This window comes from Pseudomonas anguilliseptica, from assembly GCF_021375795.1.
In the GTDB taxonomy this organism is placed as follows: Bacteria; Pseudomonadota; Gammaproteobacteria; order Pseudomonadales; family Pseudomonadaceae; genus Aquipseudomonas; species Aquipseudomonas anguilliseptica_A.
Genome location: NZ_JAEIOI010000003.1, coordinates 281,393 through 391,410, shown reverse-complemented (window position 1 = coordinate 391,410; position 110,018 = coordinate 281,393). Strand labels below are relative to the sequence as shown.

Below are 110,018 nucleotides of genomic sequence, written 5' to 3'. Positions count from 1 at the left end.
GGGGCTCGGGCTTCCTCAACGAAGCAGGCTTCCTCGACTTCGCCGGTTCCGGTGTAGTGCACATGGCTGGTGCAACTGCTGCCCTGGCTGGCGTACTGCTGCTGGGTGCACGTAAAGGCAAGTACGGCCCGAATGGTCAGGTCAATGCCATTCCGGGTGCCAACCTGCCGATGGCAGCGCTGGGTACCTTTATCCTGTGGATGGGCTGGTTCGGCTTCAACGGCGGCTCGCAGCTGAAGATGAGCACCATCGAAGACGCCAACGCCGTGGCTCAGGTGTTCGTCAACACCAACATGGCGGCTGCCGGTGGCTTGATCGCAGCGTTGATCGTGGCGCGCATCCTGTTCGGCAAGGCTGACCTGACCATGGCCCTTAACGGTGCTCTGGCTGGTCTGGTGGCGATCACCGCTGAACCGCTGACCCCGACTGCCCTGCAAGCCACCCTGATCGGTGGTGTAGGCGGCGTGCTGGTGGTGTTCTCGATCCTCGGCCTGGACAAGCTCAAGCTCGACGATCCAGTCGGTGCCATCTCCGTTCACGGTGTGGTCGGTATCTGGGGCCTGTTGGCGGTCTGCCTGACCAATAGCGACGCCAGCCTGGGTGCGCAGCTGCTGGGTATTGGTTCGATCTTCGCCTGGGTCTTCGTCTGCAGCCTGATCGTCTGGTCCATCATCAAGCTGGTGATCGGCCTGCGTGTCAGCGAAGAAGAAGAGTACGAAGGTGTGGATATCGCCGAGTGCGGTATGGAAGCCTACCCGGAATTCACCAAGCGCTGAGTTTCCTGGCTTTACACAAGGGCGCCTTCGGGCGCCCTTTGTTTTTTATGGGGCGCCGAACAATCTTTGCCTTGGCTGAGCTTATCCTGGCAAAACAGGCTTTGGTGCGGTTGTGATGCACCGGCAACAGCCCCTAGAATGCGCGCCGTTGAGCGCAGATCGCCGATGCGCAGCGCTCAGCCACAGCCAGACCCCTGGAATTTTTATCAGCGACGTTAGAAAGCTGACGCAGCTGGGCTATAACTACTCTGCTTTTCGCAAGTCATGAGGTTGGAACATGAGCGACGAAGATCTGGAACACGACGAATTAGAAGGCGCTGACGAAGACGAAGGCGAAGAACTGGCTGCCGCCGATGACGGCGACAGCGGTGATGATGGCGACGGTGACGACGAGATCGCCCCGGCCAGCAAAAGCAAGAAGGCCAAGGCCGCTGTCGACGTCGAAGAACTGCCGAGCATCGAAGCCAAGCAGAAAGAGCGTGATGCCCTGGCCCGTGCCATGGAAGAGTTTCTGGCGCGTGGCGGTAAGGTGCAGGAGGTCGAGGCCAATGTGGTCGCCGATCCACCCAAGAAGCCGGACAGCAAATACGGCAGCCGCCCCATCTAAGCCGCTGACGTAAACACAAAGCCCGCAGATTGATGATCTGCGGGCTTTTTAATGCCGCGATTTTTTCGACGGATTACGCCCAGCTATGCAGCAGCACCGGCAGCTCGGCCAGGCTACGGATTTCCGCATCCGGGCGGTTGTCCGCGACCCAGGCCTTGCCCTGGGGGTTAAACCAGATCGCCCGTAGCCCCGCCGCTTGCGCCCCGGCAATGTCGTCGCTGGGGTGGTCGCCGATATGCACGGCGTGTTCGGCGGCGATACCGGCGCGCTTCAACGCTTCGCTGAACGGCTTAGGGTCAGGCTTGCCGACGCCCAGTTCTTCCGCGCAGAGGGCGAACTGGAAGTAGTCGGCCAGGCCCAGGCGACGCACATCGGCATTGCCGTTGGTAATCACCCCGAGCTGGAAGCGATTGGCCAGTGCTTCAAGCGTGGGATGCACTTCGGCGAACAGCTCGACCTGATGGCGCGCGGCGAGAAACACCTGAAAACCAGCTTCGGCCAGCACCTGCGCTTCGTCGTGCGGGTAGCCGGCATTCTCCAAGGCATGAAAGAGGATGCGCCGGCGCAGCTCGCTCAGACGATGTTTGAGCATTGGCTCGGCCTGCAGCAGGGTGGCGCGAATCGACCACAGATGCTCCACCGGCACGCCGCCGAGCCGTGGTGCGTGCAAGGCCAGCCAGTTACGCAGCGCCGCTTCGGCGTCCTGCATCACCGGGGTGACATCCCACAGGGTGTCGTCGAGGTCGAAGGTGATCAGCTGAATACTCATTCTGCGCTGCCTTTGCGTTTGGCCCGAGGGTGAGCCTGATCATAAACGTTGGCCAGGTGCTGGAAATCCAGGTGGGTGTAGACCTGAGTAGTGGCGATGTCGGCGTGGCCGAGCAACTCCTGTACCGCGCGCAGGTCCTGTGACGATTCGAGCATATGGCTGGCAAAGCTGTGGCGCAGCATGTGCGGGTGCAGGTGCTGGCCCAGCTCACGCACACCTGCCTGGCGCACGCGCAATTGCACTGCGCGCGGGCCGATACGTCGGCCTTGCTGGCTGATAAAAACGGCGCCATCGGCCGGGTTGGCCAGCGCACGCAACGGCAGCCACTGCTCCATCGCTTCGCGGGCCATGCGGCCGATGGGCAACTCGCGGGTCTTGTTGCCCTTGCCGATCACCCGCACCAGGCCGGCGGGCAGGTCGAGGCCATCAAGGTTGAGGCTGACCAGCTCGGACAGGCGCAGCCCGGAGGAATAGAACAGCTCAAGCATGGCCTGGTCGCGGCGGGCGATAAAGTCGTCTTCCAAGGCGCCGTCGAGCAGTTGCGCGGTACGGTCGGCATCCAGGGTTTTCGGCAGGCGCCGCTCGCCTTTGGGCGGCGTCAGGCCGCTGGCCGGGTCGCTGTCGCAGTGGCCTTCACGAATCAGGTAACGATAGAGGCCGCGGGTGGCCGAGAGCAGGCGCGCCAGGCTGCGACTGGACTGACCCTGCATATGCAGGCGGCCGATCATACGGCGCAGGCGCGCAGTATCGAGCGCGTTCCAGCTGTCGATCTGCTCCTGGTTGCAGAACGCCAACAGCGTGCTCAGATCGTGGCGGTAGCCGATCAGGGTATGGGAGGAAAGCTGGCGCTCACTGCGCAAGTGTTCGAGGTAGGCGTCCAGGAGGTCTTGCATGGAAGCTCCCTGCGATACGGTCGGTGCGGGGTAGAGCGCTAGCGTACCGAGCGCAACGGTGTGGCAAAACCGGGCACGACGCGGGCCAGCACTTCGGCGATATAACCGAGGAACAGCGTGCCCAGCGAGCTCTTGTAATGCTGCGGGTCGGCACTGCCAATCGCCAGTACGCCATGCAGGCCCTGGTGGCTGATGCTGACCACCGCAGCCGAGCCCACCTGAGCACCGTCTTCGTTGCCAAAGAGGAAGTTCAGCTCATGTTCGCGCAGCACGCCGCAGATGGTTTTGCCGCCGGCCAACAGGCCGCCGATGGCCTGATGTGCTTCGGCACTGCTGACCGAGCGGCCAACCGGCAGTGGTGCATCGCAAAACAGGATCAGGCTGACAAAGGGCACCTGAAACTCGCGGCGCAGGCTGTCTTCGACGCAGCTGACCACTTCTTCCAGGCTGCTGGCGTCGAGCAGGTCGAGCACCAGGCGGCGGGTCTTGTCGAACAGCCGGTCGTTGTCGCGGGCCACGTCCATCAGTTGCGAGAGGCGGTGACGCATCTCGATGTTGCGCTCGCGCAGCAGTTTCACCTGGCGCTCGACCAGCGACACGGTATCGCCGCGCTGGTGCGGAATGCGCAGCTCGGGGATCAGTTCGTCGTGGTCGATAAAGAATTCCGGGTGCAGGCGCAGGTAGGCGGCAACCGTTTCCGAATCCAGTGGCTTGGGTGAATCCTGCTTGTCGGTCATACGCGCTGCTCAGTCATAAGCGGACTTGTCCTTCGTACACCCGTACGGCGGGTCCGGTCATCATAACTGGCTGCCCCGGACCTGCCCACTCGATGCTCAGTTTGCCACCTGGTAGTTCGATCTGCAGCGGGGAATCCATCCAACCCTGGCTGATCGCCGCCACGGCCGCAGCGCAGGCGCCGGTACCACAGGCCTGGGTTTCCCCGGCGCCGCGTTCCCAGACGCGCAGCTTGGCGTGCTTGCGGTCGAGCACCTGGAGGAAGCCGACATTCACCCGTTGCGGGAAGCGCGGGTGGTGTTCGAGCGTCGGCCCGAGGCTGTGCACCGGAGCTTGATCGACGTTGTCGACGCGCAGCACGGCATGCGGGTTGCCCATGGACACGGCGGCCAATTCAACGGTCTGGCCATCGACCTCGACCGGGTAGCTGAGCGCCTGCTGTTCGGCCTGGAAGGGGACTTGCGCCGGGCTCAGGCGCGGTGCGCCCATGTTGACGCTGATCTGCCCGTCGTTGCGCACATCCAGTTCGATGATGCCGCCCTTGGTTTCCACGCGGATCTGTTTCTTCACCGTCAGGCGCTTGTCCAGCACAAAGCGGGCAAAGCAGCGTGCGCCATTGCCGCACTGCTCCACTTCCGAGCCGTCGGCGTTGAAGATGCGGTAGCGAAAGTCCACGTCCGGGTTACTCGGTGGCTCGACAATCAGCAGCTGATCGAAGCCCACGCCGGTGTGGCGATCGCCCCAGGCCTTGGCGTTCTTCGGCTGGATATGCGCGTGCTGGCTGACCAGGTCGAGGACCATAAAGTCATTGCCGAGGCCGTGCATCTTGGTAAAGCGCAATAGCATCAGGCTTACTCCGGCAGGCGGCTTTCGCCCGCAAAGAGTTCGCTGAGCGTCTCGCGGCGACGCACTTCGAAGGGCTGATCGCCATCCACCATCACCTCGGCGGCGCGGCCGCAGGTGTTGTAGTTGGAACTCATGACAAAACCGTAGGCACCGGCCGAACGCACGGCCAGCAGATCACCTTCGGCCAGAGCCAGGTCGCGGTCCTTGGCGAGGAAGTCGCCGGTCTCGCAGATCGGCCCGACGATATCGTAGTTGCGCGTCGCGCCAGCGCGCGGCTGCACGGCCACCACGTCCATCCAGGCCTGGTACAGGGCCGGGCGGATCAGGTCGTTCATCGCCGCATCGACGATGGCGAAATCCTTGTGCTCGGTGTGCTTGAGGTATTCCACCTGAGTCAGCAGTACGCCGGCGTTGGCGACGATGTAGCGACCCGGTTCAAATACCAGGGCCAGGTCACGACCGGCCAGGCGTTCACGCACGGCGGCGATGTACTCGCCGGCCAGTGGTGGCTGTTCGTCGCGGTACTGCACGCCGAGACCGCCACCCAGATCCAGGTGCTTGATGCGAATGCCGCGTGTGGCCAAACGGTCAACCAGTACCAGCAGGCGATCCAGGGCATCGAGAAACGGCGCCAGGGCCGTCAGCTGCGAGCCGATATGGCAATCGACCCCGACGATCTGCAGGTTCGGCAACTCGGCGGCGCGGGCATACACCGTTTCAGCCTGCTCGATGTCGATGCCGAACTTGTTTTCTTTCAGACCGGTGGAAATGTACGGGTGGGTGCCCGCGTCGACGTCCGGGTTGACCCGCAGCGAAATCGCCGCCGTCTTGCCCAGCTCGGCAGCCACCACTTGCAGGCGCTCCAGCTCTTCGGTGGATTCGACGTTGAAGCAGTGCACGCCGACTTCCAGGGCGCGGCGCATGTCGTCACGGCTTTTGCCGACGCCGGAGAAGACGATCTTGCTTGCTTCGCCACCAGCGGCCAGGACGCGCTCCAGCTCACCGCGGGAAACGATATCGAAGCCGGCGCCGAGGCGCGCCAGGACATTCAGCACGCCGATGTTGGAGTTGGCTTTGACGGCAAAGCACACCAGATGCGGTATGCCCTGCAGGGCATCGGCATAGGTGTGGTATTGCGTCTCGATGTGTGCACGCGAGTAAACGTAGGTCGGCGTACCGAAGCGTTGGGCGATGGCGGACAAGGCCACGCCTTCCGCGAACAGCTGACCGTCGCGGTAGTTGAAGGCGTTCATAGCTGGCCCTTATTCGGTTTGCGCAGGCGCTGGCTGGCTTTCTTCTGGCAGGTACAGCGGGCCTTTCTGGCCGCAGCCCGCGAGCAGGGTGCTGACGGCAAGCATCGCGATAAAGGCAGTAAACAACCGCTTCATGGTGAAATCCTTGTAATAAAGCATGATTGCGCCGGAGTATACCGACCCCCCGACGCCTTGCCTATGCGCCAGGGTTCCCGTCTGGCGGGGCTTTGCCTGTATCTTTGGCAGGGTCTTTGCGCTTACCACCCGCGTTCAGGAGCCCGGATGGACACCCCTGTAGTGGTCAACAGTTCGGTTTCAGTCGCCTACCTGCAAGGGTTGCTCGACTACCTCGCCCGTCAGGGGCTCGATACGCACGCGCTGCTTGAGCACGTGCAACTCAGCCCGCAGATTCTGACCCAGCGCGATCAGCGCGTGGCTGCCAGCATTTACCTGGAGCTGCTCGGCCATGGTGTGCAGCTGACCGGCGACGAGCAGCTGGGCCTGCACCTGGGCAAAGCCGTGCGGCCGGGTTACTACGGGGTGCTTGGCTACCTGATCATGAGCTGCGCGACCCTCGCGGATGCCCTGCATCGCCAGGCGCGTTACGCCGCGTTGGTGGGTAATCTGGGACAGGTTGATCTGGCCGACGAGCCGCCACGTGAAGGGCTGGAGCCACAGGTGACACATAGCTGGCAGCCCTTGCTGCCCCAGCAGAAACGTCAGCTGTGCGAGGAAACCATGGCCGGCTGGGTGACCTTTGGCCACTGGATTACCGGGTTGGATATTCCGCCGACCGAGGTGCGCTTTCAGCATGCGGCACCCGCCGATACCTCGGAGTACCAGCGCATCTTTCGCTGCCCGGTGCTGTTTGATCAGGCCGATAATGCCTTGGTCTTCTCCAAGCGTCTGCTGGCTACTCCTTTGGGACAGGCCGATGCGCAGGTGCAGGTGATGCTGGATGCCTATGCTGATCGCCTGCTCGGAGAAATCCGGCAGAGCAGCAGTGTGCTCGATCGCGCGCGCCTGGAATTGTCCCGGCAGTTGCCGGAGGCGGGCGCCGATTTGCAGCAAATCGCCGCGCGTTTGGCGCTCAGTCCGCGTACCCTGCAGCGGCGTTTGCGCGAGGCCGGGTTATCCTTCAACCAGTTGGTGGATGAAACCCGCCAACAACTGGTGCTCAATTACCTGCGCGACCCAGCGCTGGAGCTGGCGGAAATCGCCTTTCTGGTCGGTTTCAGTGAGCCCGGTTCGCTGGCCCGTGCGTTTCGCCGTTGGACGGGGCAGAGCCCCGGCGAGTATCGCCGCTATCTACAAGACCATTAAGCAGCGCAGCTCAAGTCGCTGATTTTTTTGAGGTAAGCCGTAATGAGTTTGACCGAAGCCCGCTTTCACGATCTGGTCGATGCCACCCAGCAGGCGGTGGAAGATATTTTCGATGACAGCGACCTGGATCTGGATCTGGAGAATTCCGGCGGAGTGCTGACCGTGCGTTTTGAGAACGGCAGCCAGCTGATCTTCAGCCGTCAGGAGCCGTTGCGCCAACTCTGGCTGGCGGCGCGCTCCGGTGGTTTCCACTTTGATTACGACCAGGCCAGCGAGCGCTGGATCTGCGACAGCAGCGACGAGCAGCTGGGCGAAATGCTGGCGCGCATCACCCTTGAACAATCCGGTGCCGACCTTGAGTTCGAAGAGCTCTGAGCCGGTCGGCGTGCAGGTCGTCTCGCCCTGCCGTCGCCAGTGTTGTCTGGATGATCAGGATATCTGCCTGGGCTGTGGCCGCACGCTGCAGGAGATTCTCGACTGGAGCAAAGCCGGCACACCGCGCCAGCGCGCGATCTGCGCGGCGGCCGAGGCCCGCCTGCAGCAGCGTAACGGCATGCCTTGACCGGGCGGTCTTGTTTATTTGAGTGGCTGTGGTACGGTCAGCTCACGACTTGCCAAACCCCATCTTCGTGATGGGGTTTTGCTTTTTTCAGCATCCGTAAAGGGGATATACCCGCACCATGACCAGCACACCTTCGCTCACCATCACCCGTCTTGATCTGCAGCGCCTGGAGCACCTGCTCGACAGCCTGGATGAATTCGGCCCCGGCGCTGCGGCCTTGCAGGCCGAACTCGATCGCGCCGATGTGGTTGGCCATGACGAAGTGCCGGCTGGAGTGGTGACTATGAACTCGCGCGTGCATTGCCGTGAAGAGAGCAGTGGCAAGGACTACCACTTGACTCTGGTGTACCCACAGGATGCCGGCGGTGAAGGCTGCGTGTCCGTGCTGGCGCCGGTTGGCACTGCGCTGTTGGGCTTGTCCGTGGGCCAGCATATCGACTGGGCCGGGCCGAATGGCAAAGTGCTCAAGCTGACCCTGCTGGCGGTGGAATATCAGCCGGAAGCGGCGGGCGAGTACAGCCGCACCTGATGCTGCGCGTCAGGCCTTCTGCAAGGCCTGATTCAGCGCCGCCTCCAGGCGGCTCTTGTAGCGCAGGTAATGCACACTCTGCATATGCCCTTCGCCGAGTACCGCCGACAGGTCGAGGTCGGTGATGTAGCAGGGGTAGCGCGCGCCATCGCGGCGTTGCGCGAGGATGTGCTGGGCCACGGCGGCGAACAGGTCGCCGGCGTACTCCAGTTCGGAAAACTCGCGGTGGTTGCAGTACAGGGTGACGTGCGAGCGCTTGTGCCCGGGTGTGCCGGCGGGTCGCCGCTGGCCGAGATCAAGGCGCTCGCCGGGGGCCATGCGATGGCCATCCGCCGGCTCGACGATGGCCTGCACGTCATAGAACGGATGGCTGATCGGTGACAGCGGTGGTGGCCGCCGTTCCAGGCGCTGGGCGCGCAGCGGCGCATCCGGCAGCACCTGGTAATACAGCACGTCCAGCGGCTGGTGCGCTGGCAGGTTATCCAGCGGTAGCAGGGCGTTACGCCGGTACAGCACCGATTGCAGAAAGCGTTGCAGCGGGGTCAGCAGGCTCTGTTCGTCACGATAGGGCATCTGCTGACGCCACAGTGCATTGTGCTCATCTAGTACGCTCAGCTCGGCCAGAGCGCTGGCCTCGTTTAGCCGGTAGAACACCTGAATGCACTGCGGCCGGCCGAGTGGCAGGATCAGCGCCAGGTCTTCACCTTCCAGGGCGCTGCGATCCAGATGCAGCTCACTGTAGCCGGGCAGCTCCTCGCCCAGGTGATCAATCAGTGTGGGCAGGTCTTTCAGGCTGGTATGGCTGACATCGCCGGGTTTCAGCTCGAGCAGGTGATAGTGCTGCTTGATCTGCAGCAGGTAGCGGTTGGCCTGTTCGCTGCTGAAACTGCCGAGGGTTTCGCGGAACAGTTCTTCGACCCGTTCGGCAATCGCCGTGGCCCGGTTGCGGCAGAAACAACGCACCCGCAGGTTGGGTTTGCGACCCGTGGCCGGCAGGGCGTTGAGGAAGTCGCGCAGGCAGTCGAGCAGTGCATGTGGGCCGTCATAGCGGGTCACCAGCAGTTCGTTCCAGCTGTTCAGGGTGACCTGGTCGATGGTCAGAATCAGGTTCTCACGCACCCCGGAATAGCCGAGCGCATCGGTGCGCTCGGTGGTCATGTGCATGTTCATCTGGCTGAACTGTTTGAGCGGGTCGACGCCGACGTTGACCAGCAGCAACACCTCGCTGGGCACGCTGGCGCTGAGCAGTGCGGCTTCATCAACTGCGGGCAAGGGCAGCGGCACCACCTGTTGCAGGCTGCTGAGCAGGTTGGACAGCTCGAATTCGCTGAGGTCGCTGCTGCCTGGGTGCAGCGACAGCCGCGTGCTGTTGTCGATCACGCCATTGCGCTGGCACCAGGCGAGCAGTTCGACCAGTTCGCGCGAGCGTTTGAGCGGCGAAAAGTCTTCCAAATCCTGGGCGCTGACACTGCCGTTATAAAGCGCCCAGAGGTTTTCATTGGGCTCATCCGGGTTGGGGCTCTGGGCCAGGGTCAGGGTGTCTTCGGCCAGATCCGGGGCGATGCCCGGGTTGATGAATTCGATCTTGCCGGCCTTGCGTTCGAAGGCGGCATACAAGCGGCGGCCGAGAATGCCCAGGTCACGGCTGTTGAGCGAGCTGCCGGCGTGTTCGCTGCGGGCGAACTCGGAGAGAAAGCGATAGCTGTAGGTCAGTTCATTGACCAGCATGCGCCGCTCGGCGCTGACCTGGCGCACTTTCCACTGGCTGCGGCTGTCGAGCATCGCCAGTTGGCGGCTGTCCCAGTTCCAGTCGTGGGTCAGACGCTCGAGCAGCAGGCGCTGCCAGCTCTTGCGGTTGTTGCGCGGTGGGCGGCTGAGCTTCTTGTCGACCTTGAGGTACAGGCAACGGCGGATCAGCTCCAGGCGCTCAGACTCGCCACGGGCCTTGAGGTATTCCTCCAGACGCCGGTAAACCACGATATAGGGGTCGAGCTCATCGACATCCAGGCGGTTGGCGAACACCGCCTGTTTGAAGCGCAGCGACAGGCATTCGACCTTGGGGTGTTCGCTGGCGTACACCTCGGTGAGCAGCAGCTTGAGCACCGACTTGTAGGGTGACTCGATGCCCTTGAACAGTTGCCACATGCCGGCGCCGATAAATTCCTCCGGCGGAATGCGCGCCAGGTGGCCGAGGTCGAGCACGTCTTCTGCGCGGATAAAGCGCTTGGCCAGCAGGGTGCTGGTGTAGTGCTGATAGCGCGATTCTTCATACACCGGCACCAGCCACCACAGCGGCGTGCGTCCGCCGAGCCAGATGGCGGTGCGGTAGAACTCATCGAGCAGCAGGTAGTGCTGGGTGGTGCCGCAGTCATCGGAAGTCAGTTGTGCTTCGCGCTCACCCTGGGTGAAGCGCAGCGGGTCGATCAGAAAGAAATGCGCTTCCGCCCCCAGGGTGGCCGCCCAGCTTTCCAGCAGCGCGCATTTCTTGTTCAGCTCATGCAATTGCTGCGGGCTCAGGTCGCTGGCGTGGCAGACCCATAGGTCCATGTCGCTCTGTTCGGCCTGGGCCACGGTGCCCAGGCTGCCCATCAGAAACAGGCCGTGGATCGGCAGTGCCTGTTTGCCGCGATACGGTTTGTAGGCGAACGAGCGGGTCAGGCGCTGCACTTCGGCAAGCAGCTCATCATCCGGCTCGAAGCCGCTGAGGCCGGCCGGGGTCAGCCCGGAGACATAGCCCGGCAGCAGCGGGTGATTGACATGGAACAGCAGTGGTAACAGCTTGAGCACCAGCTGCTGGCGTGTTGACAGCGCCTGCATGGCACGTTGCAGACGGCTCTGATTGAGTTTGAGGAAGCGCGCGCGCAGCTGGGTCAGTACCTTGCGATCGATACCGTCTTCAATGTCCGGGCGAATTTCCTGAGTGCGCGTCATGCTCATGCTCGCTGGGGAGGTGAGGCAAGCCTACCAGTTGCCCCGGTTCTTGGAACCTGTTGATCAGTGCGCGCAGCCCCTTGGATACATGCCAGGGCCGGTAGCATTCAGGTGGGCGTCATGAGCATGGCGCGGGGTTGAATGCTGCCGCCAGGGCTCTGTGGCTATGGAAAACGGCGGGGCAGCAGGGCGGACAGTTCTGTGCGGTATCTGCTGCTGTATCGCCCGGCATGGGCCTGGCTGAAGGGCAGGGTTTAAGTCAGCAAAGCGCTCTTGGGCGCGAGGATGGTCAACAGGCCTTGGGCGTGTTCGGCGGCATCAATCCCCAGGCTGGTCAGGTAACCACCGTCGGACTGACTGATCAGGCCTTTCTCATGCAGCCGGGTAATTGCCCCCTGAGCCTTGAATGAGGCGTTGTTGTGCACCTTGAGCCCTTCCTGGTGGTTGCTCAGGTTGTACAGGGCGAGGATTTCCAGTTCGTCGATCAGGTCGGAAGTAAAGGCTTTCATAGTGACTCCGTCTTGTTGTTATGGCCTATTCAGCAGTGTAGTGGTGTGTGCCGCCGCTTGCCGAGCCGGTAGCTGCCAGCGCTGGATAATTTTCTGATAGGTGCCGTCGCTTCTGATCTGCCGCATGCCCTGATCGAAGCGCTGTAGCAGTGCCGTAGCCTGCGGATGATGGCGCGAGAACGTCAGGTACAGCTGCGGCTGGTGCACGGTGGCCAGAGCGACGAATTGCTCGGCCAATTCCGGGTTCTGTTCGATCAATGCTTGGGTGGTGCCGCGAAAGGCCACCACATAATCGACGCGGTCGCGCTGCAGCATAAGAAAACCATTGAGATCGCGCCGCACCGGCACGCGCAGGATGTCCTGGCGGTTGTCGAAGGGTTCACCGTAGGTGTAGCCGATGGTCACCGCCACGCGCTTGCCGGCCAGGGCATTGAGGTCTGTCAGGGGTGCTGCGCCGTTACGGGCCCAGAGCAGGATGTCGTCGCTGAACAGCATTTCCTCGGGCAGCAGAAATTGTTCTTCGATGCGTGAGTCGGGGGTGGTGTTGAAACAGGCCGCCAGCGCGCCGGAGCGGGCCAGCTCCATGCAGCGTGAATAGGGGTAGGCGGCGAGTTCGATCGAGGTTTCGCTGCTGGCGAAGGCCGCACGGACGATATCTGCCGACATGCCCACGATCTGTTCATCACGCCAGGCGGTGTAGGGGTACCAGTCATCCTCGGCGCCGATGCGCGGGGTGTCAGCACGCACCAACCCGGCGCCAGCCAGAGCGCAGAGCAGGGTGAACAGAAGGCCGACTGGCTCGAACGAAAGCGTCATCGGTGCTGCGCCTTGTGGGTCAGATTGTCAGACAGTAGCAATCTGCTTGCCAGGATGAACAGTGCCCTGGGTCAAGTACGGCTCAGTTTTCTTCCGGCAGCTCCGGCAGGGCGCGCAGGCCTTGTTCGTAGCGGGCCAGGTCAAAGGGGCGGTCATCGCGCAGCATGGCGTCGATTTCATCCGCCAGCACCAGGGCCATCAGCTCAATGATCTCCTCGCGCTCGTAACCGACCAGCGTCAGCTTGTTCAGCACTGCCTGGACAAAGGCGGGTTCGCCGGCTTCCAGCTGGTTTTCGATGGCCTGGGTCAGGGTGTCCTGGGCGAAATCTTCGTCGTCTTGCTCGCTCATATGTTTCTCCAAAAGGGCTAGCCCTGAGCAAAGTCCAGCAGGGCCTGGCCGGTCAGACGGTAGGTCGTCCATTCGTCTTTCGGCTTGGCACCGAAGGCTTCATAGAATTCGATGGCAGGCGTGTTCCAGTCCAGCACAGCCCACTCGAAGCGGCCACAGCCCTTGGCCACGGCCAGTTGCGCCAGGTGACGCAGCAGGGCTTTGCCCGCGCCGACGCCGCGTGTTTCCGGGCTGATATAGAGGTCTTCCAGGTACAGCCCGTGTTTGCCCAGCCAGGTCGAGTAATTGAAGAAGTACACGGCGTAGCCAATCGGCTGGCCGTCATACTCGCAGATCAGCGCTTGGGCACTGCTGTCAGGCCCGAACAGGCTCGCTTCGATCCCGGCGGCGTCGGTTTTCACCTCATGCTCGGCTTTCTCGTAGATCGCCAGATCGGTGATAAAACGCAGGATCAGAGCGGCGTCTGCGGCGGTGGCAGGGCGGATATGAAGAAGCATAAGACAGAACTCCTAACGGGCCGGGAGCGTGCTCAGAAAGTGTTCGACGGCCTGGCGTGAGTCCAGCCGTATATAGCGCCGAGATTCAGGTGTCTCGCGCATTTCGTCGCCATAGCGTTGTCGGTAGACCGCGTGGCGTTGCCAGGACCAGACCAGAATGGATTTTTCCGGGGTGAGCTTGAACAAGTTGCCCCAGCGCTCGCGATTACCGTTCCACAGCTCTTCGTTGTTGATTAGGCGACGCAGTGTGCGCCAGATTACCTGACGCATGACAACGGCCTTGGGCAGGTCCAGCCAGATCACCATATCCGAGCGCTCCAGCACGTGCGGGCGCACGGCCGAATAGCTGCCTTCCACGACCCAGTCGTCACCTTGCAGTGCTGTGCTGACGGCCTGCTTGAACTGTTCAGTCGGCAGTGGTTGCCAGTTGGGCTGGTGATACAGCGCGTCCAGTTCAACATGGCGATAGCTCAGTTGCCGTGCCAAACGTCGCGCCAGGGTGGTCTTGCCCGAGCCGGAGCAGCCGACCACCGAAATTCGCCGTCCTGGCGAATGGGTTGGCATATCAGCGAGCGGCGAGCAGTTCGCGGCCACGCACCACCGCAGCGCGCACCTGGTTCGGTGCGGTGCCGCCGATATGGTCACGGGCATTCACCGAGCCTTCCAGGGTCAGCACGGCGAACACGTCCTGTTCGATCTGGTCGCTGAACTGGCGGAGCTCGTCCAGGCTCATTTCGGCCAAATCCTTGCCGGACTCGACGCCGTACTTCACCGCATGACCGACGATCTCGTGGCAGTCGCGGAATGGCAGGCCCTTGCGTACCAGGTAGTCGGCGAGATCCGTGGCGGTGGAGAAACCGCGCAGCGCCGCCTCACGCATGATCGCGTGCTTGGGCTTGATCGCCGGGATCATGTCGGCAAAGGCGCGCAGCGAGTCGCGCAGGGTGTCGGCGGCGTCGAACAGCGGCTCTTTGTCTTCCTGGTTGTCCTTGTTGTAGGCCAGTGGCTGGCCTTTCATCAGGGTCAGCAGGCCCATCAGCGCGCCGAATACACGGCCGGTTTTGCCGCGTACCAGCTCCGGTACGTCGGGGTTTTTCTTCTGCGGCATGATCGAGCTGCCGGTGCAGAAACGGTCGGGTAGATCTATAAACTGGAACTGCGCTGAAGTCCACAGCACCAACTCTTCGGAAAAGCGCGACAGGTGCATCATCGCCAGGGAGGCGGCGGCGCAGAATTCGATGGCGAAGTCGCGATCGGACACACCATCCAGTGAATTGCCGCCAACGGCGTCGAAACCCAGTAATTGTGCGGTGATCTCGCGCTGGATCGGGTAGGTGGTGCCGGCCAGCGCCGCGCTGCCGAGTGGCATGCGGTTGGTGCGCTTGCGGCAATCGACCAGGCGCTCATAGTCGCGCGAGAGCATTTCGAACCAGGCCAAAAGATGATGCCCGAAGGTCACCGGCTGCGCGGTTTGCAGGTGGGTAAAGCCGGGCATGATGGTTTCCGCTTCACGCTCGGCCTGCTCCAGCAGACCTTGCTGCAGGCGGGTGATCTCGGCCAGGATCAGGTCGATCTCGTCGCGCAGCCACAGGCGGATATCGGTGGCCACCTGATCGTTACGCGAGCGGCCGGTGTGCAGCTTCTTGCCGGTGACGCCGATGCGGTCGGTCAGGCGCGCTTCGATGTTCATGTGCACGTCTTCCAGGTCGACGCGCCAGTCGAACTGGCCGGCTTCGATCTCGCCCTGAATCTGCGTCAGGCCGGCGATGATGCTGTCGCGCTCGGTGTTAGTCAGCACGCCAACCTTGGCCAGCATGCTGGCGTGGGCGATGGAACCCATGATGTCGTGGCGATACAGGCGCTTGTCGAATTCGACGGAGGCGGTAAAGCGGGCAACAAAGTCATCGACGGGTTCGCTGAAGCGGCCGCCCCAGGATTGGTTGGTTTTTTCAGTGCTCATGGGCTTCGCTCGGCTGGTGCGCTAAAACGGGCTGGCCGCACTGGGGCGGCCGGCAAGACGGAAAAGTGCGCCGATAATAACAGGCTGACAGGCAAATTCGCCGCGTCGGTTTGTCGGTGGCGCCAGCTAGGCTGCAGGACGGCAATGTTGTGCCGTTCACAGTTTTGTCGCGGTGGGCGCATTTCGGTGCTTTATTTTGCCCGGTCGCAGCTGTCTATCTTGCTGCTGACGCGGCTCACGCGGAAACTGCGGTGATGAAAATAAAAAGCCTGTTATCAGAAAAACAACCACCACTGGTCGATGACTTTTTCGTGCCCGAGCTTTGTCAGCCAGAAGCCCTGCTGAGCATGGTGCTGCTGGCCGAGTTGCTGGTGCTGGTGCTGGTGTTGTCCGAGCCGATGCTGCCGGGTTTTGACTGGGTGCGCCTGGCGCTGACTTCGCTGTTCGTGCAATGGATCGTACTGCTCTCGGCCGCGGTGCTGTGCCGCCTGCGCCCGCTGATGGCACGCATGCCGGCGGCCACGGCCGGCACCTTGTGCTGCGCTATTGTGGTCACCCTCAGCCTGCTGTGCACCGCCGTGGCGGATTACTACGAGCTGGGCGGGCCGTTACCACGGGCTGGCGAAGTCAATCTGTACCTGCGCCATGCCTTGATCAGCCTGATCATGTCGGCGTTGCTGCTGCGTTATTTCTACCTGCAGAGTCAGTGGCGCAAACAGGAGCAGGCCGAATTGCGTGCCCGTCTCGAGTCATTGCAGGCGCGTATCCGCCCGCACTTTCTGTTCAACAGCTTGAACAGCATCGCCAGCCTGGTGGTGGTCGACCCGTACAAGGCCGAGCAGGCGGTGCTGGATTTGTCCGACCTGTTCCGCGCCAGCCTGGCCAAGCCCGGCAATCTGGTGCCCTGGCGCGAGGAGCTGGAGCTGGCGCAACGATATTTATCGATTGAGCGCTATCGGCTCGGCGAGCGTCTACAGTTGCAGTGGGAGATTGTCGATGTGCCGGACGATCTGCCGATTCCACAACTGACGCTGCAACCCTTACTGGAAAACGCCCTGATCTACGGCATTGCGCCACGCATCGAGGGCGGCCTGGTGCGGGTCGAGGCGAGTTATCACGAGGGGGTATTCCAGCTGTGCGTGAGCAACCCATACGAACAACTAGGCGAGGAGCCGCCGTCGCGCGGCACGCATCAAGCGCTGAGCAATATCGACGCGCGGCTGGTGGCACTTTTCGGGCCGCGGGCCAGTCTCAGCGTAGAGCGCCGTGACGGACGCCACTTCACTTGTCTACGCTATCCTTGTGCGAGACCCAAGCAGGAAGCCCGTGCATTATGAATGTCCTGATTGTCGATGATGAACCCCTGGCCCGTGAGCGCCTGAGCCGTATGGTGGGCGATCTTGATGGCTATCGCGTGCTTGAACCCGCAGCCAGCAACGGCGAGGAGGCCCTGAGCCTGATCGACAGCTTGAAGCCAGACGTGGTGCTGCTGGATATCCGCATGCCGGGCCTCGATGGCCTGCAAGTAGCCGCCAAGCTGTGTGAGCGTGAAGCGCCTCCGGCGGTGATCTTCTGTACTGCGCATGACGAATTTGCCCTGGAAGCCTTCCAGGTCAGCGCCGTGGGCTATCTGGTCAAACCGGTGCGGGCGGAAAGCCTCAGCGAAGCGCTAAAAAAGGCCGAGCGGCCCAATCGTGTGCAACTGGCGGCGTTGACTCGCCCGGCGGCAGACAGTGGCGGTGGCCCGCGTAGCCATATCAGTGCACGCACCCGCAAAGGCATCGAGCTGATTCCGCTGGATCAGGTGATCTACTTTATTGCCGACCACAAATACGTGACCTTGCGCCATGCCGGCGGCGAAGTGCTGCTGGATGAGCCGTTGAAAGCCTTGGAAGACGAGTTTGGTGATCGCTTTGTGCGCATTCACCGCAATGCACTGGTCGCTCGCGAGCGTATCGAACGCCTGCAACGTACGCCGCTCGGGCATTTTCAGCTGTTTCTCAAGGGCATGAACGAGGAAGCGCTGATTGTCAGCCGCCGGCATGTGGCTGGGGTGCGTAAGCTGATGCACAACCTCTAGCGTTCTGACTGGATCTGCTGCGCGTCGGCGATCCTGCGTTGGAAACAGGCTCGGAATGCTCATTTACAACAGTAAACTCCGCTTCCTCGCCTGTTTCCGCCTTGTCTCACTCTAGCTCGCAAGATCCGATACTGGTTGCTAAGGAGCTTTAGCAGCTAGGGTTGCAGGCCTGATCCGGGCCAGCCTGTTATTATCCCCGGCAGTTCGTTTTCTGGAATTGCCCATGTCTCGCGAAATCCGCATTGCCACCCGTAAAAGTGCCCTGGCCCTGTGGCAGGCCGAACACGTCAAAGCCCGTCTGGAACAGGCGCACCCTGGCCTCAAGGTCAGCCTGGTGCCGATGGTCAGTCGTGGCGACAAGCTACTGGACGCACCGCTGGCGAAGATTGGCGGCAAGGGCCTGTTCGTCAAGGAGCTGGAAACTGCGCTGCTGGAGAATCAGGCCGACATCGCCGTGCATTCGATGAAGGATGTACCGATGGACTTCCCCGAAGGCCTGGGCCTGTACTGCATCTGCGAGCGCGAAGACCCGCGCGATGCTTTCGTTTCCAACACCTACACCAGCCTCGACGCGTTGCCGGCTGGCAGTGTGGTCGGCACCTCCAGCCTGCGCCGTCAGGCCCAGCTGCTGGCGCGCCGCCCGGATCTGAAAATCCAGTTCCTGCGTGGCAACGTCAATACTCGTTTGGCCAAGCTGGATGCCGGCGAGTACGACGCCATCATCCTCGCCGCTGCCGGGCTGATTCGTTTGGGCTTTGCAGAGCGTATTCGTTCTTCGATCAGTGCTGAAGACAGCCTGCCGGCCGGTGGTCAGGGCGCGGTGGGTATCGAATGCCGCACGGCTGACAGTGAAATTCACGCCCTGCTGGCGCCGCTGCACCACCGCGATACTGCGCTGCGGGTGACCGCCGAGCGTGCGCTGAACAAACACCTGAACGGCGGCTGCCAGGTGCCGATCGCCTGTTATGCAGTGCTGGAAGGCGAACAACTTTGGCTGCGCGGCCTGGTTGGTCAACCCGACGGTTCGCAATTGCTGCGTGCCGAACAGCGTGCGCCCGTGGCGGCTGCCGAGCAGCTGGGCGTACAGGTCGCCGAAGCGCTGCTGGCGCAAGGTGCGGCGGCCATTCTACAAGCGGTCTATGGCGAGGCTGCTGGCGAGTGAATGGTTGGCGGCTGCTGCTGACCCGTCCGGCTGAAGAGTCGAGCGCGTTGGCAGCCACCCTGGCCCAGCAGGGCATCTTCAGCAGTAGCCTGCCGCTGTTGGCCATTGAGGCGTTGCCCGAGACAGCCGAACAACGCAGTACGCTGGCTCGCTTGCCGCAGTACAGCGCAGTGATCGTGGTCAGCAAGCCGGCAGCGCGTTTGGCGCTGGCTCGCCTGAACGCTGCGCAGATCGCCATACCCGAGACACAGCCCTGGTTCAGCGTCGGTGCCGCCACGGCGCAGGTTCTGCTTGAGTGGCACCCGTGCGTGCATTACCCCGAGCTGGGCGATGACAGTGAAGCCCTGTTGGCTCTGCCACAGTTTCAGCGGGCACTGGCCGTTGAGATGCCGCGGGTGTTGATCCTGCGCGGCGAGGGTGGCCGAGAGTTACTGGCCGAGCGCTTGCGCGGCCAAGGCGTGCAGGTGGACTATCTGCCACTGTATCGCCGGGTGCTGCCGGATTACCCGCCGGCTAGCCTGATTGAGCGGGTTCGGGCTGAACGCCTGAACGCCCTGGTGGTCAGCAGTGGGCAGGGCTTTGTACATCTGCACGAGCTGGCTGCTGACGACTGGCCCGAATTGGCCCGGCTACCCTTGTTTGTACCCAGCCCGCGTGTTGCCGAGATGGCCCGTGCGGCGGGTGCCCACTCTGTTGTGGATTGTCGCGGTGCGAGTGCCGCGGCGTTGCTGGCAGCGTTGCAGGCGCAACCTGTCGCCGATCTCTGACGCGAAGGATGGATACGTGAGCGAAGCAACTACTCCGAAAGACCAAGACCCACAAGAGCACGAGCAGACGCTGAAGCAAAGCGCGGCAGAGCTGCCGAGCACGCCGCCACCTGCGCCGGGCAAGCCGGCTGGGCGCGGCAACGGTCTGGCGTTGTTGGCCTTGCTGGTGGCCGCCGCAGGCGCTGGGGCAGGTGGTTGGGGCCTGTGGCAGTTACAGGCGCTGGAGGCCCGTGAGCAACAGCAGCAGAGCCAGCAGCAAAGCCAGTTGCAGAGTGCTCGCAGCGAGGCGCAGGGCCTGGCGCAAACGGCTGAGACGCTGCAGCAGCGCCTTGAGCAACTGCCGAGTGTCGAGGAGCTGGAAAGTCGGCGTCGGCTGCTGACCCAGCTGCAGGGCGATCAGCAAGTGCTCAATCAGCGCCTGGAAACCGTGCTCGGTGCCAGTCGTCAGGATTGGCGCCTGGCTGAAGCTGAGCATCTGCTGCGCCTGGCCAGCTTGCGCCTGTCCGCGTTGCAGGACATCAACAGCGCCACTGCGCTGGTGCAGGCCGCTGATGAAATCCTCCATGAGCAGGATGATCCCGCTGCATTTGCCGCCCGTGAGCAACTGGCCAAGAGCCTGGAAGCATTGCGTTCGACCCTCAACCCTGATCGTACCGGGCTGTTCCTGCAACTCGGTGCCTTGCGCGAGCAGGTGGCCCAACTCAATGCCCTGGCACCGAGCTTCAGCGGCGAGGGTGGCGTACTCAGCGAGCTGGCCGATGCTGGGGTGGTCGAGCAGCAGTGGTGGCAGCGGGGTCTGCAGACCTTGTCGGAGTACTTCCGTATCGACTTCAACGCCGACCGCAATATCCGTCCCTTGTTAACGGGGCAGAGTCTGACTCAGGTACGCCTGGCCCTCAGTCTGGCGTTGGAGCAGGCGCAGTGGGGTGCCTTGCACGGCCAGGTGGCGGTGTACCAGCAGGCCCTGCAGCAGGCCCGCGAAGTGCTGGATGCGCAATTTGATGTCGACAACCCCAATAGCCGCGCTTTGCGCGCGCGGATTGACGAGCTGGCGCAACAACCGATTGCCGTGACGCCACCGGATCTGAGCCCGGCGTTAAATGCCGTACAGGCCTACCTGCAAGCCAAGCAGGCCGCGCGTTTGCAGCAGAGTGGCGAAGCGCCACCTGCGGCAGCGGCCAATGATGATGTCGAGGCGCAATTGCAGGAGGCCCTGCAATGAAGCGCCTGTACTGGTTGCTGCTGATCCTGGCGCTGGTTGCCGGCGTCGCCAGCCTGATGCTGTTCGGCCTGCCTCTTCCCGAGCACAAGGGTTATGTGCTGATTGCCTTCGAGGGCTTCCGTTATGAGTCCAGCCTGTGGGCGTTTGTCGCGCTGGTTCTGGTGCTCTGGTTGCTGGTGTATCTGCTGCGCTGGAGCCTGAGAGCCTTGGTAACGTCAGGCAGCTTGCTCAACCCCTGGTCACGCCTGCACAGCCGCAGGCGCGTGCGTCTGGCCTCGGAGCAGGGCTTTCTCGACCTGGCAGAGGGGCGTTGGGCACGTGCGCTGCGTCATCTGAAACAGGCCGCCAGCAGCTCACCGCAGCCACTCAGCTACTACCTGGGTGCGGCACGGGCAGCCAACCAGCTAGGGCATTACGAGGACAGTGACGGGCTGCTCGAACAGGCCCTCAATCGTCAACCGCAGGCAGAACTGGCGATTGCTCTGCAGCACGCCGAATTGCAACTGGCGCGCGGGCAGGCCGAGGCCGCGCTGGATACCCTGCAGGCCATGCGTGCACGGCACCCTCATCATCATCTGGTGCTGCGTCAGTTGCAGCAACTCTACCTGCAGTCGGGCGATTGGTCAGCGCTGCTCGGCCTGCTGCCGGAACTGCGCAAGGAAAAGGCCCTGGGCAATGCCGAATTGAGCGAGCTGGAGCGCCAGGCTTGGCGCGGCCGCTTGCTCCAGGCAGGGCATGCGGCCGGGGATTCGCAGGCAGCTCTGACGGCACTGCAGCAGGTCTGGCAGGCCATGTCGGCGGCTCAGCATCAGCAGCCGGAATTGCTGGCGGTGTATGCCGAGCAATTGCGTCAGCTGGGGGCCGAAGGCGAAGCGGAAGAACTGCTGCGCCAGTACCTCAAGCAGCACTACGATGTTGCGCTGGTGCGCCTGTACGGCTTGTTGCACGGGCGTGACCTGAATAAGCAACTGCAAACGGCTGAGGGCTGGTTGAAGCAGCATCCACAGGATGCCGGGTTGCTGCTGACACTGGGCCGCCTGTGCCTGCACAGCCAGCTATGGGGCAAGGCCAGGGATTACCTGGAAAGCAGCCTGACCTTCCAGCGTCACCCGGAAACCTGCAGCGAGTTGGCTCGGCTGCTGGCGCAGCTGGGCGAGCTAGAGCGCAGCAACAGCCTGTATCAGGAGGGGCTGCGTCTGCTGGATGCGCGCCTGTGTCCGGTGGCCCTGCCGGCGGTAAATGCAGTCAACCGATGAGGCGTCTATGCGAAGGCTGTTGCTGTTGTGTCTGCTGAGTGTGCTGGCGGGGTGTGCCGGCCCGCAGGTGAGTGATTACGCCCGTGAGCAGCCGGCCCTTGAGCTGAGTGACTACTTCAATGGCGAGCTTGAGGCCTGGGGTATGTTCCAGAACCGCTCCGGGGAGGTGGTCAAGCGCTTCCATGTGGCCATGACGGGCACCTGGGACGGTGATGTGGGCGTGCTCGATGAGCGCTTCACCTACAGCGACGGCAGCACCGAGCGGCGTGTCTGGACATTGCGCAAGCAGGCCGACGGCAGCTGGCGTGGCACCGCAGATGATGTGGTTGGCGAGGCGATCGGCCAGGTGGCCGGCAATGCCCTGAATTGGCGTTACCAGCTGCGGCTGAAGGTCGATGAGTCGACCTATGTGGTTGATTTTGATGACTGGATGTTCTTGATGGACGGCCAGGTCATGCTCAACCGGGCGCGCATGTCCAAGTGGGGTATCGATCTTGGCCAGGTGACCCTGAGTTTTTACAAGCCCGCTGCGGCAGGCAAGGCGGACTGATCACCAGTTAAACGCTTGTATGAAATTTTCTCCCGGGCCGCCTTGAAGGCTACAGCCCGCGGGAATAATCTGGCTCGCGAGTACCGCCGGAAAGTTGCCGTTTCACGGTTGTCTTCCCAGACCTTGCTGCGACTGACAAAAAAATGTCTCCGGCAGGCGAACAACACTAATAGCAATAGGGAAGTAGAGGTCATCATGCTCGAGAGTTGTCAGAACGCCCAAGAACGCTGGGGTGGGGTTCACCTGCTGATTGACCGCTGGCTGCAAGAGCGCAAGGAGTTGGTGCAGGCCTACGCCGCGATCAATGGCCCGGCGCAGGCGCCGAGTGCCAACGCCGAAGCCCTGCAACACTTCTGCGAAATTCTCGTCGACTATGTGTCCGCCGGGCACTTCGAGGTCTATGAGCAGCTGACCAGCGAAGCCAAGGCGTTTGGTGACCAGCGTGGCCTGGAACTGGCCAAGCAGATCTACCCGCGCATCGAGGTGATCACCGAGGTGGCGCTGGCGTTCAATGACCGTTGCGACAACGGCGACTGCCACGACTCCGTGTCTCTGCTCGATGAACTGAAACGCCTGGGCCAGTTGCTGCACGAGCGTTTCGAGCTGGAGGACTGCCTGATCGAAGTCCTGCACAACGCCCATCAGGAGCAGGCTGCCCCCGCCCTCTGATGTGCTGACTGATTACTCCTTGGTGTCGAGCAGTTCCAGCTCGAACACCAGGGGTGAGTAAGGCGGAATCAGATCCCCTGCACCTTCCTCGCCATAGGCCTGGGCTGACGGAATCACCAGACGCCATTGCGCCCCTACCGGCATGTCCTGCACGGCACTGCGCCAACCGGCAATCACGCTGTCGAGACGAAACCACTGCGCGGTCTGGCTTTCATCAAACTGGCTGCCATCAGCCAGGTAACCGATATAGCGCACCTGAATGCGGTCTTTCGGGCCAGGTTTGCGGCCACTACCCGCGCGCAGTTCCTGGACCAGCACACCATTCTTCAACACGCGAATACCAGCCTTGGCTTTCTCGCCAGCGAGAAAGCGTTTTTCCGCTGCTTTGGCTTTTTCGATGCGTTCCGGTGCGGCAGCCAGGTGCGCTTCATGTTCGGCCAGCAGGCTTTCGATACGTTTTTCATCCAATGCCAGGGGCTCGTTACGGTAGGCCTGACGCAGCCCATCGAGCAGTGCCTGCAATTGCAGATCAGGCACCTCGTCGCGCAGCCGCTCACCCAGTTTTACACCCAGGCTGTAGGCCAGGTCGTGCGAGTGGTCATCGGCCTGAGCCAATGGGGCAAGCAGGCAGATTAGAAGCAGGGTCAAACGGGGCATGGGTGTTCTCCGGCCGAAGGTGGCCCGATTATGCCAGCCAAGTGCTCAAGCTCAAGGCTTGAGGTGGCAAGGCGAGCAAAAGGAGGTCTAGTATGAGCGCCAACTTCATCCGCCAGGAGGCGTGTCATGTCGGCTACAAAGAATGCAAAGAAGAAGTCAGTGAGTACACCGCTGCACCTGTTGCAGCAACTTTCCAGCAGCCTGCTTGAGCACCTGGAGGACGCCTGCACGCGCGCTCTGGTCGATGCCGAACAACTGCTCGCCAAGCTGGAGAAGCAGCGCGGCAAAGCTCAGGAAAAACTGCACAAGGCACGCAGCAAGATGCAGGACGCGGCCGTCGCCGGCAAGGCCAAGGCGCAGGCCAAAGCCAAGGACGCCGTGGCTGAGCTGGAGCAACTGCTCGACACCCTGAAGGATCGGCAGAGCGAGACCCGCAGCTATATCGCCGGGCTCAAACGCGATGCACAAGAGAGCCTGAAACTGGCCCAGGGCGTGGGCAAGGTCAAGGAAGCTGTTAGTAAGGCCCTGGACAGCCGTGCGGCCAAGGCAACCCAGGTCAAGCCGGTCAGCAAACCTGCTGCAGCCAAGGCTCCGGCCAAACCCGCTGCCCGCAAGCCAGCCCCCAAAGCTGCCGCCAAAAGCCCTGCGCCAGCTGCCAAGGCTCCTGCCAAGGCTCCAGCCAAGCCGGCAGCGAAGAAACCCGCAGCAGCCAGCAGCAAACCTGTTGCCAGCAAACCGGCTGCTCAGCCAGCGGCCAAGGCCGTAAGCAAGCCCGTGGCGAAAAAGGCTCCAGCAGCCAAACCGGCCAGCAAGCCGGTAGCTAAGCCTGCGGCCAAACCTGTTGCGAAGCCTGCAGCGAAGCCAGCAGCGAAAAAACCAGCAGCCAAGCCCGCCGCCAAACCGGCAGCAGCCAAACCTGCTGTGGCCAAGCCAGCAGTAGTTGAGGCTGTTGCTGCGCCGGCTGCCAGCACCCCAGCCAGCGCCGTTTAAGCGCTGAGTTGTGCCGCCGCGATGCGCAGCCTGTGCAGTGCATCACGGTCGGCCCGTTCGGGAGCCAGACTTTCCAGCCAGCTCAGTGAGGTGTTCGTTTCTGCGAGCGACCAGTGCTGACTGCACGCCGCCAGGCGTTCGAGTTGTTCGCGTTCTGCCGTCAGCTCCAGCTGTTTAACCTGTTCGCGTAACTGCGCTAGGGCGTTATCGCTTTGTGCGGCTTCGCGCCAGTTTTGTCGCAGTTGGCGCAATGGCACCACCACCTGTTGCTGCCAGGGTTGTGCCAGATTGCGCAGCGCCTCGGCGCGCTCGCGGCTACAGCCGATTTGCCGGCTTTCCAGCCAGGCCGCACAAAGCAGCAGGCAAACGTCGGCCCCCAGCGCCTGTACATGCAGGCAGCAGGCTTCGACGCCGGGTTGTTGGTACAGGGCTTGGGCAAACCGCCACAGGTCAGTAGGCATGGTGCTTTCCGGGCTTATCAAAAAGGACTCTGGTAGACTCCGCCGCCATTATGATCCGACTCCAAAACCTGACTTTACAGCGTGGCCCTCAGCGTCTGCTAGAAGACGCCGAGATGACCCTGCACCCCGGCCACAAAGCCGGTCTGATCGGCGCCAATGGCGCTGGCAAATCCAGCCTGTTTGCCCTGTTGCGTGGCGAGCTGAGTGCCGACGCGGGCGACTGCCTGATCCCTGGCGATTGGCGCGTTGCGCACATGCGCCAGGAGATCGAGGCGGTCGAGCGTCAGGCGGTCGATTATGTGCTCGATGGCGACGTGCGTCTGCGCCGCGTGCAGGCCGAATTGGCCGTAGCCGAAGCCGCGCATGACGGTGCTGCCGTGGCCCGTCTGCACACCGAGCTGGATACCCTCGATGGCTACTCGGCTGATGCGCGCGCGCGCAAGCTGCTTGCCGGCCTGGGCTTTGACAGCGCACAGATGGACCGCCGCGTTGGCGATTTCTCCGGTGGCTGGCGCATGCGCCTGAACCTGGCCCAGGCGCTGATGTGCCCGTCCGACCTGCTGTTGCTCGATGAACCGACCAACCACCTCGATCTGGACGCCATTCTCTGGTTGGAAAGCTGGCTGAAAGGTTACCCCGGTACGTTGTTGCTGATCTCTCATGACCGCGACTTCCTGGATGCCGTAGTGGACCACGTTGCCCACCTCGATCAGCAGAAACTGACCCTCTATCGCGGCGGCTATTCGGCCTTCGAGCGCACCCGTGCCGAGCGTCTGGCGCAGCAGCAGCAGGCGTACGAGAAGCAGCAGGCGCAGCGCGCGCACATGGAAAAATACATCGCCCGCTTCAAGGCCCAGGCCACCAAGGCACGCCAGGCGCAGAGCCGGATCAAGGCCCTGGAACGCATGGAGGAGCTGTCGGCGGCGCATGTCGATTCGCCCTTCGACTTCAGCTTCCGCGAGGCCGACAAGATCTCCAGCCCGCTGCTCAGTCTGAGCGAAGGCCGCCTGGGTTACGGCGACAAGGTGGTGCTGGAGAAGGTCAAACTGAGCCTCGCCCCCGGCGCGCGTCTGGGCCTGCTCGGGCCGAACGGCGCAGGCAAATCGACGCTGATCAAGAACTTGTCGAACGAGCTGCAACCCATCAGCGGTCATCTGCAACGTGGCGAGAATCTGGTGGTCGGCTACTTTGCCCAGCATCAGCTCGATGCCCTGGATGACCACGCCAGCCCGCTGCTGCACTTCCAGCGTCTAGCACCCACGGAGCGCGAGCAGACCCTGCGCGACTTCCTCGGCGGTTTTGACTTCCGTGGCCCGCGTTGCGATGAGCCGGTGCAGAACTTCTCTGGTGGCGAGAAAGCCCGTCTGGCCCTGGCGCTGATCGCCTGGGGCAAGCCCAATCTGCTGCTGCTCGATGAGCCGACTAACCACCTTGATCTGGAAATGCGCCTGGCCCTGACCATGGCCCTGCAGGAGTTTTCCGGTGCGGTGGTGGTGGTGTCTCACGATCGTCACCTGCTCAAGAGCACCACCGACGAATTCCTTCTGGTCGCCGATGGCCAGGTGCAGCCGTTCGACGGTGACCTGGAAGATTACGCCCGCTGGTTGGTGGATTACCGCGCGCGGCAGGCGCCGGCCAGCAGCAGCGAGAGCAACCCAGACAAAACCGACAAGCGCGTGCAGCGCCAGGCGGCTGCGGCCCTGCGTCAGCAACTGGCCCCGCACAAGCGTGAAGCCGAGAAGCTGGAGAAGGAGCTGGGCCAGGTTCAGGACAAGATCGCTGCTGTCGAAGCCCGTTTGGCTGAGAGTGATATCTACGATGCCGTGCGCAAGGATGCACTGCGCGATGCCCTGGCCGAGCAGGCCAAACTGAAAGGGCGCGAAGCCGATTTGGAAGAGCGCTGGTTGCTGGCACTGGAAACTCTGGAGGCTCTGCAGGCTGAACTGGAGGCTGCCAGTTGAACATCACCCTGCCGACCCTCGAATGGCTGATGACCTGGAAGGAGCCGCTGCTGCGCACCGGCCAGGTGATCCTGATTCTGCTGCTGGCCTGGCTGCTGCAGCGCATCCTCACGCGTGGCATTACCCGTCTGGGCAATCGTTATCCGCAGTTGCCGGCTGAGCTGTTGATGCCGCTGCGGGGGCTGCTGCGCTGGCTGGTACTGGGCAGTGCCTTCATGCTGGTGCTGGAGCGCCTGGGCGTATCCGCGCAGGTGCTGTGGGGCGCGCTGACTGGCTTTGTAGCCGTGGCAGCGATTGCCTTCTTCGCCATCTGGAGCGTGTTGTCGAACATGTTCTGCGCGCTGCTGATCTTCGCCATGGGCCCGTTTCGTATCGGCGACTGCGTCGAAGTGCTGGAAAGCGCCGACAAGCCGGGGGTGCGTGGCCGTGTAGTAGCGATCAACCTGTTCTACACCACCCTGGAAGATCTCAGTGGTGATGCGCCCGGTGCCTGGGTGCAGATTCCCAATAGCCTGTTTTTTCAAAAAGCCGTGCGCCGCTGGCGCAATGGCGAACTCCCTACACCGCGTAATAAAGAGGTTTAAGCATTTATGGAATGGCTGGCCAGCCCGGAACTCTGGGTCGCGTTTCTTACCCTGACCGCCCTGGAAATTGTCCTCGGCATCGACAACATCATCTTTATCTCGATCCTGGTCAGCCGCCTGCCCAAGCATCAGCAACCGAAAGCGCGCTTCTTCGGCCTGGCTCTGGCCATGGGCACGCGGATTCTGCTGCTGCTGTCGATCAGCTGGGTGATGCGCCTGACGGCCGACCTGTTCCATGTGTTCGAGCAAGGCGTTTCCGGACGTGACCTGATCCTGTTCTTCGGTGGGCTGTTCCTGTTGTGGAAGAGCACCGCTGAGATCTTCCACAGCCTGGAAGGTGAAGAAGAAACCCAAGCCGTCGGCGGCAAGACCTATGGCTTTATGGGCATCATCGTGCAGATCGCGATCATCGACATCGTGTTCTCCCTGGATTCGGTGATTACCGCTGTCGGTCTGGTCGACAACGTGCCGGTGATGGTCGCGGCCATCGTTATCTCGGTATTTGTGATGATGCTGTCGGCTGGCACCATCAGCGCGTTTATCGACAAGCACCCGAGCCTGAAAATCCTCGCGCTGTCGTTCCTCATCGTGGTGGGTACTGTGCTGATCGCCGAGGCCTTCGAGGTGCATGTGCCGAAGGGTTATGTGTACTTCGCCATGGCCTTCTCACTGGCGGTGGAAGCCGTCAATATCCGCATGCGCACGGCCCGTGCGCGCAAGGAAGAAGAATTGGACCCCGTGCAACTGCGCAAGGGTTCGCCGGACTGATAAGCCGGCTGGGCGAGTAACCCAACAAGGGGTAGGCTAGCGGCCTACCCCTTTTTTATTCCGCTGTTTGTAATGGAGAAGTGCCATGGCACTGGAAACCTGGCTTGCATTCTTTGTGGCCTGTTGGGTCATCAGCCTGTCGCCGGGTGCCGGGGCGATTGCCTCGATGTCGGCCGGGCTGCAATACGGCTTCCTGCGTGGTTACTGGAATGCCCTGGGCCTGCAACTGGGTCTGGCCTTGCAGATCGCCATCGTGGCGGCGGGTGTCGGGGCGATTCTGGCGGCTTCGGAATTGGCCTTCAGCCTGATCAAGTGGTTTGGCGTGGTCTATCTGGTGTACCTCGGCTATCGCCAGTGGCAGGCGTTGCCCAGCGAGATGAGCGCGCAGACCGAGCGGCCCATCGGTCGCCCGCTGACTCTGGTGCTGCGCGGTTTTCTGGTCAACTTCAGCAACCCCAAGGCGATTGTGTTCATGCTCGCGGTGCTGCCGCAGTTCATCAATCCACAGGCGCCACTGCTGATGCAGTACCTGGTGATGGGCGTGACCATGATCTGCGTCGACCTGATCGTCATGGCCGGTTACACCGGTTTGGCTGCTCGGGTGCTGGGCGCGCTGCGTTCGCCGCGTCAGCAGAAGCTGATGAACCGCACCTTTGGTGCACTGTTTATCGGCGCGGCGGCGTTGCTGGCCAGCGTGCGCCGCGCGCCGGTCTGATCTTGGCCGGTATCGCTACCAGGGAATCGGCTGGCCATCCCAGCCCCAGAAGGTGCCGGTCTGTGCCGGGCCGTGCTGCTCAATCTGCGCCAGCAGGCATTCCGCTGAATAGTGAGGAGTAAACAGCTTGTCGGCGGGCACATTGGCCTGAAAGGGTTTCGACAGGGCAGTGTCGGTGGTGCCAGGGTGCAGGCTGAGCACGCAGCTGTTGGGGTTGAGTCGGCTCAGCTCGATGCTCGCCGTGTGCAATAACTGGTTCAACGCCGCCTTGCTGGCGCGGTAGCTGTACCAGCCGCCGAGGCGGTTGTCGCCAATCGAACCGACCCGCGCCGACAGCGCCGCCACCGTGCAGGGGTGCCGGCCACGCAGCAGCGGCAGCAGGTGCTTGAGCAGCAGGATCGGCGCAAAGCTGTTGCGCTGAAAGGTCGCCAACAACCCCTCAAGGCTGATCTGGTTCAGGCCTTTCTCGGCTTTCGCGTCACCATCTTGCAGCACGCCCACCGTACACAGCAGCAGATGCAGGTGTGGAATGCTCGCGCGCAGTTGAGTGGCCAACGTTGCCAGTGCCTGTTCATCGCACACATCCACATCCAGACAGCGCACGCGTTGTCCGTAGTGTGCTTGCAACTCCAGCAGGCCTTGCGCTTTGCTGGCCTGGCGGGCGATGGCCCACACCTCAGTCACCTGTGCGCGCGCCAGCAACTGCGTTGTCAGGGCCAGGCCGATCCCGCGGCTTGCACCGCAGACCACTGCATGGGCCGGTTCTTCCAGGCGTTGCCAGAAACTCATCGGGTCACTCCTGCTGGCTTGCGACAATCCGTCGCGGGCCATGGTCGATCAGTGGTTGAGGAAAATCATTAGGAGGGTAACAATCGAATGTCATCCATTCGTATTTGGGATTTACTCCTATATGACTTCCGTATTGCGTTACTTCAGTTGGTTGCTGGTGCCCGTTCTGGCCCTGTGCAGCCTGACTGTCATGGCCGAGCCCCTTGAGGGCGCGGCGCAAGCTCTGCATCTGCTCGGTTACCTGGGCGCTGATTACCCTGCCACCGTGGCCAATGGTCAGGTGATCGACTCCGGCGAGTACCGCGAGCAGCTTGAGTTTCTGACTGTACTGCAAAGCCTGATCGTTGCGCTGCCAGCGCGCAGCGAACAGGCCGAGCTGGAGCAGGGCGTGGCCAGCCTGCGTCAGGGCATCGAGCAGCGCGTCGAGGGCAGCCAGGTCGCACAGCAGGCGCGGCAGTTGGCCGCGACCCTGGCCACGGCCTACGGCGTCAGCCAGACCCCGGCCATCACCCCTGACCCCAGCCGTGGCGCGCCGTTGTTCGCCCAGTATTGCAGCGTCTGCCATGGCGCCAGCGGTGCCGGCGACGGGCCGGCCGGCATTGGCCTGGAGCCACCGCCGGCCAACTTGCGTGACCTGGCGCGACTCAATCGTCTGAGCCTGTATGACCTGTTCAATACCATTGGCCTGGGCATCGACGGCACGGACATGGCGGCTTTTGCCGATCAACTGGATGAGCGCCAGCGCTGGGATCTGGCCAGTTATATCTCCGGTTTCAGTGCCGAACCGGTTGCGACAGGTGAGTCGTTCAGCCTGGCCGCGCTGGCCGGCATGACCCCGGATGAAGTGACGGCAGCGCAGGGCGAGGAGGCGGCTGCACGCTTTCGCGCCCAGCGTGCTCAACCGCCGGTGCAGCAGCGCGGCCCGCTGCAATTGATCGAGCACACTCGCGCGACCCTGGAGCAGAGCCTGGCGGCTTATCGCGCCGGTGAGCACGAGCAGGCCTATGACCTGTCCGTCGGTGCCTATCTGGAAGGTTTCGAGCTGGTCGAAAGCGCCCTGGATAACCTCGACTCGGTGCAGCGCAAGACCACTGAGCGGGCGCTGATGGCCTACCGTCAGGCGCTGCAGGATGGTTTGTCGGTGCCGCAGGCGGCGCAGCGGCTGGAGCAGGCCAAAGCCGAGCTGGCGACGTCTGCCGCCTTGCTCGATGGCGATGGGCTGTCGAGTTCGCTGAGCTTCTTTTCCAGCCTGCTGATCCTGCTGCGTGAGGGGCTGGAGGCGATTCTGGTGCTGGCGGCGATCCTGGCTTTCCTGCGTAACACCGGTCAGCAGCAGGCGGTGCGCAGCGTGCACATCGGCTGGGGTCTGGCGCTGCTGGCCGGGGTGGCCACCTGGGCACTGGCGGCGTACCTGATCGACGTCAGCGGCGCGCAGCGTGAACTGCTGGAAGGCGTGACAGCGCTGTTTGCCAGCGTGATGGTGCTCTGGCTCGGGGTGTGGATGCATGACCGCCGGCATGCGGCGGCCTGGCAGGATTACATCAAGAGCAGCCTGGTCGGCGGCGGTGGGCGTTTCGGCTTTGCCGTGCTGGCGTTCTTCTCGGTGTACCGCGAGCTGTTCGAGGTCATCCTGTTCTATGAAACCCTCTGGTTGCAGGCCGGCCCGCAAGGCCACGGCATGGTCCTGGCCGGTGCAGCGGCGGCGCTGGTGCTGCTGCTTGGGTTGGCCTGGGTGATCCTGCGTGGCTCACGCAAACTGCCGCTGGCCACCTTCTTTGGTGCCAATGCCGTGTTGCTCTGTGTGCTCTCGGTGGTGTTTGCCGGCCACGGTGTAGCGGCGTTGCAGGAAGCCGGGGTGCTCGGTACGCAACCGGTGGCCTTTTTCGAGTTCGACTGGCTGGGCATTCATGATGACGCCTACAGCCTGGCGGCGCAGGCCACGGCGCTGGCGGCCATTGCCCTGCTCTACGGGCGTAGCTGGCTGGGCGAGCGGCGGCGTCTGGCTCAGGCTTGATGCACCGCTGTTGCCGGCATGGCTTACCATGCCGGCTTTGTTGCCTGTGGAGAATGCTGGGTGATGCGAGTCTGGATTGATGCCGATGCCTGCCCCAAGGCAGCCAAGGATCAGGTGGTGAAGTTCGCCCTGAAGCGGCGCTTCGAAGTGCTGCTGGTGGCGGGGCAGGCGCAGATCAAACCGGCTTATAGCTGTGTGCGGCTGATCGTGGTGCCCAGTGGCCCGGATGCGGCAGATGACTACCTTGTGGAGCATGCGCTGCCGGGCGAGTTGGTGATTTGCAGCGACGTGCCGCTGGCCGATCGCCTGGTGAAGAAGGGCGTGGCCGCACTTGATCCACGTGGTCGCGAGTTTGATGAGCGCAACATGGGCGACAAACTGGCCGTGCTTAACCTGTTTACCGAGCTGCGCGAACTGGGCCAGGTCGGCGGCGGTCAGCCGCCCTACGGCGAGCGCGACAAGCAGGCGTTTGCCAATTCGTTGGATCGCATTCTCACCCGCTTGCAGCGCAAATAGCTTTTAACCGCACAGATACGTGCCAGTGCCGACAGCCACCAGGGTGCCGTCGTCGCTGTGCAGTTCGCTGCGCACCACCGCCACCTTGTTGCCGGTACGCAGCAGCACGGCGCTGGCGGTAAAGCGCTGGCCCCGGCCGGGGCGCAGGTAGTCGATACGCAGGTCGATGGTGCCGAGCTTGGACAGCCGCGCCATGCGCTCGGCGCTGGACAGGTGCTGGTGCTTGTCGAACGCGCCGATCAGTGCCATGGCGCCGCCACAGACGTCCAGTAGCGAAGAAATCACTCCGCCATGCAGGATGCCGTGGACGAAGTTGCCAATCAGCTCGGGCTTCATCGGCAGATGCATGGTCACGCGTTGGGTGCTCAGTTCATCCAGTTCGATACCAAGCATCTGATTGAACGGAATGCGCTGAAAGAAGTTGCTGACCGCTTGCTGCAACTCGGCGGTTAGCTCGAAAGGTGGGTTGCTCATGGAGATCGTGCCTGGACGAAGGGATGTTCAAGCTGCCGCACTCTGGCTGATCTGGCCAGTGGCGCGGCTGGAGTGCCGCGCGCATTGGCGTGATTGGCTTGCTATCGGCCTGATCCGCGGCGAACAGGCCGCATTCTCAGGCTGGGTGGCTGAGCTCAAGCACCCGATCTACCAGCTTGTTGATCCCGGCGGCTGCTTCGCTGATTGACTGAGCGAGCATATAAGCCGGGGTGGTTACCAGCTTGCGTTCGGCGTCTTCGACAATCTCGCTGACTTCACACTCGTGGTGTTCGGCACCCATCTGTACCAGGGTCGCGGCGGTTTCGTGGTCTTTGCCGATGGTGCAGATCACGCCGCTGCCGAAGATCTTCGCCGCAAGTGCCGGGGCAATGCACATCAGGCCCACCGGCTTGCCAGCATTGACGAAGGCTTGGGTGGCGCTCAGTACATCCGCCTGTACCGTACAGTTAGCGCCGCTGATGGCGAAGTCGGAAAGGTTTTTTGCCACACCGAAACCGCCCGGCAGGATCAATGCATCGAAGTCGCCGACGTGCAGCTCCTTGACGTCCTTGATCTGGCCGCGGGCAATCCGTGCTGACTCGACCAGTACGTTGCGCGTATCGTCCATTTCGTCGCCGCTGTAGTGATCGACCACATGCAGCTGCGGCACGTTGGGGGCAAAGCACTGCACCTGAGCGCCACGCTGATCAAGGCGCAGCAAGGTCAGCACACTCTCATGGATTTCCGCGCCGTCGTAGACGCCACAGCCGGAAAGAATCACCGCGACTTTCTTGTTCATCAAGTTCTCCTGAATTGCCAGCTGTATCGGGTTGAGTCGTGTTTTATGAGCGTAAGCCACGACCTCGCGAGCTAGAGCCCTGCAAGGCAAAAACAGGCGAGGAAGCGGAGTGTACTGTTGTACATGAGCATTCCGAGCCTGTTTTTAACGCCGCAGGGCCGACGCGCAGCAGGTCGTAACAGTTCTAGCTGTCGCCATATGCCACCTAGGTTGGCATGACGCGCCGCGAGACGCGTGCAGCGCTGGGCTAGGATTCATTCAGCAATCCTAGCCGTTAGCCGCGTGCTGCGATATGGCCTATGCCACAGGTGAAACCATGAATTACATCCTCTACGCCGTGCCGTTCTTCTTTGCCCTGATCGCCCTTGAGCTGTTGCTCGATCGTTGGCGCGGGGTCAGCACCTACCGCTTCTCCGATGCGCTCAACAGCCTCAGTGCCGGCGTGCTGTCGACCACCGTGGGCCTGCTGACCAAGGCCGTTGGGTTGCTGACCTACACCCTGGCCTGGCAGCACTTCGGTGTGTTCGAGTTATCGGCCAGCAGCCTGTGGGTCTGGCTGTTCGCCTTTGTCTTCTATGACTTCTGCTACTACTGGAACCACCGTCTGGGTCACGAGCGCAACGTACTCTGGGCGGCGCATTCGGTGCATCACCAGAGTGAGGACTACAACCTCTCCACGGCGTTGCGGCAGACCAGCACCGGTTTCATCTTCGGCTGGATCTTCTACCTGCCGATGGCCCTGATCGGTGTTCCGCCGCTGGTATTTCTCACCGTGGCGGCACTCAACCTGCTCTATCAGTTCTGGGTGCACACCCGGCACATTCCCAAACTGGGCTGGTTCGAGTGGTTCTTTATCACGCCGTCCAACCACCGCGTGCACCATGCGCAGAATGCTGTGTATATGGATCGCAATTACGGCGGAGTGTTCATTCTCTGGGATCGCCTGTTCGGCACCTTTCAGGAGGAACTGGACGAAGAGCCGGTGATCTTTGGCGTGACCACGCCGCTGGCCAGCTGGAACCCGCTTTGGGCCAATGCGCAGTTCTATGTGGCGCTTTGGCGTGATGCCGTGCGGGCCGAGTCCTGGTGGGACAAGCTGCGCATCTGGTTTATGCGCACCGGCTGGCGTCCGGCCGATGTCGCAGTGAAATACCCGCAAACCAAGCCGGACCTCAGCCAGTTCGTCAAATTCGACGTGCCGCTTAGCCTGGCGCAGAAGCTCTATGCCGGTGTGCAGTTCAGCCTGTATGTGGTGGCCGGCACCGTGCTGCTGGGCCTGGGCGACACATTGAGCCTGGCGCAGGCGCTGCTGGGCATCGTCTGGATGGCCGTGGGGCTGACGATCATCGGCAGCTGGCTGGAAAACCGGCCGACGGCCAAGCGTCTGGAAGTACTGCGTCTGCTGCTCAACCTGCCGGCGGCCTGGCTGGCCCTGCAGCTTGGCCTGTTGACCGCCCAGCCACTGCTCTGGGGGCTGCTGCTGGGCTACAGCCTGCTGAGCCTGGGCGCGCTGTTCTGGACCCCGCGCGGGCAGGATGCTGTGCCTGCCTAAACCTAATTCATGGCTGGCCCTTACAACGGTGGACAGGCGCAGGCCAGTCCACCGTTGTGCTTTTCGTGGCGGGGAAACGGCTGTGGCGTATACGCGTGCAACATATCTTCGCCACAGTTGCGGCGCTATGCTTGCTGAGCTTGCGGCAAGCGGTCGCAGCGCTGTCGTGCGTTGTCATATTTTGGTCATAATGGCCGCTTATAACTGTCACACTCGCCCGTTGCTACGGGCTTCGGAGCCTGCCGTGAGCTTTACCCCCGCCAACCGCCTGTTTCCCGCCACTCGCCTGCGTCGCAACCGCCGTGATGATTTTTCCCGGCGTCTGGTGCGGGAAAACCGCCTGAGTGTCGATGACCTGATCCTGCCGGTGTTCGTCCTCGATGGCGAAAACCGCCGCGAAGCAATTGTCTCGATGCCAGGCGTCGAGCGCCTGTCCATCGACCTGTTGCTCAAGGAAGCCGAGCACTGGGTCGCCCTGGGCATTCCGGCGCTGGCGCTGTTCCCGGTGACTCCGCTGGAGAAGAAATCCCTGCTAGCTGAAGAAGCCTGGAACCCGGACGGCATCGCTCAGCGCGCAATTCGTGCGCTGCGCGCGAAATTCCCCGAGCTGGGGGTGATCAGTGACGTGGCACTGGACCCGTTCACCACCCATGGTCAGGACGGCATCCTCGATGAGTCCGGCTATGTGCAGAACGACATCACCGTCGATGCGCTGGTCAAGCAGGCGCTGTCACACGCCGAAGCCGGTGCTCAGGTGGTCGCACCTTCGGACATGATGGACGGCCGCGTGCAGGCGATTCGTGAAGCGCTGGAGCTGGCTGATCACAACAATGTGCGGATCATGGCTTACTCGGCCAAGTACGCCAGCGCCTACTACGGCCCGTTCCGCGACGCGGTGGGTTCAGCGGCGAATCTGGGCAAGGCCAACAAGGCCAGCTACCAGATGGACCCGGCCAATGGCGACGAAGCGCTGCATGAGGTGGCCGCCGATCTGGCCGAAGGCGCCGATATGGTCATGGTCAAACCAGGCATGCCCTATCTGGACATCCTCTGGCGGGTCAAAACGGAATTCAAGGTGCCGACCTTTGTCTATCAGGTCAGTGGTGAGTACGCCATGCATATGGCGGCGATCCAGAATGGTTGGTTGGGCGAGGCGGTGATTCTCGAATCACTGACTGCCTTCAAACGTGCGGGTGCCGATGGCATCCTGACTTATTTCGCCGTGCGCGCGGCAGAACTGCTGAAGCAGGGGCAGTAAGGCCCCACAGGAACTCCAGATGAACACCGAAGGACTCAGTAACAGCGAATTGCACGACGCCCAACCGGTCGTCGAGGACGCCGCCGTGGTCGAGGCGCCGCCTGCCGAAGCCCCCGCTCCGGTTGCCCCGGCCCCTGCGGTGATCCACAACCTGGATGACAGCAGCCTGTATATCCACCGCGAGCTGTCGCAGCTGCAATTCAACATCCGCGTGCTGGAACAGGCGCTGGACGAGTCCTATCCGTTGCTCGAGCGCCTGAAGTTTCTGCTGATCTTCTCCAGCAACCTCGACGAGTTCTTCGAGATTCGCGTCGCCGGCCTGAAGAAGCAGATCAACTTCGCCCGCGAACAGGCCGGCGCCGACGGCCTGCAGCCGCACCAGGCGCTGGCGCGGATTAGCGAGCTGGTGCACGAGCAAGTTGAACGGCAGTACGCGATCCTCAATGACACGCTGTTCCCGGCACTGGCCAAGCACAACGTCAATTTCATCCGCCGCCGTTACTGGACCACCAAGCTCAAGGCCTGGGTACGCCGCTATTTCCGCGACGAAATCGCGCCGATCATCACCCCCATCGGCCTCGACCCGACGCACCCGTTCCCGCTGCTGGTGAACAAGAGCCTGAACTTTATCGTCGAGCTGGAAGGCGTCGATGCTTTCGGTCGCGATTCTGGTCTGGCCATCATCCCAGCGCCGCGTCTGCTGCCGCGGATCATCAAGGTGCCGGAAGAAGTCGGCGGGCCTGGCGACAACTATGTGTTCCTCTCGTCGATGATCCACGCGCACGCCGATGATCTGTTTCAGGGCATGAAGGTCAAGGGCTGCTACCAGTTCCGTCTGACCCGTAACGCCGACCTGTCGGTGGACACCGAAGACGTCGAAGACCTGGCGCGCGCCCTGCGCGGCGAGCTGTTCAGCCGCCGTTATGGCGACGCGGTGCGCCTGGAGGTTGTTGATACCTGCCCGCGACCGTTGCTGGATTACCTGCTCAAGCAGTTCAGCCTGAGTGAAAGCGAGCTGTACCGGGTCAATGGGCCGGTCAACCTGACGCGCCTGTTCAGCATCACCGGCCTGGAAAGTCACCCGGAGCTGCAGTACACGCCGTTCACCCCGGTGATCCCCAAGCTGCTGCAGAACGCCGAGAACATTTTCAGTGTGGTCAGCAAGCAGGACATCCTCCTGCTGCACCCGTTCGAGTCCTTCACCCCGGTGGTCGACCTGCTGCGCCAGGCCGCGAAAGATCCGCACGTGCTGGCGATCAAGCAGACGCTTTACCGCTCCGGGGCCAACTCGGAGATCGTCGATGCACTGGTCGAGGCCGCACGTAACGGCAAGGAAGTCACTGCGGTGATTGAGCTGCGCGCGCGCTTCGATGAAGAGTCCAACCTGCAACTGGCCAGCCGCTTGCAAGCGGCCGGTGCTGTGGTGATCTACGGTGTGGTCGGTTTCAAGACCCACTCGAAGATGATGCTGATCCTGCGTCGCGAGAACGGCGAAATCCGTCGCTATGCGCACCTGGGTACCGGTAACTACCACGCCGGCAACGCGCGTCTGTACACCGACTACAGCCTGCTGACTGCCGACGTCGCGCTCGGTGAAGACGTATCCAAGCTGTTCAGCCAACTGATCGGCATGGGCAAGACCCTGCGCATGAAGAAGTTGCTGCACGCGCCGTTCACCCTGAAGAAGACTCTGCTCGACCTGATTGCCAAGGAAACCGCTGCCGCGGCCGAAGGCAAGCCGGCGCAGATTATCGCCAAGTTCAACTCGCTGACTGATCCGAAGATCATCCGCGCGTTGTACAAGGCCAGCCAGACCGGGGTGAAGATCGATCTGGTGGTGCGCGGCATGTGCTGCCTGCGTCCGGGCATCGCCGGGGTATCGCACAATATCCAGGTGCGTTCGATCATCGGCCGCTTCCTTGAGCACACCCGCGTCTACTACTTCCTCAATGGCGGCGACGAGCTGATCTACCTGTCCAGCGCGGACTGGATGGAGCGCAATCTCGATAAACGCGTGGAGACCTGTTTCCCGGTGGAGGGCAAGAAACTCATCATGCGCGTGAAAAAGGAGCTGGAAAGCTATCTGACCGACAACACTCAGGCTTGGGTGTTGCAGCCGGACGGCCGCTACCTGCGTACCAGCCCGAGCGGTAACCAGAACCCGCGCAGTGCGCAGGCTGGTCTGCTGGAGAAGCTGACGGCGCCGTTGATCACCGCCCGCTAAGCAAGGCTGCGGATAACCCTCTCCCATGTACGGGGGAGGGTGCGTCGGGTGGGAAGGGTTAGCTTACGACCAGTTCGATCGCGATGCGCTTGAGCCACTCGGCTTCCTGGGTGAAGTCGGCCTGGGTCAGCGGGTTGCTCTCCAGCCAGCCTTCGGGAAATTGAATCTCCAGACGCTGTTCAGCCGCCTTGAGCTGCACGTTGGGCATTTCCTGAGTGCCACGGATGTGGTGGAACAGGATGGCAAAACGCAGCAGTACGCACAGGCGGATCAGCTTGATGCCTTCGGCGCCGAACTCGGCAAATTTGTCCTTGGGGATATTGCGCCGGTGACCGCGCACCAGCAGTGCGAGCATCTGCTGATCCTGGCGCGAGAAGCCGGAAAGGTCCGAGTGCTCGACTAGGTAAGCGCCGTGCTTGTGGTACTGGTAGTGGGCGATGTCCAGACCCACTTCATGCACCTTGGCCGCCCAGCTGAGCAGCTCGCGGTGCCAGTCGTCTTCCAGCTGCCAGTCTTTGGCCACCTTCTCCAGCGCCGAGAGCGCCTTGCTTTCGACACGCGCGGCTTGTTCCAGGTCGACGTGATAACGCTCCATCAGCGAGCTCAGGGTGCGTTCACGCACGTCTTCATGCTGATGGCGACCGAGCAGGTCGTACAGCACGCCTTCGCGCAGCGCGCCCTCGGAATGGCTCATGCGCTGGATATCGCAGGCATCGAAGATGGCTTCAAGAATCGCCAGGCCAGCAGGGAAAATGCCCCGGCGATCAGGCTTGATGCCGTCGAGGTCGAGCTTTTCCGCCTCGCCGATCTTGAATATCTTGCGCTTGAGCCAGGCCAGGCCCTGGGTGTTGACCTCGCCTGAGCCCAGCCCCGCAGCCTGAATGGCTAAACCAATGGCCTTGATGGTGCCGGATGCGCCCACGGCATCTTCCCAGCCCAGACGGCGCAGGGCGTGCTCGATGCCCATGATCTCCAACCGCGCCGCCGTGTAGGCCTGGGCATAGCGCGCCGGGGTGATCTTGCCGTCCTTGAAAAAGCGCTGGGTGAAACTGACGCAGCCCATCTGCAGGCTTTCGCGCAGCAGCGGCTCGAAGCGCTGGCCGATGATGAACTCGGTGCTGCCGCCGCCGATGTCGGCGACCAGGCGCTTGCCGGGGGTGTCGGAAATGCTGTGCGACACGCCGAGGTAGATCAGTCGCGCTTCTTCACGCCCGGAAATGACTTCCACAGGATGGCCGAGAATTTCCTCGGCCCGGCGAATAAATTCGCTGCGGTTACGTGCTTCACGCAGGGCGTTGGTGCCCACCACGCGCACGGCGCCTTCCGGCAGGCTGGCGGTCAGCTGGGCGAAGCGGCGCAGGCAGTCAAGGCCGCGCTGCATGGCCTCTTCACTGAGCAATCGCTGTTCATCGATGCCGGCTGCCAGCTGCACCTTATCGCCGAGGCGCTCGAGGATGCGGATCTCGCCATGGTCGGCTTTGGCCAGCACCATATGGAAGCTGTTGGAGCCCAGGTCGATAGCTGCAATCAAGGGAAAAGACTCGGCAGGGGTATGCGGCATGACAGAACCATCTCAATGCGTAACCGCGTCATCGTGCCACGATAGCCTAGCCCCGCCAACGCATACTGATGTCGCAGGCCTGTTACCTGGCCGCTATTGCCGGGTGCATACAGCAGCGGCGCAGGGCTTGCCGGCTGTCTGAATAAATTGTGACAGCGGCACAGACGCGACCGTTTTGCAGGCATGCCATAGATAAGCTCAATTGCTGCTGCCTTCCTGTGTAGGGAAAGCCGGGCTATGATGTCGGCCATCTTTTGCTTCCGAACACGGAGACTTTCCATGAGCGAATTCATCACCAACGTCAGCGATGCCAGCTTCGACCAGGATGTCCTGCAGGCCGAAGGGCCGGTGCTGGTCGATTACTGGGCTGAGTGGTGCGGCCCGTGCAAAATGATCGCGCCGGTGCTCGATGAGATCGCCCAGACCTACCAGGGCAAACTGAAAGTCTGCAAGCTGAACATCGACGAAAACCAGGACACCCCGCCGAAGTTTGGTGTACGTGGCATCCCGACTCTGATGCTGTTCAAGAACGGCAATGTTGAAGCCACCAAGGTTGGCGCGCTGTCCAAGTCGCAGCTGGCGGCTTTCCTCGACAGCAATATCTGAGTCGTATCCTGTGCTAAAAGCCCCGCCAATCGCGGGGCTTTTTTCTGCCCGGGCGCTAGACGTATGAATAAAGCCGGTGTTACATTCGGCCTCGCTGCATTTCCTATGCAGCCCCCTGCAAGCCGTCGCCGACGCATTCCTATTCGAATCTTTCGATATACAAGCAGGCGATCAAGTCGCCTTCCCAGCGGCACGGCCTCCCAAGCTGAACAGCTTATTTCCCCTCCTTCATGATTACGTCATTCCTATGAATCTGACCGAACTCAAGCAAAAGCCGATCACCGAACTGCTGGAACTCGCCGAACAGCTGGGCCTGGAAAACATGGCCCGCTCGCGCAAGCAGGACGTCATTTTCTCTCTGTTGAAAAAACACGCAAAAAGCGGTGAGGAAATCTCCGGTGATGGCGTGCTGGAGATTCTCCAGGACGGTTTCGGCTTTCTCCGCTCTGCGGATGCCTCGTACCTCGCTGGCCCCGATGACATCTACGTCTCGCCGAGCCAGATCCGCCGCTTCAACCTGCGTACCGGCGACACCATCGTTGGCAAGATCCGCCCGCCGAAAGAGGGCGAGCGTTACTTCGCCCTGCTCAAGGTCGATACGATCAACTTTGATCGTCCGGAAAACGCCAAGAACAAGATCCTGTTTGAAAACCTGACGCCGCTGTTCCCCAACAAGCGTCTGGTGATGGAGGCCGGTAACGGCTCCACCGAGGACATCACCGGCCGGGTGATCGACCTCTGCGCGCCGATTGGCAAGGGCCAGCGCGGCCTGATCGTCGCCCCGCCGAAAGCCGGTAAGACCATCATGCTGCAGAACATCGCGGCGAACATTGCGCGTAACAACCCCGAGTGCCACCTGATCGTTCTGCTGATCGACGAGCGCCCGGAAGAAGTGACCGAAATGCAGCGCACCGTGCGCGGCGAAGTGGTCGCCTCGACCTTCGACGAACCGCCGACCCGCCACGTGCAGGTTGCTGAAATGGTCATCGAGAAGGCCAAGCGCCTGGTTGAGCACAAGAAGGACGTGGTCATCCTGCTCGACTCCATCACCCGTCTGGCGCGTGCCTACAACACCGTGATCCCGAGCTCCGGCAAGGTGCTCACCGGTGGTGTTGATGCACACGCCCTGGAGAAGCCCAAGCGCTTCTTCGGCGCTGCGCGGAACATCGAAGAAGGCGGCTCGCTGACCATCATCGCCACCGCGCTGGTGGAAACCGGCTCGAAGATGGATGAAGTGATTTACGAAGAGTTCAAAGGCACCGGCAACATGGAGCTGCCGCTGGACCGTCGCATCGCCGAGAAGCGTGTGTTCCCTGCGATCAACATCAACCGCGCCGGTACTCGTCGTGAAGAGCTGCTGACCGCCGATGACGAACTGCAGCGCATGTGGATTCTGCGCAAGCTGCTGCACCCGATGGACGAGATTGCCGCCATCGAGTTCCTCACCGACAAGCTGAAAGCGACCAAGACCAACGACGAGTTCTTCCAGTCGATGAAGCGTAAGTAAGAGGATCTACTGCGGGCTGCGCGCGTGATGCTGCGTTAACGAGGCATCTGCCTGACCTTCGCTCGCGACGATCCTAAACATACGCACCTACAAAAGCCGGGTAAGCCCGGCTTTTGTGTTCCTGGGTATTGGCTTTCCCTTCTGAAAGCCCGACTTCGGCGCTAAACTTTGCGGCCGACTCTTGCCTGTCCGACACGAGGCTTCAGCATGCAGTATCGCGACCTGCGCGACTTTATCCGTGAACTGGAAAAGCGCGGCGAACTCAAGCGCATCCAGACCCCGGTATCGCCGGTTCTGGACATGACCGAAATCTGCGACCGCACCCTGCGCAAGGGCGGCCCGGCGCTGCTGTTCGAAAAGCCCACGGGCTTCGACGTGCCGGTGCTCGGCAACCTGTTCGGCACGCCCAAACGCGTGGCGCTGGGCATGGGTGCCGAAGAGGTGTCTGAGTTGCGCGAGATCGGCAAGCTGCTGGCCTTTCTCAAAGAGCCGGAGCCGCCAAAAGGGCTCAAGGATGCCTGGAGCAAGCTGCCGATCTTCAAGAAGGTCATTTCCATGGCGCCCAAGGTGGTCAAGGACGCCCCCTGTCAGGAAGTGATCGAGGAAGGCGATGATGTCGACCTCGGCAAGTTGCCGATCCAGCACTGCTGGCCGGGCGACGTGGCGCCTTTGATCACTTGGGGCCTGACCATCACCAAGGGCCCGAACAAGGAACGCCAGAACCTCGGCATCTACCGTCAGCAGGTGATCGGCCGCAACAAGGTGATCATGCGCTGGCTCAGCCACCGTGGCGGCGCGTTGGATTACCGCGAGTGGTGCCAGAAGCATCCGGACAAACCTTACCCTGTGTGCGTCGCACTGGGTGCCGATCCTGCGACCATTCTCGGCGCCGTGACGCCAGTGCCGGATACGCTTTCCGAATACGCCTTCGCTGGCTTACTGCGTGGTCATCGCACCGAGCTGATCAAGGCGCGTGGCAGCGATCTGCAGGTGCCGGCTAGTGCCGAGATCGTACTGGAGGGGGTGATCCATCCGGGCGAGACCGCGCCGGAAGGGCCCTACGGCGACCACACCGGTTACTACAACGAGGTCGACACCTTCCCGGTATTCACCGTCGAACGCATTACCCGGCGCCGCGATCCGATCTATCACAGCACCTACACCGGCCGCCCGCCAGATGAGCCGGCGATCCTCGGCGTGGCGCTGAACGAAGTGTTCGTGCCGATCCTGCAAAAGCAGTTCCCCGAGATCACCGATTTCTACCTGCCGCCGGAAGGCTGTTCCTACCGCATGGCGGTGGTGACCATGAAGAAGCAGTACCCCGGCCACGCCAAGCGCGTAATGCTTGGTGTGTGGTCGTTTCTGCGACAGTTCATGTACACCAAGTTCGTTATCGTCACCGACGACGATATCAACGCACGGGACTGGAATGACGTGATCTGGGCGATTACCACGCGCATGGACCCCAAGCGCGACACGGTGATGATCGACAACACACCGATCGACTACCTCGACTTCGCCTCGCCGATCTCCGGCCTCGGCTCGAAGATGGGCCTTGATGCCACCCACAAATGGCCGGGTGAGACCACTCGCGAGTGGGGCCGGGCTATCGTTCAGGATGAAGCGGTCAAGCAGCGCGTCGATGCGCTGTGGTCTGAGCTGGGGATCGATTGATGAAGGTCACCCTGAACCCTTCGGGTGCTGTACTGGACGTGCAGCCGCGCGAGCGCATTCTCGATGCAGCGCGGCGTCTGGGCTACGACTGCCCGCAGAGTTGTCGCAATGGCAACTGCCATATCTGTGCGGCGCTGCTGGTTGAAGGTCGTGTGCAGCAGGGCGGGGTCGAGCTGAGCCAGGGTGAGCTGTTCACCTGCCTGGCCGAGCCACTGCAGGACTGTGTGCTGCACTGGGACGGCGTGCTTGCACCGGGCGAGCTGCCGGTGCGTGAACTGGCCTGCCAGGTGGTCAGCTGTGACGAGCAAGGCGGCGATGTGTTCCGTTTGCGCCTGCAAGCGCCGGCTGGCAAAGCGCCGCGTTACCACGCCGGGCAATACCTGCTGTTACAGCGTGATGGCGACGATTACGCAGCCTTCTCCCTGGCCTCGGCGCCGCATCGTGGGCGTGAGCTGGAGCTGCATGTGCTGGCCCGTGATGAGGCCACGGTGGCGCTGATTGCCCAGCTGCGCCGCAGCGGCTTGGTGCGGGTAAAGCTGCCGTTCGGTGATACCCACCTGGCCGAGTTGCCGGATGGGCCGCTGGTGTTGATCGCCGCCGGCACCGGCATGGCGCAGATGCACAGCCTGATCGAACATTGCCGCGCTGCGGGTTTTGCCCATCCGGTGCACCTGTACTGGGGCGCACGTCGCCCGGAGGACTTCTACGAGCTGGAGCATTGGGCACAGTGGCAGCAGGTACCCAACCTGTTTCTGCATCAGGTGGTCAGTGATCAGTGTGCTTGGCCGGGCCGTTGCGGTCTGTTGCATGAAGCCGTGCGCGAAGACTTCCCCGACCTCAAGGCTTTGCACGTGTATGCCAGCGGTTCACCAGCGATGGTCTATGCCACCCTGGATGCGCTGGTGGACGCCGGAATGGACGCCCACCAGATGCGCGCCGACGTCTTCGCCTACGCGCCGCGTGGCTGAGTCCCCCGCATAGAAAGGCCGCCTGATGGGCGGCCTTTTGCTGCGTGTTGGGTTTAGCGCACGCTGACGACGACTTTACCCACGGCCTTGCGCTGGCCGAGGGTGTTGATTGCCTCACCCGCCTGGGCCAGTGGGAAGGTCTGCGACACCAGCGGCTTGAGCTTGCCTGCGGCGTGCCAGGCAAACAGCTGCTGGAAGTTGGCGGCGTTGTCCTGTGGTTGACGCTGGGCGAACGCGCCCCAGAATACGCCGACCACGGCCGCGCCCTTGAGCAGGGTCAGGTTGACCGGCAGCTCGGGGATGCGCCCGCTGGCAAAGCCCACCACCAGCAGACGGCCATTCCAGGCGATGGAGCGGATGGCCGCGTCGAACAGGTCGCCGCCCACCGGGTCATAGATCACGTCGGCGCCCTGGCCACCGGTCAGGCGCTTCACTTCGTCCTTCAGGCTGCTTTCGCTGTAGTTGATCAGTTCGTCAGCGCCTGCGGCCTTGGCTACTTCGAGTTTCTCCGCGCTGCTGGCTGCGGCGATCACCTTGGCGCCCATGGCTTTGCCGATTTCCACAGCCGCCAGGCCGACACCACCGGATGCGCCGAGCACCAGCAGGGTTTCCCCCGGTTGCAGGTTGGCGCGCTGTTTGAGGGCATGCATCGAGGTGCCGTAGGTCATGCCGAAGGCGGCGGCGCTGGCAAAATCCATGCTCGCCGGGATTGGCATAACGTTGTAGCCGGGCACTGCCACTTCTTCGGCAAAGCTGCCCCAGCCGGTCAGGGCCATCACCCGGTCGCCGACTTTCAGGTGGCTGACCTTTTCACCGACAGCCGTGACCACACCCGCGGCTTCGCCACCCGGCGAGAACGGGAAGGGCGGTTTGAACTGGTACTTGCCTTCGATAATCAGGGTGTCGGGGAAGTTGACTCCGGCCGCATGGACTTCGAGCAGCACTTCGTTCTTCTTCGCTTCGGGGCTGGCGATTTCTTCCAGTACCAGGGTTTCGGCGGGGCCGAAGGCTTTGCATAGCACGGCTTTCATCGGGCTTTTCCTCTGCGGTTGATGGCCATGCAGTGTAGGTGTGAGGGCGCTACGGTCAACGAGCATGGCTGTGCCTGATAGCCATGCATAAGCCTGGGGCTTGGGCCGCTGCCTGAGTGTGGCTATGCTAGGGGCTGAACTCTTGAGGAATACCGCCTGTGAAAGCCTGGATCGCATTGCTGTTGGCCCTGTCCCTGCCCCTGACGGCGCAGGCTTCGGAAGACAAGGAAGCCAAGGAGGGGGCGGCCCCCGTGGTGTCCTATGTCACACTGGTGCCGGCGCTGGTGGGTAACTTCGGTGAAGGCCCCAAGCTCAAGTTCTATAAGGCGGACCTGTCCCTGCGGGTCACCGGCGCGGACGTCGAGGCCAAGGTCAAACACCATGAGCCGCTGATTCGTAATCAGCTGGTCATGCTGTTCTCGCAGCAAACCGAGCAGGCCATGGCCGCGCCCGGTGCCCGTGAAACGCTACGCGCCGAGGCCCTTAAACAGGTGCAGGAAATCCTCACCCAGGAAGAAGGCAAGCCGCTGGTGGAAGATTTACTGTTCAACAACCTGATTATTCAGTGAGTCTGCGTTGCGCTGTTTCAGCGCAACGCGAGAACGGCAGCCCATTCCTCAGCCCCAACCGGCATCACCGATAGGCGACTGCCTTTCTGCACCAACGGCAGTTCCAACAGCGCGCTCTGGGCTTTCAACTGGGCCAGCGGGATAACTCGTTTGAAGGCCTCGACAAAAGCCACATCGATAGCGCTCCAGGGATTCTTGGCGGCGCTGGCCTTGGCGTCGAAGTAATGGCTGTCAGGCTCCAGGGCCGTTGGGTCGGGGTAATGCGCCGAGACGATGCGGGCGATCCCGGCAATGCCCGGTTCCGGGCAGCTGGAATGGTAGAAAAAGAACAGATCACCTGGCTGCATGCTGCGCACGAAGTTGCGCGCCTGGTAATTGCGCACCCCATCCCAGCGTGCTTGCTCAAGCCGTTGCAGGTCGTGGATGGATAATTCGTCGGGTTCTGACTTCATTAGCCAATAAGGCATGAACTTTGCTCCTGTGGGTCAGTCCAGTAACGGGCGGGGCGTAACGCACGGTGTTTGCCAGGTTGGGTTGTCGCCCGAGTGGCTGTGCGGATGGCCGCCGTTGCGGGCTCTATAACAATAATTGCTGCGGGAACACCGCGCGCCATGCCTTGAAGGGGAGGCATTGAATGAAACGTAAACCAGATGTGTTGTGGGTATTGGTGATTCTGTTCAGCCTCGGCGTGGTAACCACGGGTTACACCCAGAGCCTATGGGAACGCCAGCCGGCGCCGGTAGTGCAGCCTAAAGTGGCAGGCTAAACCGGTTATGTACCGCAGGGAGCGCGGTACCGCTGCAACCCGTCAATACCAAGCCTTGTCCGTCACGGTGCCTTGCAAGGGCACGTCCCAACTAGCCATGCTCAGGCGTTCGACCTGCTGACATTCATGTGCCAGGCCCAATAACGTCGGTTTGTGCCAATTTTTGCGCAGTGCGCGGTAGGCCAGACTGCGGTCATAAAACCCTCCGCCCATACCCAGGCGCGCGCCGTGACGGTCAAAACCGACCAGCGGCAGTAATACCAGATCCAGAGTCCAGACCTTGCGCTGCTGCTTGCGGTTGCGCCGTGGCTCGTCAATGCCGAAGCGGTTTTTCTGCAAGCGTTCGCCAGGGCGAATACGCTGAAACACCATCTTGCTGCGTGGCCAGGGGCTGAGTACCGGCAGGTAGGTTGCCTTGCCGCGCTGTTGCGCTGCACGCAGCAGTGGGCGCGGGTCGATCTCGCCATCATTGGACAGGTACAGGGCAATCTGCGTCGCGCGGCGAAACAGCGGGTGCTGGGCGAGTTGCCGGTACAGCCCGCGTGCAGCCTTGCGCTGAGCCTGTCGACCAAGCGCACGACGTTGCGCGCGCAGGTGCCGGCGCAGTTGCGCACGACTCAGTACAGAGGTATCGGTCATGGGGTTGAGCAGGCGCTGTTGCCACGGTTGGGCAACAGGTTGGAAAGGGTGACTCCCCGACGTGCCGCTGTCGGTTTAGCCCTTGAACCCGAAAGTTCAAGGTGGAGGTTGCAGGAGGCGTTAAGGCTTTCCGTCAGGCGGACATGCACACCGGCCTCAACATGCAACCCCCGGGTTTGTGCGTATCGGCTCAGGGACATCACCAACTGGCGCACACTCCAGGGAGCGGTGGCCAGTATACCCGAAAGCGTCTGCGCGTAATCAGCTGCCTTGCTCATCAGCATCTCGTGCCAGAGCGCTGTCGACCCGGTTGAGCAGGCTGCGCACCTGTTCGCGGTTGGCGCCGGCCTGCTGATCAAGGTGTTGCTGTTTGTGTAGCAGGTCGTGGGTGATGTTCAGGGCAGCCATCACGGCAACGCGGTCGGCACCGATGACTTTTCCGCTTGAGCGAATCTCGCGCATCTTGCCGTCCAGGTAACGTGCGGCGCTTTCCAGATTGCTGCGTTCATCGCTCGGGCAGGCGATGCAATATTCTTTGTCCAGAATCTGGACGGTCAAGGTATTCGACTGGGTCATTAATCCTGCTCCAGGGCTTTGAGGCGCGAAATCATGGATTCGACCTTATGCCGGGCCATTTCGTTCTTTTCAATTAAGTGCGCGCGTTCTTCGCGCCAGGCCTTTTCGCTCGTCAGAAGCTGTCGGTTTTGCGCTTTGAGCTGCTCGACGCGCTGGATAAGCAGATCCAGCTTGGTCGTGAGGGCATGCAGATCGGCGTCTTCCATGGGTTCTCTACTCGCGGGTATATGAGCGGGACGGACAAGCGGAAAATAGCGGTTTTCAGTCGTCTTCGACAGTGCCGGACAGTACACGACGCTGTTGTTTGGTAGCGTGGGCAGTGTGAGGCAGATTGCGCTGTCAGAGGTTGATGAGTTTCACCCGTCGGGCAAGTCATGCGCGCTCCGTCGAGCACCTTGCATAGTCTTGGCGCGCTTGCCGGTGCTAGGATACAAGGCCTCCATTCTAGTGATTGCGCAGCGTTGCGCCTAGTTATCTATGCCTACCTCGAACTCCCCGTATTCCGCTTTTGCCGCTCTGCTCGCCAGCAGCGGCCACACCGTTTCCCCGGCCGAACTGCATGGCCTGTTGCTTGGCCGTAGTTGTGCTGGTGCCGGCTTCGACATCGACCCCTGGCTGGTGGATGCCGCCGAGTTGCTCGGCGCTGCCCCTGAAGACACCGTGCGCCAAGCGCTGATCGGCTTACAGGAAATGGTCAAGAGCGAGCTGTCCAGCAATGACGTCACCGTAGTGCTGTTGCTGCCCAGCGACGATGCGCCGCTTAGCGAGCGCGCCGTAGCGCTGGGACAATGGTGCCAGGGCTTCCTTGGCGGCTTTGGCCTGACGGCGGGCGACAGCGCCCTGAGCGCCGAAGCCATGGAAGTGCTGCAGGACCTCTCGGCGATTTCTCAGGTGCAGAACGCCCTGGATGAGTCCGATGATGGTGAGAACGACTACATGGAAGTGATGGAATACCTGCGTGTGGCGCCATTGCTGCTGTTCAGCGAGTGCGCCAAGCCAGTGGTTGCTGCGGCGAAGCCGTCGCTGCATTGATCTTCCTGTAACCGCAACCGGACTTAATCTGCCCATGATCAGCATCCCCAAGTCGGAATACGCCCGTCGGCGCAAGGCGCTGATGGCGCAGATGGAACCCAACAGCATCGCGATTTTGCCGGCGGCGCCGGTGTATATCCGCAACCGCGATGTCGAGCACATCTACCGCCAGGACAGCGACTTCCAGTATCTCTCCGGCTTTCCCGAGCCGGAGGCGGTAATCGCGCTGATTCCCGGGCGCGAGCATGGCGAGTACGTGTTGTTCTGCCGCGAGCGCGACCCGTTGCGTGAGCTGTGGGATGGCCTGCGCGCTGGTCAGGATGGTGCGATCAGTCATTACGGCGCGGATGACGCATTCCCCATTGGTGATATCGACGACATTCTGCCGGGGCTGATCGAAGGCCGTGATCGGGTCTATTCCTCCATGGGCACCAACCATGAGTTCGACCGTCAGCTGATGGAGTGGATCAACGTGATCCGCTCCAAGGCGCGTCAGGGCGCGACGCCGCCGAACGAGTTCATCACCCTTGAGCACCTGCTGCATGACCTGCGCCTGTACAAGTCAGCGGCTGAGGTCAAGGTGATGAAAGAGGCGGCGGAAATCAGCGCGCGCGCGCATGTGCGCGCCATGCAGGCCAGCCGTGCCGGTCTGTTCGAGTACCACCTGGAAGCCGAGCTGGATTACGAGTTCCGCAAGGGTGGGGCAAAGATGCCGGCCTATGGCAGCATCGTCGCGGCCGGCAAGCACGCCTGCATCCTGCATTACCGCGAGAATGACGCGCCGCTGAAAGACGGTGACCTGGTGCTGATCGACGCCGGTTGTGAAATCGACTGCTACGCCAGCGACATCACCCGCACCTTTCCGGTCAGTGGCACCTTCTCGCCGGAACAGAAGGCGATCTACGAGCTGGTGCTGGCGGCGCAGGAAGCAGCGTTCAAAGAAATCGGTCCCGGCAAACACTGGAACCAGGCCCATGAGGCCACTGTGCAGGTCATCACTGCCGGGCTGGTGGAGCTGGGGCTGCTCAGCGGCGATGTCGATGAGCTGATTGCCGCTGAAGCCTACAAGCCTTTCTACATGCACCGCGCCGGTCACTGGCTGGGCATGGATGTGCACGACGTCGGCGAATATAAGGTTGGCGGCGAATGGCGTGAGCTGGAAGTCGGCATGGCCATGACCGTCGAGCCGGGCATCTATATCGCCGTGGACAATCAGGACGTGGCGAAGAAGTGGCGCGGCATCGGCGTGCGTATCGAAGACGACGTGGTGGTGACCAAGACCGGCTGCGAGATTCTCACTGGCGGCGTGCCGAAAACCGTCGCCGAGATCGAAGCGCTGATGGCTGCCGCACGCGGCGTGGCGGCCTAGCGCATGTCACGCGTCGACATTGCGATTATCGGCGGTGGCCTGGTCGGCGCGAGCCTGGCCGTGGCCCTGCAGGCCGAGGCCAAGCAGCGCGGCTGGCGTATTTGCCTGATCGAGCCGTTCACCCCGGGCAACGGTTATCAGCCCAGCTATGACGCACGTTCGACTGCGCTGTCGTTTGGTTCGCAGCAGATCTATCAGCGTTTCGGTCTGTGGCAGCAGATCAGTCAGCGCGCCGAGCCGATCAAGCAGATTCATGTTTCCGACCGTGGCCGTTTCGCTGCCGCGCGCCTGAGCGCCGAGGAAGAAGGCGTGCCGGCACTGGGTTACGTAGTGGAAAACGCCTGGCTCGGCGAATGCCTGTGGCAGGCGCTGGATCAACAGGTGGTGAGCTGGCGCAGCCCGGCCCAGGTCACGCGGATGCAGGCCCTGGCCGATGGCTATCGGCTGACTTTGGATGACGGCAGCGAACTGGAATGCAGCCTGGCGATTCTCGCTGAAGGTGGCCGCTCCGGGCTGCGCGAGCAACTTGGCATCGCCGTCAGCAACACGCCTTATGGCCAGAGCGCGCTGATCGCCAACGTCAGCCCGCAAGAGGCGCATAACGGCCTGGCCTTCGAGCGCTTTACCGAAGAAGGGCCGATGGCCCTGCTGCCGCTGGCGGATAACCGCTGCGCGCTGGTCTGGACCCGTGCCAGCCTGGAGGCCGAACGCCTGTCGACGCTGGACGATGCGGCGTTTCTCGCCGAGTTGCAGCAGGCTTTCGGTTACCGCCTGGGCAGTTTGCGCCAGGTTGGTGCGCGGCACCTTTATCCGCTGGCGCTGACCGCGGCCAAGGAGCAGGTGCGTCAACATCTGGTGGTGCTCGGCAACGCCGCGCACAGCCTGCATCCGATTGCCGGTCAGGGCTACAACCTGTCGCTGCGCGACACCCTGGTGCTGGCGGAAACCCTGCTGGCCAGCAACGCGCCCTTGGGCGATCTGGCCACCCTGCAGCGCTACCTGAGCAGTCAGCAGCTGGACCAACAGCTGACGGTGGGTTTTTCCGACCAGGTCACCCGCCTGTTCAGCACGGGTCAGCCGTTGTTGGCGGCCGGGCGCAACCTCGGCCTGCTCGGCCTCGATCTATTACCCCCGGCGAAACGCTGGTTCGCCCGCCAGGCCATGGGCCTTGGCACCCGTTCGGAGCATTGATGCATGTCGGCAAACAAACTGGCGCGCAAGGCGCGGCTGCTGCGCTGGGCGATGAACCTGTATCCGCCCTACCTGGGGGCCGGCGTGCGGGTGCGGCAGATCAGCGCGGACTTCCGTCAGGTGCAGGTGAAGATGGGCCTGGGCTGGTATAACCGCAACTATGTCGGCACCCAGTTTGGCGGCAGCCTGTATTCGATGACTGACCCGTTTTTCATGCTGATGATCATGGAAAACCTCGGGAGCGATTTTATTGTCTGGGACAAGGCCGCGCGCATCGACTTTATCGCCCCCGGTAAAGGCCCGGTGTACGCCGATTTCAGCATTGACGAACACCTGCTCGACGACATTCGTCAGCACACGGCAAATGGCGATAAGTACCACCCTGAGCTGCATGTGGAAGTGCGCGATGGCAGCGGCACGCTGGTGGCACGGGTGCACAAGACTCTTTATGTGCGGCTAAAGCCGCGCGCTCGGCAGGCAGCTTGAACAAGGAATATGTGATGCAAGCGGATCTGATCATCGTAGGTGCTGGCATGGTGGGCAGCGCCCTGGCGCTGGCCCTGCAGGATCAGGGGCTGGACATCATCCTGCTGGATGGCAGCCCGCTGAGTGTCAAACCCTTCGACGCCAGCTCGGCGTTTGAGCCGCGCGTCAGTGCGTTATCGGTGGCCAGCCAGCGCATTCTTGAGCGTCTGGGTGTGTGGGATGGCATCGCCGCACGGCGCGCCTGCCCTTATGCCGAGATGCAGGTATGGGACGGCTCCGGCACCGGGCAGATCCATTTCAGCGCCGCCAGTGTGCACGCCGAAGCGCTCGGCCATATCGTCGAGAACCGCGTGGTACAGGACGCCTTGCTTGAGCGCCTACACGACAGCCCGATTGGCCTGTTGCCTGGGGCGCGCCTGGAGCAGCTGCGCCGCTCCGGTGACGGTTGGTTGCTCAGCCTGAGCGACGGCCGTGAGCTGCGCGCGCCGCTGATTATCGCTGCCGACGGCGCCAATTCCGCCGTGCGGCGTCTGGCCGGTTGCGCCACCCGTGAATGGGATTATCTGCACCACGCCATCGTTACCAGTGTGCGTTGCAGCAAGCCGCATCAGGCCACCGCCTGGCAGCGCTTTACCGATGACGGCCCGCTGGCTTTCCTGCCGCTGGCTGGCCCCGAAGGTGAGCACTGGTGCTCGATAGTCTGGTCGGTGACGCCCACCGAAGCCGAACGCTTGATGGCCCTGGATGACGCGGGCTTTCGCCGGGCGCTGGGCTTTGCCTTCGAGCATCGCCTGGGCGACATCCTCCAGGCCGATCCGCGCCTGTGCATTCCGCTGCGTCAGCGCCACGCCAAGCGTTATGTCGAAGACGGCCTGGCGCTGATCGGCGATGCCGCACACAGCATCCATCCGCTGGCTGGGCAGGGCGTCAATCTGGGCTTCCTTGATGTCGCCGTACTGGCCGAGGTGCTGCTGCACGCCGCACAGCGCGGCGAACAGCTGAGTGATGTGAAGGTGCTCAGCCGTTACGAGCGTCGGCGTATGCCGCACAACCTGGCAATGATGGCCGCGATGGAAGGCTTCGAGCGCTTGTTCCAGGCCGATCCGCTGCCGGTACGCTGGCTGCGCAACAGCGGCCTTAACTGGGTAAACGATCTGCCGGAAGCCAAGGCGCTGTTCGTGCGCCAGGCGCTGGGCTTGTCCGGTGACTTGCCCGATCTGGCGCGGGTTTAGCTAGCCCAGTGATGCGCGGTGCGCCGATGGTGGCTTAGCCGCGTTTCGAGCGCAGTGATACCTGGCAATGGCGGCATGCGGCCAACCCACCCTACAAAAGCCACCCGCAAAAAAAGCCCGGCACTAAGGCCGGGCTGAAAAAGTGTGCAGGGAGGTGCACACGGAGTTGCTGTCAGGTCATACCCAGCCAGTTCGGCAACGCCAGAGACACGGCCGGCACGTAGGTGATCACAATCAGGAAGCTGAGCAGGAGCATCAGCCACGGCCAGGCCGCTTTGACCACAGCGGTCAGTGGCATGCCGGTCACTGCCGAGGTGACAAATAGGTTGAGTCCCACTGGCGGGGTGATCAGGCCGATTTCCATGTTCACCACCATGATGATGCCAAGGTGGATCGGGTCGATGCCCAGTTGCATGGCAATCGGGAAGAGGATCGGTGCCAGGATCAGGATGATCGCCGACGGCTCCATAAAGGCACCCGCCACCAGCAACACGATGTTCACCACCAGCAGGAACTGCCAGGGTTGCAGGCCCATGTCCACCACCCAAGCGGTGATGGTCTGCGGGATCTGCTCAGTGGTCAGTACGTGGGCGAAGAGCATGGCGTTGGCAATGATGAACATCAGCATGATGCTCAGCTTGCCGGATTCCAGCAGCACCTTCGGGCATTCGCGGATGGTCATGTCCTTGTACACGAACAGCGCCACGAAGCCGGCGTAGACTGCGGCTACGGCAGCGGCTTCGGTCGGGGTGAACATGCCGGTGTAGATGCCGCCGAGGATGATCACCATCAGCAGCAAGCCCCATACGGCTTTGCGTGCAGCGCTGAGGAACTCACGGAAAGTGGCACGCGGCATGGCCGGCAGGTTCATCTTCCGCGCGACGATATAGATCGCCACCATCAGCACCAGACCCAGCAGCAGACCGGGGATCACCCCTGCCATAAACAGCTTGCCCACCGACTGTTCGGTTGCCGCGGCGTACACCACCATGACGATCGACGGTGGAATCAGGATGCCCAGGGTGCCGGCGTTACACACGATACCGGCGCCAAACGCCTGCGGATAACCGGAGCGCACCATGCCGGCGATGGCAATCGAACCCACGGCTGCGACAGTGGCCGGCGATGAGCCGGACAGTGCGGCGAACAGCATGCAGGCCAGTACGGCGGAAATTGCCAGGCCGCCGCGGATATGGCCGACGCAGGCGTTGGCAAAGTCGATCAGGCGTTTGGCCACCCCGCCGGTGGTCATAAAGGCACCGGAGAGCAGGAAGAAAGGAATCGCCAGCAGGGTGTAGTGCTCACTGGTTTCGAACAGCTTGATCGCCAGCGAACGTACCGAGTCCGGGCTGAACAGCATGATGGTCACGGAGCCGGCGAGGCCCAGTGAAGCGGCAATCGGTACGCCGATAAACATCAGCAGAAATAGCAGGAGGAAGAGGAACAGGATGGTCATTGTTTGTGCTCCCCGTGCTCATTGATCTTCAAGGCGTCAGCGGCTTCATCGGCCAAACCCAGGCCGGTCTGCTCGTTGCGCAGGATGCGGACGAGGATTTCCAGAAAGCGGATAAACACCATGGCGAAGCCGAAGGGCACGATCAGGGTGATATGCCATTGCATGATGCCGAAGTGGCCGAGGTCTTCTGCACCGATACCGGCATTGAACAGGGTGCGCACCCAGTCGAAGCTGGCCACGGCAATCAGTCCCGCGTAGCCCAGGCAGGCCAGGCAGGCAATGATGCCGATGATGCGTTGCACCGGTTTGCTGGCCAGTTTGACCAGTGCATCGACGCCGATATGTCCGGCGGTGCGTACACCATAGGCCAGACCGAAGAAGATCAGCCAGGCGAACAAGGCCTTGGTCAGGGCAATGCTCCAGGTCATCGACTGGGCCATGCCAAGAATGCTGTCGCCAATGGCGAAGAAAAATTCACTGCTGCCTTCCCAGCGGTCAGCCAGGTTGTAGAACAGCGTGTAAAGGTTGTTGAGGATCACGTAGACGAAGGTCACCAGCGTCATGGCGGCCAGCAGGAAGGCAATGAATGCTTCCTCGAAGTGGTCCCAGACGCGCCGCAAGGCGTTCATCATTAGAGTCTCCAGAGTGGTGGGCGGTACACCCGGGCAGTGGGCCCGGGTGTTCAGTGAAGGTAGTGCGGGCCGTCAGCCGACCCGTTGTGCCTTACTGGTTGGCCGCGTCGGCTGCCTTGATCAGGTCAGCGCCGATTTCTGCTTCGAACTTGCTCCACACCGGCTTCATGGCATCGCGCCATTGTTTACGCTGCTCTGGCGTCAGGGTAATGATTTCGGTGGTTTTGGCTTCGAGGATGCGCTGCTTATCGCCTTCGTTGAGGGCGTCAGCCTGCTTGTTCACTTCGGCGGTCACTTCCACGATGATCTTGTCCAGCTCGCTGCGCACGTCGGCAGGCAGGCCGTTCCAGAACTTGGTGTTGGTGATCAGCATGTAGTCCAGAACACCGTGGTTGGATTCGGTGATGAACTTCTGCACTTCATGCATCTTCTGGCTGTAGATGTTCGAGTAGGGGTTCTCGGCACCGTTGACCACGCCAGTCTGCAGGCCTTGGTAGACCTCAGCGAAGCTCATCTTGCGCGGGTTGGCGCGCACGGCCTTGAACTGCTCTTCCAGTACGGCGGAAGCCTGTACGCGGAATTTCTGACCACGGGCATCTTTCGGCTCACGCAGCGCCTTGTTGGCCGACAACTGCTTGAGGCCGTTGTGCCAGTAGGCCAGGCCGGTGATGTTTTTCGACTCCATGGATTTCAGCAGTGCCTGACCTTCCGGGCTCAGCTGGAAACGGTCGACGGCGGCCATGTCGTTGAACAGGAACGGCAGGTCGAAAATCTGGATCTGCTTGGTGTAATGCTCGAATTTGGCCAGCGACGGGGCGATCAGCTGCACGTCACCAAGCAACAGCGCTTCCATTTCCTTGCCGTCGCCAAACAGTGAGGAGTTCGGGTAAACCTCGACCTTGACCTTGTCACCCAGACGCTCTTCGGCGAGCTTCTTGAACAGTACCGCGCCTTGGCCTTTCGGCGTGTGGTCGGCCACGACGTGGGAGAACTTGATCACGATCGGATCGGCGGCCTGGGCCATACCGGCGATGCTCAACGACAGGGCGCAAGCCAGCGCCTTGGCAGTCAGTTTGAACATGGAGTCTTTCCTCTTGTTTTTGTAATGCGTGATGCGCTTTAGCGCGGCATGTCGGGCGATCAGGCTCAAGTCTAGGCGGCCTGCCAGAAAGTGACGGGCGCTGGGCAGCGATTGCCTCAACCAGTGCGTGTGTGAGTCGCCTGCAAGAGGCTAGAGCAACCGCCATGCCAGCCTGTGACCGATTGCCGCTGGTCAGGCTGGAGGGCAGGTGTGACGGGGGCTGGCGCTGTTTTGGATGCAGCCTGGCGGCTTGCGAGAGCCGCCGCTGAAGAAGGTTTTGGCGGTTTTTCGCCAATTACTCGGGGTTGTCTGGCGAGCTTCCGCCAGCATCGGCGAAGCTCAGGCCATGTTTGCGCAATTTGTCGTGTAGGGTCTTGCGTGGCACTCCGAGGGCTTCGGCCAGGCTGCGCAACGAACTGTGTGAGCGGCTCAGTTCAGCGCTGATCAGGCTGCGCTCAAAGGCTTCTACCTGGGCGTTCAGGCCGCCGCTGTTGCCGTCCTCATCGGGCAGTGGCGCCGCAGCCTGGGCCTGCAGATCGAGGTCCAGCTCCAGGCCCAGGGCAAAGCGCTCGGCGGCGTTCTGCAGCTCGCGCACGTTGCCTGGCCAGGGGTGGCGCAGCAGGGCTGCTCGTTGCCCGGGTTGCAGGCTGCGTTCGGCCAGGCCATGGCGGCTGCTGGCGGCTTCGGCAAAGTGCTGGAACAGCAGCAGCGCATCTTCACCGCGCTCGCGCAGGGCAGGGATACGCAGCGGTGCGACGTTCAGGCGGTAATACAGGTCGGCGCGGAAGCGGCCCTGATCGGCGGCCTGGCGCAGGTCTTCCTTGGTCGCCGCAATCACCCGGATGTCCAGCGGGATCAGCTGATTGCCACCGAGGCGCTCGACCACGCGCTCCTGCAGCAGGCGCAGCAGCTTGACCTGAACATCGAGGGTCATGCTTTCGATTTCATCGAGAAACAGGGTGCCGCCGTTGGCGAATTCGAACTTGCCGATGCGGCGTTTCTGTGCGCCGGTAAAGGCACCTTGCTCGTGACCGAACAGCTCGCTTTCCACCACCGATTCGGCCAGGGCGCCGGCGTTGATGGCCACAAACGGCCCGGCGCGGCGGCTCGACAGATCGTGCAGGGCGCGCGCTACCACTTCCTTGCCGGCACCGGTTTCGCCAAGGATCAGCACATCGCTATTGATTCCGGCCAGGGCGCCGATCTGTTCGCGCAAGCGTTGCATGGCCGGGGATTGCCCGACTAACCGCGCCGACAGGGTGTGGCGATCCGCCAGGGCCAGGCGCAGGCTGCGGTTATCCAGGACCAGGCGGCGCACTTCGAGGGCGCGGCGCACACTGCCCTGCAGGTCATCGCTGGCGAATGGTTTCTCGAGAAAGTCATAGGCGCCGGCGCGCATGGCTTGCACGGCCAGCGGTACATCGCCGTGGCCGGTGATCAACAGCACGGGCAGTTCCGGGTCCTGTTCCTGCAGTTGTTGCAGCAGTTGCAGGCCGTCGATACCGGGCATGCGGATATCGCTGACCACCACGCCGGGCCAGTCGCGCTCGATGCGCGCGGCCACGCCATGGGCATCGGCCAGGGTGCTGACCTTGAGCCCCGCCAGATCGAGGGTCTGGCTCAATGCCTGACGCAGGTGCGGGTCGTCATCGATCAACAGCACCTGGGTGCGGGAATCGATCATGCTCATACGACAAAGTCCTCTGGCGACTGGGTTTTGATGCCCTGATCCGCCGCGCGCAGGCGCAGGGTCAGCTGAGCGCCGCCGTCGGGGTGGTTGGCGAACAGCAGTTCACCGCCCAGAGCGCGCATCAGGGTATCGCAAATGGCCAGGCCAAGGCCGAGGCCCTGGGCGCTGGTCTTGGTAGTAAAAAAGGGTTCGCGGGCGCGTTGCAGCGCCTCCTGGCTGAAGCCGGGGCCGTTGTCGCGCAGGTGCAGGTCTACCCCGCTGGTGGTGACTTCCGCGCTCAGCCACAGGCGGCGCGGTTGTGGCACTTCACTCAGGGCGTCGAGGGCATTAGCCAGCAGGTTGCCGAGCACCTGGCGCAGGCGGGTTTCTCCGGCCTGCACCCACAGGGTGGCGTCCGGCAGGTCGCGGATCAGTTCGACCTGCATGGCCTGGCGGCGCTTGGCCAGCAGCGCCAGGGCGTCATCGATGGCCGGTTGCAGGGCCACGCTTTCCGGGGCGTGGCGGTCGCGGCGGGCAAAGGCACGCAGGTGGGCGATGATCGAGGCCATGCGTTCGGTGAGCTGGCTGATCAGCTTGAGGTTGCCACGGGCGTCCTCGTTGCGTTGGTGATCGAGCAGTACGCCGGCGTTGTCGGCATAGCTGCGGATGGCCGCCAGCGGTTGATTGAGCTCATGACTGATGCTCGCACTCATGGTGCCGAGGGCCGAGAGCTTGCTGGCCTGCACCAGCTCGTCCTGGGCCTGCACCAGCTCCTGCTGGGCCTGTTCGCGTTCCAGAACCTCCTGCTTCAGCCGGCTGTTGAGGCGCTCCAGGTCGAGGGTGCGTTCCAGTACGCGCTGTTCCAGTTGCTGGCGCGCTCGGGTGTCGAGGGCGATGCGTTCCAGGTAGTGGCGACGGCGCTGCATGAGCAGGCCGAGCAACAGCATCAACAGCAGCAGCATGCCGCCGCCGGCGACCAGGGCGGTGCGCACCGGGCGATCGAGCAGGCTGCGCGGGGCGAGGATGCTGACGGTCCAGCCGGTTTCCTTGAGTTCGCGGTCCTGGCGGATCCAGTTCTGCGCATCGAGCTTGATCGGCGGTGGCGCCTGGGTCGGGTACGGGAGGTTGGCGGCAATCGCGGCGCGTTCGGCGGCGTCCAGCGGGCGGCTGGCGGTAAACCGCCACTGGCTGTTGGAGGTGAGAATCACCACACCATTGCTGTCGGTGACCAGTAACTGCTCCGGGGTATTGCCCCACAGGGTTTCGGTGTGATCGAGGTCGACCTTGACCACCAGTGCGCCGAGGTTCTGTTCACCGTCACGCACGGCGGCGGCAAAGTAGTAGCCGCGCTTGCCGGAGGTGGTGCCGAGACCGAAGAAGCGCCCTGGGCGGCCGGCGATGGCCTCGCGGAAATACGGGCGGAAAGCGAAATTGCGCTCGACGAAGGAGTCGGCCTGTTCCCAGTTGGAGGCGGCCAGGGTCTTGCCGTTGGGGTCCATCAGGTAGATCACGTCGGCGCCAGTCTGCGCGCTGACTTGATCCAGCAGACGGTTGGCGCTGTCGCGGGCGCTCTGTCGGTCGGGCTGTTGCAGGGCCAGGCGCAGGGCGGGTAAGTCGCCGAGAATCGGCGGTAGCACCTCATAGCGCCGCAGTGTACCGAGTAGGTTGGCCACATACAGGTCGAGGGTCTGGCGGTTCTGTTCGATCAGCACGCCGCTGTAGTAACGCTCGGCCAGTTGCTGCAAGGGCCACAGCAGCGGTGTCAGCAGCAGTGCCAGGAGGGCCAGGCTGCGCCAGCGCGGGCGGCGGGGATGCGGGTGATCGGTGGGCATGCGTGTACTCGTTAGACGTCCTGAAAGGCGCTTATGCAATAAGCGGGCAAGCTTGCCGATATGGCCAACACTGTAAGAAGTCTGGCATCAATCTGGAGTAACGGTACCGAGCAGCGTGTGCTGGTCAGCGGCTTGCAGCAGATTCAGCATTTCAGGGCTTAGCAGCGAGTCAGGCATTGCTCCAGCGCGGCTTGCCAATCCGGCAGCTGGACGTTCCAGTCCTGCTGCAGGCGGCTGCAGTCCAGCCGTGAATTAAGTGGGCGCTGCGCGGGGTTTGGGTAAGCGCTGCTGGGGATAGGCTGCAGAGTCGCCACACGTTTGCCCTGGTTACTCAGGTGCGCGGCAATTGCGTTGGCAAAACCGAACCAGCTGGTTTCACCTTGGGCGGTCAGGTGATAGACGCCCCACGGACCGGCTTGGCCGCTGCGCCACTGCTCAATCAGCTGCGCGGTGGCCTGGGCAATGGTGCCGGCCCAAGTCGGCGCGCCGATCTGGTCGTTTACCACGGACAGGCTTTCCCGTTCCTGCAGCAGGCGTTGCATGGTCAGCAGAAAGTTTTTGCCGTGCTGCGAATAGACCCAGCTGGTGCGCAGAATCAGGTGCATGCCGCCCACGGCCTGAATCGCCTGCTCGCCTGCCAGTTTGCTGCGGCCATAAACACTGAGCGGATGGGTGGCGTCGCTTTCGCGGTAGGGGACGGTGTGGTTGCCATCGAACACATAGTCGGTGGAGTAGTGGATCAGCGGAGCACCCAGCTCAGCGGCGGCTTCAGCGAGGATGCCGGGTGCGGTGGCGTTGATTGCGAAGGCTAACTCCGGCTCGCTCTCAGCCTGATCCACCGCGGTGTGCGCGGCGGCATTGATGATCAACTCGGGGCGCAGATTTTGTACGTGCTGGCGGATCAGTTCGGGCTGGGTCAGATCCAGCTGCTCGCGGCCCAGTACCGTTAACTCTCCCGCACCTTGCAGGACGCGCTGCAGCTCCTGGCTGACCTGACCGTACTGGCCGAGCAGGAGCATTTTCATGGGAAGACCTGCGCATCGACAAAGCTGAGTCCTGCCTGATCCTTGGCGGATAACTGCGGCGCGTCATCCAGCGGCCAGTCGATGGCCAGGGTCGGATCATTCCAGCGGATGCAGCGCTCGTGCTCCGGCGCATAGTAATCGGTGGTCTTGTAGAGAAATTCGGCGAACTCGCTAAGTACCACAAAACCATGAGCAAAGCCTGCCGGCACCCACAGTTGGCGCTTGTTCTCGGCGGACAATAAGGTGCCTACCCATTTGCCGAAAGTTGGCGAGCTGCGGCGCAGGTCCACGGCCACGTCAAAGACTGCACCGGCGCTAACCCGTACCAGCTTGCCCTGCGCCTGTTGCACCTGGTAATGCAGCCCGCGTAATACGCCGCGCTGCGAGCGCGAATGGTTGTCCTGAACGAATTCACACTGCAGGCCGGTGGCCTCGGCAAATGCGCGGGCATTGAAGCTTTCGAAGAAAAAACCGCGTTCATCGCCGAACACCTTGGGTTCGAGAATGAGCACGCCGGGCAGCTTGGTGCTGATCGCCTGCATGTTTATTCCTCGGCCAGTTTGAACAGGTAGTGACCGTAACCGGTTTTGCCAAAAGCTTTGGCTTGGGCCAGCAGTTGCTGGCGATCGATCCAGCCCTGCTGATAAGCGATTTCTTCCAGGCATGCGACTTTCAGACCCTGGCGCTGCTCGATGGTCTGCACATATTGCGAGGCATCCAGCAGGCTGTCGTGGGTGCCGGTGTCGAGCCAGGCAAAGCCACGACCGAAGCGTTCGACACGCAGATCGCCGCGTTTCAGGTAGGCGTTGTTGATGTCGGTGATTTCCAGCTCGCCGCGTGCCGAAGGTTTGACGGCTTTGGCGATCTCGACCACATCGTTGTCGTAGAAATACAGGCCGGTCACCGCGTAGCTGGATTTCGGCCTGGCCGGTTTTTCCTCGATGGAAATGGCCTTGCCCTGAGCGTCGAACTCGATCACGCCGAAGCGCTGTGGATCACTGACCCAGTAGCCAAACACCGTCGCCCCGGAGGGCTCGGCGGCGGCGCGCAGGAGTTTCTCGGTGAAGTGCTGGCCATGGAAGATATTGTCGCCAAGGATCAGGCACACCGAATCCGCACCGATAAAGTCTTCACCGAGAATAAAGGCCTGGGCCAGGCCATCTGGCGAGGGCTGCTCGCAGTATTCAAAGTGCACCCCGAACTGGCTGCCATCGCCAAGCATCTTGCGAAAATTCGGCAGGTCCTGCGGGGTGGAAATAATCAGGATTTCGCGAATACCGGCGAGCATCAGCACCGAGATCGGGTAATAGATCATCGGCTTGTCATAGATCGGCAGCAGTTGCTTGGACACGCCCAGGGTAATCGGATGCAGGCGGCTGCCGGAGCCGCCGGCGAGAATGATGCCTTTCATTGTGCTGTTCCTTGCAGTGTGCCGAGGCGTTCGCGTTGGTAGCTGCCATCCTGCACGCGGCGGCACCAGTCGAGGTTGTTCAGGTACCAGTGCACGGTTTTACGCAGGCCGCTGGCGAAGGTTTCCTCGGGTTTCCAGCTCAGCTCGCGTTCGATCTTGCTGGCATCGATGGCGTAGCGCAGGTCATGGCCTGGACGGTCGCTGACGAAACTGATCTGCTCTTTATACGAGCCGTTCTGTCGCGGGGCCAGTTCGTCCAGCAGCGCACAGATGCTTTCCACCACATGCAGGTTCTTCTGCTCGTTATGCCCGCCGACATTGTAGGTCTCGCCGACCTTGCCTTCGCTCACGACCTTTAACAGTGCGCGGGCATGGTCTTCCACATACAGCCAGTCGCGTACCTGCTGGCCATTGCCGTAAACCGGGAGTGGTTTGCCATCCAGGGCATTGAGGATCACCAGCGGGATGAGTTTTTCCGGGAAGTGGTAAGGGCCGTAATTGTTCGAGCAGTTGGTCAGCAGTACCGGCAAGCCATAGGTACGCTGCCAGGCGCGCACCAGATGATCGGACGCTGCCTTGCTCGCCGAGTAGGGCGAGCTGGGTGCGTAGGGCGTGTTCTCGGTGAACAGATCATCCACGCCATGCAGGTCGCCATACACCTCGTCAGTGGAAATATGGTGAAAGCGAAACGCTGCCTTGCGCACCGGCTCCAGCTGCATCCAATAACTGCGTGTGGCTTCGAGCAGCGCATAGGTGCCGACGATATTGGTCTGGATAAATGCCGCCGGGCCGTCGATGGAGCGGTCGACATGCGACTCGGCCGCTAGGTGCATGATCGCATCTGGCTGAAATTCAGCCAGTGCCTTGCTGACGGCCGTGCTGTCGGCAATATCCGCCTGCACAAAGCGATAGCGTGGGTTAGCGGCAACGCTGGCCAACGACTCTAGATTGCCCGCATAGGTCAGCTTGTCGAGGTTGAGCACCTGATGCTTGGTGTGATTCAGCAGGTGGCGAATCAGCGCCGAACCGATAAAGCCGGCTCCGCCGGTAATAAGGATACGCACAGGCCTATACCTTCCGTTGCTCAGGTGGTCGTTGAACAATGCGGGCAGTGTTACAAGCCCCGTCAGGGTGAGCAAGCTGCAGTATTTTTTCGGCAAAAAAAAGCCCCGCATCGCTGCGGGGCTTTCTTTATATGGTGCCGGCACCAGGAACCAAACCAAAAAGCACAAAGCCAACAAAATCAAAGTTCCTGAAAGATCGACAATCCTAAAAGGCACTCAGAAAGGTACTTAATTTTTTGGCGGGCGTCATTCAGATGTCGCTATGGCCGCGCTAGCCTCGACCAAAGGTCTCTCGCGAAAAAAACCTGGCATCTCGGTAAGCGGGATCGATCTTTTGCAAGCGGTCTTTTCCGCTCCTAAACTGCCGATCACGCTAGACAACCTCAGGCCATTCGTGGCCAAGGCGCCAGCCAAGCTGAGCTACTCCACCCAGCGAATACTTAATAGTTCCTTCAACTCTCCGATAACAAATTGCCAAAGCGCCAAAAAAATGAGCTATGCTAACAGAGCTCTTTAGCTTAGGACGAACTCGTCTAGTCGGGTGTTTAGCCAGACTCTAAGTTATTGAACGAGATTGTGGTTGCGATAGTCTCGCAACCTGATTTCGTTCCTCAATCAGGTTGCGAGACTATCGCTTCCTCTAGTAAAGAGTTAAGCCCAAGAGTGATACTCTTGGGCTTTTTTATGGAAGTCATGATGACTGTAGTTGAGCAACTTGCATTAGTGCTTAAGAAGAGCCCAACGGACGTCACGCTCTTCCTAAATAACGCACCTAAAAAATATAAAGTTTATACAATTCCTAAGCGAACATCGGGGCATAGGGTTATAGCTCAACCCTCAAAAGAATTAAAAATATATCAGCGCAAGTTTCTAGAACTACAAGACCTCCCCATACACGAGTCCGCGATGGCCTATCGTAAAGGACTCAGCATCAAAAATAACGCCAACGCTCACAAAAACAATCGCTACCTGCTAAAGCTCGACCTAGAGAACTTCTTTAACTCAATAAGTAGCGAGTTATTTTGGAAAGTATGGGGGTCGATACTGCCCAGACCTCCAGAAACAGACAAGCGAACACTTGAGAATCTACTTTTCTGGTGTCCCAGCAAAACAACGGGAGGACGTCTGATTCTAAGCATTGGCGCTCCAAGCTCTCCCCTTGTCTCCAATTTCTTCATGTATAAATTTGATGGCGCTGTGCAAGTGTTGTGTGCAGAGAGAGAAATTAAATATACGCGATACGCTGATGACTTAACCTTTTCAACCAATCAAAAAAATACTCTTTTCGAGTTGCCACGTCTTATCGAAATTCAACTTATGACTTTATTTGGCAGCGAGATAAGAGTCAATCGCAAAAAAACAAAATTCTCATCTACAGCCCATAACAGACACGTCACCGGGATTACAATTAGCAACGATCAAAAGCTTTCTCTTGGGCGAAGCCGAAAAAGATACATCAAACATTTAGTCCATCAATACATACTAAATAAATTAGACCCCGAGCACACACAACATCTTAGAGGCCTACTGTCTTTCGCAAAGCATGTGGAACCATCCTTCTTACATTCGCTAGCAAAAAAATACTCCACTGAACTGATAGTCAAAATAGTCGAGAGCAGAGATGAATGAGCAACACAGTGGGCATAAAAAAACCATCAAAGTTTTAGCTCAAAAAGCTGAAAGCGGCATCCTAAAAGCACAAAACCAGCTACACGAGTACTTTGAAAAAGGCAAGTATGTCACTAAAGATGCCGAGCTAGAGAAAAAGTACTTTGCCATGCTTGAAAACACTCTTTCAGGCAAAAAAATCCATTTAAAGTCATTAGAGATTTCAGGCTTTAGGCGATTTCAAAATCTCGAGATAGATTTTAATGAAAAATTAACTGTAATTATTGGGAACAATGGTGCAGGTAAAACTAGCATTGCGGATGCAATATCAAAAATATTCTCATGGTTTAACAATAACCTAGAAAAAGATAGCACCAATGCCAAGCATATAATGCCAACAGACATAAGCATTAAAAATGCAGGTTACGCGGAGATCGCTGGAAAATTTCAATTTGACAAAGCCAACTTATTTGATTTCTCACTCTCCCGCACCGTTAGTGGTTTCGTAGGCAGCATCTCAAGCGAAGTGAGCATCATCAAACAGCTTGGGGCCATGTATCGAAAAACTGCACATAATCCTAATATATCTATTCCGCTTTTAGCCTTCTACTCAGTTGAGCGCTCATGGCTTACACTAAAAAATGAAATTTCAGAAAAGGCCTCTAGCGATATCACGACCAATCGATTTTCCGCTGTAAAAGATGCTACTGACGGTAGCGGTAGGCTTGATAACTTCTCAGAGCTCTATATTGAACTAGCCAACATGGCTGAAGGCGAAGAGCTCAAAGAAGCTAAAGACATAAAGGCACAAATTGCAACCCTTGAAGAACTAATCCATGATGAAATCAATACAGAGCAGCACTCAACAGAAAGCCCACTACTAAGAAAACTAAATTCAAAAAAAGAAGAGCTAGAGAACATGCGGAACTCGGCTCCCACAACAAGATATAAAGAACATCTACAGTCTGTAAACCAGGCCATTGAGACATTGATGCCTGACGTAAAAAACCTAAGAGTCGAAAGGCGCACAGGAAAAGTACAACTTTTAGTAACAAACTTCGATAATGAAATAAACATCGCACAACTTTCACAAGGCCAAAAGGTTCTGGTTGCTCTAGCAGGCGACTTGGCCAGGCGATTAGTAATATTGAACCCTGAGTCCAAAAAGCCTCTAGACGGCCATGGAATAGTAGTAATTGATGAAATAGAGCTACACCTACACCCTAAGTGGCAGCAAGAAATATTAGGCCGCCTCCAGCGCACATTCCCTAACATTCAATTCATTGTCACAACGCATAGTCCTCAGGTACTGAGTACTGTACGTAGAGAAAACATTCGAACTCTCGAATTAAACTCAGTCGGTCAAATTATTGCGGCTAAGCCCCTTGCCGCCACTTATGGAGAGCCCAGCGGCGACGTATTGCAGAGCGTTATGCTAGTCGATCCTCAACCACCAATTGCGGAAAAGTCAGATTTGCAGCGCTTAACAGAACTTGTCGATCAGGGATTCTATGATAGACCAGAAGCTGTGGAACTTATGCAGAGACTTCTTACGGTACTCAGCGAACAGCACCCTCAACTACTACGTTTACAGCGCAGCATTCGCAGGCAAAAGGCGCTCAAAGAATGAGACACATTCGAAAAGCAGAGAATGGCGAGTACCATTTAAATCAAGCAAATGCGACACCACCAAAAACTAGCAAAGCAGCGACTAATCGCTGGAGTAGATTCGGCCACAAAGAAGAGGTACTCACTCAGCTTTTATTTGAGCAGTATAACCTGTGTTGCTATAGCGAATTACGTGCTGACCAGCATGGAATCGGCTACCACATTGAGCACGTGGAAAACAAACATCAGAACCCGCAGCGCACTTTTGACTACAGCAACCTAGCTGCCAGCTCATTTAGCAGTGACAATATCCCGTCGTTTAAAAACACCCATCAAGACGCCAGCCAGACACAAGCGGTTTTTGGGGGGCATGCCCGCGACAAGCAAAATACTGTCGATATGCAGCGTTTTATTTCTCCTCACCAAGCTGATTGCGCTCGTTTCTTCGCATATTTATCAGATGGTCGTATAGCCCCGGCTGCAGGTTTAGATCATGCTGAACAATCTCGTGTTCACTATACTCTCGAATTACTGAACCTAAACAGCCCATACCTATTAACACAACGTCGGCGCTGGTGGGAAGAGCTAGATGACATTTATGAATATCATATAACCCAAGGCATGGACCTATATTGCTTGGCACGCATTGATCTAACACCGATCAACCAGTCACTTAGTCCCTTTTTCAGTATAACTCGTCAATTTTTTGGTCGTATTGCTGAAGAAATCTTTCTCCAAGAGCTCCCTGAGTTTAAATGAGAAAATAGCTAACCCTTATAATTAATCAATTACCCTACCAGATGCTACTAATAACAGTCTTGAGCATTAACTATTAAGAAATTGCCAAATCAATTTTGGCTTAGCTGTACGTCGTCATGGATTGCCAGCCATCTCCCTGGCATAGTTTCGATCACTGAGATCCTTCTTGGGATCAGCCTTGACCCAACGCACCGGCTTACGACAGTCCAAGCAGGTCAGCACCTTCTTGTCAGCGCTGAGGGTGTATAGGTTCGCGTCGGTGCCTGAGCCGATCTTCAAGCCTGCATCTGTTACCTCAAACCCTGGAGTCTCGTACCCCAGGCGATCCATACTTTCGAACTTAAACGACCAGACCCTGATCTGTTTCTCGCGCCAGATACCCATGATGGTCAACGGATTGTGCTTCGTAGTGCGTTGATAGACCCAATCGCCTTCATAAGACGTCAGTTTCTGGGCCTCTGAATTCCTGCGCGCCTGTTCCAAGGCTTCCTTCTGCATTTTTTCCAGTTCGGCATTCAATGCCTCTTCATTCTTGCGGGCTTGCTCCTTGAGCATCTGATCTACGTCATATGGCCCCTCGGGGTCATATGTCCAGACAAGCTCATCCGTTCTCATGCCAAGTACCTTGCAGTTAAGGCAGTCAAGGCTTCGCTCATCGACGTTACGCCGCATCACCAGGCGTGTAGAGCTGTTCACGGTATCAAGAAGAAGCTTTTCATCTTTTACCGATGCCTTCATTTTTCCGAGCGGTTTGATACCGTCTTTTCCGAGGTCTCCAAAGAGTTCTGCTTCATCACCATGAACATTGAGAACCATGGTTCCCTTCATGCCTGAGTCTTTGAAGCGGTAAGCCCCTGTAAAGTCCTCATTGCCGCAGCCAGAAAGGAGAGCTCCAATAGCAGCGGTTGCAGCAAATTTAAATAGCGTACGCATAACGTCCTTCCATTGGTTTTTGTCGCCTGTCATTAGGCAGTTATTTACAGCGTAAAATTGAGGGCATTTTGCCATCATTCGCTAAGCTGTTGTGCAGTGCTTGTGGTTAAGCTGCTCGATGAAAAGCTCGGCGCAATATTCATCCATCCACAGCAGTAAAGGCATCCAGTACAGGCGCAGGACGTTACCTTCTCTAGCGATGACCACAGGCCGCGTAACGGAGGACGACCACTTCATTCCGGGAAACATACTGCTGACGATCATCAGCTCATCCAGATCAGCCGGCATCATCACTATTACCCTCCCGCCGCTCCAGCCACTCCGCTAGCCCCCATAGCACGGCACCGAGAATCGCCAACACAACGATGGCCCACAGAGGCAGCAATCTATGAGCACCAACCCAAAAACCAAGTCCAGCGCAGCCAATTCCAAGCCAAAGCCGTCCCATATCAACCACCTCCCGCATTCATTCAGTAGCACCACGCTACCTCGAGGTCCGCTGTTCCTGGGCGATGCGGTAAAAGATCGTCAGTTCCCGCGCTGGGAATTGGGGGTATGGCTGTGGGTTTTATAGAGAAGGCCGTGGCCCGGCAGTGGAGCGCCGTGGCGAGATGGTGATTTCTCAGTGGTTTTTGTAGGTTTATCGATGGCCGGGAACGGTCGGCGGGTGGCCGTCAGTTATGGCGGTGTTCTGCCTCAGTGTCAGGGCAATGAGTATGTAGGGTTTGGCAGGGCTTTTTGCAGGCAGGGCGACGGCGGCGCGGTGGGATTGTGATCGTTGCCAGTGGTTTGCTGCGGTTTGTTGAAAAAGGGGGGCTGTGCCGGCGTGCCCCACCATGCGGTGGCGTCAGCGCCGGCACCAGGGCGGTCAGTGCCGCCCCTCTTGCCCGAACTCTCTAGCCCTTGGGTTTGGGCGGATTTAGCGACGGCCCAGAACCCTTACTGGTAGCACGAGGCGACGGAGTAGAACTAAGGTCCATGGAGCTTGGCTGACGACGAGACGGTGGCAAAGACCCACCTCCACCACCTGGACGACGCCCTCGACGAAAGGATTCTGTTCCCATGTTAGCAAACCGAGTAATCGACATGAACCCTCCAGCCACACTCGACATGAGACGGCTCGCATCACTAGCTGTAGCCACCGCTCCTGACAGGCTGCCCGCCAGCCCGCCCAGCGAAACCCCCAGCACGCTTCCCGTGATCCAGGTGACGACGCCGAGAGAGATCGCAGCGATGGCCGACATCAGTCCTCGCAGCCCATCGTAGTCCGCTCCGGCACCAGACCATCCACTTGCAGCCCCCGCCTGCCCAATCGCAACGGCGGCCATGGTCTGGGATATCCCTACGGTGACCATCTGCGCCCCCATGACCGCAATGACAGGAGTTAGTAGTAGCGCCATCCAGCTGGAAAGTATCTGCAAGCCGCGCAATGGTGCCAGCAGTAAGAACACCGGAGCGAACAACAGCACGATCCAAAAAAACCAGGCCGCCATCAGCACGTAGCCAGGTAAAAGCGTTTGCAGGTCGAGCCATCCCGTCACGTCCTTGAACATCTGGGCTGTTGCCAAAATTCCCCCCGCGACCTGGCTTCCCTCCCGCGAGAGCCCAGTTGTTTTCTCAAGCGAGCGAGCCATAAATCGTTGCCAGGACAACGCTGTGCTCACTGCGCCGACTTCAGCACTGACACGTTGCCCACCCGCGATGACCTCGCCAGACTCCCGGAGCGCTTGGTAGGCCTGCTCAGCACCGAGCTGTGCGATCCGGTAGGCCTCAACGCAACTGGTCGGGCGAAACATGAGTCCGGGCTCATCACCGACGACCGACGACTTTGAACCAGGAATCATGCTGATGGGTAAATAAGAGGGGGTCGCGTCCGACTGGCCAGAAAACTTTGCAGCCCAGTGCGCTTTCGTCGGTAGCGCATACCGGTCACCCATGAACGGCCCGCTTTGCTCGATAGAACGGAGGCCTTCTTCGCGGCGGGATTGCATAGCACGCTGATCGAGCACCTGTTCAAGGCCGACCCTGGCAGCACCACCGCCTAGTAAATAGGCACCCCAGCCGCCGTTTGCCTCAGCTCCGCCAAACACGAACGTCCAGGCTCCGTCCATCGCCGTTCGGGCCTGCGCGATCAGGGTGATTTCGCTATCGGGGATTCCAAGGCCACCGCCACCTAGGAGGCCAATCGCATGTAGCGCCTGGATCTTCGAGGCATGCTGCGGGCCGGCCAGTTCAGCCGGGGCAGGTGCACAACTGGCGTTGTAGTCACGTATTAGCTGGGCCAGATCACTATCGGCGAACAGGTCAGCTGACCGACCTACGATATTGTCGATCGCTTTCTGGGACGGAATGATCGTGCCAGCCACCGTCTGATCGTTAAGGACGCTGTCAAAGCCCCATCGATACATTCTGTGAATGGACATCATAAAACTCAACGGTATGGCCTGGGCCTCTAGCAGGCGCACAGTTGCGCCACTCGGCAGTTGAACCTCAGCTGGCCTCATCCCATACGCCAACACTAAAAAAATGATTACCCCGCCGCCGAGGCCCTTTAGGAGGCCGTCCACGCCGACGCGATAGGCCAAAATGCCTAGCCACACATAACCAACCGCCGCAATGAGCCCGATGCTTGTAGCGTTGAACGCAACAAACAGCGGTTCGGTGGCAGTCAGGATCGTCAGGGCAACGTCTTCCCATAACGCAAAAACCCAATTGAACCCGGCGTAATTTTCCGCGGTTGCGCCGGCCATCAAACAGATCGCCGTCTAACGATCCAGCCACGCAGTGCCAGCCCCATTCGCACGGCTTGCAGAACTATCCAGCACAGGCACAACACAAACCCGACCAGGATGAAATACTGCGCAGCCGGGGCAGTCAGCAGGTCACCTGTACGCTGCACTGCATCGTACTGCTCCAGCACTCGTTGGCCGTATGCCGGCATCATTGCAGCAGAAAGCATATGCAACAGACCGACCACTGGCCCAAGTAATACGCCGATTCGACCGACCCATCGCGTGACAACAGGCATCCTCAGATGCACCGAATCCAAAATCTCACCAATTTTTTTCATGCTCTGACCCCCAAATTAGTACTTGCACTCTCTCAAGATAACGACCACTCCCCCTCTTCTCCACTCAACCCAATGCAGTTACAGCGGTTTGCGCGTTGCTCTTCGCACCCGCTATGTAACGCGGCCAAAGGCCGCGCATACATAGCGGGTGCTAGGCCTGAGCCATCCTGATGCACAGAGGTGTGCGCACAGTCTGTGCGTGATTGTTCAGATACTCTGACCACGTTGTATCCCAGTGCTGGACGCCTGCTGCCGCTCGTCATCGAGCGCAGCAGGCAAAGCACTTTGCCCCGGCTTATGCGTCATCGCATATCTGGGGCAGCAGGTGAGTGGCTTGCGTCATCGCAGCTCCCAACCCAGCGAAACCCAAACCAACCAGATGAGATGAAGAGAGGAGGTGAGCGAAACAAACAGAGCATTGATCTCAGTAATGGAGTTCTGAGAGGCGAGAACGGTGCCGGCCAGCAGCAATGCAAACGGGTGCGAGGGTCACAGTCGAGTAACTGTAACGAGTTGGAATGACTCGGATCCGAAATTTGGATACCACATGTTTTGAGTCCAAATTTTAGGTTCTTACAAATGAGCAAATTCGATGCTGCGGCCATTGCCGCGCAATTGCGGGCCCAATCCCGTGCACGACGCAAACCGCCGACTTATCTGCAACGGCGCTCAGTGCTGGATATCTGCGCGTTTGAAATTTTGCAGCTTGATAGAGCCGGATGCACAGTGGGCGAGATTCGCCGCTGGCTAGAAACGAGCAAGCGGCTCCAGGTTCACCGCACCACCGTTCAGAGGTGGCTGCATACGAACCGATTAACACCGCTATGAGCAAGGGGCGCACATCTGGTGCAAGGCTTCGTGGACGATTTTCGAAGCCTCCTCAGCAGGCCGCCGCGATAATGAAAAATCTTCAGGGCTCAGTGCTGCGCTCAGTTGGTACCGTGCGCAACTACGAAGCAGCTCTAACCCGAGTCGCCGAGCATATGCGGGAGGCCAGGCTCGGTGCCCTCGCAGAGATTAGCCCTGACGCAGCTACTGCTTATTTGAAGCAGCGTGCTTTGGCAGTGGGCCAGAAAACGCTCGACATGGAGCGCCAGGCGCTGCAGTCGATGATGCGTCATGTCACTGGACAGCTTGGCGAGCGGGAGACACTTGAGGTCATCAAATCGACCGCCAGCCAATCCAGGTCAACACCTGGACAACCCACACTAGGCCGCCGTCTTGGCGAGGAGTCTCGACTCTATACACGCGAGCAGGTCGATCTGATCGCCGCAAGGCAAACGCAACGCAATGCACTGGCAACAGAAATCGCGCACGCGGCCGGGCTTCGCGCACATGAGCTGCTAACGCTGCAACGAGCGCACAGCCAGGCTGCGGACGAGCGTCCTGCCCATGGTCAGAAGTTCAGCGGCATTCGCGAGGGTTCGATCAGTTACACGGTTAACGGAAAGGGCGGCTTAGTCCGCGAGGTTCGCATTCCAACTTCGCTCGCCAGACGACTGGAGGCGCTGCGGCTAGCAGAGCCTCGCAGAGTCACAGATCGAGGTATTTACTATAGGCAGCACTATGACCTGGGCGGCGGCCAGCCTTGGTCGAAGTCGTTTGGCTCTGCATCTAAAGCGGTGCTCGGCTGGTCAAAGGGCGCGCATGGATTGCGGCACACATACGCGCAGGAGCGCATGAAGGTTTTGCAACGGACGCTCCACTTTGAGGAGGCGAAACGGGTCGTTTCGCAGGAGCTGGGGCACTTTCGGGCTGAAATTACCGATACCTATCTGCGATAGCGTTGACGCATTCCAGCACGGCTGGAAAGGCATGATTAGACAATGATTAAAGAGCTGATTAGTGCCTCACCCTTGAACCCCTCGCACGCCAGGTTTCTGTTGCCCTGCAGCTTGTTATCCACAGCCTGCTATCGGGGTGCTAGAACGGTATCGGCAGGGGTGCTAGGACGGTATCGGTGGGGGCGCTAGAACGGCAGAAAGGGGCGCTGGAACGGTATCGACAGGGTGCTAGAACGGTATCAGCTCCGGCGTGTCAGATGCCGCTGCTGAGAGGGCGTCGGAGTAGTTTTGACTCGAACCAAATTATCATCTATCGAGTAACTGAACGGCTGCCCTACCGCGACGCGTGCTTTTTCAACAGAGTCAAACGCACGGCGTAAGTCTTTTTTGAAGTTGGATAAACAGATAGCTCTGCTTCCACACAACTTGTGCAAAGTTTCGACCTTTAGATCGAATGGCCTTGCGTGCGTTGCATAGAAGCCGTGCAGCCACTGCGCAAGGGGCTTTCCGCGAAGATTTCGACGAATAGCCCGATCCAAGTCAGTGAACTGATCAGAAAAAAACAGAACGCGGAGATTCGGATTCAATCGAATTATATAGTTACGAGTTGCATGATCACGATATATCTCGTGAATCAAGCTGCCTTCGTATGAGTGCTCGCCTATTCGAACCTGCAATGCAGTCGCATTCATTCTGCTGAGTTGTTTGTCTAAGATCGCTCTATTTTTTCCAGTATCGGTTTTGCCGAGATACTTCAGAAGTCGGTAGCCGCTTATCTGACACTCCACCCCCTGTATTAGTGTCAAGTGCAAAAGGGCTTCCCAGACTTCGAGGTCGTCTTGATCAAGTAATGCTCCCGTGTAAATAATACTGTTCCCACCTAGAGCGTTAATACGTGCTCGCTCAAAGTGCGGGCGGTGCCCCCTACCGACTGCTGCAAATAACGCTGAACGAAGAGCAAAGTTCGGGATGCGCAGAACTGCATCTGACCAGTTTGTAAATAAGCCACGAGAAATCTCGATAATCTCTTGTGGCTTAGCACGAGAGCGCTTTCGATTTTCTTCGAGCTTTGTAAGCATGCGATCAAGCGACATCGTTGTTAACGAACGGATGCGTTAATTTTATCGGCAATCCAGGCGTGCACGTGTTCGGCAGGCCATGCAACAGAGTTCGCTCCAAGCTGGATGGCGGCGGGGAACTCGCCGGACTTAATCAGTCGATAGATTTGAGATTTGCTCAGTCCGACTAGAGCGCAGAGGGCAGGAAGACGCAGCAGTGCTGGTGAGATAGGTTGAGTAGCCATCTTGGTCGGGACTCCTTAGCACCGGGTTGGATGGCTGAGGATTTAATGGCACCTCAAGTGGGGAGTCATGGGGATCCCCAAACTCTCATAGGGAATCCCAAAATTTTCGCTATGAAAATTCATTCCCCACTATTTGATTTGGACTGGGCACGCATGTAACTTCTCAATGTTTGATGATCTTTGGGCATATCAACTCCGGCATCTTCCGCGAAAGATATTAAGGCAGAATACACATCAGGGTTTTTTCGCGGTGGATTACTGAGTCTAGATGCATGAGCCTTAATTTGATCCGCACGCTTCTTGCCATCGTAATCAGTTGGCGGTTCACGATGTGCCCTATCAACTTCCTTAATAAGATCAACCAAGCCATTCATGATCTTTCTGATTGTGCCCCGCTCTTGCTCCTTAATTTCACTCTCGTTCTTATTTTTCTTGGGTATCTCGCCTGAATTACTGCTTAATATGAATTCTGGGGGCTCAATCCCTGCATCAAGAATCCACTCACTAAGAGCTGACCTGGATAAATATACGATGCCTGCTGGGATATCTTTAGGGTCACTGTCACTCTCACAGTAGCAGCGGAAGAAACCATTGCCGTTTTCTGGTGGCGGATTGCATAAATTATTAAAGTACTCAATAAAACCACTAAAGAAAATTTTATAAATCTTGGCCGAGCACTGCGAGCTCCCTACTCTTCCTACCCAGAATATGTGATTGGGAATTGCCATCTCTGCCCGTTTCACGTGGTACTCGGAATGTAAGCCTACAATCAACTCATGCAGAGCATATGCGGCTTCTTGAGGGCTAACCTTATAGTGGCGAGCGTACTCAGGCACCAAATCAGATAGGCGTATCACATCGTCGCTCATGCGGTTTCCTCCACGCCTGTAATGAGGGCGGGGGCATTACTGCATGCCAAAGCATCCAAATGGTCGGCATACCACTGAAGCATCGCTCGTCGCCCTTCAAGATACAAAGCGTGGTTGTAGGTGCCGCGTATGCTGTTCTTATCCACATGCGCCAACTGTGTTTCGACCCACTCGCTGGAGTATCCCTGTTCGTGCAAAGCAGTGGACATTGTGTGGCGGAAGCCATGGCCTGTGGCACGCCCATCGTAGCCAGAGCGCTTTAGCAGTTGGTTGATGGCGGCTTCGCTCATTGGCTTTGCTGGATCGATACGGCCAGGGAACGCGAGCGTGTATCCACCAGTAATGTTTTCCAGCTCACGCAGTGCTGCTACCGCCTGTTTGGAAAGTGGGATCAGGTGAGCGCGTCGCATCTTCATGCGCGCAGCAGGGATCAGCCAGAGCGCATTATCGAGATCAAACTCCGACCAGGGAGCCCCCCTCAACTCAGCCGTTCGCACCCCCGTCAGAATCAAAAGGCGAGTGGCGACCTTAACGGTGTCGTTCCCTGGGCAGGCTTGGATGGAGCGCAACAGCTCCGGAAGCTCTGTAATGGGTAAGAACGGATAGTGTTTTGAGGTGGGCGTCTGTAATGCGCCACCAATATCCGCTATGGGGTTGTACTCAGCACGGCCAGTAGCGATGGCATATCGGTACACCTCTTGGCAGCGCTGGCGAGTCTTGCGCAGTACCTCAAGCGCCCCCCGTGCCTCGATCTTGCGGAATACGTGCAGCCACTGCATTGGCTTGATGGTGGCGAGGGGCAAGCTTCCCACCTGGGGGAAAATGTCCCGCTCGAAGGCCTCCAAAACGTCGTTGGCGTATCCCTCCGACCATCGAGGCGCTTTGTGTTGGTGCCACTCCAGCGCTAGCCCCTTGAAGGTGTTAGCTCGGGCTATTGCTGCCTGTGCTTTCTTGGCCTCGCGCTCCAGCCCTGGATGCATTCCCTGCGCTACGAGTTGGCGGGCCTCAGAGGCTAATTGACGGGCTTGAGCCAGCGCCACCTTGTCGACAGTGCCCAGGGAGATGTGGGACTGCTTACCATCCAGGCGGAAGCGGAATCGCCAGGATTTTCCTCCTGCGGCACGAATCCACAGAAACAATCCGCCGCCATCGGCAAGGCCGTAATCCTTGTCGCGTGGTGCGGCGTTCTTCACCTGAAGGACGGTCAATGGCATGAGTCGAGTACCCAGAGATTGTTGAACCAATCAAAGGTACTTGTGTGGGTACTCAAATGGCAAGCGCTTGGATGAAACTCGATGGCACTGCATGAAGCAGAAAGCCCGCACAAGGCGGGCTTTCTGGGGTGTTCATGACACTGCTTGGCACTGCATGAAACGTTTAGATGGTGCCGGCACCAGGAATCGAACCCGGGACCTACTGATTACAAGTCAGTTGCTCTACCAGCTGAGCTATACCGGCCTTTGAGGGTCGCCATTATATCCATTCATCTGGCCGAGTAAAGCCGTATGAGCGTAGTTCTGTGCAGGCATTGTTATCAGTAGCTAAATCGTTATGCACATAAGCAGGGCATCTGGTACGGGCGTGCGCAAACTTTGTGCGCTGGTTCGCTGTATTCGCTAAAGATATGTTTTTTAAGGAAATATTTTCAGCTCAAAAAGTAGTCAGTGGTTTGCTGGCGTGTATTGGCGGGCTTTTGCGTGGTTTGCTCAGAATCTGTCAACAGAGTTATCCACAGCATCTGTGGGCAACTGATGCTGGCGTTCGGCCAGTAATAGCAGGTTGCGCGGGCTCTGTTCGGTTGTGCAGAAGGTGCCTAGGCGTACGGTGTAGCCTTGCTCTTGCAGAAACAGGGCGCGGTCGAGCAGTAGCCAGAGTTCCAGTGGTCGGCGGAATAACCCGCGCAGTAGTTCCAGGTTGCGCACCTCGGCCAGGCGTTGCCAGCCTTGTTGTTCGAGCTGTTGCCAGTTTTGTGCGGCAGGTGTGGGCAGCTGTTTAAGTGCCGCGAGGTCTTGACAGTAATCGGCAAAGGGCTTGTCCAGCCAGGCGGGCGGCAGGGAGGGTGTTGGTAAATATTCGTCGACGCCGCGTAGCTGCCGTTGTAGCAAATCGAAGGCCAGACGACGGGCCATGGATTGATCGCGCTGGCGGCGTACCCGCGCGCCGGCGGTGACGGTTTCACTCAGGGGTAGGCCGAGGTCGTCGATGGATAGTTGTAGCATCGAGGCCTGGGCGCTTGCCGACAGTGGCTGATAGCTAGCAGTGCTGATGCGGTTGTAGCAGCAGGGCGCTACGGCGAGTTGCTGGCAGCCGGCTTGGCTGGCCAGTTGCAGCAGGCGTGTATGCAGCTCGCCGCAGGCATGCAGGGCTACGGGGGTGTGTTGCGCCTGCAGCTGCATCACGGCGTCGTCGGCCAGCACATCCTGCTCAATATGCTGGGCGGCGATGCCGAGTTTATGGCTGAGCAGCTGGCCACTGCTGATCAGCTGTGGGTTGTACTCCAGGCAGGTCAGCTTGCCGCCGCCGTGTGCAAGCATGCGGCCGAGGTGGCCTTTGCCGGCGCACCAGTCCAGCCAGTGTTGCGGTTTTTGGATAAAGCTCAGGCTGCGGGCGAAGGCATCGATCTGCTGCCACTTGCGCCCCGGTACATCGCTGCTAAAGCGCGAGGGTAATGCCTGCGCAGGTGACTGTGGCAATTCGCCGATCTGGCTCAGGTTGTGGGCTTGATCGGCCAGTTGCGGGAAGGGCGCAGGTGCTTGCAGCAGGTGCGGCTGGTTATGCGCCGCTTCCGCATGCTCCAGGCTTTGTGCCCTGAGCCAGGTGCCCAGCTCCGGGTATTCAGCCTCCCACGGCAGGCCGGTGTGATGCACGAACGGCCGTGGCCGCCAGAGCGCCTTGTGCTCGACAAGAAACCGGTCGAGTGCGTTGAAGCGCTGCTGCAGGTCAGCGTCTTGCAGGATTGCGGGGGTTGATGAGGCTGGCATGATCAATACCACCCAAGGGCCTAGGCCCTCGGGTAATCAGCGGCCTTGACAGGCGTCGACGCGCAGCCAACGCTCCAGCAGCTTGAAAGCGCGTACCAGCAGGAACGCAATCAGCAGGTAGAACATCCCGGCGGCAAAGAAGATTTCCACCGGCAGGTAGGTCCGCGCAATGATGGTGCGAGCCATGCCCGTAAGCTCCAGCAGTGTCACGGTGCTGGCCAGGGCGCTGGCCTTGAGCATCAGAATCACTTCATTGCTGTAGGCCGGCAAGCCAATGCGCGCGGCGCGCGGCAGGATGATGTAGAACATCGCCTGCGCCCGTGACATGCCCAGTGCGCGGGCGGCTTCGATCTCGCCCGGTGGCACGGCCTGGATCGCGCCACGCAGAATTTCGGCAATATAGGCCGCCGTGTGCAGGGTCATGGTCAGAACGGCGCACCAGTAAGGGTCGCGCAGGTAGGGCCAGAGTGGGCCCTGGCGTACCGCATCGAACTGCGCCAGGCCGTAATAGACCAGAAACAACTGAACCAACAACGGCGTGCCACGAAAGAAGAAGATGTAGCCGTAAGGCAGCGCGCGTACATACCAATGCTTGGACGCGCGGGCGATGCCCATTGGCAGCGCCAGGATCAGTCCGGCGATAACTGCGATGGCCACCAGCTCGAGGGTTAGCAGAGCGCCTTCTGAGAGGCGTGGTAGCCACTTGATGATCACTTCCCAGTTCATGAGGCGCTCCTGATAAAGCCACGGCTGGCGCGTTTTTCGAGGAAGTGCATGCCAATCATCGCGAGGATGGTCAGGCCCAGATAGATAAAGGCCGCCACCAGATAGAAGGTGAAGGGCTCTTTGCTGGCGGTTACGGCGATTTGCGAGCGACGCATGATCTCTTCCAGGCCAATCACTGAGACCAGCGCGGTGTCCTTCATCAGGATCATAAACAGGTTGCCCAGACCAGGCAGGGCGATGCGCCACATCTGCGGCAGGATCAGTCGCCAGAAGATTCGCGGTTTGGACATGCCCAAGGCCTGGCCCGCCTCGCGATGGCCTTTGGGGATGGCCAGAATCGCCCCACGAAACACTTCGGTGGCGTAGGCGCCAAAGCAGATGCCGAGAGCAATGGTGCCGGCTGCAAAGGCGTTCAGCTCAAGGCTTTCTACGCCCAGCAGGTCGGCCAGGTTGCGCATCAGTTGCACGGTGCCGAAATAGATCAGCAACACCCAGAGCAGTTCGGGGATGCCGCGCACGATGGTCGAGTAGGTGCCGCCAAGCCATTGCAGCGGCTTGTACGGGGAAGTCTTGGCGAGGGCGCCGAGCAAGCCGAGCACCAGACCCAGGCACAGCGCGCTAAGCGCCAGCTTGATGGTCATCAGGGTGCCAGCAGCCAGGGCCGGGCCGAATCCGTAGAGATCGAAATTCATAGGGGCTCAGAAGCCTGCGCCGCCCAGGCGGGCGACGCAGTGCCGGCAGCTTAGTAGATGCTGAACGGGAAGTACTTGTCGTTGATCTTCTTGTAGGTGCCGTCGGCCACGATCTCGGCCAGGGCGGCGTTCAGCTTGTCACGCAGGGCGTCGCCCTTGCGCACGGCAATGCCGATCTTGTCGTTGTCGAAGACCGGGTCGCCCTTGAACTCGAAGCCTTTGCCAGCGTCGCTCTTCAGCCATTCCCAGTTAACGAAGGTATCCGCCAGCACGCCATCCAGGCGGCCCGAGGACAGGTCGAGGTAGGCGTTTTCCTGGGTATCGTACAGCTTGATATCAACCACACCATTGAGGTTGTCTTCCAGCCAGGTGCCGGCGATGGTTGCACGTTGCGCGCCGATCACTTTGCCTTTGAGGCTGGCTTTGTCAGTTTTGAAGTCGCCGCCTTTTGGTGCGATGAACTGCAGTTTGTTGGTGTAGTAGGGGTTGGTGAAATCCACGGCGGCCTGGCGCTCTTCGGTGATCGACATGGAGGCGATCAGGAAGTCGAATTTCTTCGCGTTCAGCGCCGGGATAATGCCGTCCCAGTCAGAGGTGACCACTTCGCACTCGACCTTCATCTTGGCGCACAGGGCTTGGCCAATCTCCACGTCGAAACCACCGACCTGGCCGCTGGCGTCGATCAGGTTGAAGGGTGGGTAAGCACCCTCGGTGCCCAGTTTCAGTTTGTCAGCAGCGACGGCGCTGGTGCCGAAGGCCAGGGTGGCGGCCGCGGCCAGCAGGATCTTCTTATAGTTCTGCATGCGTAGTTGCTCCGTGTTTTCAGTGATTGCTGGACATGAATTGTTTGCAGCGCGCCGAGTTCGGGTTGTCGAACACCTGCTCCGGGGAGCCCTGCTCCTCGACCAGGCCCTGATGCAGGAACACCACCTCGCTGGATACCTGACGGGCAAAGCCCATCTCATGGGTAACCAGCAACATGGTGCGGCCCTCTTCGGCGAGTGCGCGGATCACATTAAGCACTTCTTGTACCATCTCCGGGTCGAGGGCCGAGGTGGGCTCATCGAACAGGATGACTTTCGGCTGCATGGCCAGGGTGCGGGCAATCGCTGCGCGCTGCTGCTGACCGCCAGAAAGCTGATTGGGGAACACGTGGCGCTTGTCGGCAATGCCGACCTTGGCCAGCAGCGCTTCGGCCATCTCGATGGCTTCGGCCTTGCTCTTGCCGAGTACACGGCGCGGTGCCTCGATGATGTTGTCGAGCACGCTCATGTGCGGCCACAGATTGAAATTCTGAAAGACAAAGCCGATCTCGCTGCGCAAGCGATTGATCTGGCGATTGTCGGCGGCGATCAAATCGCCATTCTTCGCAGCTTTGAGCTTGAGCTCCTCGCCGGCGACGATGATCTGCCCTTTATGCGGGTTTTCCAGCAGGTTGATGCAGCGCAGAAAGGTCGATTTGCCGGAGCCGGAAGAACCGAGGATGGAAATCACATCGCCGTCGCGAGCGGTGAGGGAGATGCCCTTGAGCACCTCAAGGTCGCCGTAGCGTTTATGCAGGTCGCGTATTTCCAGCGCGGGCGTGGCCTCGGCCATGGAGTGTCCTCTTATTCTTCGGGTGCGCTCAGGCGTTGCGTGGCCTTCCTAGCGAGGCGTCAAGCTAGCATAGCGTTTCGCTGACCGCCAAGCCGTTTACCGGGCGTGCCTGGTTGCTGGGGGTGCAGGTGTCGCCTGGCTGCAGTTGGCTGTCGCGCGTGCACAATTTCTGCGGCGTTTACCGGGCTTATAAGTCGCTGTGCGCAGAATTTCAGGCATTAAAAAACCCCAAGGAATTTAACTTCGCTTGGGGTTTTTCGGTATTCATGGTGCCCAGGGACGGAATCGAACCGCCGACACGGGGATTTTCAATCCCCTGCTCTACCGACTGAGCTACCTGGGCCAACGGGGCGCTATTAGACGGATTTGAAGGGGGAGTGTCAAGCGCGAGTTTGAAAAATATTTAAATATTTCGGGCGGTTAGGTTCGGGCGAGGGTTGGGCGACCCGCTGTGATGGGGGGATGGATAAGGCATCATCCGCCCTACGGTCTGAGCGATGGGCATGGGAGGGGCTTTAGCTGTGACTGTTGCTAGGGCATTTCGCCGCTAAAACGGAATGCCGCCCAGCGCCTCCCACGCTTATGCAGGGTTATTCGCTTGGCGGCACGTAACCTTCAGCCTGGGCGTATTCCTCGCCGGAGAGGAATTTGTCCATCTCGGCCTGGAGGAATTTGCGGTCTTCGGCGTTCATCATGTTTAGGCGGCGTTCGTTGATCAGCAGGGTCTGGTGCTTCTGCCATTCGTCCCAGGCTTGCTTGGAGACGTTGTTGAAGATGTCCTCACCTTTAGCGCCCGGATACGGCGGGCGGTCCAGGCCGGGGAGTTCTTGCTTGTGTTTGCGGCACTGTACGGTGCGGGTCATGGCGTTTCTCCAGTATTTGCTGCGAGTGCATCGGCCGCGCGCTTCAGTAGTTTCTTCACGGGGGCGGCAAGGCCCAGGCGCGGCGGGGTGGCGAGGTTATACCAGAGCCAGTCGGCCTCGGCCACGGCGGCTGGCGCAGCGTCGACCTGCACCAGCCAGGGCTCGATGGCCAGCTGGAAGTGGCTGAAGGTGTGAGTCAGACCGCTCAGTTCGCGTTGTGCGCCGAGTTGCAAACCGTGTTGGCTGGCCAGTGCGGCGATGGCCGTGGGCTCATCTAACTCAGGCAGGCTCCACAAGCCGCCCCAAAGACCGTTGGATGGGCGGCGGTAGAGCAGCACCTCGCCATTACGGTTGGTGAAGATCGGCATCAGCGTGCGTTTTTGCGGCAGCGCCTTGCGCGGTTTGGGGATTGGGTAGCGGATTTCCAGGCCGAGTAGGTGCGCCTGACAGCCGCTCTGCAGCGGGCAGAGCAGGCAGCTGGGTTTGCTGCGGGTACACAGGGTGGCGCCCAGGTCCATCATCGCCTGGGTGTAGTGGTTGACCCGGGCGTGTGGGGTAAAACGCTCGGCTACATCCCACAGCTGTTTCGCCACCTTCGGCTCGCCCGGGTAGCCTTCTTGTGCCACGTAGCGCGCCAGTACCCGTTTGACGTTGCCGTCGAGGATCGGCGCACGCAGACCCATGCTGAGGCTGGCGATGGCGCCGGCGGTGGAGCGGCCGATACCGGGAAGTTCGGTGATTTGGTCGACATCACGGGGGAATTCGCCGGCATGTTCGCGCATCACGATCTGCGCGGTTTTCTGCAGATTGCGCGCGCGGGTGTAGTAACCGAGGCCTGTCCACAGGTGCAGCACTTCGTCTTCCGGCGCTGCCGCGAGGTCATTTACTGTCGGCAATGCGGCCATAAAACGGTCGAAATAGCCGAGCACGGTGCTGACTTGGGTCTGCTGCAGCATGATCTCCGAGACCCACACTCGGTAAGGTGTTATGCCCTGTTGCCAGGGCAGGTCCTTGCGGCCGTGGCTGTCGTACCAGTTCAGTACCGCGTCAGAAAACTGCTCGGGGCTCATCGGTTGAACAGGCCCTTGAGTGCATCTTTCAGCTCGGGGCTGACCTTGTCGCCGAGTTTTTCTTCGATCTTCTCGTTGAGTTTGTTGCCGGCCAGTTTGGCGGCGACTTTGCCCAGGCCGTCCTGATCCAGGCGGCAGGCTTTGCCACCCATCTCCAGCGGGCCACGGCAGCGCACCGGCCATTCGATGCCGACATAGCGCTCGTTGACCTGGCAGGCAGGGTCGGGCATTTCGCGCTGGTCACCCTCGATGGTGATGCCAACGCGGTAATCCAGGCCGAGGATACGCAGGTCCAGATCACCATTGCCACTGACCGCCAGGCCAGGAATGCGGGCCTTGAGGTCTGGGTTGTGGGCCACACCATTGCGTAGGGTCAGACTGCCTTGCAGGGTCTCGAAGGGGGTGTCCTTGCCGCGCGGGTCACTGCTCAGGGATTTACGGTTGAGCGTGGCGATACCGCGGCACAGCTGCTGTTCCAGGTTGGCGTCAACCAGCACGCCGTCATTCAGCAGAAAGCTGGCATCGCCCGTCAGCCCTTCAACCCAGGCGCGCTGGCTGTTGCCGCTGGTGCTCAGGTTGGCCTTGAGGTCCAGCAGGCCTTTGACCGGCGAGGGCTGGTCGGGCTTTTTCAGGAAGGGTTCGACCGGTATGCCGTTGACGTTCTTGCGTACGCTAAGCAGTGGGATGGCTGGGCGCACATCGATGCTGGCCTGGGCGTCGAAGCTGCCGGTGCCGATATTGCCGCGCACATCCTGCAGAGTCAGCAAGCCGCCCTTGCTCTGCGCCTTGGCGCTGAAGTTATTGATCACCTGCTGCTGCGCAGTGAGCTGATCCAGGCCGAGGTTGAGTTGCATGTCGAGCTTGCGCAGTGTCTCGATGGGCAGCACTTCGCTGCTGCTCCAGGCTTGCTGGGTCGGTGCGTCGGGTAATGGTGTGCTGCCGCTCTGCCCGGCACTGGCGACGCTGGCTTTGACCTCGGCTTTGCGGGCGGCGCCAGCGTCTTTGGCATCTTTGGCGGGCGCGGGCAGGTAACGGTCGAGGTTCAGTTGGTCGCCCTTGAGTTGTACGCGCAGGGCTTGCTTGGCGAAATCGGCCACCGCCAGCTGGCCGCTGAAGTGGCTGTCGTCCAGGGTCAGCTTGAGGTCTTCGAACGTCAGGCTGTTGTCAGTACCGCTGAGGCGGGTGACCAGTTCGAACTGGCTGAGGGTCTTGTCGTCGGCCATTGGTGGCAGCTTCTGGCCAATGGTGGCGAGGAACTCACGCAGATTGAGCGGTGCGATGGACAGGCCGCCGCTGAGTTTTGGCTGTTTCTCGAGGTCGCGGACTTTCAGCTCGCCAAGGGCGCGCAGCTGGTTGCCGGAGAGTTTCAGGCTGTTCCATTCGGCGACCTGGGCGGCCAGGTCGACCAGCAGCTGGCCTTGAGCGGAGTAGGTCAGGGTCTGGCCGTCGAAGGGCTCGCCGGAGACTTCGCCGGAGAACTTGGCGTCTTCCAGTTGGTAGCGTTTCAAGGCGCGGTCGAAACGCAGCTCTCCCTGCAGTTCGCTACGGGCGCGCATGACCGGTTTATTGAGACCGAAGAAGGCACTGAGCTTTATCGGAATACCGGCACCTTCGCGGATCGCGCCGGTGGTCAACTGGATGCTTTCTGCACTGAATTGCTGGCCTTTCTGCGCGTCGTGATAGTCGATACGTGCGCTGTTGACGATCAGGCTGTCGATATCCAGCTTCAGCGGCTGGCCGCTGCTGGTGGTTGTATCGTTGCTACTTTGACTCGGTTCGCTGTCGTTAGCGGCAGGTGGCGTTGTGCTGGGCGCGGCGCTGCTATTGGCCGGTTTGCCGACATCTTCCCAGTTGCTGTGGCCCTTTTCATCGCGCTGTAAGTTGAGGTTGAGGCCGTCGATGCGGATGTCGCTCATCTGCACTTCTTTGCGCAGCAGCGGCAGCACGCGCACCGACAGGCCGAGCAGGCGCAGATCGGCGAAGGGTTTGTCCGGTGTGCTGAGGCTGGCCAGGCTGGCGTCGGTCAGCTCCAGGCCGAGCCAGGGGAATAGGCTCCAGCCGATATCGCCTTTGAGGGTCAGCTCCAGGTTGGCCTTGTCACGGGCTAACTGGCGGATTTCGTCTTTATAGTCGTTGGGATCGAACAGGTGGGTGAGGGCAAAGCCCAGTGCCACGATGATCAGCAAGAGGCCGAGAAAAAACAGGCCGAGGATTTTGCCGAGCGCTTTCATGTGCGAATCCTTGTTTCGAAGCAAGAGGGTGAAGAGCAGCCATCTGAGCCGGCGAGTATAGCGCCGGCGCTTTTACCTGGGCCGCAGACAGTCCCGTTTGCCGGGTGATTTTGCAAGCGGCTTTTGCAGGCAGTGGGCGCGATAGGCCCTTGCTGGGGCTGTTATGAGGGCGGCGCCTGACGGTTTGGTCTGGGCCTTTGGATCGGCAAGTCGGCGGCCGGTTCCCTGCGACAGGCGAGTTTCCCCAGGCGCTGCAAGCGTTTGTATCGGTTGGCCGCTAATCGATAGTGCGTGCCTCTGATCGCCGCCGGTAGCCGCCCAGGCGGATGCCCGCCTATAATGCTGGCCTTTTTCCGTGGGCAATTTCTGGAGCTGGTGATGGCCGAACGTACGGCATCCGTCGAGCGCAATACCCTGGAGACCCAGATCAAGGTCTCGATCAACCTGGATGGGGCTGGCAAGGCCAAGTTTGATATTGGCGTGCCGTTCCTTGAGCACATGCTCGATCAGATTGCCCGTCACGGCCTGATCGACCTGGATATCCAGTGCAAGGGCGACCTGCATATCGACGACCACCACACCGTGGAAGACGTCGGCATCACCCTCGGCCAGGCCTTTACCCAGGCCATCGGCGACAAGAAGGGCATGACCCGTTACGGCCATTCCTATGTGCCGTTGGATGAAGCGCTGTCGCGTGTGGTGATCGACTTCTCCGGTCGTCCGGGCCTGCAGATGCACGTGCCGTTCACCCGCGCCGTGGTGGGCGGTTTCGATGTGGACCTGTTCCAGGAGTTCTTCCAGGGCTTCGTCAACCATGCTCTGGTGTCGCTGCATATCGACAACCTGCGTGGCACCAACACCCACCACCAGATCGAAACGGTGTTCAAAGCCTTCGGCCGCGCCCTGCGTATGGCTGTGACGCTGGATGAGCGCATGGCCGGGCAAATGCCGTCGACCAAGGGCTGCCTGTAAATGCAGACGGTTGCAGTAATCGACTACGGCATGGGCAACCTGCATTCGGTGGCCAAGGCCTTGGAGCACGTGGGCGCCGGCAAGGTGCTGGTGACCAGCGATGCCCAGGTGATCCGCGAGGCCGACCGGGTGGTATTTCCCGGCGTCGGTGCGATCCGCGATTGCATGGCCGAGATCAAGCGCCTGGGCTTCGACAGCCTGGTGCGGGAGGTCAGTGCCGACCGGCCGTTTCTCGGCATCTGCGTGGGTATGCAGGCGCTGCTGGAGCGCAGCGAAGAGAACGATGGCGTCGACTGCATCGGCCTGTTCCCTGGCCAGGTGCGTTTCTTCGGCAAGGACATGGTTGAAGACGGCGAGCCGCTGAAGGTGCCGCACATGGGCTGGAACGAGGTGGCGCAGTCGGTCAAACACCCGCTGTGGCACAACATTCCGGACCTGGCGCGCTTCTACTTTGTGCACAGCTATTACATCGAGGCCGGTAACCCCAAGCAGGTGGTCGGTCGCGGTCACTACGGCAAGGATTTCGCCGCGGCGCTGGCCGAAGGTTCGCGTTTTGCCGTGCAGTTCCACCCGGAAAAGAGCCACACCCATGGCCTGCAATTGCTGCAGAACTTCGTCGCCTGGGATGGCCGCTGGTAAATGAGCCGGGGCAAGGCGAAACCGCCCATCATGACCTTGAGTGCCGAGCAGGAGCGTGAAGCCTGCCTGGTGCTCAAGCGTTTTATGGCCGAGCGCTTCGAGCTGGAGCTGGGCAGTTTCGAGGCCGCTGAGGTGCTCGATGTGTTTGCCCGCGAGATTGCGCCGCACTACTACAACCGGGCGATTTTCGATGTGCAGACTCACCTGAAAGAACGGTTCGAGAGCATCGAAAGCGACCTCTGGGCGCTCGAAAAGAGCTGACCCACCGAATTCACACGACTTGAGCAGGTTCAACCGATGCTGATTATCCCCGCTATCGATCTGAAGGACGGCGCCTGCGTGCGTCTGCGCCAGGGCCGCATGGAAGACTCCACGGTGTTTTCCGATGACCCGGTAAGCATGGCGGCCAAATGGGTCGAGGGCGGCTGCCGTCGTCTGCACCTGGTTGACCTCAATGGCGCCTTTGAAGGTCAGCCGGTCAACGGCGAAGTGGTCACGGCCATCGCCAAGCGTTACCCGACCCTGCCGATCCAGATCGGCGGCGGCATCCGCACCCTGGAAACCATCGAACACTACGTGCGCGCTGGCGTCAGCTACGTGATTATCGGCACCAAGGCGGTGAAAGATCCGCAGTTCGTCACCGATGCCTGCAAGGCCTTCCCCGGTAAGGTCATTGTCGGCCTGGATGCCAAAGATGGCTTCGTCGCCACCGACGGCTGGGCGGAAGTCTCAACCGTGCAGGCCACTGACCTGGCCAAGCGTTTCGAGGCTGATGGCGTGTCGGCCATCGTTTATACCGACATCGCCAAAGACGGCATGATGCAAGGCTGCAACGTTGAAGCCACCGCTGCCCTGGCCGCTGCCAGCCGCATTCCGGTGATCGCTTCCGGCGGTATCCACAACCTGGGTGATATCGAGAAGCTGCTGCTGGCGCGTTCGCCCGGCATCATCGGTGCCATCACTGGTCGCGCGATCTATGAAGGCACCCTGGATGTGGCCGAGGCGCAGGCCTTCTGCGACTCCTACAAGGGCTAAACCGTAGGATGGGTTAGCCGCGTAGCGGCGTAACCCATCGCCAACCACCTTATTGATGGGTATTGCTGCGCTCGACGGAACGCCGCGCGACCCATCCTACGAGAGCACTGCTATGGCACTGGCTAAACGCATTATCCCCTGCCTCGACGTGGACAACGGCCGCGTGGTCAAGGGCGTGCAGTTCGAGAACATCCGCGACGCCGGTGATCCGGTGGAAATTGCCCGGCGTTACGATGAGCAGGGTGCCGACGAGATTACCTTTCTCGACATTACCGCCAGCGTCGATGGCCGCGACACCACGCTGCACACCGTCGAGCGCATGGCCAGCCAGGTGTTTATCCCGCTGACCGTCGGCGGCGGCGTGCGCACCGTGCAGGACATCCGCAACCTGCTCAACGCTGGTGCCGACAAGGTGTCGATCAACACTGCTGCAGTGTTTACCCCGGAGTTTGTCGGCGAGGCTGCTTCGCGCTTCGGCTCGCAGTGCATCGTCGTCGCCATTGATGCGAAGAAAGTCTCCAAGCCGGGTGAAGCCCCGCGTTGGGAAATCTTCACCCACGGCGGACGCAAGCCCACCGGCCTGGACGCAGTGCTCTGGGCCAAGAAAATGGAAGACCTCGGTGCCGGTGAAATCCTCCTGACCAGCATGGATCAGGACGGCGTGAAGAGCGGCTACGACCTCGGCGTGACCCGCGCCATCAGTGAAATGGTCGGCATCCCGGTGATCGCCTCCGGCGGCGTCGGCAACCTGCAACACCTGGCCGACGGCATCATCGAAGGCAAAGCGGCTGCCGTACTGGCGGCGAGCATCTTCCACTTCGGTGAATACACCGTGCCGGAAGCCAAGGCGTATATGGCCGCTCGCGGCATCGTCGTCCGTTAGAGCCTGTTTCGGATTTGCTGCGCGTCGGCGATCCTGCGTTAAAACAGCCTCGGAATGCTCATTTACAGCCGTAAACTGCGCTTCCTCGGCTGTTTTTGCCTTGTCTCGCTCTAGCTCGCGGCATCCGAAACAAGCTCTTAAACCTCGCTGGCCGGCAGCCCTGCTGGCCACTGCTGCGGGCGAGTCGACAGCAAAATGTCGATCCGCCCGCTAAAATCAATCTGTCCGCGCCTGGGGTCGATGCTGTCGGCATGCCTTTCGGCCGTTTCTCATTCCTTTAGTGGTCTTGCCCATACACGGAGTTCTTATGTCCGCTATTCGGCTATTCATTGCGCTATGGCTGTTGTCGGCCGTCAGCCTGGTGCGTGCGGAGCCTCTGGTTCTGCTTACTGAAAACCTGCCGCCGTTCAGCATGGCGGCCAGTGGTGGCAATTTTGCCAAGGATGCTGATGTGCAGGGCATCAGCAGTGACACGGTGCGTGCGCTGTGTAGCAAGGCGCAGCAGGAGTGTCAGCTGATCCTGCGGTTTCCCTGGGACCGTCTGTATAAACAGGCACTCGATAGCAAAGGCTATGGCCTGTTCTCTACCATCCGCACACCGGAGCGCGAAGCGCTGTTCAAGTGGGTTGGGCCGATTGCAGTCAGCGACTGGGTGCTGCTGGCCAAGGCTGATAGCGCGATTACCCTCGACAGCCTGGATCAGGCGGGTGCGTACAAGATCGGTGGTTACCGCAATGACGCAATTTCGCAGTTCCTGATTGACCGCGGCGTGACGGTACAGACCAGCCTGCAGGACAAGGAAAACCTCAACAAGCTGGAGAAGGGCGTGATCGACCTGTGGGCCACTGATGATGTGGGTGGGCGCTATATGGCCAAGCAGTCGAGCCTGGGGGCGTTGAAGGTGGTGCACCGTTTCAACAGTGCCGACCTGTATCTGGCACTGAACAAGGAAACCCCGGACGAACTGGTGCAGAAGTTGCAAAAAGCCCTTGATGAGATGCGCGCTCAAGGTGAGCTTGGCACGATCAAGAACGGTTACCTGTAGCGCAGACCGGCTCATCCCTGGTGGTAAACCCAGGCTGGGCTAAGCCTGTAGTGCTGAGTATGCTTGCATGCTCAGCCCAACTATCGATGTGAGACATCATGCTCAAACAACTGCTAATCGCCCTTGCCGGCACTGTTATGGTGCTCGCGGGCAGTGCCCGGGCCGAAGTCGACCCGAATTACCGCGTGGTGCTGCTGACCGAAAACTTCCCGCCGTACAACATGGCGATCAACGGCAAGAACTTCGCCCAGGAAGACAACATCGACGGCATCGCCGTGGACATCGTCCGTGAGATGTTCAAGCGTGCCGGCATTCAATACAGCATGACCCTGCGCTTTCCTTGGGACCGCATTTACAAGTTGGCGCTGGAAAAACCGGGTTATGGGGTTTTTGTTGCGGCGCGCCTGCCAGAGCGTGAGGCGCTGTTCAAATGGGTTGGCCCGATTGGTCCGGATGACTGGGTGCTGCTCGGCAAGGCCGACAGCAGCATTACCCTGAACAGCCTGGAGGAAGCCAAGCAGTACAAAGTCGGCGCTTACAAGGGCGATGCGATTGCCGAGCACCTGGTGGAAAAAGGCCTGGAGCCGATCACCGCCCTGCGCGACACGGAAAACGCCAAGAAGCTGATGGCTGGGCAGATCGACCTGTGGGCCACTGGCGACCCGGCCGGGCGTTACCTGGCCAAGCAGGAAGGCATCTCCGGGTTGAAGACCATCTTGCGTTTTGACAGTGCCGAGTTGTACCTGGCACTGAACAAGGATGTACCGGATGAGGTTGTACAGAAGCTGCAAGCTGAGCTGGACAAGATGCGCAGCGAAGGCTTTGTTGACGACATTCTCAATAACTACCTGTAACCGCAGGCAGTCGTAACACGCAATACCAGCGAGCTGGCCACAAGCTGGCTCGCGGCCATGGATGGTTGACGCCACGTACCATACGTCGTCGGGCACCCGCCCGAGCAAGGATGCCGCTAGCCATAATCACAATTCATGCGAGCGGAATGACCTATGTTGAAAACCCTGAAAGCCGGCCTGTTGTTCGGGCTTGTTCTGAGTGCCTGTGCAGCCCGTGCAGAGCTGCCAGCCGATTACAAAGTGGTGTTGCTGACCGAGAACTTCCCGCCGTTCAACATGGCGGTGGATGACAAGAACTTTGCCCGTGACGACGGTATCGATGGCATCAGTGCCGAGATCGTGCGGGCGATGTTCAAGCGTGCCGGCATCAACTACAGCCTGACCCTGCGCTTCCCTTGGGATCGCCTGTATCGCCTGACCCTGGACAAGCCCAATTACGGCCTGTTCTCCACCACCTTTACCGCTGAGCGTCAGCCGCTGTTCAAGTGGGTGGGGCCACTGGCGAAAACCGGTTGGGTGCTGTTGGCTGCACCGGGTAATAACCTGAGCGTCGCCAACCTCAAGGACGCCGCGCAGTATCAGATCGGGGCCTACAAGAACGACGCGGTCAGTCAGCATCTGGAAAGTCAGGGGCTGAGCCCGGTCAATGCCCTGCGTGACCAGGAAAACATCAAGAAACTGCTCAGCGGCAAGATCGACCTGTGGGCCACCACCGATCCGGTGGGGCGCTACCTGGCCAAGCAGGAGGGTGTCAGTGGTCTGAATACCGCCCTGCGCTTCAATGAGGCCGAGTTGTACCTGGCGCTGAACAAGGACACCCCGGATGAGGTGGTGCAGCGTTTGCAGAAGGCGCTGGATGAACTGCGTGCCGAAGGCTTTATCGACGAGATGACCAATAACTACCTGTAGCTTCAGGCGTTATTAAAAAGCCCGACCTTGAGTGATCAAGGTCGGGCTTTTTCTTGCTGCATTTTTACCGGCATGCCTGCACCTGCAGGCGCATCCCTAGTCGCCGCGGGTGACGCTTAGACCCTTGAGCAGGTTGAGGGCCTGGCTCAGTTGGTAGTCATCATCCTGCGGGCGGGCCGGGGCGCTGGTTTTGCTCTTGCTCGGTTTGTCAGCACCACCGTTGCCATTACCCAGGTGACCCTGCAGATCGGCTTCTTTGATACCGCTTTCATCCTGTTCGCGGGTCAGTTTGGCGCGCGCGACTTCGATGTCCGGTACGATGCCTTGCGCCTGAATCGAGCGGCCGTTGGGGGTGAAGTACAGCGCGGTGGTGAGTTTCAGTGCGCGGTCGTTATTCAGCGGCAGCACGGTCTGCACCGAGCCTTTGCCGAAGCTGTCGGTGCCCATCAGTACGCCACGTTTATGGTCTTGCAGGGCGCCTGCGACAATTTCCGACGCCGAGGCGCTGCCGCCATTGATCAGCACCACAAGTGGTACGCCTTCGCTGGCGTCGGTCGGGTCGGCATTGAAGCGCAACTCGGAGTTGGCGATACGCCCCTCGGTGTAAACGATCAGGCCTTTCTTGAGGAAGTGGTCAGTCACTTCCACCGCTGCCTGGAGCACGCCGCCTGGGTTGTTACGCAGGTCGAGAACGATGCCGCGCAGCTTCTTGCCGTTGTCCTTGCGCAGCTTGGCCAGGGCTTTGCCGACTTCCTCGCCACTGTTGACTTGGAACTGGGTGATACGGATGTAGCCATAGCCATCATCCAGCAGCTGGCTCTTCACGCTCTTGACCTTGATCACCGCGCGGGTGAGTTCAACATCGAAGGGCTTGCCGCCTTCGCGCACCAGGGTCAACTCGATGTCGCTGCCGGCTTTGCCGCGCATTTTCTCCACGGCCTCCATCAGCGACAGGCCCTTGGTTGGCTGACCGTCGATCTTGACGATCAGGTCGCCTGGTTGGATGCCCGCAGCGGAGGCCGGGGTGTCATCAATCGGAGAAACCACTTTGAGGAAACCGTCCTCGGTGCCCAGCTCAATGCCCAGGCCGCCGAATTCGCCGCTGGTGCTTTCCTGCAGGTCGCGGAAGGCTTCCGGTTCCAGGTAGGCCGAATGCGGATCAAGGTTGCTGAGCATGCCCTTGATCGCGTTCTCCAGCAGGGTCTTGTCGCTGACCGGCTCGACATAGGCGGATTTGATGCGATCCATCACCTCGGCAAAGGTACGCAGGTCATCCAGCGGCAGGGGCGCGCTGTCGCTGGCCGTGGCAGGGGCAGCAGCCGGCGCGGCCAGGACGGCAGTGCTGCCCAGCAGGGTGACGGCCAGCGCGATGGCGGTAAGGCGGAACAGATGCGGCATGTCGAACTCCTGTGAAGCGCGGGCTTATCCCTGCGCGCGGCACCATTGGGCGGGGTCGATCGGGCGGCCCTGCTGGCGAATTGCAAAATACAGCGCGGGGGTGTCCTGGCCACCACTGGTGCCGACTGTGGCAATGGCTTCACCCGCCTTGACCACGTCGCCGGCATCCTTGAGCAGGCTCTGGTTGTGCCCATAGAGGCTCAGATAGCCGTTGCCATGGTCGAGAATGACCAGAAGCCCGGCTCCGCGCAACCAGTCGGCGAATACCACGCGGCCGCCGTGTACAGCGTGCACCTGGCTGCCGGCAGCAGCGCCGATCAGCACACCGTCCCATTTGGTCCGCGCATCCCCGCCACGCGGGGTGCCATAGCGTGCCACCAGGCGACCGTTGACCGGCCAGGGCAATTGCCCGCGTGCCTTGGCAAACGGACCGCCAAAGGTGGCCCCAGCGCTGACCAATGGACCGCTGTTGTTCGCTTTGGTGCCGCTGCGCGGCTGTTCGCGCTCGGCCAGCAGCGTTTGCTGGCGTGCCGCTTCCGCTTCACGGGCCTGCCGCGCGAGGGTTTCTTCGATGGTTTTCAGCACACGGGCCAGGTTGGCCTGTTCCTGCTCGCGCGCCTTTAGCTTCTGGTCGCGGGCGGAAAATTCCTTGTTCAGTTTGGCCAGGGCCAGCTGGCGCTCTTTGCGCACACTGGCGAGTTGCTCGCGACGGCCATCAAGGGCGCTTTTCTGCTCCAGTAGCTGGTTCTGCTGGTTGGCGATGTCGATTTCAACATTGGCCAGCTGGCGCAGGGTTTCGTTGAAGGTGGCCAGCTGCTCCATGCGTGCTTCGCTGAGGTAGTCGTAGTAGGTCAGGGTGCGCGAAAATTTTTCCGGGTTCTGCTGGTTGAGCAGCAGTTTGACGTACTCCTGGCGGCCGCTCTGGTAGGCGGCACGGGCTTGGATGCCGATCAGACGTTGTTGTTCAAGGCGCGCGCCCTCGAGTTTTTTTTTCTCGCCATCGAGCCGCTGTATTTCGTCTTCGCTTTTTTTCAGGTCCTGTTGCAAACCTTTGACCTGCTTCTCCAGCTGGCCCATTTCGCTTTCGGTCTTTTTCAGCGCCTGTTGCACGCCGGATTTCTCCTGCTGCAGCTTTTCCAGCAGTTGTTTCAGCTCGGCGACGTCAGCGCGCGCGGCATCCAGCTGCTTTTGCGCATCGGTCTTCTCGTCGGCGATGGCAGGCGTCAGCAGGAGGGTCAGGAAAACAAGGGCGAGGGCACGAAACATGGGGCTGGCAGCACCTGAATTAAGAACCTGCCTAGTATGCCTAAAAAATGGCCGGGAGCCATTTTTAACGTCGCACAGCGACGGCCCGTAGGGTGGCCGCCATGGATGGAGTGGCTATAAAAAATGGCCGGGAGCCATTTTTAACGTCGTGTATGTGATGCCCCGCAGGCCAGGCCTTGCGCCTGGCTGCGGACAGTTGCTCAGTTCAGCTCGACGATACTGGTGCCGGTCATTTCCGCGGGCACCGGCAGGCCCATCAGGGTCAGCAGGGTCGGAGCCACGTCGGCTAGCACACCGCCGGCACGGATGGTCGCCGGGCGCTTGCCAACATAGATGAACGGCACCGGCTCGCAGGTGTGCGCGGTGTGCGCCTGGCCGGTGCTTTCATCTTCCATCTGCTCGACGTTGCCGTGATCGGCGGTGATCAGCGCTTCGCCGCCGACTTTTTCCAGTGCGGCAACGATACGGCCGACGCAGCTGTCCAGGCATTCCACCGCCGCCACAGCAGCGGAAAACACGCCGGTATGGCCGACCATGTCGCCGTTGGCGTAGTTGACGATGATCACGTCGTAACGCTGGTTTTCGATGGCGTCGACGATCTTGTCGGTGACTTCCGGCGCGCTCATCTGCGGCTGCAGGTCATAGGTGGCGACATTCGGTGACGGAATCAGGATGCGTTCTTCGCCCGCAAAGGGCTCTTCACGGCCGCCGGAGAAGAAAAAGGTGACGTGGGCGTATTTCTCGGTTTCGGCAATGCGCAGCTGGGTCTTGCCATTGTTCGCCAGGTACTCGCCAAGCACGTTGGTCAGGGCTTCCGGCTTGTAGGCGCTGGGCGTGGGGATGCTCGCGGCGTACTGGGTGAGCATGACGAAACCGGCCAGTTGCGGCACGCGTGAGCGCTCGAACTCCTTGAAACCCGGCTCGACAAAAGCGCGGGTCAGTTCGCGGGCGCGATCGGCGCGGAAGTTCATGAAAATCACGGCGTCGCCATCGTCCATCTGCACCGGCTCGCCGATGGTGGTGGCTTTGACGAACTCGTCGCTCTCGCCACGGGCATAAGCGGCTTCTAGGCCGGCAACGGCGCTGGCGGCGTTGAACTGGCCGTTACCGTCGACGATCAGCTCATAGGCGTGCTGCACGCGATCCCAGCGGTTGTCGCGATCCATCGCAAAGTAGCGCCCGGTCATGCTGGCGATACGGCCCTTGCCGAGTTTGGCGAAGGTGGCGTCGAGCAGTTCGATGGACGGCTGCGCGCTTTTTGGTGGGGTGTCGCGGCCATCGAGAAAGGCATGCAGGTAGATTTCTTCGGCGCCCCGTTGCGCGGCCAGTTCAGCCATGGCCACCAGATGGTCCTGGTGGCTGTGCACGCCGCCGTCGGAGAGCAAGCCGAGGATGTGCACGGCCTTGCCGGCGCCCACTGCCTTGTCTACTGCCGAGGTGATGGTCGGGTTGCTGAAGAACTCGCCATCGCGAATGGCTTTGGTCACCCGGGTGAAGTCCTGATACACCACGCGGCCGGCGCCAAGGTTCATGTGGCCGACCTCGGAGTTGCCCATCTGCCCGTCCGGCAGGCCGACATCCATGCCCGATCCCGAAATCAAGCCGTGCGGCTGGGTGGCGCGCAGGTGGTCGTAGACCGGCGTGTTGGCGGCCATGATGGCGTTGGATTCAGGGCTGTCACTGTGGCCGAAGCCATCGAGGATGATCAGTACCAGGGGTTTGGGCGTGGCGCTCATAAAGCTGGCTCGCTCTGGGTCGATGGGCAGGAAACAAGGCCGGGCATTTTACGGCCAAGTGTGGCAAACGTCACCGCCAGGCGGGGTTTGGCCGACCTGTGTGGCTGTGTATACTGGCCGGCATTTTACCGTCCCGGAACCGCATAATGCTTGCCAACTTGATTGAATTTGCCACTACCCACTATGTGCTGAGCGGATTGTTCGTGACGCTGCTGGCGCTGCTGATCTTCACTGAAGTGCGCAAAGGTGGGCAGAGCCTGAGCACCCGCGAGCTGACGGCACTGGTCAACAGTGAGCAGGGCGTGGTGCTGGACATTCGCGGGCAGAAGGACTTTTCCGCTGGGCATATCGTCGGTGCCCTGAATATCCCGTTCGAAAAATTCGCCGCACGCATGGTTGAGCTGGAGAAGCACAAGGCCAAGACCATCATCGTGGTCGATGCCATGGGCCAGCACAGCGGCGGTATCTGCCGTGACCTGAAAAAGGCTGGCTTCACTGCCGCCAAACTGTCCGGCGGGATTGCCAGCTGGCGTGGCGACAACCTGCCGCTGGTGAAGTGAGATGCAACCTGTCGTCATCTATTCCAGTGACTGGTGCCCTTACTGCATCCGTGCCAAGCAACTGCTGACTCACAAAGGCGTGACCTTCAACGAAATCAAGGTTGATGGTCAGCCGGATGCCCGCGCGGAAATGACCCGCAAGGCGGGGCGCACCTCGGTGCCGCAGATCTGGATCGGTGATCGCCATGTCGGCGGTTGCGATGACCTCTACGCCCTGGAGCGCGCCGGTAAGCTCGACGCGTTGCTCAAGGCTTAACCCCTGTTTATTCAGTACCTAACGAGAAGAAGGCTTTGCCATGACAGAACAAGCTAGCAACGGCGCCGCTCAGGGCGAACAGAACCCGCAATTCTCCCTGCAGCGTATCTATGTACGTGACCTGTCCTTCGAAGCGCCGAAGAGCCCGGAAATCTTCCGTCAGGAGTGGGCGCCTAGCGTCGCCATGGACCTCAACACCCGCCAGAAAGCCCTGGACGGTGATTTCCATGAAGTGGTGCTGACCCTTTCGGTTACCGTGAAAACTGGCGAAGAAACCGCCTTTATCGCTGAAGTGCAGCAGGCCGGTATCTTCCTGATCAAGGGCCTGGATGCCGCCTCCATGAGCCACACCCTGGGTGCGTTCTGCCCGAACATCCTCTTCCCGTATGCCCGTGAGACCCTGGATAGCCTGGTGGTTCGTGGCTCGTTCCCGGCCCTGATGCTGGCTCCGGTGAACTTCGACGCCCTCTACGCGCAGGAGCTGCAGCGTATGCAGCAAGCCGCGCAGGCGGAAGTGGCGCACTGAGTTGTGCGCCATTGAAGACTAAAAAAGCGCCTTCGGGCGCTTTTTTATTACCTTTTGTGTAGGGCGTGACGCTCAGTCCATGGCGAAATCAAGTTGGCGCCAGGCTTCGTACACCACTACAGCAACGGCATTGGACAGGTTCAGGCTGCGATTGCCCGGGCGCATGGGCATGCGCAGGCGTTGAGCATCGGCGATCTGGTCTAGGATTTCCTGAGGCAGACCGCGACTTTCCGGGCCAAAGAGCAGCATGTCACCCCGGCGAAACTGCATTTGTGCGTAGTTGTGACTAGCTTTAGTGGTGAATGCCAGGATTCTGTCGCAGCCGGTTTGTGTTATACAGTCCGCCAACGATTGATGGCGTTTTAATGTCGCATACTCGTGATAGTCCAGCCCGGCGCGGCGTAAGCGCTTGTCATCCAGGTCGAAACCCAGGGGTTCGATCAGGTGTAGATGGCAGCCGGTGTTAGCGCACAAGCGAATGATGTTGCCGGTATTCGGGGGAATTTCCGGTTGAAACAACACGACATGGAACATTGATCAGGCTCAGGGCTAGGGCTCGGAGGCTATTCTACAGTGTGTCGCAGGCAGGTGTTGCCTGCGCTGCAATGGGTGGGGGAATGCGCAGTTGGCGTGGTTTGCGAAAAGAAAAATAAAAGCCGCCAATGGTTTGCTGGGTATCGAAACCAGTCCTGAAGGTGTTGCTCTGGCGCGTGTGCTGCGCGAACCGGGTCAGCCTCCGCGTCTGCTGGAGTGCCAGTTTCATGAGGCCGCCAGTGCCGAACAGCCGGCGTTGCTCAAGCGCCTGGTCAATCAACTGGGCCTTGCCGGCATGCCGGTCAATCTGCTGTTGCACCCCGCCACTTATCAGATGCTCCTGCTCGACAGCCCCGATGTGCCCGCCACTGAGTTACGCGACGCCATGCGCTGGCGGGTCAAGGAACTGATCAGTGAGCCGATCGACAGCGTTGTCGTCGATGCTTTCAACCTGCCTGACGATGCCTACCGTGGGCGTTCGCGCATGGCCTACTGCGCGGTCCTGAACAAGGCGCGGATGCTGGCCTGGAGCGCGATGTGCGACGAAGCCGGCCTGCACCTGGGCAGCATTGATGTCACCGAAATGGCATTCCGTAACCTTGGCCTGTTGGCCGGCAGCGAAGGCATGAGTTTGTCGCTGCTGCGCCTGCGTTCCAGCGAAGGGCTGATTGCCGTGCAACATGGCGCTGATCTGTATATGGCGCGACGTATCGAACAGGGCCTGGACCAGGCGGATCAGGAATTCTCGGCGATGACCCTGGAGATCCAGCGCTCCCTCGATTATTACGAAAGCCAGCTGGGCAAGGGTTATATCAACCGGCTGCTGCTGTTGCCGATGAAGCGCAATGGTGCGGCGGCCCTGCAGGCGCTCTCCAGCGGCCTGGCGGTCAAGTTGCAGGCGCTGGATCTGCGTGAACTGTTTCCGGGGCAGGCCAGTGCCGAGCTGTCCGAGCAGGAGCAGGCCTATTGCATGGGCGCCGTCGGTGCAGCCCTGCGGCAGGAGGCCGGCTGATGCAGAACCTCAACCTGTTCCAGGTCGAACGCACACAGCAAAGCGGGCCGCAGCGGGCACAGATGCTGCTGGGCCTGGGTATCGTGCTGCTGCTGTGTCTGGCGCATGGGAGCTGGCAAGCCTGGCAACTGCACCAGGGCGCTCAGCGTCTGGCTCAGGTGCAGGCACAGGCGCAGGAGGAAGAGGCCGAGCTGGCGACGGCGCGTGGCAGTTTTGTCGAGCCGAAGCTGGATGAGCGTTTGCCTGAGGAGCTGACGGCTCGCGAGCGGGATAATCGTGAATTGCAGCGGCTGATTGCCTACCTGCAACTGCTTGGCAGTCAGCGCAGTGCGGGCTTTGTCGCTCCACTGATGGCCCTGACCGAGCAGCACCCGCAAAGTGGCCTGTGGCTGAGCGGCATCAGCCTGCGTGAAGGCGGTCGGCAGATACGCCTGCAAGGGCGCAGCCAGGATCAGGAGCTGCTGCCGCAGTACCTGCAGCGTCTGGGACAGAGTGCGGTCTTCAATGGCCGTGAATTCGCCCGTTTCGACGTGCAGCGCGGTGATGATCAGTTGCTGCACTTCGACCTCTCGTCCCAACTGAAGGATAAGGAGGCCGGCAATGAATAAGTGGTTGCCGCGCTGGCAGGGCATGGCCCCGCGCGAGCGCTGGCTGGCCTATGGCGTGGGCCTGGGTCTGCTCTTTGTGTTCTACGTGCTGCTGATCGGTGACCCGCTCAGCGTACGTCTGGCCAAGCAGCAGAGCAGCTGGCAACTGGCTGAGGCGCAGCGGCTGGAAGCGGCGAGCGCGCGGGAGGAGCTCAAGCGGCGCGCCGCTGCTGATCCTAATCGGCAATACCGCGACGCGTTGCTGGCGGCAGCGACCAGTCGCGACGCGCTGATCCTGCAGATTGATCAGCACACCGATGAGCTGGTGACGCCGCAGAAAATGCAGACGGTGTTGCAGGAGCTGTTGCGCAAACAGCCGCAGCTACGGGTACTGGGCATGAGCAGCTTCAGCGAGCCGGTGCAGCTGGCCAGTGTCGAGCCGGTTGCGGGCGCCACGGCGAGCGAGGAGAAACCCGCCCCAGCCGCTGTGACCCTCTACCGCCATGGCCTGGAGTTGCAGCTGGAGGGTGGCTACTTCGACCTGCTGAGCTACTTGCAGGCGGTGAAAGCCAGTGGCTGGCAGCTGAACTGGGACAGCCTGGATTATCAGGTTGGTGAGGCGGGACCGGGTAAGGCCAGCATCCGCCTGAAACTCTATACCTTGAGTCGGCATGCGGGGTGGGTCGGTGTCTAGAGTCCTGTTTCTCAGCCTGTTGCTCAGTGGTGCGGCGCTGGCCGGCAATCCGGGCATCGATCCGACCCAGCCGCCCCGCGAATTGCAGCCCGCCGTTGCCGCCAGCGGCGACCGCCCGCTGGTGCTGCAGGCCATTGTGCGCGGTGCCCAGGGTAGCCGCGCAATCATTGCCGGGCAAAGCCTGCGGGTCGGCGAGCGCTATGCCGATGCCCGGGTGCTGGCCATCCATGCGCAATCCGTATTGATCGAACGTCAGGGCCAGCAACAGCTGCTGCGCCTGGCTGAACCCGTTATGCAACCGAGCCGATGATGCCCATGATCAGATTTTTGCCCAGTGTCTGCCTGTTGAGCCTGAGCTGCCTGCTTGTGGCCTGCCAAACCTTCAAGGATGGCGACGCGCAACTCTATGAGCAAAGCAGCAAGTTGCTGGATGACAGCCTCAAGCAGGCCCAGGCCACGCCCAAGGTGATGCCGCCGCTGGCTGTGCAGGCGGCACTGATCCCTCCGCTGGGCAGTGGTTTCAGCAGCGGCCCGCGTTTTGATGTAGCGGCCAAGGACATGCCGGCGCGTGACTTCTTCCTCAGCCTGATGGACGGTGCCGGGCAGAACCTGGTGGTGCACCCGGACGTCACCGGTACCATCACCTTCAGCCTGCGCCGGGTCACCCTCGATGAAGTGCTGGCGGCTGTGCGTGACAGTTATGGCTATGACTTCCGCCGCACCAGCTATGGCTATCAGATCCTGCCCAACCAGGTGATCACCCGCAGCTACGACATCAACTACCTCAACCTGCAGCGCATCGGTCAGACCGATACCAGGGTCAGCTCCGGACAGGTGGAAAGCACCAGCAACAATAATTCCGGCAACAACAGCGCCAATAACACGGGGGGCGGCAACAGCAATACCGTGACCACGCTGAACGCCAGCCAGGTCAGCACTTCCAGCAATGTCGACTTCTGGAATGAAGTGCGCCAGGTAGTCGAAATGATCGTGGCCGGCGACAGCAACAGCAGCGTGATGATCAACCCGCAGGCCAGCCTGCTGGTGGTGCGCGCACACAGCGCCGCCCAGGAGAACGTCGCGCGGTTCCTTGAGCAGGCGCAGCTCAACCTGCAACGCCAGGTGATTCTGGAAACCAAGATTCTTGAGGTGCAGCTGTCCGATGGCTTCCAGGCCGGGATCAGCTGGGATCAGCTGGGCGGCGATGTCAGCAGTTCCCTGGCAGGTGCAGCGTTGAGTGGCCCAACTGGGGTCGATGGGGTATTTGGCATTGCCCTGACCCTGGGTGACTTCACCGGCCTGATCGAGTTGCTGGAAACCCAGGGCGAAGTGCGTGTGCTGTCCAGCCCACGGATTTCCACGCTGAATAACCAGAAGGCGGTGATCAAGGTCGGTACAGACGAGTTCTTCGTCACCAATGTGTCGTCCACCGGCTCCACCGCCACCGTGGGCGGGGTTACTGAGCCGACCCAGGACATCACCCTGACGCCGTTCTTCTCCGGTATCTCCCTGGATGTAACTCCGCAGATCGACCAGAACGACACCGTGACCCTGCATGTGCGGCCGACCGTCAGCCGCGTGCGTGACCAGAACAAGACCATCGCCCTGGGCCAGGACAATGTGTTCAACCTGCCGCTGGCCCTGTCCACCACGCGTCAGTCCGACTCCATCGTGCGTGCCCGCAGTGGCCAGGTGGTGGTGATCGGCGGTCTGTTGCAGAACAACAATGAAAACACCGATGCGAGCATTCCCTGGGCCAGCACCCTGCCGATTGTCGGCAACCTGTTCAAGCAACAGCGCAAGGCGCTGCAGCAGAGCGAGTTGGTGATTCTCATGCGGCCGCAAGTGGTCAGCGATGAGGTCTGGCTGAACGAGCTGCGCAAGAGTGCACAAACCTTCAAGGAGCTGAGATAGGCCGATGTATGAAGCCTTCTTTGGTCTGCACGAAAAACCCTTCGCGCTGACCCCGAACACCGGTTTTCTGGTGCAGCTGGCGCCCTATCAGGCATGCCTCAACCTGCTGCGCGTGGCACTCGGTGAGGGCGAAGGCTTTATCAAGGTCACCGGCGAAGTGGGCACCGGTAAAACCCTGCTCTGCCGCACGCTGCTCAATGAGCTGGATGATGTTCGGTATCAGCTGGCTTACCTGCCCAACCCAGGCATGAGCCCGGTGGGTTTGCGCCAGGCCTTGGCGCGTGAGCTGGGCATAGCAGGGGTCGAAGACCTGGATACCCAGGCCGTACTCGATGCCCTGCACCGGCGTTTGATCGAGCTGGCTGCTGCCGGCAAGAGCACGGTGTTGCTGATCGACGAAGCCCAGGCGCTGCCGACTGCCACCCTCGAGGCCCTGCGCCTGCTGACCAACCTGGAAACCGAGCAGGCCAAGCTGCTGCAAGTGGTGCTATTCGGCCAGCCCGAACTGGATGCAACCCTGGCCCGCCCGGAGTTTCGTCAGCTGCGACAGCGCATCACCTTTTCCTACCAGCTGCGCGCGCTGGACGAGAAAGACACCAGCCGCTACCTGAATGAACGCCTGGCGGTTGCCGGTTATCGCGGCGAGCCGCTGTTTGATACAGCCGCCGTGCGTCGTCTGGTGCAGGGTAGCGGGGGTATCCCACGGTTGTTGAACATTCTCGCGCACAAGGCACTGATGGTCGCCTTTGGCGAAGGTATGCGTCAGGTGCGTGTCAGCCATGTCAAACGTGCGCAACTGGATACCGAAGGGGCGCAACCGTTTCTGCGCCGTCGTTCACCCTGGCTGGGTTGGAGTGTGGCGGCCGGGGCTCTGTCCATCGTTCTGCTGGTGGGTGCCTGGCCCTGGCTGGAGTACTGGCGGGAGTGGCTGCCATGAGCCTGGTCAACGACATGCTGCGCGATCTGGAAACCCGCCGCGCTGCGCCCAATGAGCGCTTGCAGCTGGATGGTCTGTACGCCGTGGATGAAGCCGCCGCCGCACGGCGCGACCGCTATGAGCGCATTCGCCGTGGCTCCATCTGGCTGATGGCGGTGATTCTGATTGGCGTGCTGGTCGGCCTGATGATCGGTCGTGTGGTCAAGGGGGTGCCGGATCTGGCAACCGTCACCCGCCCCGTGGCACCTGCGCCGGTTGTGCAACTGCCGGTACAGGTGCTTGATGTTCTGCCGCAACATGATGCCCGTGGGCTGGTGTTGCAGCTGCTGCTGGATCGCAGCGTGACCTACCAGCGCAGCGAGGAAAGCGGTGCCGTCAGCCTGCGCCTGAAGGACAGCCAGCTGGTCGGTGAGCCGCAACAGAGCCGTGTGCAGCGTGAGGGGCGCAGCCTGTCCTGGCGCGTAGAGAACAAAGGTGCGGATGTGCAGATTCTGCTGGTCGGTCTGGGTGACAGCCTGGATGTCCGCGACCGCCTGGAGGCGGCCGGTGATCGCTGGATGCTCTGGGTGGAAGTGCCAATGAATACGGCGGTCGCGGTAGACGATGAGCCGCTGGTGCTGGATAACCTGCCGCCTGCCGAGGCTGCGCCAGCACAGGTCGAGGCACCTATGCCGGCCTGGGTCAACGCACCGTTGCCTGCCGCCGCACCACCTGCGGCCGCTCAGCCGGCGCCAGCGGCCAGCGCCCCGCAAGTGAAGATTGCCACGCATCAGCCCGACTCTCTGGCGCTGGCGCGGCAGGCCATGCAGGACGGTGACAACGCCCGGGCGATCAGCCTGCTGGAAAACCTGCAAAAGACCCGTGGGCGGGATCCGGAAGTGTTGCGCTGGCTGGCCCGTGCCTATCTGGCTGCTGGCGATCAGCAGCGCCTGCTCACCTGGCTGCCGGCGCAGCTGGCGCAACTGCCCGATGACAGCGAACTGCGTCTGCTGCTGGCACGCGCGCAGCTACAGGCGGGTGATAACGAGGGCGCGGTGGCGACCCTGGAACAGAACCCGCCACGCCTGGAGCAGGAACCCACGTATTTTGCCCTGCTGGCGGCCAGCTACCAGCAGACCGGGCAATGGCAGAACAGCGTCGAGTTGTACCGCCGCATGGTTGCCCTGCGCCCCAGCCAGTCAACCTGGCAACTGGGCCTGGCGATTGCTCTGGAGCAGCTTGACCAATCGGCCGAAGCAGGCCGCCATTACCGTCTGGCCCTACAGGGGCTGGGCCTGGACGACAGCGCCCGGCGCTTTGCCAGTGAACGCGCTAAGACGCTGGGAGGCCGTTGATGCCTGAAAGTGATATTCGTCAGCGCAAGGTGCGCTTGGGTGACCTGCTGATCCAGGCCGGTCTGCTCAGCGATGCACAGCTGCAACTGGCCCTGCAGGACCAGAAACGCACTGGCTCCAAGCTGGGGCGCACGGTGGTCGACATGGGCTTCGTCGATGAGGTGCGTCTGCTCACCGCCTTGTCCGAGCAGATGAAGATTCCGTTTATCGACCTCAAGCATTTCAAGTTCGATCAGGAACTGGTGCAGCGCCTGCCGGAGGCCATGGCCCGAAGGTTCCGCGCGCTGGTGCTGTCACGCGAAGGTGATGGCCTGCTGGTGGGCATGTCCGACCCGCTCGATCTGTTTGCCCTGGACGAGATGGACCGCATTCTCAAGGTTCGCGTGCGCCCGGCGGTGGTGCGCGAGGCGGAGCTGCTGGCAACGCTGGATACGGTGTACCGCCGCACCAGTGAAATCGCCTCTATTGCCGGCGAGCTGGAAGGCGAGCTCAAGGACAGCGACTTCGACCTGTCCAAACTCGGTGCCGATAGCAACACCGAAGCCCCGGTGGTGCGCCTGCTGCAAACCTTGTTTGAAGACGCTGTGCAGATGAAAGCCTCGGACATCCACATCGAGCCCGACGAAGGCGTGGTGCGCATTCGTCAGCGTATCGACGGTGTGCTCAGCGAACAGGTGATGAAAGAGGCGCGCGTGGCCTCGGCCCTGGTGATGCGCCTGAAGATCATGTCCGGGCTGGATATTTCCGAGAAGCGCCTGCCCCAGGACGGCCGGTTCAATATCCGCGTCAAGGGCCACAACATCGATGTGCGGGTTTCGACCATGCCGGTGCAGTACGGCGAGTCGGTGGTCATGCGTCTGCTCGACCAGACAGGCGGCGTTTCCACCCTGGAAGCCAGCGGCATGCCGCCGGACATGCTGGTGCGCTTTCGCCGCCTGCTGCAACGTCCGTTCGGCCTGGTGCTGGTCACCGGGCCTACCGGCTCCGGTAAGACCACCACGCTGTATGCCGGGCTGGCCGAGCTGAACAGCCCGGAGAAGAAGATCATCACCGTGGAAGACCCGGTGGAATACCGCCTGCCGCGCATCAACCAGGTGCAGGTCAACGCCAAGATCGACCTGAGCTTTGCCCGCGTGTTGCGCGCCGCGTTGCGTCAGGACCCGGACATCGTGCTGATCGGTGAGATGCGTGACCAGGAAACCGCCGAGATCGGCCTGCGCGCTGCACTCACCGGTCACCTGGTGCTGTCGACCCTGCACACCAACGATGCGCTGACCTCGGCCATGCGCCTGATCGACATGGGCGCCGAGCCGTTTCTCGTCGCCACTTCGCTGAATGCCGTGCTGGCTCAGCGTCTGGTTCGGCGGGTGTGCGAGAACTGCATGCAGGAGCACACCCCGGATGCCCGCCAGTTGGTCTGGCTGGAAAGCCTCTACAAGGCCCCGCTGCTCGGGCGCAGCTTCAAGCGCGGAGCGGGCTGTCACCAGTGTCACAACACCGGGTATGCCGGCCGGGTGGGCGTTTACGAACTGCTGGAAATGGACGACGGCATGATCGCCGCGCTGCGCCGCAACGATCCCCAGGGCTTTGCCGAGGCCGCGCAGGCCAGCGCCAATTACCGCCCACTGGCCGCTTGCGCACTGGATTACGCCCTGGCCGGGGTGACCAGTGTGGAAGAGGTGCTGAAAGTCTGTGCCACCCTCACCGATGAAGGGGTGGTCTGATGCCTAGGGCTAGCGCTTGGTACCGGGAGGTCGTGCGGTGAGCCAGTTTCACTTCACCGGCCGCGACGCCCAGGGCAGCAAGGTCAGCGGCAGCCGCGAAGCCGGCTCGGCGGACAGCCTGGCCAGCGAACTGCTGGCTGAACGCATTACCCCGCTGACCATCGAGGAGCAAGCCCAGGCCAGCGACAACGACGTATTCGCCCAGCTCAAGGAAAGCCTGCGGCGCAAACATGTCGACCTTGAAGAGCTGATTATCTTCTGCCGGCAGATGTACAGCCTGAGCAAGGCCGGCGTGCCGATCATTCGTGCGATTGGCGGCCTGGCCGAATCCAGCCGCAACCTCTACCTGCGCGAAGTGTTGCAGGCGGTGCGCAGTGATCTGGAAGGCGGGCAGGGCATGGCCGTGGCGCTCAACGCCCACCCCAAAGTATTCAACACCCTGTTTGTCAGCATGATCAGCGTCGGGGAAAACACCGGCCAGCTTGATCAGGCCTTCCGCCAGTTATCGGTGTATCTGGAGCTGGAGCGCGAAACCCGCAAACGCATCAAACAGGCCACCCGTTACCCGCTGTTCGTGCTGTCTGCCATGGCGGTGGCGCTGGTGGTGATCAACCTGTTCGTGATCCCGGCGTTTGCCAAGGTGTTTGCCCAGTTCAAGGCGGATTTGCCCTGGGCCACGCAAATCCTGATCGGCACCTCGCAGTTCTTCCAGGATTTCTGGTGGCTGTTGGCGCTGTTGTTCGGTGGCAGCCTGTTTGGCTTTTTCAAATGGATCGAGACCGATGCCGGTGCCTTGAAATGGGACCAGATCAAACTGCGCCTGCCGATTGTCGGTGGGATTTTCGAGCGGATCGCTTTGGCGCGCTTCACCCGGACCTTCGCGATGATGTACCGCGCCGGCGTGCCGCTGTTGCAGACCCTGTCGATCAACAGCGCCAGCGTGGGCAATCGCTATATCGGCCAGGCGATTCTGGCCATGCGTGAAGGCATTGAACGGGGCGAGGCGTTGACCCGTACCGCCTCTGCCAGCGGCCTGTTTACCCCGTTGGTGTTGCAAATGATGGCCGTTGGTGAAGAGACCGGCGCACTGGACGACCTGTTTGTCGAGGTAGCGGATTTCTACGAGCAGGAAGTGGATTACGACCTCAAGCAGCTGGCCGATGCCATCGAGCCTATTCTGATTGTGGCGATGGGCATCATGGTGCTGGTGTTGGCGTTGGGTGTGTTCCTGCCGATGTGGGAGCTGGCTTCGGCGGCCAAGGGTGGCCGTTGAGCGGTGAATACCAGCTGCAAGGGCGCGTGCGCCTGGCGCGTCGGCTCGGCTGGATGCTGACCGGCCTGATGCTGCTGGCGGTGCTGTTGGCCCTGACCTGGCAGATCGTCCAGGTCAGTGAGCGCCGTGCGCAGCAGGCCACCCGTGAGCACCTGGCCAGCAGCCTGGCGAGCCTCACGGCCGAGCAGCTGGCGCAGGACCGTTTGCTGACGCGCGGCATGCTGGTCGGTAATCCGTTCCTGTTGCTGCGCTGGCAACAGGACAACTACTGCGGCGAGCTGGCGCGTGGTGACACGCCCACCCGTGGCTGCTGGTACTGGTTGGCTGAGCCCGGTTGGGTGCTGTACCGCTGGCGCTTCAGTGACGGATGGGCAAAAGACTCGACCGAGCTGCAGGCCTACCGGGTGCAGGCGGTTTCTCAGGCTACAGCGACAGGTGCACACTGGCAGGGCAGAGGTCTGGCCCTTGAACTTCAGGCAGTACCCCAGGCGCAGATTGCCGCGCAGGGGTTGATTGAGTAGGAGAGCGCCATGCAACACAACCGGGGTTTCACCCTGATCGAACTGGTGGTGGTCATCGTCATCCTCGGCGTGCTCGCTGCGGTGGCCTTGCCGCGCTTTATCAACGTCACCAAGGATGCCCACGAAGCCGCCGTACGCGGTGCCGGTGGGGCGCTGGCCTCGGCCGTGCTGCTGGTGCGCGCGCAGTGGGAGGTCAATCGCGGCAATGGCAACGACACCACGCCAAACACCGATGTGGTCGGCTTTGGTGACGGCACGGTGGATGTGAACGCCCAGGGCTGGCCGGTCGGCACCGCCGACGTCCTCAACTGCGTGCAGGTGTGGAATGCCATCCTGCAGGGCTCGGCGCCACGCGTGGGCACCGCCTCGACCCCCGCCAACCCGGTGGATTACATCGCCTCAGCCGCCGGCGCGATCTGCACCTACACCTACCAGCTGGATGACCTCAACGACAGCATCGTCTATGACTCCAGCAACGGCACCGTGACCACCAACTTTGATCGCACCACCCCTTAACCCCCTTTACTGCAATGAGGAAGTACCGATGAAGAAGCAACAAAGCGGTTTTACCCTGATCGAGCTGATTATGGTGATTGTAATTCTGGGCATTCTGGCGGCGTTTGCATTGCCGCGGTTTGCGGATTTTGGTGCCGACGCACGGCGTGCAACCATCCAGGGTGTTGAGGGCTCCATGAAATCGGCCAGTGCAATCACGCGTTCGGCATTTCTGGCGGCTGGTACGAGCCCAGCGACTGTTACTCTGGAGGGTGCCGCTGTTGCAATTACCAACGGTTATGCCAGTCCTGCAGGTATCGTAGTGGCGGCAAATATCACAGGTACCAGTGCTACTGATAACACCAATACGGGCGATTTTGTTGTTACGACCGCAGCCACCACAACCACTGTACAGGCGAAAGGTGCAACTACTGCGACTGCATGTCAGGTGGTTTATACCGCAGCCACTGCGACGGTGGCTCCGACTATTGTCCGTACTACCACTGGCTGCTAACCCCTGTGCGTGGCTTTACCCTAGTCGAGTTGCTGATGGTCATTGTGCTGATCGGCATTCTCGCCGCCGTGGTAGGGCCGCGTTTCTTTGATCGGCAGGTGTTCGAT

General features: G+C 60.7%; 116 protein-coding genes, 2 tRNA genes, 1 other RNA gene and 1 pseudogene (2 of these 120 running past the window's edge). 64 read left to right on the top strand and 56 right to left on the bottom strand.

Features of this window, described 5'->3' with window-relative positions; genetic code table 11:
* Positions 1-776, top strand: partial view of an ammonium transporter gene (locus tag IOD17_RS13345; protein WP_233685553.1) — the 3' portion only. Its footprint begins 475 nt before the window's first position; only the last 776 of its 1,251 coding nucleotides appear in the window; its start codon lies off the left edge, out of view; the stop codon is at positions 774-776.
* 277 nt (positions 777-1,053) lie between these two features.
* Positions 1,054-1,383, top strand: coding sequence for a transcriptional regulator SutA (gene sutA / locus IOD17_RS13340; protein ID WP_233685552.1), 330 nt, complete (start codon positions 1,054-1,056; stop codon positions 1,381-1,383).
* Positions 1,384-1,456: 73 nt separating this feature from the next.
* Here sutA and IOD17_RS13335 read toward each other — a convergent pair whose 3' ends face one another.
* The 6 genes from IOD17_RS13335 to lptM are packed head-to-tail and all read right to left on the bottom strand — an operon-like array spanning position 1,457 to position 6,014.
* Entirely contained in the window at positions 1,457-2,152 is a 696-nt protein-coding gene (locus IOD17_RS13335) for an HAD family hydrolase (RefSeq protein ID WP_233685551.1), read from the bottom strand.
* The gene (gene xerC / locus IOD17_RS13330) at positions 2,149-3,045 is read right to left on the bottom strand and encodes a tyrosine recombinase XerC (protein WP_233685550.1); all 897 of its coding nucleotides are present in this window, start codon (positions 3,043-3,045) and stop codon (positions 2,149-2,151) included. Before xerC ends, IOD17_RS13335 begins: the two co-directional genes overlap by 4 nt.
* 38 nt (positions 3,046-3,083) lie before the next feature.
* The gene (locus tag IOD17_RS13325; protein WP_233685549.1) at positions 3,084-3,782 is read right to left on the bottom strand and encodes a DUF484 family protein; all 699 of its coding nucleotides are present in this window, start codon (positions 3,780-3,782) and stop codon (positions 3,084-3,086) included.
* A gap of 13 nt (positions 3,783-3,795) precedes the next feature.
* The gene (gene dapF / locus IOD17_RS13320; RefSeq protein ID WP_233685548.1) at positions 3,796-4,626 is read right to left on the bottom strand and encodes a diaminopimelate epimerase; all 831 of its coding nucleotides are present in this window, start codon (positions 4,624-4,626) and stop codon (positions 3,796-3,798) included.
* 5 nt (positions 4,627-4,631) lie between these two features.
* Positions 4,632-5,879 (bottom strand): diaminopimelate decarboxylase, encoded by a 1,248-nt coding sequence (gene lysA / locus IOD17_RS13315; RefSeq protein ID WP_233685547.1) that lies wholly within the window; start codon positions 5,877-5,879, stop codon positions 4,632-4,634.
* A 9-nt stretch (positions 5,880-5,888) separates the two neighbouring features.
* A complete protein-coding gene (lptM, locus tag IOD17_RS13310; RefSeq protein WP_233685546.1) occupies positions 5,889-6,014 on the bottom strand; it encodes an LPS translocon maturation chaperone LptM in 126 nt (41 codons plus the stop codon).
* 147 nt (positions 6,015-6,161) lie between these two features.
* Here lptM and IOD17_RS13305 point away from each other — a divergent pair, with 147 nt between their 5' ends.
* The 4 genes from IOD17_RS13305 to rnk all read left to right on the top strand — a co-directional run bounded on the left by IOD17_RS13305 (position 6,162) and on the right by rnk (position 8,293).
* On the top strand, positions 6,162-7,202 hold the full coding sequence (locus IOD17_RS13305; protein WP_233685545.1) for an AraC family transcriptional regulator: 1,041 nt from the start codon (positions 6,162-6,164) through the stop codon (positions 7,200-7,202).
* A 42-nt stretch (positions 7,203-7,244) separates the two neighbouring features.
* Complete coding sequence (gene cyaY, locus IOD17_RS13300) at positions 7,245-7,577, top strand: iron donor protein CyaY (RefSeq protein ID WP_108486763.1); 333 nt, start codon at positions 7,245-7,247, stop codon at positions 7,575-7,577.
* Entirely contained in the window at positions 7,558-7,764 is a 207-nt protein-coding gene (locus IOD17_RS13295) for a DUF1289 domain-containing protein (RefSeq protein WP_233685544.1), read from the top strand. The genes cyaY and IOD17_RS13295 overlap by 20 nt, the downstream gene beginning before the upstream one ends.
* Positions 7,765-7,882: 118 nt before the next feature.
* Positions 7,883-8,293, top strand: coding sequence for a nucleoside diphosphate kinase regulator (rnk, locus tag IOD17_RS13290; RefSeq protein ID WP_233685543.1), 411 nt, complete (start codon positions 7,883-7,885; stop codon positions 8,291-8,293).
* A gap of 9 nt (positions 8,294-8,302) precedes the next feature.
* On the opposite strand, the gene IOD17_RS13285 is transcribed toward rnk, so the two are convergent.
* From IOD17_RS13285 to argH, 7 genes are all read right to left on the bottom strand, one after another.
* The gene (locus IOD17_RS13285) at positions 8,303-11,224 is read right to left on the bottom strand and encodes a class I adenylate cyclase (protein ID WP_233685542.1); all 2,922 of its coding nucleotides are present in this window, start codon (positions 11,222-11,224) and stop codon (positions 8,303-8,305) included.
* Positions 11,225-11,478: 254 nt separating this feature from the next.
* The gene (locus IOD17_RS13280) at positions 11,479-11,733 is read right to left on the bottom strand and encodes a TIGR02647 family protein (protein WP_233685541.1); all 255 of its coding nucleotides are present in this window, start codon (positions 11,731-11,733) and stop codon (positions 11,479-11,481) included.
* Between the two features lie 18 nt (positions 11,734-11,751).
* Positions 11,752-12,549, bottom strand: coding sequence for a substrate-binding periplasmic protein (locus tag IOD17_RS13275; protein ID WP_233685540.1), 798 nt, complete (start codon positions 12,547-12,549; stop codon positions 11,752-11,754).
* Positions 12,550-12,631: 82 nt separating this feature from the next.
* Positions 12,632-12,898 (bottom strand): hypothetical protein, encoded by a 267-nt coding sequence (locus IOD17_RS13270; RefSeq protein WP_233685539.1) that lies wholly within the window; start codon positions 12,896-12,898, stop codon positions 12,632-12,634.
* A 17-nt stretch (positions 12,899-12,915) separates the two neighbouring features.
* The gene (locus IOD17_RS13265) at positions 12,916-13,395 is read right to left on the bottom strand and encodes a GNAT family N-acetyltransferase (protein ID WP_233685538.1); all 480 of its coding nucleotides are present in this window, start codon (positions 13,393-13,395) and stop codon (positions 12,916-12,918) included.
* 12 nt (positions 13,396-13,407) lie between these two features.
* On the bottom strand, positions 13,408-13,959 hold the full coding sequence (locus tag IOD17_RS13260) for an AAA family ATPase (RefSeq protein WP_233685537.1): 552 nt from the start codon (positions 13,957-13,959) through the stop codon (positions 13,408-13,410).
* A gap of 1 nt (position 13,960) precedes the next feature.
* The gene (argH, locus tag IOD17_RS13255; protein ID WP_233685536.1) at positions 13,961-15,355 is read right to left on the bottom strand and encodes an argininosuccinate lyase; all 1,395 of its coding nucleotides are present in this window, start codon (positions 15,353-15,355) and stop codon (positions 13,961-13,963) included.
* Positions 15,356-15,609: 254 nt separating this feature from the next.
* Between argH and IOD17_RS13250 the strand changes: the two genes are divergently transcribed.
* From IOD17_RS13250 to rsd, 8 genes are all read left to right on the top strand, one after another.
* A complete protein-coding gene (locus tag IOD17_RS13250) occupies positions 15,610-16,692 on the top strand; it encodes a sensor histidine kinase (RefSeq protein ID WP_233685535.1) in 1,083 nt (360 codons plus the stop codon).
* On the top strand, positions 16,689-17,435 hold the full coding sequence (locus IOD17_RS13245; RefSeq protein WP_233685534.1) for a LytR/AlgR family response regulator transcription factor: 747 nt from the start codon (positions 16,689-16,691) through the stop codon (positions 17,433-17,435). The genes IOD17_RS13250 and IOD17_RS13245 overlap by 4 nt, the downstream gene beginning before the upstream one ends.
* Positions 17,436-17,658: 223 nt before the next feature.
* Entirely contained in the window at positions 17,659-18,597 is a 939-nt protein-coding gene (gene hemC / locus IOD17_RS13240) for a hydroxymethylbilane synthase (RefSeq protein WP_233685533.1), read from the top strand.
* Entirely contained in the window at positions 18,594-19,364 is a 771-nt protein-coding gene (locus IOD17_RS13235; RefSeq protein WP_233685532.1) for a uroporphyrinogen-III synthase, read from the top strand. Before hemC ends, IOD17_RS13235 begins: the two co-directional genes overlap by 4 nt.
* A gap of 16 nt (positions 19,365-19,380) precedes the next feature.
* On the top strand, positions 19,381-20,586 hold the full coding sequence (locus tag IOD17_RS13230) for a uroporphyrinogen-III C-methyltransferase (RefSeq protein ID WP_233685531.1): 1,206 nt from the start codon (positions 19,381-19,383) through the stop codon (positions 20,584-20,586).
* Entirely contained in the window at positions 20,583-21,842 is a 1,260-nt protein-coding gene (locus IOD17_RS13225) for a heme biosynthesis HemY N-terminal domain-containing protein (protein WP_233685530.1), read from the top strand. Before IOD17_RS13230 ends, IOD17_RS13225 begins: the two co-directional genes overlap by 4 nt.
* A gap of 7 nt (positions 21,843-21,849) precedes the next feature.
* Positions 21,850-22,392: a DUF3833 domain-containing protein gene (locus IOD17_RS13220; protein WP_233685529.1), complete on the top strand. Its 543-nt coding sequence runs from the start codon at positions 21,850-21,852 to the stop codon at positions 22,390-22,392.
* Between the two features lie 195 nt (positions 22,393-22,587).
* A complete protein-coding gene (gene rsd, locus IOD17_RS13215; RefSeq protein ID WP_233685528.1) occupies positions 22,588-23,061 on the top strand; it encodes a sigma D regulator in 474 nt (157 codons plus the stop codon).
* A 12-nt stretch (positions 23,062-23,073) separates the two neighbouring features.
* Here rsd and IOD17_RS13210 read toward each other — a convergent pair whose 3' ends face one another.
* Positions 23,074-23,718 carry an FKBP-type peptidyl-prolyl cis-trans isomerase gene (locus tag IOD17_RS13210; protein WP_233685527.1) on the bottom strand — a complete coding sequence of 215 codons (645 nt, stop codon included), beginning with the start codon at positions 23,716-23,718 and terminating at the stop codon, positions 23,074-23,076.
* 126 nt (positions 23,719-23,844) lie between these two features.
* Between IOD17_RS13210 and IOD17_RS13205 the strand changes: the two are divergent.
* Positions 23,845-24,699 (top strand): annotated as a pseudogene (locus IOD17_RS13205) (AlgP family protein); the annotation flags it as partial.
* A gap of 5 nt (positions 24,700-24,704) precedes the next feature.
* Here the strand turns inward: IOD17_RS13205 and IOD17_RS13200 are convergent.
* Positions 24,705-25,169, bottom strand: coding sequence for a TIGR02444 family protein (locus IOD17_RS13200; RefSeq protein WP_233685526.1), 465 nt, complete (start codon positions 25,167-25,169; stop codon positions 24,705-24,707).
* A gap of 50 nt (positions 25,170-25,219) precedes the next feature.
* On the opposite strand from IOD17_RS13200, the gene abc-f reads away from it, so the two are divergent.
* From abc-f to rhtB, 4 genes are all read left to right on the top strand, one after another.
* The gene (gene abc-f, locus IOD17_RS13195) at positions 25,220-27,130 is read left to right on the top strand and encodes a ribosomal protection-like ABC-F family protein (protein ID WP_233685525.1); all 1,911 of its coding nucleotides are present in this window, start codon (positions 25,220-25,222) and stop codon (positions 27,128-27,130) included.
* A 29-nt stretch (positions 27,131-27,159) separates the two neighbouring features.
* Complete coding sequence (locus IOD17_RS13190) at positions 27,160-27,714, top strand: mechanosensitive ion channel domain-containing protein (RefSeq protein WP_374529486.1); 555 nt, start codon at positions 27,160-27,162, stop codon at positions 27,712-27,714.
* 6 nt (positions 27,715-27,720) lie between these two features.
* A complete protein-coding gene (locus tag IOD17_RS13185; protein WP_233685524.1) occupies positions 27,721-28,482 on the top strand; it encodes a TerC family protein in 762 nt (253 codons plus the stop codon).
* 85 nt (positions 28,483-28,567) lie between these two features.
* On the top strand, positions 28,568-29,197 hold the full coding sequence (gene rhtB / locus IOD17_RS13180; RefSeq protein ID WP_233685523.1) for a homoserine/homoserine lactone efflux protein: 630 nt from the start codon (positions 28,568-28,570) through the stop codon (positions 29,195-29,197).
* A 15-nt stretch (positions 29,198-29,212) separates the two neighbouring features.
* Here the strand turns inward: rhtB and IOD17_RS13175 are convergent, their stop codons facing one another.
* A complete protein-coding gene (locus IOD17_RS13175) occupies positions 29,213-29,986 on the bottom strand; it encodes an SDR family NAD(P)-dependent oxidoreductase (RefSeq protein WP_233685522.1) in 774 nt (257 codons plus the stop codon).
* Between the two features lie 121 nt (positions 29,987-30,107).
* Here IOD17_RS13175 and IOD17_RS13170 point away from each other — a divergent pair, with 121 nt between their 5' ends.
* Positions 30,108-32,000 (top strand): FTR1 family protein, encoded by a 1,893-nt coding sequence (locus IOD17_RS13170; protein WP_233685521.1) that lies wholly within the window; start codon positions 30,108-30,110, stop codon positions 31,998-32,000.
* Positions 32,001-32,063: 63 nt separating this feature from the next.
* Positions 32,064-32,516, top strand: coding sequence for a YaiI/YqxD family protein (locus tag IOD17_RS13165; RefSeq protein WP_233685520.1), 453 nt, complete (start codon positions 32,064-32,066; stop codon positions 32,514-32,516).
* 3 nt (positions 32,517-32,519) lie between these two features.
* Here IOD17_RS13165 and IOD17_RS13160 read toward each other — a convergent pair whose 3' ends face one another.
* Positions 32,520-32,990 carry a thioesterase family protein gene (locus IOD17_RS13160; protein WP_233685519.1) on the bottom strand — a complete coding sequence of 157 codons (471 nt, stop codon included), beginning with the start codon at positions 32,988-32,990 and terminating at the stop codon, positions 32,520-32,522.
* A 136-nt stretch (positions 32,991-33,126) separates the two neighbouring features.
* Positions 33,127-33,789, bottom strand: a complete 663-nt coding sequence (gene elbB, locus IOD17_RS13155) for an isoprenoid biosynthesis glyoxalase ElbB (RefSeq protein WP_233685518.1) — start codon at positions 33,787-33,789, stop codon at positions 33,127-33,129.
* A gap of 316 nt (positions 33,790-34,105) precedes the next feature.
* On the opposite strand from elbB, the gene IOD17_RS13150 reads away from it, so the two are divergent.
* The 3 genes from IOD17_RS13150 (at position 34,106) to ppk1 (ending at position 38,823) form a co-directional block, all read left to right on the top strand.
* Entirely contained in the window at positions 34,106-35,341 is a 1,236-nt protein-coding gene (locus IOD17_RS13150; RefSeq protein ID WP_233685517.1) for a sterol desaturase family protein, read from the top strand.
* A gap of 244 nt (positions 35,342-35,585) precedes the next feature.
* Positions 35,586-36,599 (top strand): porphobilinogen synthase, encoded by a 1,014-nt coding sequence (gene hemB, locus IOD17_RS13145; RefSeq protein WP_233685516.1) that lies wholly within the window; start codon positions 35,586-35,588, stop codon positions 36,597-36,599.
* A 19-nt stretch (positions 36,600-36,618) separates the two neighbouring features.
* Complete coding sequence (gene ppk1 / locus IOD17_RS13140; RefSeq protein ID WP_233685515.1) at positions 36,619-38,823, top strand: polyphosphate kinase 1; 2,205 nt, start codon at positions 36,619-36,621, stop codon at positions 38,821-38,823.
* 58 nt (positions 38,824-38,881) lie between these two features.
* Here the strand turns inward: ppk1 and ppx are convergent, their stop codons facing one another.
* The gene (gene ppx, locus IOD17_RS13135) at positions 38,882-40,384 is read right to left on the bottom strand and encodes an exopolyphosphatase (protein ID WP_233685514.1); all 1,503 of its coding nucleotides are present in this window, start codon (positions 40,382-40,384) and stop codon (positions 38,882-38,884) included.
* Between the two features lie 279 nt (positions 40,385-40,663).
* Between ppx and trxA the strand changes: the two genes are divergently transcribed.
* The 4 genes from trxA to IOD17_RS13115 all read left to right on the top strand — a co-directional run bounded on the left by trxA (position 40,664) and on the right by IOD17_RS13115 (position 45,139).
* A complete protein-coding gene (trxA, locus tag IOD17_RS13130; protein ID WP_090241426.1) occupies positions 40,664-40,990 on the top strand; it encodes a thioredoxin TrxA in 327 nt (108 codons plus the stop codon).
* A 247-nt stretch (positions 40,991-41,237) separates the two neighbouring features.
* The gene (gene rho, locus IOD17_RS13125) at positions 41,238-42,497 is read left to right on the top strand and encodes a transcription termination factor Rho (protein WP_233685513.1); all 1,260 of its coding nucleotides are present in this window, start codon (positions 41,238-41,240) and stop codon (positions 42,495-42,497) included.
* Positions 42,498-42,704: 207 nt separating this feature from the next.
* Entirely contained in the window at positions 42,705-44,171 is a 1,467-nt protein-coding gene (gene ubiD / locus IOD17_RS13120; protein WP_233685512.1) for a 4-hydroxy-3-polyprenylbenzoate decarboxylase, read from the top strand.
* The gene (locus IOD17_RS13115) at positions 44,171-45,139 is read left to right on the top strand and encodes a CDP-6-deoxy-delta-3,4-glucoseen reductase (RefSeq protein ID WP_233685511.1); all 969 of its coding nucleotides are present in this window, start codon (positions 44,171-44,173) and stop codon (positions 45,137-45,139) included. Before ubiD ends, IOD17_RS13115 begins: the two co-directional genes overlap by 1 nt.
* A 53-nt stretch (positions 45,140-45,192) precedes the next feature.
* Here IOD17_RS13115 and IOD17_RS13110 read toward each other — a convergent pair whose 3' ends face one another.
* Positions 45,193-46,170 carry an NADPH:quinone oxidoreductase family protein gene (locus IOD17_RS13110; RefSeq protein ID WP_233685510.1) on the bottom strand — a complete coding sequence of 326 codons (978 nt, stop codon included), beginning with the start codon at positions 46,168-46,170 and terminating at the stop codon, positions 45,193-45,195.
* A 158-nt stretch (positions 46,171-46,328) separates the two neighbouring features.
* On the opposite strand from IOD17_RS13110, the gene IOD17_RS13105 reads away from it, so the two are divergent.
* Positions 46,329-46,739 carry a flagellar basal body-associated protein FliL gene (locus IOD17_RS13105; RefSeq protein WP_233685509.1) on the top strand — a complete coding sequence of 137 codons (411 nt, stop codon included), beginning with the start codon at positions 46,329-46,331 and terminating at the stop codon, positions 46,737-46,739.
* A gap of 17 nt (positions 46,740-46,756) precedes the next feature.
* On the opposite strand, the gene IOD17_RS13100 is transcribed toward IOD17_RS13105, so the two are convergent.
* Positions 46,757-47,206 (bottom strand): EVE domain-containing protein, encoded by a 450-nt coding sequence (locus tag IOD17_RS13100; RefSeq protein WP_233685508.1) that lies wholly within the window; start codon positions 47,204-47,206, stop codon positions 46,757-46,759.
* Positions 47,207-47,373: 167 nt separating this feature from the next.
* On the opposite strand from IOD17_RS13100, the gene IOD17_RS19325 reads away from it, so the two are divergent.
* Positions 47,374-47,505, top strand: coding sequence for a hypothetical protein (locus IOD17_RS19325; protein ID WP_267925817.1), 132 nt, complete (start codon positions 47,374-47,376; stop codon positions 47,503-47,505).
* Positions 47,506-47,547: 42 nt separating this feature from the next.
* Here IOD17_RS19325 and IOD17_RS13095 read toward each other — a convergent pair whose 3' ends face one another.
* The 4 genes from IOD17_RS13095 to IOD17_RS13080 all read right to left on the bottom strand — a co-directional run bounded on the left by IOD17_RS13095 (position 47,548) and on the right by IOD17_RS13080 (position 48,926).
* A complete protein-coding gene (locus tag IOD17_RS13095; protein WP_233685507.1) occupies positions 47,548-48,144 on the bottom strand; it encodes a 5-formyltetrahydrofolate cyclo-ligase in 597 nt (198 codons plus the stop codon).
* Positions 48,145-48,193: 49 nt separating this feature from the next.
* Positions 48,194-48,372, bottom strand: a non-coding RNA gene (gene ssrS / locus IOD17_RS13090) — 6S RNA.
* 33 nt (positions 48,373-48,405) lie between these two features.
* A complete protein-coding gene (locus IOD17_RS13085; RefSeq protein WP_233685506.1) occupies positions 48,406-48,720 on the bottom strand; it encodes a cell division protein ZapA in 315 nt (104 codons plus the stop codon).
* A complete protein-coding gene (locus IOD17_RS13080) occupies positions 48,720-48,926 on the bottom strand; it encodes a TIGR02449 family protein (RefSeq protein WP_233685505.1) in 207 nt (68 codons plus the stop codon). Before IOD17_RS13080 ends, IOD17_RS13085 begins: the two co-directional genes overlap by 1 nt.
* A gap of 271 nt (positions 48,927-49,197) precedes the next feature.
* Between IOD17_RS13080 and IOD17_RS13075 the strand changes: the two genes are divergently transcribed.
* Genes IOD17_RS13075 through IOD17_RS13055 form a run of 5 tightly spaced genes read left to right on the top strand, consistent with a single transcriptional unit; the run spans position 49,198 to position 54,030 of the window.
* Positions 49,198-49,752, top strand: a complete 555-nt coding sequence (locus IOD17_RS13075) for a YecA family protein (RefSeq protein WP_233685504.1) — start codon at positions 49,198-49,200, stop codon at positions 49,750-49,752.
* 34 nt (positions 49,753-49,786) lie between these two features.
* Positions 49,787-51,121: a Xaa-Pro aminopeptidase gene (pepP, locus tag IOD17_RS13070; protein ID WP_233685503.1), complete on the top strand. Its 1,335-nt coding sequence runs from the start codon at positions 49,787-49,789 to the stop codon at positions 51,119-51,121.
* A gap of 3 nt (positions 51,122-51,124) precedes the next feature.
* The gene (gene ubiH / locus IOD17_RS13065) at positions 51,125-52,312 is read left to right on the top strand and encodes a 2-octaprenyl-6-methoxyphenyl hydroxylase (RefSeq protein ID WP_233685502.1); all 1,188 of its coding nucleotides are present in this window, start codon (positions 51,125-51,127) and stop codon (positions 52,310-52,312) included.
* A 3-nt stretch (positions 52,313-52,315) separates the two neighbouring features.
* Positions 52,316-52,798: a DUF4442 domain-containing protein gene (locus IOD17_RS13060; protein WP_233685501.1), complete on the top strand. Its 483-nt coding sequence runs from the start codon at positions 52,316-52,318 to the stop codon at positions 52,796-52,798.
* 14 nt (positions 52,799-52,812) lie between these two features.
* Positions 52,813-54,030 (top strand): 2-octaprenyl-3-methyl-6-methoxy-1,4-benzoquinol hydroxylase, encoded by a 1,218-nt coding sequence (locus IOD17_RS13055; protein WP_233685500.1) that lies wholly within the window; start codon positions 52,813-52,815, stop codon positions 54,028-54,030.
* A gap of 172 nt (positions 54,031-54,202) precedes the next feature.
* On the opposite strand, the gene dctM is transcribed toward IOD17_RS13055, so the two are convergent.
* The 9 genes from dctM to rfbB form a co-directional block, all read right to left on the bottom strand.
* Entirely contained in the window at positions 54,203-55,486 is a 1,284-nt protein-coding gene (gene dctM / locus IOD17_RS13050) for a C4-dicarboxylate TRAP transporter large permease protein DctM (protein ID WP_233685499.1), read from the bottom strand.
* Complete coding sequence (locus IOD17_RS13045; protein WP_233685799.1) at positions 55,483-56,115, bottom strand: TRAP transporter small permease; 633 nt, start codon at positions 56,113-56,115, stop codon at positions 55,483-55,485. Before IOD17_RS13045 ends, dctM begins: the two co-directional genes overlap by 4 nt.
* Positions 56,116-56,209: 94 nt before the next feature.
* Positions 56,210-57,199: a C4-dicarboxylate TRAP substrate-binding protein DctP gene (dctP, locus tag IOD17_RS13040; protein WP_233685498.1), complete on the bottom strand. Its 990-nt coding sequence runs from the start codon at positions 57,197-57,199 to the stop codon at positions 56,210-56,212.
* 295 nt (positions 57,200-57,494) lie between these two features.
* Positions 57,495-58,889, bottom strand: coding sequence for a sigma-54-dependent transcriptional regulator (locus tag IOD17_RS13035; protein ID WP_233685497.1), 1,395 nt, complete (start codon positions 58,887-58,889; stop codon positions 57,495-57,497).
* Positions 58,886-60,700: a sensor histidine kinase gene (locus tag IOD17_RS13030; RefSeq protein WP_233685496.1), complete on the bottom strand. Its 1,815-nt coding sequence runs from the start codon at positions 60,698-60,700 to the stop codon at positions 58,886-58,888. The genes IOD17_RS13035 and IOD17_RS13030 overlap by 4 nt, the downstream gene beginning before the upstream one ends.
* A 158-nt stretch (positions 60,701-60,858) precedes the next feature.
* Entirely contained in the window at positions 60,859-61,725 is an 867-nt protein-coding gene (gene rfbD, locus IOD17_RS13025) for a dTDP-4-dehydrorhamnose reductase (protein WP_233685495.1), read from the bottom strand.
* Positions 61,722-62,267, bottom strand: coding sequence for a dTDP-4-dehydrorhamnose 3,5-epimerase (gene rfbC / locus IOD17_RS13020; RefSeq protein ID WP_233685494.1), 546 nt, complete (start codon positions 62,265-62,267; stop codon positions 61,722-61,724). The genes rfbD and rfbC overlap by 4 nt, the downstream gene beginning before the upstream one ends.
* 2 nt (positions 62,268-62,269) lie before the next feature.
* Positions 62,270-63,136, bottom strand: a complete 867-nt coding sequence (rfbA, locus tag IOD17_RS13015) for a glucose-1-phosphate thymidylyltransferase RfbA (protein WP_233685493.1) — start codon at positions 63,134-63,136, stop codon at positions 62,270-62,272.
* Entirely contained in the window at positions 63,133-64,200 is a 1,068-nt protein-coding gene (gene rfbB / locus IOD17_RS13010; RefSeq protein WP_233685492.1) for a dTDP-glucose 4,6-dehydratase, read from the bottom strand. The genes rfbA and rfbB overlap by 4 nt, the downstream gene beginning before the upstream one ends.
* Positions 64,201-64,896: 696 nt before the next feature.
* Here rfbB and IOD17_RS13005 point away from each other — a divergent pair.
* Genes IOD17_RS13005 through IOD17_RS12995 form a run of 3 tightly spaced genes read left to right on the top strand, consistent with a single transcriptional unit; the run spans position 64,897 to position 68,175 of the window.
* Positions 64,897-65,829 carry a retron St85 family RNA-directed DNA polymerase gene (locus IOD17_RS13005; RefSeq protein ID WP_233685491.1) on the top strand — a complete coding sequence of 311 codons (933 nt, stop codon included), beginning with the start codon at positions 64,897-64,899 and terminating at the stop codon, positions 65,827-65,829.
* The gene (ptuA, locus tag IOD17_RS13000; RefSeq protein WP_233685490.1) at positions 65,822-67,438 is read left to right on the top strand and encodes a retron Ec78 anti-phage system effector ATPase PtuA; all 1,617 of its coding nucleotides are present in this window, start codon (positions 65,822-65,824) and stop codon (positions 67,436-67,438) included. Before IOD17_RS13005 ends, ptuA begins: the two co-directional genes overlap by 8 nt.
* Positions 67,435-68,175 carry a retron system putative HNH endonuclease gene (locus tag IOD17_RS12995; RefSeq protein ID WP_233685489.1) on the top strand — a complete coding sequence of 247 codons (741 nt, stop codon included), beginning with the start codon at positions 67,435-67,437 and terminating at the stop codon, positions 68,173-68,175. Before ptuA ends, IOD17_RS12995 begins: the two co-directional genes overlap by 4 nt.
* A 114-nt stretch (positions 68,176-68,289) precedes the next feature.
* On the opposite strand, the gene IOD17_RS12990 is transcribed toward IOD17_RS12995, so the two are convergent.
* From IOD17_RS12990 to IOD17_RS12975, 4 genes are all read right to left on the bottom strand, one after another.
* Complete coding sequence (locus IOD17_RS12990) at positions 68,290-69,108, bottom strand: hypothetical protein (RefSeq protein ID WP_233685488.1); 819 nt, start codon at positions 69,106-69,108, stop codon at positions 68,290-68,292.
* A gap of 81 nt (positions 69,109-69,189) precedes the next feature.
* Positions 69,190-69,402, bottom strand: a complete 213-nt coding sequence (locus IOD17_RS12985; RefSeq protein ID WP_233685487.1) for a hypothetical protein — start codon at positions 69,400-69,402, stop codon at positions 69,190-69,192.
* 602 nt (positions 69,403-70,004) lie between these two features.
* A complete protein-coding gene (locus tag IOD17_RS12980; protein WP_233685486.1) occupies positions 70,005-71,858 on the bottom strand; it encodes a hypothetical protein in 1,854 nt (617 codons plus the stop codon).
* Complete coding sequence (locus IOD17_RS12975; protein WP_233685485.1) at positions 71,858-72,178, bottom strand: hypothetical protein; 321 nt, start codon at positions 72,176-72,178, stop codon at positions 71,858-71,860. Before IOD17_RS12975 ends, IOD17_RS12980 begins: the two co-directional genes overlap by 1 nt.
* A 579-nt stretch (positions 72,179-72,757) precedes the next feature.
* Here IOD17_RS12975 and IOD17_RS12970 point away from each other — a divergent pair.
* Together IOD17_RS12970 and IOD17_RS12965 are read left to right on the top strand one after the other, a co-directional pair.
* Positions 72,758-73,006, top strand: a complete 249-nt coding sequence (locus IOD17_RS12970; protein ID WP_233685484.1) for a hypothetical protein — start codon at positions 72,758-72,760, stop codon at positions 73,004-73,006.
* 71 nt (positions 73,007-73,077) lie between these two features.
* The gene (locus IOD17_RS12965; protein ID WP_233685483.1) at positions 73,078-73,962 is read left to right on the top strand and encodes a site-specific integrase; all 885 of its coding nucleotides are present in this window, start codon (positions 73,078-73,080) and stop codon (positions 73,960-73,962) included.
* A 239-nt stretch (positions 73,963-74,201) separates the two neighbouring features.
* On the opposite strand, the gene trfA is transcribed toward IOD17_RS12965, so the two are convergent.
* The 14 genes from trfA to IOD17_RS12895 form a co-directional block, all read right to left on the bottom strand.
* Entirely contained in the window at positions 74,202-75,056 is an 855-nt protein-coding gene (gene trfA / locus IOD17_RS12960; protein WP_233685482.1) for a plasmid replication initiator TrfA, read from the bottom strand.
* A 5-nt stretch (positions 75,057-75,061) separates the two neighbouring features.
* Complete coding sequence (locus IOD17_RS12955) at positions 75,062-75,265, bottom strand: helix-turn-helix transcriptional regulator (RefSeq protein ID WP_233685481.1); 204 nt, start codon at positions 75,263-75,265, stop codon at positions 75,062-75,064.
* Between the two features lie 119 nt (positions 75,266-75,384).
* On the bottom strand, positions 75,385-76,134 hold the full coding sequence (locus tag IOD17_RS12950) for a hypothetical protein (protein ID WP_233685480.1): 750 nt from the start codon (positions 76,132-76,134) through the stop codon (positions 75,385-75,387).
* Complete coding sequence (locus IOD17_RS12945; RefSeq protein WP_233685479.1) at positions 76,131-77,348, bottom strand: tyrosine-type recombinase/integrase; 1,218 nt, start codon at positions 77,346-77,348, stop codon at positions 76,131-76,133. Before IOD17_RS12945 ends, IOD17_RS12950 begins: the two co-directional genes overlap by 4 nt.
* A gap of 168 nt (positions 77,349-77,516) precedes the next feature.
* A tRNA-Thr gene (locus tag IOD17_RS12940) sits at positions 77,517-77,592 on the bottom strand.
* A gap of 248 nt (positions 77,593-77,840) precedes the next feature.
* The gene (locus IOD17_RS12935; RefSeq protein ID WP_233685478.1) at positions 77,841-79,115 is read right to left on the bottom strand and encodes a methyltransferase; all 1,275 of its coding nucleotides are present in this window, start codon (positions 79,113-79,115) and stop codon (positions 77,841-77,843) included.
* A gap of 36 nt (positions 79,116-79,151) precedes the next feature.
* Positions 79,152-79,841, bottom strand: coding sequence for an ABC transporter permease (locus IOD17_RS12930; RefSeq protein ID WP_233685477.1), 690 nt, complete (start codon positions 79,839-79,841; stop codon positions 79,152-79,154).
* Positions 79,838-80,533 (bottom strand): ABC transporter permease, encoded by a 696-nt coding sequence (locus IOD17_RS12925; protein ID WP_233685476.1) that lies wholly within the window; start codon positions 80,531-80,533, stop codon positions 79,838-79,840. Before IOD17_RS12925 ends, IOD17_RS12930 begins: the two co-directional genes overlap by 4 nt.
* A gap of 50 nt (positions 80,534-80,583) precedes the next feature.
* Positions 80,584-81,336: an ABC transporter substrate-binding protein gene (locus tag IOD17_RS12920; RefSeq protein ID WP_233685475.1), complete on the bottom strand. Its 753-nt coding sequence runs from the start codon at positions 81,334-81,336 to the stop codon at positions 80,584-80,586.
* A gap of 19 nt (positions 81,337-81,355) precedes the next feature.
* Positions 81,356-82,129: an ABC transporter ATP-binding protein gene (locus IOD17_RS12915; RefSeq protein ID WP_233685474.1), complete on the bottom strand. Its 774-nt coding sequence runs from the start codon at positions 82,127-82,129 to the stop codon at positions 81,356-81,358.
* Positions 82,130-82,396: 267 nt separating this feature from the next.
* Positions 82,397-82,472 (bottom strand) — tRNA-Phe (locus IOD17_RS12910).
* A 247-nt stretch (positions 82,473-82,719) separates the two neighbouring features.
* Positions 82,720-82,992 carry an oxidative damage protection protein gene (locus tag IOD17_RS12905; protein WP_090379491.1) on the bottom strand — a complete coding sequence of 91 codons (273 nt, stop codon included), beginning with the start codon at positions 82,990-82,992 and terminating at the stop codon, positions 82,720-82,722.
* Positions 82,989-84,062 (bottom strand): A/G-specific adenine glycosylase, encoded by a 1,074-nt coding sequence (gene mutY / locus IOD17_RS12900; protein WP_233685473.1) that lies wholly within the window; start codon positions 84,060-84,062, stop codon positions 82,989-82,991. The genes IOD17_RS12905 and mutY overlap by 4 nt, the downstream gene beginning before the upstream one ends.
* A complete protein-coding gene (locus IOD17_RS12895) occupies positions 84,059-86,293 on the bottom strand; it encodes an AsmA family protein (RefSeq protein ID WP_233685472.1) in 2,235 nt (744 codons plus the stop codon). The genes mutY and IOD17_RS12895 overlap by 4 nt, the downstream gene beginning before the upstream one ends.
* Before the next feature lie 378 nt (positions 86,294-86,671).
* Here IOD17_RS12895 and hisB point away from each other — a divergent pair, with 378 nt between their 5' ends.
* The 8 genes from hisB to IOD17_RS12855 all read left to right on the top strand — a co-directional run bounded on the left by hisB (position 86,672) and on the right by IOD17_RS12855 (position 92,630).
* A complete protein-coding gene (gene hisB / locus IOD17_RS12890) occupies positions 86,672-87,265 on the top strand; it encodes an imidazoleglycerol-phosphate dehydratase HisB (RefSeq protein WP_233685798.1) in 594 nt (197 codons plus the stop codon).
* Positions 87,266-87,904 (top strand): imidazole glycerol phosphate synthase subunit HisH, encoded by a 639-nt coding sequence (gene hisH, locus IOD17_RS12885; protein ID WP_233685471.1) that lies wholly within the window; start codon positions 87,266-87,268, stop codon positions 87,902-87,904.
* The gene (locus tag IOD17_RS12880) at positions 87,905-88,165 is read left to right on the top strand and encodes a DUF2164 domain-containing protein (RefSeq protein ID WP_233685470.1); all 261 of its coding nucleotides are present in this window, start codon (positions 87,905-87,907) and stop codon (positions 88,163-88,165) included.
* 36 nt (positions 88,166-88,201) lie between these two features.
* Positions 88,202-88,939, top strand: coding sequence for a 1-(5-phosphoribosyl)-5-[(5-phosphoribosylamino)methylideneamino]imidazole-4-carboxamide isomerase (gene hisA / locus IOD17_RS12875; RefSeq protein ID WP_233685469.1), 738 nt, complete (start codon positions 88,202-88,204; stop codon positions 88,937-88,939).
* Positions 88,940-89,051: 112 nt separating this feature from the next.
* Positions 89,052-89,822 (top strand): imidazole glycerol phosphate synthase subunit HisF, encoded by a 771-nt coding sequence (gene hisF, locus IOD17_RS12870; protein ID WP_090254748.1) that lies wholly within the window; start codon positions 89,052-89,054, stop codon positions 89,820-89,822.
* Between the two features lie 307 nt (positions 89,823-90,129).
* A complete protein-coding gene (locus IOD17_RS12865) occupies positions 90,130-90,867 on the top strand; it encodes a substrate-binding periplasmic protein (RefSeq protein ID WP_233685468.1) in 738 nt (245 codons plus the stop codon).
* Positions 90,868-90,965: 98 nt separating this feature from the next.
* The gene (locus IOD17_RS12860) at positions 90,966-91,721 is read left to right on the top strand and encodes a substrate-binding periplasmic protein (protein ID WP_233685467.1); all 756 of its coding nucleotides are present in this window, start codon (positions 90,966-90,968) and stop codon (positions 91,719-91,721) included.
* Between the two features lie 153 nt (positions 91,722-91,874).
* Positions 91,875-92,630, top strand: a complete 756-nt coding sequence (locus IOD17_RS12855) for a substrate-binding periplasmic protein (protein ID WP_233685466.1) — start codon at positions 91,875-91,877, stop codon at positions 92,628-92,630.
* 96 nt (positions 92,631-92,726) lie between these two features.
* Here the strand turns inward: IOD17_RS12855 and IOD17_RS12850 are convergent, their stop codons facing one another.
* The 3 genes from IOD17_RS12850 to gpmI form a co-directional block, all read right to left on the bottom strand.
* A complete protein-coding gene (locus IOD17_RS12850; RefSeq protein WP_233685465.1) occupies positions 92,727-94,028 on the bottom strand; it encodes a S41 family peptidase in 1,302 nt (433 codons plus the stop codon).
* 24 nt (positions 94,029-94,052) lie between these two features.
* Positions 94,053-95,294: a murein hydrolase activator EnvC family protein gene (locus IOD17_RS12845; RefSeq protein ID WP_233685464.1), complete on the bottom strand. Its 1,242-nt coding sequence runs from the start codon at positions 95,292-95,294 to the stop codon at positions 94,053-94,055.
* 200 nt (positions 95,295-95,494) lie between these two features.
* Complete coding sequence (gene gpmI / locus IOD17_RS12840; RefSeq protein ID WP_233685463.1) at positions 95,495-97,030, bottom strand: 2,3-bisphosphoglycerate-independent phosphoglycerate mutase; 1,536 nt, start codon at positions 97,028-97,030, stop codon at positions 95,495-95,497.
* Positions 97,031-97,176: 146 nt separating this feature from the next.
* Between gpmI and IOD17_RS12835 the strand changes: the two genes are divergently transcribed.
* From IOD17_RS12835 to secB, 3 genes are read left to right on the top strand one after another with little or no spacing between them, the layout of a single operon-like run.
* Complete coding sequence (locus tag IOD17_RS12835) at positions 97,177-97,590, top strand: rhodanese-like domain-containing protein (RefSeq protein WP_233685462.1); 414 nt, start codon at positions 97,177-97,179, stop codon at positions 97,588-97,590.
* A gap of 1 nt (position 97,591) precedes the next feature.
* A complete protein-coding gene (gene grxC / locus IOD17_RS12830) occupies positions 97,592-97,846 on the top strand; it encodes a glutaredoxin 3 (RefSeq protein WP_233685461.1) in 255 nt (84 codons plus the stop codon).
* Between the two features lie 40 nt (positions 97,847-97,886).
* Positions 97,887-98,372, top strand: a complete 486-nt coding sequence (secB, locus tag IOD17_RS12825) for a protein-export chaperone SecB (protein ID WP_233685460.1) — start codon at positions 97,887-97,889, stop codon at positions 98,370-98,372.
* A gap of 72 nt (positions 98,373-98,444) precedes the next feature.
* On the opposite strand, the gene trmL is transcribed toward secB, so the two are convergent.
* Positions 98,445-98,906 carry a tRNA (uridine(34)/cytosine(34)/5-carboxymethylaminomethyluridine(34)-2'-O)-methyltransferase TrmL gene (gene trmL / locus IOD17_RS12820; protein ID WP_233685459.1) on the bottom strand — a complete coding sequence of 154 codons (462 nt, stop codon included), beginning with the start codon at positions 98,904-98,906 and terminating at the stop codon, positions 98,445-98,447.
* Positions 98,907-99,039: 133 nt separating this feature from the next.
* Here trmL and IOD17_RS12815 point away from each other — a divergent pair, with 133 nt between their 5' ends.
* The 13 genes in view from IOD17_RS12815 to IOD17_RS12755 are tightly spaced (at most 37 nt apart) and all read left to right on the top strand, a layout consistent with a single transcriptional unit that may run on beyond the window.
* Entirely contained in the window at positions 99,040-99,918 is an 879-nt protein-coding gene (locus tag IOD17_RS12815) for an MSHA biogenesis protein MshI (RefSeq protein WP_233685458.1), read from the top strand.
* Positions 99,918-100,526 carry a PilN domain-containing protein gene (locus IOD17_RS12810; RefSeq protein ID WP_233685457.1) on the top strand — a complete coding sequence of 203 codons (609 nt, stop codon included), beginning with the start codon at positions 99,918-99,920 and terminating at the stop codon, positions 100,524-100,526. The genes IOD17_RS12815 and IOD17_RS12810 overlap by 1 nt, the downstream gene beginning before the upstream one ends.
* Positions 100,519-101,199 carry a type II secretion system protein GspM gene (gspM, locus tag IOD17_RS12805; RefSeq protein WP_233685456.1) on the top strand — a complete coding sequence of 227 codons (681 nt, stop codon included), beginning with the start codon at positions 100,519-100,521 and terminating at the stop codon, positions 101,197-101,199. Before IOD17_RS12810 ends, gspM begins: the two co-directional genes overlap by 8 nt.
* Positions 101,192-101,509 carry a Type II secretory pathway component gene (locus IOD17_RS12800; protein WP_233685455.1) on the top strand — a complete coding sequence of 106 codons (318 nt, stop codon included), beginning with the start codon at positions 101,192-101,194 and terminating at the stop codon, positions 101,507-101,509. Before gspM ends, IOD17_RS12800 begins: the two co-directional genes overlap by 8 nt.
* A 5-nt stretch (positions 101,510-101,514) precedes the next feature.
* Complete coding sequence (locus IOD17_RS12795; RefSeq protein WP_233685454.1) at positions 101,515-103,113, top strand: pilus (MSHA type) biogenesis protein MshL; 1,599 nt, start codon at positions 101,515-101,517, stop codon at positions 103,111-103,113.
* 4 nt (positions 103,114-103,117) lie between these two features.
* Positions 103,118-104,050, top strand: coding sequence for an ExeA family protein (locus IOD17_RS12790; RefSeq protein ID WP_233685453.1), 933 nt, complete (start codon positions 103,118-103,120; stop codon positions 104,048-104,050).
* Positions 104,047-105,384: a tetratricopeptide repeat protein gene (locus tag IOD17_RS12785; RefSeq protein ID WP_233685452.1), complete on the top strand. Its 1,338-nt coding sequence runs from the start codon at positions 104,047-104,049 to the stop codon at positions 105,382-105,384. Before IOD17_RS12790 ends, IOD17_RS12785 begins: the two co-directional genes overlap by 4 nt.
* Entirely contained in the window at positions 105,384-107,108 is a 1,725-nt protein-coding gene (locus IOD17_RS12780) for a GspE/PulE family protein (protein ID WP_233685451.1), read from the top strand. Before IOD17_RS12785 ends, IOD17_RS12780 begins: the two co-directional genes overlap by 1 nt.
* A gap of 37 nt (positions 107,109-107,145) precedes the next feature.
* Positions 107,146-108,381 (top strand): type II secretion system F family protein, encoded by a 1,236-nt coding sequence (locus tag IOD17_RS12775; protein ID WP_233685450.1) that lies wholly within the window; start codon positions 107,146-107,148, stop codon positions 108,379-108,381.
* Positions 108,378-108,902, top strand: a complete 525-nt coding sequence (locus tag IOD17_RS12770; RefSeq protein WP_233685449.1) for a hypothetical protein — start codon at positions 108,378-108,380, stop codon at positions 108,900-108,902. Before IOD17_RS12775 ends, IOD17_RS12770 begins: the two co-directional genes overlap by 4 nt.
* A gap of 9 nt (positions 108,903-108,911) precedes the next feature.
* Complete coding sequence (locus tag IOD17_RS19395; protein WP_325175667.1) at positions 108,912-109,418, top strand: prepilin-type N-terminal cleavage/methylation domain-containing protein; 507 nt, start codon at positions 108,912-108,914, stop codon at positions 109,416-109,418.
* A 28-nt stretch (positions 109,419-109,446) separates the two neighbouring features.
* Positions 109,447-109,911 carry a type II secretion system protein gene (locus tag IOD17_RS12760; protein ID WP_233685448.1) on the top strand — a complete coding sequence of 155 codons (465 nt, stop codon included), beginning with the start codon at positions 109,447-109,449 and terminating at the stop codon, positions 109,909-109,911.
* Positions 109,839-110,018: the start of a prepilin-type N-terminal cleavage/methylation domain-containing protein gene (locus tag IOD17_RS12755; RefSeq protein WP_233685447.1), read on the top strand. It continues 342 nt past the right edge of the window; only the first 180 of its 522 coding nucleotides appear in the window; the start codon lies at positions 109,839-109,841; its stop codon lies beyond the right edge, outside the window. Before IOD17_RS12760 ends, IOD17_RS12755 begins: the two co-directional genes overlap by 73 nt.

Coding starts and splice junctions, on each gene's coding strand:
- sutA (WP_233685552.1), top strand. CDS start 1,054: ATGAGCGACGAAGATCTGGAACACGACGAATTAGAAGGCGCTGACGAA.
- IOD17_RS13335 (WP_233685551.1), bottom strand. CDS start 2,152: ATGAGTATTCAGCTGATCACCTTCGACCTCGACGACACCCTGTGGGAT.
- xerC (WP_233685550.1), bottom strand. CDS start 3,045: ATGCAAGACCTCCTGGACGCCTACCTCGAACACTTGCGCAGTGAGCGC.
- IOD17_RS13325 (WP_233685549.1), bottom strand. CDS start 3,782: ATGACCGACAAGCAGGATTCACCCAAGCCACTGGATTCGGAAACGGTT.
- dapF (WP_233685548.1), bottom strand. CDS start 4,626: ATGCTATTGCGCTTTACCAAGATGCACGGCCTCGGCAATGACTTTATG.
- lysA (WP_233685547.1), bottom strand. CDS start 5,879: ATGAACGCCTTCAACTACCGCGACGGTCAGCTGTTCGCGGAAGGCGTG.
- lptM (WP_233685546.1), bottom strand. CDS start 6,014: ATGAAGCGGTTGTTTACTGCCTTTATCGCGATGCTTGCCGTCAGCACC.
- IOD17_RS13305 (WP_233685545.1), top strand. CDS start 6,162: ATGGACACCCCTGTAGTGGTCAACAGTTCGGTTTCAGTCGCCTACCTG.
- cyaY (WP_108486763.1), top strand. CDS start 7,245: ATGAGTTTGACCGAAGCCCGCTTTCACGATCTGGTCGATGCCACCCAG.
- rnk (WP_233685543.1), top strand. CDS start 7,883: ATGACCAGCACACCTTCGCTCACCATCACCCGTCTTGATCTGCAGCGC.
- IOD17_RS13285 (WP_233685542.1), bottom strand. CDS start 11,224: ATGACGCGCACTCAGGAAATTCGCCCGGACATTGAAGACGGTATCGAT.
- IOD17_RS13280 (WP_233685541.1), bottom strand. CDS start 11,733: ATGAAAGCCTTTACTTCCGACCTGATCGACGAACTGGAAATCCTCGCC.
- IOD17_RS13275 (WP_233685540.1), bottom strand. CDS start 12,549: ATGACGCTTTCGTTCGAGCCAGTCGGCCTTCTGTTCACCCTGCTCTGC.
- IOD17_RS13270 (WP_233685539.1), bottom strand. CDS start 12,898: ATGAGCGAGCAAGACGACGAAGATTTCGCCCAGGACACCCTGACCCAG.
- IOD17_RS13265 (WP_233685538.1), bottom strand. CDS start 13,395: ATGCTTCTTCATATCCGCCCTGCCACCGCCGCAGACGCCGCTCTGATC.
- IOD17_RS13260 (WP_233685537.1), bottom strand. CDS start 13,959: ATGCCAACCCATTCGCCAGGACGGCGAATTTCGGTGGTCGGCTGCTCC.
- argH (WP_233685536.1), bottom strand. CDS start 15,355: ATGAGCACTGAAAAAACCAACCAATCCTGGGGCGGCCGCTTCAGCGAA.
- IOD17_RS13250 (WP_233685535.1), top strand. CDS start 15,610: ATGAAAATAAAAAGCCTGTTATCAGAAAAACAACCACCACTGGTCGAT.
- IOD17_RS13245 (WP_233685534.1), top strand. CDS start 16,689: ATGAATGTCCTGATTGTCGATGATGAACCCCTGGCCCGTGAGCGCCTG.
- hemC (WP_233685533.1), top strand. CDS start 17,659: ATGTCTCGCGAAATCCGCATTGCCACCCGTAAAAGTGCCCTGGCCCTG.
- IOD17_RS13225 (WP_233685530.1), top strand. CDS start 20,583: ATGAAGCGCCTGTACTGGTTGCTGCTGATCCTGGCGCTGGTTGCCGGC.
- IOD17_RS13220 (WP_233685529.1), top strand. CDS start 21,850: ATGCGAAGGCTGTTGCTGTTGTGTCTGCTGAGTGTGCTGGCGGGGTGT.
- rsd (WP_233685528.1), top strand. CDS start 22,588: ATGCTCGAGAGTTGTCAGAACGCCCAAGAACGCTGGGGTGGGGTTCAC.
- IOD17_RS13210 (WP_233685527.1), bottom strand. CDS start 23,718: ATGCCCCGTTTGACCCTGCTTCTAATCTGCCTGCTTGCCCCATTGGCT.
- IOD17_RS13200 (WP_233685526.1), bottom strand. CDS start 25,169: ATGCCTACTGACCTGTGGCGGTTTGCCCAAGCCCTGTACCAACAACCC.
- abc-f (WP_233685525.1), top strand. CDS start 25,220: ATGATCCGACTCCAAAACCTGACTTTACAGCGTGGCCCTCAGCGTCTG.
- IOD17_RS13190 (WP_374529486.1), top strand. CDS start 27,160: ATGACCTGGAAGGAGCCGCTGCTGCGCACCGGCCAGGTGATCCTGATT.
- IOD17_RS13185 (WP_233685524.1), top strand. CDS start 27,721: ATGGAATGGCTGGCCAGCCCGGAACTCTGGGTCGCGTTTCTTACCCTG.
- rhtB (WP_233685523.1), top strand. CDS start 28,568: ATGGCACTGGAAACCTGGCTTGCATTCTTTGTGGCCTGTTGGGTCATC.
- IOD17_RS13175 (WP_233685522.1), bottom strand. CDS start 29,986: ATGAGTTTCTGGCAACGCCTGGAAGAACCGGCCCATGCAGTGGTCTGC.
- IOD17_RS13170 (WP_233685521.1), top strand. CDS start 30,108: ATGACTTCCGTATTGCGTTACTTCAGTTGGTTGCTGGTGCCCGTTCTG.
- IOD17_RS13165 (WP_233685520.1), top strand. CDS start 32,064: ATGCGAGTCTGGATTGATGCCGATGCCTGCCCCAAGGCAGCCAAGGAT.
- IOD17_RS13160 (WP_233685519.1), bottom strand. CDS start 32,990: ATGAGCAACCCACCTTTCGAGCTAACCGCCGAGTTGCAGCAAGCGGTC.
- elbB (WP_233685518.1), bottom strand. CDS start 33,789: ATGAACAAGAAAGTCGCGGTGATTCTTTCCGGCTGTGGCGTCTACGAC.
- IOD17_RS13150 (WP_233685517.1), top strand. CDS start 34,106: ATGAATTACATCCTCTACGCCGTGCCGTTCTTCTTTGCCCTGATCGCC.
- ppk1 (WP_233685515.1), top strand. CDS start 36,619: ATGAACACCGAAGGACTCAGTAACAGCGAATTGCACGACGCCCAACCG.
- ppx (WP_233685514.1), bottom strand. CDS start 40,384: ATGCCGCATACCCCTGCCGAGTCTTTTCCCTTGATTGCAGCTATCGAC.
- trxA (WP_090241426.1), top strand. CDS start 40,664: ATGAGCGAATTCATCACCAACGTCAGCGATGCCAGCTTCGACCAGGAT.
- rho (WP_233685513.1), top strand. CDS start 41,238: ATGAATCTGACCGAACTCAAGCAAAAGCCGATCACCGAACTGCTGGAA.
- ubiD (WP_233685512.1), top strand. CDS start 42,705: ATGCAGTATCGCGACCTGCGCGACTTTATCCGTGAACTGGAAAAGCGC.
- IOD17_RS13115 (WP_233685511.1), top strand. CDS start 44,171: ATGAAGGTCACCCTGAACCCTTCGGGTGCTGTACTGGACGTGCAGCCG.
- IOD17_RS13110 (WP_233685510.1), bottom strand. CDS start 46,170: ATGAAAGCCGTGCTATGCAAAGCCTTCGGCCCCGCCGAAACCCTGGTA.
- IOD17_RS13100 (WP_233685508.1), bottom strand. CDS start 47,206: ATGCCTTATTGGCTAATGAAGTCAGAACCCGACGAATTATCCATCCAC.
- IOD17_RS19325 (WP_267925817.1), top strand. CDS start 47,374: ATGAAACGTAAACCAGATGTGTTGTGGGTATTGGTGATTCTGTTCAGC.
- IOD17_RS13095 (WP_233685507.1), bottom strand. CDS start 48,144: ATGACCGATACCTCTGTACTGAGTCGTGCGCAACTGCGCCGGCACCTG.
- IOD17_RS13085 (WP_233685506.1), bottom strand. CDS start 48,720: ATGACCCAGTCGAATACCTTGACCGTCCAGATTCTGGACAAAGAATAT.
- IOD17_RS13080 (WP_233685505.1), bottom strand. CDS start 48,926: ATGGAAGACGCCGATCTGCATGCCCTCACGACCAAGCTGGATCTGCTT.
- IOD17_RS13075 (WP_233685504.1), top strand. CDS start 49,198: ATGCCTACCTCGAACTCCCCGTATTCCGCTTTTGCCGCTCTGCTCGCC.
- pepP (WP_233685503.1), top strand. CDS start 49,787: ATGATCAGCATCCCCAAGTCGGAATACGCCCGTCGGCGCAAGGCGCTG.
- ubiH (WP_233685502.1), top strand. CDS start 51,125: ATGTCACGCGTCGACATTGCGATTATCGGCGGTGGCCTGGTCGGCGCG.
- IOD17_RS13060 (WP_233685501.1), top strand. CDS start 52,316: ATGTCGGCAAACAAACTGGCGCGCAAGGCGCGGCTGCTGCGCTGGGCG.
- IOD17_RS13055 (WP_233685500.1), top strand. CDS start 52,813: ATGCAAGCGGATCTGATCATCGTAGGTGCTGGCATGGTGGGCAGCGCC.
- dctM (WP_233685499.1), bottom strand. CDS start 55,486: ATGACCATCCTGTTCCTCTTCCTCCTGCTATTTCTGCTGATGTTTATC.
- IOD17_RS13045 (WP_233685799.1), bottom strand. CDS start 56,115: ATGAACGCCTTGCGGCGCGTCTGGGACCACTTCGAGGAAGCATTCATT.
- dctP (WP_233685498.1), bottom strand. CDS start 57,199: ATGTTCAAACTGACTGCCAAGGCGCTGGCTTGCGCCCTGTCGTTGAGC.
- IOD17_RS13035 (WP_233685497.1), bottom strand. CDS start 58,889: ATGAGCATGATCGATTCCCGCACCCAGGTGCTGTTGATCGATGACGAC.
- IOD17_RS13030 (WP_233685496.1), bottom strand. CDS start 60,700: ATGCCCACCGATCACCCGCATCCCCGCCGCCCGCGCTGGCGCAGCCTG.
- rfbD (WP_233685495.1), bottom strand. CDS start 61,725: ATGAAAATGCTCCTGCTCGGCCAGTACGGTCAGGTCAGCCAGGAGCTG.
- rfbC (WP_233685494.1), bottom strand. CDS start 62,267: ATGCAGGCGATCAGCACCAAGCTGCCCGGCGTGCTCATTCTCGAACCC.
- rfbA (WP_233685493.1), bottom strand. CDS start 63,136: ATGAAAGGCATCATTCTCGCCGGCGGCTCCGGCAGCCGCCTGCATCCG.
- IOD17_RS13005 (WP_233685491.1), top strand. CDS start 64,897: ATGACTGTAGTTGAGCAACTTGCATTAGTGCTTAAGAAGAGCCCAACG.
- ptuA (WP_233685490.1), top strand. CDS start 65,822: ATGAATGAGCAACACAGTGGGCATAAAAAAACCATCAAAGTTTTAGCT.
- IOD17_RS12995 (WP_233685489.1), top strand. CDS start 67,435: ATGAGACACATTCGAAAAGCAGAGAATGGCGAGTACCATTTAAATCAA.
- IOD17_RS12990 (WP_233685488.1), bottom strand. CDS start 69,108: ATGCGTACGCTATTTAAATTTGCTGCAACCGCTGCTATTGGAGCTCTC.
- IOD17_RS12980 (WP_233685486.1), bottom strand. CDS start 71,858: ATGGCCGGCGCAACCGCGGAAAATTACGCCGGGTTCAATTGGGTTTTT.
- IOD17_RS12975 (WP_233685485.1), bottom strand. CDS start 72,178: ATGAAAAAAATTGGTGAGATTTTGGATTCGGTGCATCTGAGGATGCCT.
- IOD17_RS12970 (WP_233685484.1), top strand. CDS start 72,758: ATGAGCAAATTCGATGCTGCGGCCATTGCCGCGCAATTGCGGGCCCAA.
- IOD17_RS12965 (WP_233685483.1), top strand. CDS start 73,078: ATGAAAAATCTTCAGGGCTCAGTGCTGCGCTCAGTTGGTACCGTGCGC.
- trfA (WP_233685482.1), bottom strand. CDS start 75,056: ATGTCGCTTGATCGCATGCTTACAAAGCTCGAAGAAAATCGAAAGCGC.
- IOD17_RS12955 (WP_233685481.1), bottom strand. CDS start 75,265: ATGGCTACTCAACCTATCTCACCAGCACTGCTGCGTCTTCCTGCCCTC.
- IOD17_RS12950 (WP_233685480.1), bottom strand. CDS start 76,134: ATGAGCGACGATGTGATACGCCTATCTGATTTGGTGCCTGAGTACGCT.
- IOD17_RS12945 (WP_233685479.1), bottom strand. CDS start 77,348: ATGCCATTGACCGTCCTTCAGGTGAAGAACGCCGCACCACGCGACAAG.
- IOD17_RS12935 (WP_233685478.1), bottom strand. CDS start 79,115: ATGCCAGCCTCATCAACCCCCGCAATCCTGCAAGACGCTGACCTGCAG.
- IOD17_RS12930 (WP_233685477.1), bottom strand. CDS start 79,841: ATGAACTGGGAAGTGATCATCAAGTGGCTACCACGCCTCTCAGAAGGC.
- IOD17_RS12925 (WP_233685476.1), bottom strand. CDS start 80,533: ATGAATTTCGATCTCTACGGATTCGGCCCGGCCCTGGCTGCTGGCACC.
- IOD17_RS12920 (WP_233685475.1), bottom strand. CDS start 81,336: ATGCAGAACTATAAGAAGATCCTGCTGGCCGCGGCCGCCACCCTGGCC.
- IOD17_RS12915 (WP_233685474.1), bottom strand. CDS start 82,129: ATGGCCGAGGCCACGCCCGCGCTGGAAATACGCGACCTGCATAAACGC.
- IOD17_RS12905 (WP_090379491.1), bottom strand. CDS start 82,992: ATGACCCGCACCGTACAGTGCCGCAAACACAAGCAAGAACTCCCCGGC.
- mutY (WP_233685473.1), bottom strand. CDS start 84,062: ATGAGCCCCGAGCAGTTTTCTGACGCGGTACTGAACTGGTACGACAGC.
- IOD17_RS12895 (WP_233685472.1), bottom strand. CDS start 86,293: ATGAAAGCGCTCGGCAAAATCCTCGGCCTGTTTTTTCTCGGCCTCTTG.
- hisB (WP_233685798.1), top strand. CDS start 86,672: ATGGCCGAACGTACGGCATCCGTCGAGCGCAATACCCTGGAGACCCAG.
- hisH (WP_233685471.1), top strand. CDS start 87,266: ATGCAGACGGTTGCAGTAATCGACTACGGCATGGGCAACCTGCATTCG.
- IOD17_RS12880 (WP_233685470.1), top strand. CDS start 87,905: ATGAGCCGGGGCAAGGCGAAACCGCCCATCATGACCTTGAGTGCCGAG.
- hisA (WP_233685469.1), top strand. CDS start 88,202: ATGCTGATTATCCCCGCTATCGATCTGAAGGACGGCGCCTGCGTGCGT.
- hisF (WP_090254748.1), top strand. CDS start 89,052: ATGGCACTGGCTAAACGCATTATCCCCTGCCTCGACGTGGACAACGGC.
- IOD17_RS12865 (WP_233685468.1), top strand. CDS start 90,130: ATGTCCGCTATTCGGCTATTCATTGCGCTATGGCTGTTGTCGGCCGTC.
- IOD17_RS12860 (WP_233685467.1), top strand. CDS start 90,966: ATGCTCAAACAACTGCTAATCGCCCTTGCCGGCACTGTTATGGTGCTC.
- IOD17_RS12855 (WP_233685466.1), top strand. CDS start 91,875: ATGTTGAAAACCCTGAAAGCCGGCCTGTTGTTCGGGCTTGTTCTGAGT.
- IOD17_RS12850 (WP_233685465.1), bottom strand. CDS start 94,028: ATGCCGCATCTGTTCCGCCTTACCGCCATCGCGCTGGCCGTCACCCTG.
- IOD17_RS12845 (WP_233685464.1), bottom strand. CDS start 95,294: ATGTTTCGTGCCCTCGCCCTTGTTTTCCTGACCCTCCTGCTGACGCCT.
- gpmI (WP_233685463.1), bottom strand. CDS start 97,030: ATGAGCGCCACGCCCAAACCCCTGGTACTGATCATCCTCGATGGCTTC.
- IOD17_RS12835 (WP_233685462.1), top strand. CDS start 97,177: ATGCTTGCCAACTTGATTGAATTTGCCACTACCCACTATGTGCTGAGC.
- grxC (WP_233685461.1), top strand. CDS start 97,592: ATGCAACCTGTCGTCATCTATTCCAGTGACTGGTGCCCTTACTGCATC.
- secB (WP_233685460.1), top strand. CDS start 97,887: ATGACAGAACAAGCTAGCAACGGCGCCGCTCAGGGCGAACAGAACCCG.
- trmL (WP_233685459.1), bottom strand. CDS start 98,906: ATGTTCCATGTCGTGTTGTTTCAACCGGAAATTCCCCCGAATACCGGC.
- IOD17_RS12810 (WP_233685457.1), top strand. CDS start 99,918: ATGCAGAACCTCAACCTGTTCCAGGTCGAACGCACACAGCAAAGCGGG.
- gspM (WP_233685456.1), top strand. CDS start 100,519: ATGAATAAGTGGTTGCCGCGCTGGCAGGGCATGGCCCCGCGCGAGCGC.
- IOD17_RS12795 (WP_233685454.1), top strand. CDS start 101,515: ATGATCAGATTTTTGCCCAGTGTCTGCCTGTTGAGCCTGAGCTGCCTG.
- IOD17_RS12790 (WP_233685453.1), top strand. CDS start 103,118: ATGTATGAAGCCTTCTTTGGTCTGCACGAAAAACCCTTCGCGCTGACC.
- IOD17_RS12785 (WP_233685452.1), top strand. CDS start 104,047: ATGAGCCTGGTCAACGACATGCTGCGCGATCTGGAAACCCGCCGCGCT.
- IOD17_RS12780 (WP_233685451.1), top strand. CDS start 105,384: ATGCCTGAAAGTGATATTCGTCAGCGCAAGGTGCGCTTGGGTGACCTG.
- IOD17_RS19395 (WP_325175667.1), top strand. CDS start 108,912: ATGCAACACAACCGGGGTTTCACCCTGATCGAACTGGTGGTGGTCATC.
- IOD17_RS12760 (WP_233685448.1), top strand. CDS start 109,447: ATGAAGAAGCAACAAAGCGGTTTTACCCTGATCGAGCTGATTATGGTG.